The sequence below is a fragment of the Vibrio anguillarum genome, assembly GCF_003390515.1.
Taxonomy (GTDB): Bacteria; Pseudomonadota; Gammaproteobacteria; order Enterobacterales; family Vibrionaceae; genus Vibrio; species Vibrio anguillarum.
On sequence record NZ_CP031479.1, the window covers coordinates 1,508,325 to 1,623,667 of the forward strand.

A 115,343-nucleotide genomic window follows, 5' to 3' on the forward strand; every position below is an offset into this window, starting at 1 on the left:
GAAGCAGCAGCACAAGCATCACAACTTTCTGAGCTTTCGCATCAGTTAGAAAATGAAATTCGTCGCTTTAAGCTGTAAGTTCTAAGCGTAAAAGCCGAGATGTGATTAAAAAAGAGGAACCTAACATGGGTTCCTCTTTTTTTGCTCGTGTCGATCACGGTACTAAACCTTGAAAGAATCCCTTTAAAGGATAATCAAAAAGTTATAGCCACAACGTTCGGACACTTTGCTGCCGATCAAAATGATGAGCGATTTGTGCTTGGAATAATTCCGCGGTGGCAATGGCATCAACTAAAGCGTGGTGTGGAGTGTACGCTGGTAGCCCATAACGCGCTCGCGCTTGCCCTAAACGCACTGATTGTGGTTTTTGCCCTTTTAACTGGTTCCATAAACCTCCATGCAACCGTTGTTGAATTTCCGTTTCCAATTGCAAAGTATCGATCACAGGGAACTCAATGCCTTCACCCAATCGCACTTTTAATGCTTGATTGAGAAAGCTACGTTCAATATGACGGTAATGAACCACAACAATTTTTCCAGATAAGGCCTTCAGTATCGACTCCTGCACTTCTGCCAAATCTGGCGCATCTAAAATATCGTTGTGTGTGATGCCATGGATAACCACCGAATCCTCTTTTAACGCTTGGCGTGGCCGAACTATCCAATGTTTAGAGCGGTTGAGATAGATACGGTTTAAGGTAAAAGGCACCAAGCCAATGGTGATAATGTCATCATGCTGCGCACTTAAACCCGTTGTTTCCAAATCTAAAGCGACAAACTCTATTTCATCGATTGGCGTGCTACCCTTAGCAATCGGCCTTGAATAAAAATCTTTGAGTAACGGATGGTTAACCAACGACTGCTTATTGGCATATTTTGCTACCCAATCGATGCTCGGTTTTTGAAACCATTGTTTAATCATCACTCTCACTTAAAGTTATTGCTGGCTTGATAACGGAATTTCAAGAAATTTTGCGCATTGCTTAGGATTTGAAACGCATCTTTTAAGTTGCGTCTTTCAAAATCGGATAGGTTTTCTGGCTCGATATTGTTATCTGGCTCTATTTCTTGTTCAACGTCAGCCGCTTGGTGGCGAATGCGTACCATAGCGATAAACTCCATTGCATCACGCAGATCTTGCGCCCGTCCTTTGGGTAGAATTCCGGCTTCAATGATGTCATCTAAACGTTCAAACGAGTTGGTAGAGCGTGAACCGACAGCCAATGCATGCACACGGATTAAATCCGCTAACGGTGCAGTGCCGCGACGTTTTAAATTGATGGTGTTATTGTGTCGTCCATCTTTTTCCATCACAAAGTCTTTGAAAAACCCCAATGGTGGCGTGCGGTTCAGTGCATTTCGTGCAAGGCATGCAAGAAACCGATTATTTTTGCGTGCTCGCCGTACAATAAACCCATTCAGTTGTTCTGCCCATTTGGTCCTGCCACACACTCCGTATAAGTCAAAAAAGATGGATGCATTCAATAGCGCCTTAGGGTTAGGGTTATCTATCCAATCGGCAAAGCAGGCTTCCCATTCTTTACGAGTCATACGCCACATCGGGTTGCTGGCCATAATGTCCCCCGTACAGTAGCTGTAACCGCATTGATCTAAGCTGTCGCAGACAAATTTGGCGAACGCTTCGAAATAAGCACCATGCTGTGTTTCTTCATAGCTATCGTCCAAAATTAAAGCGTTATCTTGGTCCGTGACAATTAACTGTTCATCACGGCCCATAGAACCCAAGGCTAAAAAGCAGTATGGAATAGGCGGCGAGCCTAGTAATTCTTCGGCAAGTTCAATGATTCTTTGTTTAAAGCTACGGCCAATCACTGACATCGCCGTGCCGATCATATGTGAGTTTGCATCTTCATTGACTAAACGAACAAAACTGTCTTTGACTTGGTGCGACAGTGTGGCTAACTCTTCAACGCTTTGTTGCTGGAAGATGCGACTGACGAGCAGCAATGAGTTTTGTGATTCGTAGCGAACAATGTCGGTTGCTTCAATGATACCGATCGGCTTTTTTTCTTTGAGTATAGGAAGATGATGAACATTGTACCGAAGCATTTTCAGCATGGCCTCATAGACATAAGCATTATGATCTAATGAGATAACCTCCGTTGTCATCACTTCCGTGACGAGGTGATTAGGATCGATGCCAACGGCTAATACACGCGTGCAGAGATCTCGGTCAGTCAGGATGCCGATTACCGGGCTGTTATCGTCGTCACTCTCTTGCAAAATATCAGGGTCAATCACCAGCAGTGAAGAGATACTCTCTTCCGCCATCTTGATCGCCGCATGTTGAATGGTTTCTGTTTTGTAAACGAAAGGGGCTTCTCGGCTGAGTAAGGTTCGCACTTTCGAGGTGGTGAGATCATTCTGCTCTGTTTTATTCAGCACGGCTTGGCGAAGGCGCGCGTTATCTTGCACTTCAACGAAATCAGCAAAGGAATCATAGTTGTCATATAAATCCTGAAACCTTGCCTCTGGAATACAATAAACCAGCGTATCTTCAATCGCTGTGACCGGAAAACGAACACGGTTATTCGTCAATAGCCCCATTTGACCAAATAAACCGCCTTCGGTTAGGCGGTTGTATAATTCGCCTTTGCGACGGTACACCTCGACGACGCCGCTGCGGATCAAATACAAGTCCTGGATATGATCACCAAAATGAATGATGGGTGTACCTTGTCGAAAATAGGAGATTTCTACGCTCTGCGTCACTTCGATCAGTGTTTTTTCAGGTAGTTCATTGAACGGTGGATACTGAGCAAGGAAGTTCTTGATTTCAATTAATTCTGCTTCCATGGAGGCTTCCTTGTGTTTCGGAGTTCATATTGTGGGATTCTGACGTCGTGAGCCAGCTAAACGATGTAACTTGTCAAAGGGATCCGGTTAGATCGGTGGCATTGGACATAGGATTCAGAGAGTTATAGTACATGAAAAGAACGTGCTTTGCAGGCAAGAGGGGAAAGTGTACGCGCTTCGATGTGAATCAAGTGCCATTTCAGTGAATTGAAGATAAAAAAATAGCCGACAAGTGGCGGCTATTGTTGTCTATTTCTTATCATTATCGATTATAGAACCGCTGCAATACCTCTGCACAGTGGGCCCATATTCGATTTCGTCATGCCTGCCACACTGATACGGCCGGAACCGACGATGTAAATTGCCAATTCATCTTTCAGACGAGCAACTTGTTCCTTGTTCAAACCAGAAAAAGAGAACATGCCATTTTGACGTTCAATAAAGCTAAAATCAGCCTTCACACCTTCGGCTTTTAGGGTGGTAACAAACAGCTCACGCATCTCTTGAATACGTTCACGCATTTCCGTCACTTCGTTTTCCCATTCTGCGCGCAGTTCGGCGTTGTTGAGGATATAAGTAACGACCGCAGCACCGTGCGCTGGTGGGTTTGAATAAATAGAACGAATGATCGCTTTGATTTGTGAGAAGGCTGTTTCAGCGACATCTGTTGAGCCAGCAACGATAGTAAACGCACCCACGCGCTCATTGTACAAACCGAAGTTTTTAGAGAATGAGCTTGCCACTAAGATCTCTTTATTGTATTTCGCAAAAGTACGTAGGCCTTGTGCGTCTTCTTCAACACCTTTCGCAAAACCTTGATAAGCAAAGTCAAACAGAGGAAGAAGCCCTTTATCAGCGACTAATTTTGCTAACGTTTCCCACTCTTTATCGGTTGGATCAATGCCAGTTGGGTTGTGGCAGCACCCGTGTAGAAGAACAATATCACCCGCTTGAGCTTGCTCAAGATCGGTAAGCATCGCTGCGAAATCTTTATCTTTCGTTTCGGCATTGTAGTACGAATACTGCGTGGTTTCTAAACCAGCCGCATTAAAAACACCGTGATGGTTTGCCCATGTTGGGTTGCTGATCCACACTTTCACGTCGCCGATTTGACGCTTAATAAATTCACCAGCTACACGCAGTGCACCAGTACCACCCGGCGCTTGCGCCGTTTTTGCGAGCTTTTGCGTCACAATCTCAGATTCATCGCCAAACAGGAGTTTTTGTACCGCGAGCCCATATTCAGCAGTACCTTCAATGGTGAGATAAGATTTGGTCTTTTCAGACTCAAGCAACGCCGCTTCCGCTTTCTTTACTGTCGCAAGAACAGGTGTTTCACCTGCTTCATTTTTGTAGATACCAACACCGAGGTTAATTTTTTCAGTGCGAGGATCTTTTTTAAACTCTTCGGTTAAACCAAGAATAGGGTCAGCCGGAGCTGCGACAACTTTTTCAAACATAATCATCATCCATGTAAAGTGTTAGAAGGGATTTTAGAAACATAAAATTAAGGTATTTATACCTTTATGAAATATCCGTTACAACACACAAAACAGAAAAACTGAAAATAATTTGTGTTGGCTAAGAATCATGAACAAAAAGGCGATTTTTTTAAAAAAACTCTATCATCCACCGTTTTCAGGCGGGGAGATTAAATAGGTTTTACTTTGAGAAGTAGTCAGCTCAACGGCAAAATTCATCATCAAATACGATATTTTGCCATTGAGCGGAGGAGTTACTGTAATAAGAGATTAATGTTTATCCTGATGGCGAGCGGCAATGGCGACAAATTGTTGTTCAACACTCAAAAAAGCCTCTACGACTTGTGGGTCAAAATGTGTCGCTTCGCCCTGTAGAATGATGGTTTTTGCTTCATCATGAGAAAACGCGGGTTTGTAAACACGCTTTGAGATGAGCGCATCATATACATCAGCCAGTGCCATTAAACGGCCTGAGAGTGGAATCTCTTCCCCTTTGAGTTGTTTTGGATAGCCCGAGCCATCCCATTTTTCATGGTGAGTGAGGGCGATTTCTTTCGCGATTGCTAAAAAGGAACTTGTGCCAAGGTGCTGCTCGGCAATCGACAGCGCTTGTGCGCCGATCTCAGGGTGCCCCTTCATAATAATGAACTCATCATCGGTGAGCTTGCCGGGTTTCAGTAGGACGGCATCAGGGATACCGACTTTGCCAACGTCGTGTAATGGGGCTGATTTGTAGAGTAAATCAATATAAGTGGGCGTTAATAAAGGCTGATATTTCGGTTTTTGGCTTAGATATTGCGCGAGTACTTTGACATATTCTTGAGTACGTAAAATATGAGCGCCAGTTTCATTATCGCGAGATTCAGCTAAAGCGGCTAGGCTGACGATGGCGACATCACGCGTGGTTTTTACTTCATCCTGTGAGTTTTGTAGGCTATCCAACATTTGATTGGTCAACCAAGCCACAGAGCCTAACTCGTTATTTTCAAAAATCGGTAAGCGTTGTGCTATATCACCTTGAGTCACTCGGCATAGCGAATGCTCTTGAGCGTGCAATATTTGCTTCATCAGCTTTCCCCACTGCCAGAGGATAGCGATTACATAACCGCCCAAAACCAAAGAAACATAAATAAACTCTTTAATAATACTTATCTTGCCATGTCCATTGATTAAACTGGCAGGGTTATGTTCAAGCCAAAAAAGATCTTTCACCGCGACCATGGTGAGTGTGGCTGTCAGAGTGATGATCATCAGCATCATTAACCCGATCATCTGCTTAACAATCGAATGCCTTTCACCTTGGAGTTGTTGACGATTCAATTGTACTGCGTGCTGGCGATATTGAGCTCGTTTAGCGATGAGTTGTAATAAGCTTCCGGTAAAGAAACCAAACAGTGTTAAACCAAATAGAATTTTTACATTGCTATCGATAGTGAATTGATAGTGCTGATTGTAATAAAGAGCGAGTGGAATACTGACAAGAAAAAACAAAACACTATCGAGCTTCGCATACTGTTCTGTTTTTGCCCACTGGTGGTGAATAAAGAGATATCGACGCATTACCCATGCACAAAATACACTAATCGTCACATGGGCTGTGATTTCTAATGCGCTTAAACTGGACAACATCGGACAGATTCGTCCGCCATAGGTGGCAAATAGCAGCGCAGCTAAGAGGTAGAGCAGTGCGGTGAGTTGGCTGTTGTTTCGCTTGGTATTATTCATGAATTTGATTTCATTACAGTATGTGATGCTTAAGTTTAGGTGATTAAATTTGTTCGATGTTGTGTTTTCGTGATTAACCGATGTGCGGAGGATCAGAAAAGCGATGGATTCTAGTGATGTATTTCTAGGAAAGATAGCTAAATTAAATGAAGCCCATGTGATCCGATCAGTGCGTCATGTTATGAGAACAGAGGAGAGGGCCCAATGACGTTACTGAGCCGAACTTAACGAAAGTCAATCGTTACTCTGACTGATAAGAGTGGACTGTTTAAAATTACCTAACACAACAAAAGTAAAATTACATCTACCGACTACATTGCAGATTCCTCCAAGCTTTCCTATCTTTAGTTATGAGCTCCAGGCGTTGCATAACAACTTCTTACATAACGTCATAGCTTTCGTCAGTGTTTTATGGCTAAAGGATAATAAATCATGCTCCTCATTAGGCTGGTACGTGTTTACGTGCCCTTAGTGCTATTGTCGATAGTTGCTCTTATGCCACAGCCAACACATTTTGGTGTTTGGGCTCTATTATTTGTTACTTTTGCTAGTGTTAGCTATGCAATTTGGAATTACGAATCCTTCATTTCCCAAGTCAAAGCTCAAAAAAAGACGATTGAACACCTTTCTCAAACACAAGAGATCCAACTGGATGGATATCATTCTTTAGAGCCTCTCTTTGCTCAATCTCTGCCAGTGTGGTCTCGTCATATTGATTTAGCTAATGTGCAACTTACCGATTCTGTTACTCAACTGAGCCAGCAATTTGGTGATCTTGTCACGCAGCTTTCACAAGCACTCTCCTTCTCGCAAGGTTCAACCTTAAAAGATGAGCGTAATTTAATGAGCGAAATTGAGCGTTGTCGAGCCATGCTTTCTAAAGCGGTTGATGAGCTTAGAGAAAGCCAAAAGACAAGAGAGCATATGCTTGATGAAATGCGCAGCCTTGATCAATACACAGTCGATTTAAAAAAAATGGCAACCGATGTGGTGGGCATTGCTGAAAAAACCAACTTATTAGCACTTAATGCTGCCATTGAGTCAGCCAGAGCAGGAGAGGCAGGTCGAGGTTTTGCAGTGGTGGCCGATGAAGTGCGTAACCTTTCACAGCGTTCAAGGGAGATCGCTAGCAGCATGACGGAGAAAGTGAACGTTGTCAGTGATGCGATTAATACTACATTTAAGACGGCTGAAATGGCTATTGCGGCTGAGAGTGAACAAATGGAACAAACCGAGCAGCGTATCGATTATGTCATTAACCACTTCCAAGATATGGCACAAACCTTACAGCAACAGTCTGAGCGGTTAAAAGAAGATGCATTTTCGGTGAAGGAAACAATCAGTAGTGTGATTGTGAAATTGCAATTTCAAGACCGAGTAAGCCAAATATTAGAGCAAATCAGCACCAATCTCAAAGAACTCAGTGACTCATTAGAGCTGCTCAAACAAGACAGCAATCATGCGATCGCAGGCGAATTATCCCCGCAAAAATGGCTGGAAAAAATGACCAAGAACTACACCATGATAGAACAACATGAAAGCCACAAAGGCAAGGTTACTGAGGTGAAAAGCAAGGTGACTAGCACGGACATTACTTTCTTTTGAGAACCGTAAATGAATAAATGAGGAACTCTGTGATGAACAAAACGGTACTTGTTGTAGATGATTCGGCTTCAATTCGGCAGGTTGTGAGTATGACCTTAAAAGGAGCAGGCTATCAGACGATCGAAGCTCATGATGGTAAAGATGCATTATCCAAATTGGCCGGGAATCGTGTTCATTTGGTCATCAGCGACGTAAATATGCCGAATATGGATGGCATTACCTTACTTAAAGAGCTGAAGCAAAGGCCAGACACAAAATTTACGCCGGTGATTATGCTCACAACTGAATCTGAGGCATCGAAGAAAGAACAGGGTCGTGCTGCGGGTGCGAAAGCTTGGGTTGTAAAACCGTTTGCACCTGAACAGATGCTTGCCGCCGTAGCAAAACTGATCCAAGCCTAAGGGGGGATTATGCTGACTCCACACCAAACCGATGAGAAATTAATGTTAAAACTTGACGGTGAACTGACGATTTATGAGGCTCGAAATTTGTTTGAGCAGCTGACCCCTTTTGTGTCTCATAGCGAGAAGATCGCCATTGAACTTTCCCAAGTCACTGCTCTGGACAGCAGTTGCGTACAAGTATTGATGGCATTTAAAAAAGCAAGAATAGAACAGGGATGTGAACTGATTCATCACAGTGAAGTTGTGGTGGATGTGCTGGGTAAACTGGGGCTAGTGGGATGGTTTCATGACCCTATCGTTCTTTCGAGTTCACAATAAGACAAAGTGACAAGCTACTGACGAAGCCCCAGGGAGATACTATGGACGAAATGATGGCTGCGGCGCTCCAAACTTATTTTAATGAGAGTAGGGAGTTGCTTGAAGGGATGGAATCTGACCTTCTTGAACTGGATAGCGGGAATCTTGATGGCTTAAATGAGCGATTAAACGCAATTTTCCGAGCAGCGCATACTGTAAAAGGCTCAGCAGGGATATTTAACTTAAATGAGATCGTTCGTTTTACTCATAAAGTAGAAAGCTTGCTTGATTTATTGCGCTCAGAACAACTTAAGTTGCATGAAAAGCATATTTCCTTGTTGCTTGAGTGCCGCGATCACATGGTGAGCTTGATTGATGATGCTCAAACGGGGCAAGAGTCATCAGAAGATGACGTTACCGGACAGCGCTTAGGGGCCCGATTGTCTGAGTTTTTAGGTCAATCTGAACCAGAAAGTCATTCACCAACCACGGAATCTGAACCTGATCACACCGCACTCGATAATTTCTGCTGGCATATCTCTTTAACTTTCCCGCTTCATGCATTCCAAGATGGTATGGATCCGCTCTCTTTTCTTTCTTATTTAACTACGCTGGGAGAGGTTATTTATATCGAGGCTGTCGACCGAAAATTACCTGATTGGCACAACTTTGATCCGGAATGTTGTTATTTGGGTTTTGAACTGCGTTTCTATTCGCCGGCATCTAAACAACAAATCGAAGACGTGTTTGAATTCATTCGTGAAGAAGGTGACGTTCGCATCTTTCCACCCAGTGCCAAAGTGGGTGACTTCATTGATCACATTCAATCAATGCCCGATGAAAATTATAGAATTGGCGAAATATTAGTTCGTTGTGGCGCGCTCACTGAGACTGAATTGAAGCGTGCATTGCAGCAACAAAGTGAGCGGCGAGAAGCGAGTTCGGACGCGATACCCATAGGCGAAATTATCACTCAGGCTGATGCTCAATTAGCACCCGTACTCAATGCGGCGGTCGATAAACAAAGTAAAGCCCGAGAGGCGCTAACCAAAGAGCAAAAAAGCTTGCGAGTGGATGCTGAAAAGTTAGATACCTTAATTAATTTAGTCGGGGAATTGGTCACCGCAGGTGCCGGCAGTGCATTACAGGCGGAGCTAATTGGCGAAAATGTAATGATTGAATCTGTTGCACGGCTCAATGGCCTTCTCGAAGAAGTCAGAGACGCGGCACTACAGCTTAGAATGGTGGCTATCGGTGCGACATTTGCCCGTTTTCAACGCGTTGTTCGTGATATGGCGAAGGAGCTAAACAAAAGTATCCATCTTACGATTACCGGTGCGGATACCGAATTAGATAAATCAGTGATTGAAAAAATTGGCGATCCTTTAATGCATTTAGTGCGCAATGCGATTGACCACGGCATTGAAACAGAGGAAGAGCGTGTCGCAAATGGTAAACCTTCTCACGGCACCATCACGCTCAATGCTTACCATGACTCAGGCAATATAGTGATCGATGTGAGCGATGACGGAAAAGGGCTCAACAGCGAAAAATTGCGCGCAAAAGCGATTGAAAAAGGGCTACTTGATGAAAACCAACTCGTGAGCGATGACGAGATTTTTCAGCTCATTTTTGAGCCCGGCTTTTCAACGGCCCAGCAGGTTTCCAATATTTCAGGACGCGGTGTCGGTATGGACGTAGTGAAGCGAAATATTACTGATTTGCGAGGTCGAGTAGAGATTCACAGCCTACTTAATCGAGGAACAACTATCCGCATTGTATTGCCGCTCACACTCGCGATCATTGATGGTTTCCTAATTGAAGTGAGTAGCGAAACCTTCGTTGTGCCATTGGATGCCGTTCAAGAATGCGTCGAACTTGATGACCAGTGGCTCAAAGATGGCCAAGGCAAACCTTATATTAATCTCAGGGGACAAGTGCTGCCTTTAATTGATTTAAGAGTGCAATTTAACCTCACTGCGCGTCGCTCAAAACGCCAAAATGTGGTGGTGGTCAGTAGTGCGGGGCAAAGTGCTGGTTTGATCGTGGATAATTTGTTGGGGGAATTACAAACCGTAATTAAGCCACTTGGGCCGATTTTTTCACGGGTTAAAGGAATCAGCGGTTCGACTATTTTGGGCAGCGGGGATATTGCTCTTATCTTAGATATCGCCAGTTTATCGCAACATATTATGAAGGAAGAGTCGAAGCATCGCTTATTGGCAATGCACTAACTTGGCTCAATTACATCGTCAGAAAGGAATAGGCTATGTTTAAAAATATTTCAGTTAAATTCAAACTAAGTATGCTAGTTGGCATCTTAAGTTTGTTACTCATTGTGGTCGGATCACTCGGGCTTTATGGCATGCAAAGAACACTGCATGGGCTAGAAACGGTCTACTATGACCGAACCGTACCAGCACTGTCTATCGGTGACATTAAATCTCGTCTTCTGAGCAATCGTATAGCGCTGGCTTTCTCACAACTGTACCCAGAAGCGGATATTATTCGTGCTCAGATTGAGACGGTTGAGAACCACCTCAAAGTGATTGATGACAAATGGGGCAAATACAAGTTAACTAAATTAACCAAGGAGGAGGCTGAATTAGCAACACAATTTGAAGAACAAAATAAAGTCTTTGTTGAGCAAGCTCTACAGCCCACCATTGATGCTTTGCGACGTTTAGACATTGATGAAGCGACTCGCCTTGCGGTTGATAAAGTACGCCCACTCTATGCACCCGTTGAAAAAACAGTAAATGCATTAATTCAGCTGCAATCTAATGAAGCGCAGAATGTTTATAACCATGAGGTTGAGCTTTATGACAACCTACAAATGATAGCTATTGGATCAATTATATTGGGGCTACTGTTTGGTATTGGATTTGCGGTTACCTTGATCCGCGGGATCTGTAATCCTTTAGAGCAAGCAGTGTCGCTGGCTAACCGACTCGCTGTGGGTGATTTAACAGGTAAAATTGAAGCGACGTCAGGCGATGAATTGGGTCGCTTGCTTGAAGCCATGCAAAAAATGGTGGCCAAGTTGTCAGACATCGTAGGTGAAGTGAATAGCTCAAGTAATGCATTGGCTTCGGCATCCGAAGAAGTTTCAGCTACCGCTCAGAACTTAAGTCAAGGTGCGAGCGAACAAGCGGCCAGTGTTGAACAGACTACCTCGTCGGTAGAGCAGATGTCAGCCTCAATCGCGCAAAACACTGAAAATGCGAAAGTGACCGATAGCATGGCAGGCAAAGCGGCTAAAGAAGCGAAAGAAGGTGGAGAAGCGGTAGCTAAAACTGTGTTAGCGATGAAATCGATAGCTGAGAAAATTGGTATTATTGATGATATCGCTTATCAAACTAACTTACTTGCGCTCAACGCCGCAATCGAAGCTGCTAGAGCTGGCGAGCATGGTAAAGGTTTTGCAGTGGTGGCTGCCGAAGTCCGAAAATTGGCAGAGCGCAGTCAGGTTGCTTCTCAAGAAATTGGTGAGGTTGCTAAAAATAGCGTTGGTTTAGCGGAACAAGCCGGAAAACTGCTGGATGAAATGGTGCCTTCTATTCAAAGAACATCCGATTTAGTACAAGAGATCAACGCAGCTTCAATGGAACAAGCAACCGGAGCAACACAAATTAACCAAGCGATGGAACAGCTCAACAGTATTACGCAACAAAGTGCTTCCGCATCAGAAGAGCTTGCGTCGACCTCTGAAGAGATGAGCAGCCAAGCACAGCAGCTCCAGCAACTAATGACCTTCTTCAAAACAGAAAATAATCGCCGTGAAGCAGCAAATAAATCTTCAGTTCACCACGAGCAGCAACGTCCTAAACAGAAAAAGGATGTTGAGTTTGTCTCTATGGACGATGAACCTGAGTATGTGCGCTTTTAGTGGCTGGAGGTGAATGTGGCTAATCTTATCCCGGTTGAGGCTAACTCGATGATATTGGCTAAGTCCAATACAGAATTAGCACAAGATCAACAGTACTTAACATTTCAGCTCAATGGTGAAATGTACGCCTTTGCGATTTTGCATGTTAAGGAAATATTAGAGTATGGCAAAGTAACTCAGGTGCCAATGATGCCTGACTACATTCAAGGCATTATTAACTTGCGTGGTGAAGTGGTACCTGTCGTCAACCTAGCTCGGCGTTTTTATCTTAAACCGCAAGAAGTGAATAAAAAGACTTGTGTTGTCATTATCGAAGTGACGAATGAAGAACAGCGTCAAGACCTAGGTGTTATGGTTGACAGTGTTTCTGAAGTCATTGAAATATCAAGTAAGTTTATGAGGCCTGCCCCTAATTTTGGTACCAAGATCCGGACCGAATTTATTTGTGGTATGGCTCAATTCGATGAAGAGTTTGTCATTATTTTAGCGGAGGATAAAGTCCTATCTGTTGAAGAGTTGGCCATGATGGAACAGGTCAAAGAGCAGAATGAACTTGCAAGTTAAGCACAAATCTCAGCAACTTGGGAATTCAGCCATGGAGCAAATGTCCATCATCAGTGATGCAGACTTTGAGTTGTATCGTGGCTGGATATATCAATCTGCAGGTATCGCACTAACACCCAGTAAGAAAGCGTTGGTGGTTGGGCGTTTAAGCGGGCGCTTAAGAGAGCTCGGTATAAGTTCATATCGGGAGTATTTTGAGTATTTGACGAAATTTAGCGATCAGCAAGTACGCAAACTTGAACAGCAACGAGCCATCAATTTGCTGACCACCAATGAAACGTACTTTTTCAGAGAAGAGGCCCATTTTGCTTATATCCAGCACCATCTCTTCACTGTATGGGGTAAAAAACAGATCCGTTGCTGGAGCGCAGCAAGCTCGACAGGTGAAGAGGCTTATTCTCTGGCAATGTTATTAGACAGCCGTTACCAAGGAGAATGGCAAATAGTTGGTACCGATATCAATAGTCAAGTGTTGCAAATTGCATCACAAGGTATTTATCCGATGCTACGCCATGAACATATACCGAAAGCCTATCTCAAAACGTATTGCCGAAAAGGCATCGATACCAAGCATGACACATTGAAAATCGTTAATTCATTAAGGAAAAAAGTAAAATTCGGATTAGCGAACTTACAAAATCAGTTGGATGAACTTGGTCACTTTGATCTTATTTTTTTACGTAATGTTATGATTTATTTTGATCAAAATACCAAACAAAGAGTCATCAGTAACGTTACGAACCGATTAAAAAGTGGCGGTATTTTATTAATAGGCCACTCTGAAACATTAAACGGACTCAACTGCGATGACTTGCAATTACTGCAGCCGTCTATCTATCAAAAACGAGGGATTTGTGATTAATGGCGAACGAATTTTTACCTAAAACAGAGGCTCTGAACTTGATGCCTGGCGAGATATTCTTTGGTCATCACAGAGGTTGGATTCATACGCTGCTGGGTTCGTGCGTTGCCATTACGTTATGGCATCCAAAAACGCAGTTAGTGGGTATGTGCCATTATCTGTTGAGCCAGCGATCCGCCCTAGGTGAAGAGGCCAAACAACCTGAAGGCTATTATGCTAGCGATGTTGTGGCGTACTTTTCCCTTCAGTGTCGACGACATCAAATCAATCCTAAGGAATGTGTTGTTAAAGTATTTGGAGGTAGCACTATGTTTGCAGGTCACTACAGCAAAGTCGCTTCGATAAATGTTGCACAACAAAATGTGCGACTGGGTATGCAGTTACTGAAAGAGCACGGTTTTCAAGTAAGCCGCAATGATGTGGGTGGAAAGCGTTATCGTAAAGTATTTTTTGATGTCCAAAATGGTGATGTTTGGGTTCAATATGGGCGATCTTCTGCAAGAGAGGTAGCTTATTAATCAGCCATTGAGTGTCGACTTATAGAGGCATTACATGAAAAAAATAAAAGTATTAATCGTGGATGACTCCGCGGTTGTTCGGCAAGTGATAAGCGCTTTGTTGAGTAATGAACCTGATATTGAAGTGCTTACTCCTGCTTCTGATCCCATATTCGCTCAAAAAAAAATGGCTGTTCAATGGCCAGATGTGATTATCTTAGATGTAGAAATGCCTCGTATGGATGGAATTACGTTTCTCAAGCAACTGATGGCGGAGCATCCGACGCCTGTCATCATTTGTTCTACACTGACGGAACGTGGTGCGGAAGTGACTATGCAAGCATTGCAAGCGGGTGCGTTGACGATTATCACTAAACCCAAAGCAGGGTTGAAAGATTTTCTACAAGAAAGTCGGCAGGAAATGTTAAGTGCGGTGCGCGCCGCCGCACAAGCAAAGCTAGAAAATATTGTTAAACCCAAACCTCATGTACTCAAGAAAGTACAGCAAACAATGCCGAATCCGAATCACTCGACATTAACATTGAAGACCACACAAAAAGTGGTCGTGATCGGCACATCTACAGGTGGGACACAAGCTTTAGAAGCGATCTTAACAGCATTGCCAGCAGTCTCTCCTGGGATTGTTATCGTGCAACATATGCCCGAAAAATTTACCGCGATGTTTGCTGACCGGCTCAATGGGCTTTGTCAAATAGAGGTCAGGGAAGCAAAGAATGGCGACCGAGTTCTTCCGGGGTTGGCATTGATCGCTCCGGGTGGCCGTCACATGCAACTGAATCGAAGTGGTGCACATTATCAAGTCGAAATCAAAGATGGCCCCGCAGTTAACAGGCATAAACCATCAGTCGATGTACTTTTTCGCTCAGCGGCAAAGCATGTAGGCCCTAACGCTGTCGGTTTTATTTTGACGGGAATGGGCGATGATGGCGCACGAGGTTTGCATGAGTTGAAAGAGAGCGGTGCCTATACAGTTGCACAAGATGAAGCAAGCTGTATCGTTTTTGGTATGCCCAAAGAGGCAATCGAACGTGGTGGTGCTTGTTCGGTGCTACCACTCAATCAAATAGCGCAGGAAATATTGCAACGAGCTTCATCGAGGCACTTATAGATCAGATCTTCATTTATTTTTAGTTGAAACCGACTTGTTGAGACGCTCCCAACAAGTCGTAGTAGTTACTTTTTTAAGCCAATTTGAGATTCGATGGCTTCGGTTTCTATTTCAGGGTGTTCGGCGAGCTTTTCTGAAGCCCATTGATTGATATGCTTCAAAATAGCCGACACGGCATGTTTTTTTGTTGCTTGCTCATTTTCTGCCACATCTAACGCTTGTTTAGGCTTTAAGCCAGTAGCATCTTCTGCGATATGAAGCCAATCAGGATGCCAGTAGTAAGGTTGACCAGAAGGGGTCATCCAGCCATGAACACCGTTTGTTTCACCATTGTACTGCAAATTATCTACATCATTTTTTTTCATATAAGTTCTCGTCATGGATCGATCTGAATACGTGGTTAATGTAACTCGGTTGCATAGCACAATAGAGTGAACATGATCATGTAATTGAACTAAATGTAACAAAGGAAGATGAAATTGAGGTGATTTTGATCTCATGTTTATTTGAAATTCACTCTATTGTTATTGAGAGTGAACACTGATTGTTGGGGAAATAAAAAAACCACCGAGTTTAACGTCGGTGGTTTTTACAAAAATCGTGTTTGATTTTTAGAAGTTTGCAGAGCGTGGTGTACGTGGGAAAGGAATCACATCACGCACGTTGCCCATACCGGTCACATAGGACACTAAGCGCTCAAAGCCAAGGCCGAAACCCGCGTGCGGTACAGTACCGTAACGACGTAAGTCGCGATACCAACTCATGTGTTCAGGATCTATGCCCATTTCAATCATACGCGCATCAAGAACATCTAAACGTTCTTCACGTTGAGAGCCACCGATGATTTCACCAATACCTGGGGCAAGAACATCCATTGCAGCGACAGTTTTACCATCGTCGTTTAGACGCATATAAAATGCTTTAATGTCTTTAGGGTAGTTCTTGACGATCACAGGCGCTTTGAAGTGCTCTTCAGCAAGGAAGCGTTCGTGTTCAGAAGAAAGATCAATGCCCCATTCAACATCAAATTCAAACTTACGGCCTGAATCGATTAGGATCTTCACAGCATCTGTATAGTCTACTTGCGCAAAATCTGAATTAACGAACTGCTCAAGACGAGTAATTGCCTCTTTGTCGATACGCGAAGCAAAAAACTCAAGGTCATCACGACGTTCTTCAAGAACGGCTTTGAAGACATACTTCAGCATATCTTCAGCCAGTTTCGCGACATCGTTTAGATCAGCAAACGCGACTTCTGGCTCTACCATCCAAAATTCTGCAAGGTGGCGGCTCGTGTTTGAATTTTCAGCACGGAACGTTGGGCCAAAAGTGTACACTTTGCTTAATGCACAAGCATACGCTTCGGCATTTAACTGTCCTGAAACTGTAAGAAATGTCTCTTTGCCGAAGAAGTCTTCGTTGAAATCGACATTGCCTTGCTCAGTACGAGGAAGGTTAGCGAAATCCAGCGTTGAAACACGGAACATCTCACCCGCACCTTCTGCATCAGAAGCGGTAATCAGCGGCGCTGACATCCAGAAATAACCTTGCTCGTGGTAAAAGCGGTGGATGGCTTGAGAAAGGGAGTTGCGTACACGAGCCACTGCGCCAATCACGTTGGTACGTGGGCGAAGATGCGCCACTTCACGAAGATATTCAATTGAATGGCGAGTTTTTGCCATTGGGTAGGTTTCAGCATCTTCAACCCAGCCAACAACCTTCACCTCAGTTGCTGCAAGTTCAAATGCTTGACCAGAAGCAGGGGACTCAACAATCTTACCTGTTACTTCGACAGAGCAGCCAGTAGTGAGCTTTAGCACTTCGTCATTGTAATTATTCAGATTATTAGGGACCACGGCCTGAATCGGGTCGAAACAAGAGCCGTCATAAATGGCAAGAAAAGAGATTCCAGCTTTGGAATCACGACGAGAACGAATCCAGCCTCGGACAGTCACTTCACTGTCAACGGCTAGCTTACCGCTCAATACGTCTGTTACAGGCGCGTAAGTCATGTTTGATATAGTCTCCATTGAGGTAAAAATTCAACCCAATGTTCAAAGGTATTCTCACTATATAAAGTGGACAAAAAACAAGCGAAACATTGGGTTGCTTATTACTTTTTAATTCAATGGCACATATTACCTGTCAATTCGTTCGCATCAACCTTTATTGTCGATTCGTGGCCGAATTCTTAGCAGAAAGCGTAAATTGATTCATCAATGTTTCTAAGCGCTGCGATAGCTGTTTTAAATTGACGCTGATTTCTCGGGTTTGCGTTGCCGATTGAGACGTATCATCAGCATGTCGAGTAATGACTTCGATCTTCCCTTGAATTTCTTGGCTGACTTGTGTGGTCGTTCGTGTTTGATCTTGAATATTGTTTGCATGATCAAGCACCTGCTGCATCTCTTGTACTGCATTACTCATTGCGGAAGATAAAACTTCGACTTCATTTGAACGTTGATGCGCATGTGAGCAGACCAAATCAACTGAGGTGAGCGATGTTTCACTGTCACGTTGGAATTGAGCGATGATTTTCTCAATGTTTCCAGTCGCTTCTGCCGTTCGTGAGGCGAGTTTTCGCACTTCATCGGCCACGACCGCAAAGCCTCTTCCTTGTTCACCCGCTCGTGCTGCTTCAATCGCCGCGTTTAAAGCCAGCAAATTAGTTTGTTCGGCGATACTTTTAATCGTTTCAAGAATGGAGGAAACCAGCCCTGTCTGATTATTAAGTTCAGAAATTTTATCTTTCACGGACTCGATATCGCTCACTAAACCTTTGATATCAGAGCTAGCTGTATGTGCTTGCTGTGCACTTTGTTGAGCGACGTTAGCGGTATGTTTGATAAGCTTTGATGCATCAACGGTAGCTTGATTAACCGTCTGTTGTTGAGATTGCATCTCTTCAATATTTAGCTGGACGTCAGAGGTTTCACGCTGCTGATTTTTTGCCGCTTGGTTAGTTGTTTGTGCTACGTCGGTTAGCTGGTTTGCTGAATCGGCAAGCGAATGAGAGGTTTCTTGCACTTTTGCCAAACTGTCCGAAACCGTGTCCATTAAAGAGTTGATGGAGATCGCGAGTTGTCCGAGTTCATCTTTTTTGGTGCTGATAAGTCGTTTTGATAAATCTTTGCTCTTACTGATTTCACACATGAATCGTGACGTATGCTGGATAGGGCGAACAATCATCTTGCGGATCAAAAAAAGCGTGATCATAAATCCGATAAAGGCAATGGAAGCCATAATAATAACGGCAATGACAGTGTGAGTACTGATCATTTGGTTTACATGGCTCAGGTTATATTCAAGACGAATAGCTCCTAAAACGGTTCCTTCTTCCGCCATATGACAAGATACGCAGTTTGTGCCTCGGTAATCTAGGCTTGATTTCATCGGTAAGGCGACGACCAATCCTTTCCCCCAGGAAGCATTGAATGGTTCAATGACGGTTTCCCCGGCCAGTGCGCGTTTATCTATCTCGTCCATTGGCTGTTGATTTTCTTTTCCAGGACCATAAAGTTTACTGACCGCTTCTGAACGTAATACTCGCACCTGTTCAATACCATCTTGCGCGAGTGCCTTTTGGCGCAAGGTCTCTTTCTGAGCCATGGTACCAGTCAACATCATCATATTGAGGCTATCAAAGTAGTTACTCGCTTTATCGTGTAACTGCTCGCTCAACACCGAATTGAGCAGGTCACGTTGTTGTATATATTGATAGCTCGTTGACACCGTTAATACAAAAGCAAAAACGGTGATGAGCGTAAGTAGCAATTTAGACGTGATTGTTGAGTTCATGATAATTTTATTATTATTGAGAGGGTGACAGTGTAAATATAGCGTTAATATGCACTAGTGCAAAAGTTGTAGTCTTTGGAGTGTGACCCTATACATACTATAGGTTTAACAAATGTGATGTGGCACGTCATGATTCCCTATTAATGCTTAAAATATCACTCAAAGGCGTGGGATTTTCCGTTGTATCACCGTGATAAATTGTACGGTTTCATCTGTCTTGCAATGTAAACAAAGCTGCCTAGAAACTTGTTTCGTGAGTCTATATTCCTTAGTATTGCCTCTCTTTTAAAAGCTTGAGAACCAAGATGAAAACAGAATTATACAAAGAGTTTATGTTTGAAGCCGCGCATCGTTTACCTCATGTACCTGCAGGGCATAAGTGCGGCCGTTTACATGGGCACTCTTTTTTAGTTCGTCTGTATGTAGAAGGTGAGGTCGATCCTCATACTGGTTGGGTGATTGATTTTTCTGAAATTAAAGCGATATTTAAACCTATTTATGATCGTTTAGATCACTATTACTTGAATGACATTGAAGGGTTAGAGAACCCAACCAGTGAAGTGCTTGCGAAATGGATTTGGCAACAATTAAAGCCAAGCTTACCACTGCTCAGCAAAGTTGAAATAAAAGAAACCTGCACGGCGGGTTGTATTTATAAAGGCTAATACCAGCAGACAATTCCCAACAACAAGCAATAAATAACAAGTAGATAGGCACTATCACCGCGCCTATCTACTTACCCAATATAAAGAGCCTAATAACCCCAAATTTGGCTTACATATTCAGGATGATCGATATAGGGATTTCGGTTACCTTGAAATTGATAAACGGCGTCATTGCGCTGGCGTTCTTTAGCACTCACAGGATCTTCTTGGTGCCAACGCTTTAGCATCGCCAGAGCCCAAGCTTCAAAAACCACCGTGCTAGTACCATCAAGTATGGCATCAGCGTTGTCAGTATTTCCTTGCCAGCTGCCGATACGGTTCTCGTAGCGGGTTGCCATGTAAAAATAGGCGCGCGCTAGATCACCTTTAAATTCATCAATAGGCTCAAATACGGTGCCATTATAACCTAGCGTATTGCTTGCACTGCCAAGTTTTGAACCATTACTTGAGGTATAAGTGATATGACCAACTTCGCCAAATGGCCAGTTACTGCGTTTTGCATTAACAAAACCATCAGTGGCAAACAAGTGGTGACCGTCGGAATTCATTGGCTCAACGCTGCCCCCAAACCAACTTTTAGGAAATGAGTGTTCCCTATTGTAACAATCGCCTTCTCGTCGATACTGACCACACTGATCGCTGACTTTAGTAAAACTAACACTGTCGTTGTTGTCAGGTTTCTCAGAATAGATATCTAACATTGAACCGTCATTCTCATAGTAGTTATCTATGTCTGCATTTTGTAATAGTGTCCAAATTGCGGAATAACCGCGGCTATTATGATTCTTTATGATGTTGTATAAGGCCGTTTTTAGTTCAAAACCTGTTTTTCCTATCGCGGCTTGATAATAGTCATGGTTAGCGGGAGGTGTTGATTCACCAAGTAATAAGCTGTTTGATTGGTTGTATTGAAATTCTCCACCAGAGGCCAGTATTTCCGAGCCTTTGGCTAAGGAATAAAGACCATTGCCAGAGCCACAGCAAATACCATCACCATAACTGTCATGGATGGTGAATTGATATTCACCATCCGATAAGCATATTTCTTGGCTATAAGATGTGGAGTCTGAGTAATTATTACCCGCATAAATAACCTGTGAGAGGCTGTTTTTTATTTCCCAACTTGTTTCAGAAGCATATTGATCGGTGGTTAAATTCAGAGTCAGGTTGTGAGCGCGACATGTCACATGGCTTGATGGTTGCTCAGCGTTACTATTTTCTGTCTGCGCACTGGTAAGGGGAGAGCAAAGCAGTGCCAGTAGGGTAAGGTATGAAATTTTCGTTGTCATAATTTTCTCATTGGATAGTTAAATCGCAACTAAGATAACCATTTGCTCAGTCAATAAATTAAACCTATATCGCATTTTAATTTGTTATGTATGTGATGTTTCATTATTTATGCAGGAGATCTCACGTTCAGAAGGCTGTGCAAAAAGGTGTTCATAAAAACCTACGCAGTCTGCATATATACAATCTCTTTTCTTACCGCGACTGACACGCTGCCGTTTAGTCAATATCTGTGCGATAAAATTGCCAAAAAAGTTGATCGCTTAATCCTCTCAATGCTCATGAACAATCGTAATCATTCTCTTTCGGTGTGCGTGTTATATTCTTAAGTATCATTGTTTTTGATTGATTTTAATAAAATTATTTATTGTTTGTATGCATTTTTGTTGCACACTTTTTCGCGTGAATTCTCACTTTCAAGACGTCAACCTCATTGGGTTGGAACCCTTATCTCGTTACGGACATAGTGATTCTATCGAAATGAAATTAGGTAACTAATAATGAATCGGTAACCCAGTTGTCTATATCCGGAATCGATTATTGCTTAACCAGCGCAGATTTCGTGGGTTGCTGCTGCTGAAATTCAGGCACGTCACTATAAACTAAAATGAGCAATCCAATGATGAATAAGAAACCATTAACGCTTCTGGTAGCAGGGCTACTGGGAAGCGCACCCGTTTGGGCGCAAAATGAGCTCACCTTGATCCAGGTCGGGGAAAAAATCGTCGAGCGGTTAGAATCGATTAAAGCGATCGCCGAACGTGGAGAAGGGGTGTTTGAACGCAACGGTGAGCGTTGGATCCACTATAAAGGCTTCGATTATCGGCTTAGTTACAAAAATGATCTGCAATTCCCCTTTATACCTTATCAAAGTGGCGATGATACGCCTTATCGCAATGTGATCGATTTTGTCGATCAGAGCTGGGAATTCATGGTGTACGACGGCGGTTTTTATCTGATGAGCCGCGAATTTGGTGTTTACGAATCGGACGAGCAGGGCTGCTTTGTCGAATACATTCCTGCGGCACACGGGTCTAAGCGCGCCGATGGTAGCTACATTTGGCAACGTGATGTCATCTATCGTACCGAAACCTCTGATTGTGGTGCGTTAGTGAAGCCAAAGATTACCTCGTTAACCGTCTCGAGCCTGTCTGATGTCGGTGTGTCATTTGACTGGCTTGGGCAAAATGAAGCCGATAAGACTCAGCTCACCTTAATCAATTTGAGTGATGCGAAGGATGTTCGCCGCTATGATTCGGTTTCTGCGGGCTTTTTTATCGGTGACCTTAAGCCTGGCACATCATATGAGATGGTGTTGAACTCGTGTAATCCAGTGGATTGTGCTGAGCCCAAGGTAGTGCGCTTTACTACTCAAGATGCTCGAGTCGGTTTTGCCGATGAAATCCCAACCCCGAACCATTTGCAAGGCAGTTTAGAGGGAGGGTTGGGCATTACTCAAACCCATACATCAGTCGCGCCGAATAGCAATGAGTTAACTGGTCAAGGTCATTTGGACGTGATCATGAACCGTGAAGCGATGCTGCTGTTTACCGCGCAACAAGGGGAAGAGATTAACCAAGTTCGCGCCGAAGTGTTCCTCGATGGCGAATTAGTTCACAGCGCATTGATGCTACCACCTAGTGCATTAGCAGCCTCGGATCAGCCGGACAATGGTCGTATGAAGGTGGTGTTCTCTCATCACGCTTGGTCACTGCCGCTGCAATGGAACTGGATGAAGCCGGAGCTCTCACTGCGCTTGACCGACAACTTAGGCCGTGAAGGTGTGCTCAGCCAAGGAGACATCCAGTTTGGTGGTGCGCCTGAGTTGGTGATTCAAAATATCGACATGGGAATGCTGACTCAACCGCGTAACCACAATACGATGATTCAAAATCTTCCAACTTTGGCCGCGGATTATTTCCAAAAAATACCCGCGTCTAAATTGGTGATGGCTGACTACACTCCTGCCTATTTTCCTGTTGTCACTATGCCAAATGGTGTGGTGTACACCGATAAGAGCGCGAGTACGGGTGGTTGGCACAGCGGCGATATGCGTGAAGCGATCGGTAAAGCGTTGGTCTCTACAGGTGTTAACAACGCCAACGTCGGCATTGTGAGTAGTGCGGGTTATTCGCAGCAGTACAATCGACGTTTTAACCACATCACTGCCCATACCAATGTGGGCATCTACACCAAAAAAGACACTGATTTGCCGCAAGTCGTCGTGCATGGCGGCAGTGGTGGCGGCGGCATCGTGACACTGGAAGCGACGACAGGTAACGAGTGGTCTCATGAGCTTGGGCATAACTATGGCTTAGGTCATTGGCCGTACATGGCCTCAATTCACGATCTGGAGTCCGGCTGGGGGTGGGATGCGTTCCACCAACGCTTTATTGGTAACTTACACTGGAAAGGCGATGTTTATACCCAACAGCAAGGTGACGATATTGTACCGCCGTTTAAAGATGCTTTCCGTTTCCTGCGTGATGCGCAAAATGGCGGTGAACAAGAGTACGTTGGCACCATCAGCCGCTTTACCTTGGAGCATCCGGTTCAGTCACGCAAAGCACAGCGTTGGATGAACAACGGTTTTAACCTTGATAGCAACAGCCCAAGCGGTTATGTGCAGTGGGATCAGAGTACCCAACGTTATAAAGCGGTAGAAACCGATACACCGAAACCGCAGCAAGTGGGCGTACCCGTAGTTACTTTATTGGGGATTTACGATCCGCAGAATGAGAACCCTAGCCAAATCTATCCTCTGATTTACTCGAATTATGGCAACGTGTTTGAGCTGCCACAGCCAGAGCAAGGGGATTATCAGTTGGAAGGTTGGCAAGCGGTGGCGAACCTGACTCAGGCACAGCTCGATAGCGATATTTGGCAAACATTACGTATAGATGGTGAGCGGCAACGTTTGTGTAAGTTTACTTTCCAAGCGACCAATGGCGATAGATCGCAGTTTGTCGGTGGGGTTGAACCCAGTACCGACCGTTGTTCTGTTGGACGTGATGTAACATGGAACATCAACGTGAACATGACCTCTGCGCAAGGCGAGTATGAACTGCTTTCCAAGTATGGTCGCGGAACGGTGACTTACACACCGACGGCCGATGTCGGTGAAGTGAGCCTATGTACACTCAATAAGTCTGGAAATGATCACGATGGAGCTGGATTTGTCGTTGGTAATCACTGTGAACAGGTTGCAGGTGTGATGCATAAAAATGGCCAAACGTGGCGCTATGCCATTCGTGGCGATGAAGTGTTGCGTCCTACTTACCAGGTTCAGGGCCAGTGTCAGTTGGATGTTGAATTTGCAGATGGGATCCGCGAACAAGTTCGATTGAGTGTCTCTCGCCACGCTGGCAATGAAAGTAACAAGTTCCACGTTAACTTATCGATGGAGAATGGAGTACCAACTCAAGTGGGTTTGCATTGTTCGGATCGAGGTGGTGAAACAGAACTGACTCGAATGACGCCAGATCAGAACCCGCCGCTGGATAAGCTGAAAGGCCCAATCATCATTGGCCAAGAGTACGGTTACAGCCAAGTGGTCGATATGACACCAACCTTCGCGCAGAATGAAACTCTGTTGAACACGGATTTTGCAACGATCGCTGAGTTTGATGCTTTTGTGGCCGAACACTATGGGCGTGGCGCTCTAAACAATGGCGTGACGAAAGCGGAGCGCCGAGCGGGGGCATTGTATGTCCACCCGAACCCAGAAACGGGCATGCGTGATTACTTTGTAATGCGTATGGTAGATGCTGGCGCATTCCCGGCCGATCAAACCAGTAATCAAGGTTGGAAATACCTAGGTTCGGCAGATCGCTATGTGAACTTTGCTTTCAACCCAATCAAGCTCAATAGAGCGGCTGGTGTGAGCATTGAAGCGCGTGTACAAAGCTACTTTGGTGTATCTCGCTTATTGACATGGGATGAGCGTACCTCAACCACTTTGGATAAGGCGCAAAATGCGGTGTTTGTTGGGCAAATCGATGGTGAAAACCATTACTTTATCCAAAAACGCCCAGGAGAGGGGGAAGCTTTCCCGGTGCTCGGAGAGTCAAACCTAGATTGGGTTTACCTTGGCAGCGACAGCACCATTCAAGCTTACCTTGCGGAATTAAATCGTGATTTAGCAAGCTTTGAACGTTCGTTACTGGAGTGGTATCAACAAGATGCGATGGGCGTGTGGGGCAGTGATGGCCAGCGTGGCCAAGTGAACGATATTTATCAATACGCTTTCCGTGGCGGCTATCATTATTACCGCTTGAAAGTGACTAAGTACGGTTATTTCCCTTACCCAACCGATCCCAATCCAACCAACAGTAGCTGGGAATATCTCGGTCAGTTTTAAGTTCCTCACGGGATCGTGAGGTAAAGTCGTAAAATGCGCCACTCGCTGTTAAGCGAGTGGCGTTAAGTTTTAATGAACGAGGTTTTTAAATAGGTAGGTGCTCGTTAGCAAACGACTTTAATCGCTAAACCACCTTGGGACGTCTCACGATATTTGGCGTTCATATCTTTACCTGTCTCAAGCATGGTTTCGATCACTTTATCAAGCGAAACACGAGGTGCCGATGAGCGGCGTAGCGCCATCCGCGTTGCGTTGATCGCTTTCACTGCAGCAATACCATTGCGCTCGATACAAGGCACTTGTACTTGTCCCGCGACAGGGTCACAGGTTAAGCCCAAGTTATGTTCCATCGCAATTTCAGCGGCCATGCAAACTTGTTCAGGGCTTCCACCCATCAGTTCTGCAAGGCCCGCGGCTGCCATCGAACAGGCAACACCTACTTCACCTTGACAACCCACTTCCGCACCAGAAATAGAAGCGTTACGTTTGTAAAGCCCACCGATAGCTCCAGAGGCGGCAAAGTAACGGATATAGTCTTTTTCAGTAACGGTCTGAATGAATTTATCGTAATAGGCTAACACTGCAGGAATAATACCGCATGCGCCATTAGTAGGTGCCGTCACCACACGCCCACCCGCGGCATTTTCTTCGTTCACTGCAAAAGCGTACATGTTTACCCAGTCAACGACCGCCATTGGATCATTAGTGGTTTTTTCTGAGGTCATTAATTGTTGACGAAGTGCTGCTGCTCGGCGTGGAACACGAAGAGGCCCTGGTAAGATACCTTCAGTATTCATACCGCGGTCCATACATTCGCGCATGGTTTTCCAAATATTGGCAAAGTAAGTACGAACTTCTTCATCAGAATGCAGTGCTTTTTCGTTAGCCATAACCAGCGTACTGATGGAAAGACCACTCTCTTTGCATTGGTTCATCATCTCGTCAGCGCTAGTGAAGACATAAGGAACTTTAATAGGGTTCTCTTTTTCTTTACCAAAGTTCTCTTCATCAACGATAAAACCACCGCCGATAGAGTAGTAGGTTTTTGAGTAAACGACCTCATCATCGATCCACGCGTGGATCTGCATGCCGTTTTCGTGCAAGGACAAATTCGTTTTGTGGAAATTCATTCCACCTTCTTTAGGAAACGATACGGTATGACAGTGCATACCAACGGGAAGACGCTCGGTTTCTTCAACGCGTGCGATAAAGCCTGGAATAGCATCGATATCAACTTTCTCAGGGGTATTACCAGCAAGACCCATGATGATAGCGATATCTGTGTGGTGACCTTTCCCTGTCAGTGATAATGAACCATAAACGTCCACGGTGATTTTAGTGATGTCGCGCAATTTTCCCATTGAACGTAAATCATCAATAAACTCTTTACCCGCTTTCATTGGTCCCACTGTGTGTGAGCTTGAAGGACCAACACCGATTTTATAGATATCAAATACACTAATCATATCGATTACCTCAAAAGTAAGCCCCCCTAGCTAAGAGGGAGGCTCATTATTATAGTTATGTTCTGTATGCAGTATTCATGACGGTTGATATAACCACCAGATTAAAGAGCGCCGTAGATTACAGAAGTAATAGCAGCAAGACCACAGATAGTTGTGAAAATCTGTACTGGTGCTGAAGTCTTGAACTTCGCCATTGCAGGGATCTTGTGCATTGCAAATACAGGCAGCAGGAACAAGATGCCAGCAATCATCGGTGCGCCCATGGTTTCAATCATGCCTAGGATGCTTGGGTTTACAATCGTTACGATCCAAGTTGTCAACACGATGAAGATCAGTGACATTTTTTCAATCTTGCTTACTGAGCTATTTGAGCGAGATTTAATCAAACCAACTAGGCCTTCATGTGCCCCTAAAAAGTGACCAAAGTAGCTAGAGGTAATCGCTGCAAAGGCAACAAGAGGACCCATGTAAGAGATGATTGGTGATTCATGGATGTTTGCTAGGTAAGAAAGCACAGAAATGTTTTGCTCTTTTGCTAACGCGAGTTGCTCTGGCGACAGAGACAGCACAACAGAGAACACGAAGAACATCACAAAACCCATCAGCATCATGGCCGAGCCACCAGTGATCATATCGGTTTTCTTAACCGCGTTGTCACCATGTTGTAGGCGTTGCTCTTTAGAGAACTGGCTAATGATTGGGCTGTGGTTGAATGAAAACACGATGATAGGAATTGCAAGCCAAACGATGGTTGGCATCGCAGACCAATCAGGTGCGACTTCAATCATAGAGGTGTTCCACTCTGGAATAAGGTAGAAAGAAAGTGCTAATAAAATGAAAACCAATGGATACACCATGGCAGACGTTGCTTTTAGCATCAGCTCTTTACCAAATACTACGCCAGCCGTCATTGCCACAATCAGCGCACCAGAAAGTAACCAACGAGGAATCGATTCCATGCCAACTTGGTTAACAAGGAAGGAATCAACGGTGTTTGTGATACCAACGCCGTAGATAAGAACGATAGGGTAGATGGCGAAAAAGTATGCGAACGTAATAAGGTTTGCGCCAGTTTTACCAAAATGCTCTTCTACTGTGTCAGTAATATCAGAATCAACATTTTTTGAAGAAAGAACAAAGCGAGCTAAGCCTTTATGTGCGAACCAAGTCATTGGCGCCGCAATTAGGGCTAACATTACTAATGGCCAAAAACCACCCGCACCAGCTTTAATTGGAAGGAAAAGTACACCGGCACCAACGGCTGTACCAAAAAGTGAAAGACACCAAGTGAAATCTTTATAAGTCCACTTGCTAGAGGATTGTACGGCAGATGCCGACGAAGTTGTTGTGTTCATATTGTATTACTCATTTTTGGGAACAGGAAATAAGTCGAGCGCATTTTGCATAATTTTCTCATTCGAAAACTAGATCTAAATCATGTAACGTTCTGGCTTATTGAATGATATGTCAAAAACCCATTTTTGATCACGAAAATGGCGTGCTACATGTGAGTAATGTTAATGATTTGGATTAGTAAAAGTTATCAATATAATGCTTCGATTAACATTTATTCATGCCAAACGTTTGCTTTTGGACGGGATAAGGAAAAATAATCATCCGTGTTATTTAAACTTATGGTTGAATAGTTTGAATATTAATGAGGTTGAATAACTTGTTTTTGCAAAACATGAATGATCTGCGCTGTCATCCCCCAAATAAAATGATGTTGATAAGGGATGGCGAAAACGCGATGTCGTTGATTTTTTACTTGAAATAATTCGCTATAGAGTTTGTTTCGATCAAACAGGTGGTGGGCGGGAACTTCAAATATTTCGTCCACTTCATTGGTATCAATAATGGCCTTGTAATTGGGGTTGATAAAAGCAAGAAAGGGCGTCACTACAAATTTACTGACGGTAACCAATTCAGGCAGTTGCCCAAAAATAGTAATGTCGTTTGCTAGAATTCCAATTTCTTCTCTTACTTCACGAAGCGCAGTGATCTGCAGCGAGCCATCGACTTCCTCATATTTCCCGCCAGGAAAACTGATTTGTCCCGGATGATGTTTAAGGTGCGCAGCTCTCTTGGTTAATACCACATTTAAACCATTCTTCCGCTCAACAAAACCAATTAACACTGAAGCCTTGCGTAAGGTTTGAGGAGCAAGGTGTGCCACACGACGGATAGATTCTTCATGATAAGGCACAGGTTGTTGCAACTGAAAGCGCTGGATAAGCCGATCTTTTGTCAAGGGGGTCGCAGTCTGTACGCTGTTTCTCTTCATTTTCGTTACCTATTCGGATTTTGCGTCTACCTCTTTTTAGCCTAGTTCAATAAACCTTGGAAAGGTTAACGAGGTTGTTCGAGCACAGGTAAAATTCGGCTCAGTTTATCCAGTGTCTCCTGATATTCAAGCTCACACTGACTATCGGCAACAATACCGCCACCAGCCCAAACGTGCAGTTGTTGCTTCTCTGCCACCAAAGTTCGGATAGTAATACTGCTGTCCATTGTCCCGTGGCGGCTAATATAGGCGATGCTGCCACAGTAAGCGCTACGGCGGTGAGGCTCTAACTCCTCAATAATTTCCATTGCACGTACTTTTGGTGCGCCAGTAATTGAGCCTCCGGGGAAGCTGGCTCTTAATAGATCGGCCGCGTAATAGGTGGAATCAAGTTCTGCGCGAATGGTACTCACAAGGTGATGCACGGCAGGAAAACTTTCAATATCGAACAGCTTAGGCACATGTACAGACCCCGGTTTTGCCACACGGCCAACATCGTTTCGTAATAGGTCAACAATCATCAAGTTTTCTGCTTGATCTTTTTCTGCGCAAGCAAGGTCTGCCGCGTTAGCGGCGTCAATGCTGGGGTTATCGCTTCTTGGTCGGGTGCCTTTTATCGGCTTAGTTTCGATGATGTTGTGTTTGACCTGCATAAAACGTTCGGGGGAGACACTCAAAATCGCTGACTTCTCTAAGCGAATAAAAGCCGAAAATGGTGCGCAATTAAACGCTTCCAGTTTTTGATAAGCTTGCCATTCACTGCCTTCATAATGCGCTTGAAAACGCTGTGCAAGGTTGATTTGATAACAATCACCACTGAGCAAATAGTGCTGGATTTGCTCAAATTTCCGTTGGTAGCTCTCTTTACTCATGTTGGATTGCCAATCAGAGCGTAATGCAAAATGGCCGTTGTTTTTGGAGTTCTGAGCGTTGAGCCATTGCCATGCTTCATCAATATGATTGCCCACCACGTAGGCGGCTTGGTGCAAATGATCAACGACCACAGCCCATTGATAGAGACCAATCGCCATATCAGGTGTGGATAGATCGTGCTCAGCGAGCGTTGGAATTCGTTCTATCTGCCGCCCTAAGTCATAGGCAAAATAACCGAGTGCACCGCCCACGAAAGGAAGGTCCATATCGCTTTGAACATCGGGCAAATACTGCTGCTGCAACTGTTTGAGCAGTTGGAATGGGTCTACCTGAGAATCATAACGAGACTGCGGTTCGCATACCGTCGTTTTACCCCCTTGTGTCACTAAGGTGACCAGTGGTTCAGCGACTAAAATATCAAAACGGCTATCGATATGCGTCTTAGAGGCGGAGCGCAACAGCATAGCCCACGGGCAGTCTTCGATTTTAGAAAACAATTGGTGAGCGAGATCGACATGGTAAGTCAGTGCGTTAACTTGGATATGATTGAATTCGTTGTTGTTCATTTGCGTAATTTGTGACAAAGAGACCGATCACTGCATGGCGTGTTGAGTAAAGCAAGAGTATCATAAAATGCAAATTAAAAGCTGCTACTTGATTGAATCACATCAATAAGTTGATTTTTTGCTGAGAAGCTTACCGCTTATTGAATGAGGAACACGCAACAGTCAAGGGAAGCATAACAATAACGAGGCACGCAATGACGGTAATTCGCAAGCAGGATGTGATCAGCAGTGTCGCTGACGCTCTTCAATATATCTCTTACTACCACCCTCTGGACTTCATTCAAGCACTAGAAAAGGCTTATCATCGAGAAGAGAGTCAAGCTGCGAAAGATGCGATCGCACAAATTCTCATCAACTCGCGCATGTCAGCAGAAGGGCATCGACCCATTTGCCAAGATACCGGCATCGTAACCTGTTTTGTTAACATTGGTATGAATGTGCAATGGGAGTCTGATCTCACGGTGCAAGAAATGATTGATGAAGGAGTTCGTCAAGCGTATACCAATCCAGATAACCCATTGCGCGCTTCTATATTAATGGATCCTGCTGGTAAGCGTATTAATACTAAAGACAATACGCCTGCTGTCGTTCATATCAATATGGTGCCAGGAAATAAAGTCGACATTCAAATCGCAGCCAAAGGCGGCGGCAGTGAGAACAAAACCAAGATGGTAATGCTCAATCCTTCCGATGACATTGCTGAATGGGTAGAAAAAACCGTACCCTTGATGGGGGCGGGTTGGTGTCCTCCGGGTATGCTCGGCATTGGTATTGGCGGCACCGCGGAAAAGGCGGCTGTGCTTGCTAAAGAATCATTGATGGAGCATATCGATATTCAAGAACTGATTGATCGTGGTCCACAAAATGCGGAAGAAGAACTGCGGTTAGATATTTTTAACCGCGTGAACCGTTTAGGCATTGGTGCGCAAGGGCTTGGTGGCTTAACCACCGTTGTGGATGTAAAAATCAAAACAGCGCCGACTCACGCCGCGTCTAAACCTGTTTGTATGATCCCTAACTGCGCGGCGACCCGCCATGTTCACTTTACGCTAGACGGCACGGGCCCTGCTGAACTTACACCACCAAAGCTAGAAGATTGGCCACAAATTGTGTGGGACGCAGGAGCAAGCGCGCGCCGCGTCAACCTTGATGCGGTTACTAAAGAAGAGGTTCAAGAGTGGAAAACCGGTGAAACACTGCTTCTTTCCGGTAAGATTTTAACGGGCCGCGATGCCGCACATAAACGACTCCAAGCAATGTTGCAAAATGGCGAAGGGCTGCCTAAAGGCGTCGATCTTAAAGGTAAATTTATCTATTACGTTGGCCCCGTTGATGCGGTGGGTGATGAAGTTGTTGGTCCAGCAGGCCCGACCACATCGACACGTATGGACAAATTTACCGACATGATGCTTGATGAAACGGGCATTATGGGGATGATAGGCAAAGCAGAGCGTGGACCTGCGACGGTGGAGTCAATCAAAAACCACAAAGCGGTCTACTTGATGGCGGTGGGTGGCGCGGCTTACTTAGTGGCGAAAGCGATTAAGAAAGCACGCGTGGTGGCATTCGAAGATTTAGGTATGGAAGCCATTTATGAATTCGAAGTTGAAGACATGCCAGTCACGGTTGCGGTGGACTCGCGTGGCGCGAATGCTCACCAAATAGGCCCAGACACATGGAAAGTGAAGATTGCCGAAGCTCAAAAGAAAGCTTAATCTGATCTCATCGCGTTCTCACGATAACTGCAGCTTAGGCTGCAGTTATCGTCTATAAATCAGTAGATAATTGAAATGCTCATTTGCAAAACTAGGAGGGTAGATGCCTCGTTTTATTAAAATATTACAAATTATTATCGCTATTGTGGTTGGGGTTTTCCTCGGCTATGACCTTATTCTACATGGCATCAGCATCTTCGATGATAAGTACGTCACAATCACCTGCGTGTTATGGGTGATGCTTGAGGCTGCATTGTTTGTGATTTATAAATTAATAGAAGATGATTGAGCCGATGTGAGCGGCTCAACACAGAACAGCGAATTTTTTGGCCAAAAAAGCCTAAGCCTCTGATTCTCGTCAGGGGCTTTTTGTTCATCTCTGATTAAGATGAATACACATAAAATAGCGTCATCAAATGAAGTGGAGTGAGTGAATGAAGCACATTCGTCGAGAAATGACTGATTTAATTAACCGTGGATTAGATTCGCACGTTCGAATTGCTGTCACGGGGTTATCGCGAGCGGGGAAAACGGCTTTTATTACCTCCTTAGTGAACCAATTACTGCACACCTCTACCCATGATAATTTACCGCTATTTTCCGCAACGCGTGACCGACGCATTGTGGGTGCAAAACGTGTCCCTCAAACTAACTTAATGGTTCCACGCTTTGCTTACGATGAAGCGATGTCACAGTTACACAGCGAACCGCCACATTGGCCTGTGCCCACTCGTGACGTCAGCGAAATTCGCCTAGCGATCAAATACAAACCTAAAAAGCGCAGTAAAAAATTATTTGGTCACACAGCCACACTTTATCTCGATATTATCGACTATCCGGGTGAATGGCTGTTGGATCTGCCTCTGCTCGAAATGACCTATGAACAGTGGTCAGAACAGCAGTTTTCAGCGCTAAGTGGACTGCGTTCCTCATTAGCCGAGCCGTGGCTTGAGGGGTTAGCTAAACTTGATGTAACGCATGATACCAATGAGCAAAAGCTTGCTTCACTGTCGATGCTGTTTACGGAGTATTTGCACGCGTGTAAAAATGCTGGTTTACATTGGGTGCAACCGGGGCGTTTTGTGTTGCCGGGAGAGCTAGAAGGTGCGCCTGTTCTGCAATTTTTCCCATGCCGTAATCCGTACGGTGAAGACAAGCCGGCTCCCAATAGTAATTACAGCATGTTAAAAGCACGCTATGAAGAATACCAAAACAAGGTTGTGAAAGCTTTTTACAAAAATTATTTTGCCACGTTTGATCGGCAGATTGTGTTAGTCGATTGCTTATCTCCACTCAATGACGGCTACGACTCCTTTTTGGATATGCGTCGTGCGCTTGAACAGATTATGCATAGCTTTCGTTATGGTCGTAATGGTTTACTCAAGCGTCTGTTTGCACCCAAGATAGACAAAGTGCTGTTTGCCGCAACCAAAGCGGATCATGTCACCCCTGAACAACACCCGCATTTGGTGTCGTTACTGCAGCAGATGGTTCATCCTGCTTGGCAAAGCGCCGCCTATGAGAATATTGAGATGAGTTGCATCAGTATGGCATCGATACAGGCCACACAAGCGGGTTTTATTGATAGCGGTGAGCGCACCATTCCAGCCTTACAAGGTGTGACGCTCAATGGCGAAACTTTGACCATTTTCCCCGGCGATGTGCCGAAAAAGTTACCTAACAAAGAGTATTGGCAGCATCAAGGGTTTGAATTCACCAGTTTTAAACCAAGAGCATTTAGCTGTGATGAACCTTGCCCTCATATCCGTTTAGATAAAGCGTTGGAATATTTAATTGGAGATAAGCTGAAATGAGTGATTTAGAAACCAAGCAAATCTTTAATCAAAAATTAGAACCACAACAGAAGAGTACGCCAGAGCTTACGGCTCAACAGCAATTTCAAAATAATGAAGCCTTCATTCCAATGCCGATCAGCAATGAAGAGAGTGCTGCGGAAAAAGAGTTGGAGCAAATCATTCGCCCACCACAAGGTCGGAAATGGCGAGCTGCGGCGTTAGTTATAAGCTTTGCAGGTTTAATCGGTTGGCAAGTTATCGATTCAGTTATCACGGCGATTCAATCAGCGGACTGGTTAGCATTAGGCTGGGCGGGATTTATTGCTGGTTTGGCATCGTTAGGCTTAAGTACCTTAATCAAAGAGCTGTGGAAGTTACGAGCACTTCGCCATCATTTTAGTATTCAAGAGCAAAGCGAACAGCTCATGCAAACCGACAGCGTTGGCCATGGGCTCGCGTTCTGCCAAGCTCTAGCTAAACAAAGTGGCATAAAAACCGAAAGCCCAGCCTATGATCGTTGGTTAAACAGCGTTAATGCTTCACACAGCGATGCTGAAATACTCGATATGTACGATGCTATGGTGGTGAGTGAACAAGATAAACAAGCAACCAAAATCGTCTCACAATATTCAACAGAAGCGGCAGCACTAGTGGCAATTAGCCCTTTAGCCATCGCAGATATGTTGTTAGTGGCATGGCGTAATTTCACTATGATTGATCAACTAGCAAAACTGTATGGAGTGCCATTGGGTTACTGGTCTCGTCTCTCTTTATTTAAGTCAGTATTGGTTAATATGGCAGCGGCAGGTGCCAGCGAACTCGCCATCGACGCCAGCATGGATCTCCTGTCTATGGATTTAGCCGGAAAAGTATCCGCGCGGGCAGGGCAAGGTTTAGGAGTGGGAATATTGACCGCTCGTCTTGGTTTGAAAGCCATGGCACTGCTCAGGCCGATGACATGGCAGCCAGACAGAAAAGTGAAATTAGGGGCGATTCGCAAACAGATCGTCGCAAGAATCGCCGCGCTTACGGTGAAATAAGCAACATTTATCAAATAATATGCCCGAATGTGAACCTCAAAACATGAGATAACTTGACGCCATACAAGGCTTGATAGAAACTACTGTCAACTTTTCCTGACACTTTTTATTAGGATTTTTAAGTGCGTCTTGAAGTCTCTTGTGAAGATAGACTCGGCCTAACCCGAGAACTGCTCGATATTCTTGCATCGAGAAACATTGATTTGCGTGGGATTGAAATCGATGTCATCGGCATTATTTACCTCAACTGCCCTGACATTGATTTTGAAACATTCAGTGAATTGATGGCTGAAATTCGCCGAATTTCTGGCGTAAAAGATGTTCGGAAAATTCAATTCATGCCCATGGAGCGGCATAACACCGAGTTAATTTCATTACTCAACAACGTGCCTGATGCGGTGCTGGCGATTGATCTGAAAGGGTTTGTTGATATGGCAAACTATTCAGCACTATCGCTGTTTAACAAAACAGAGAAAGAGGTGATAGGGCAGCCCATTTCGGCATTATTACCTTTCTTTAACCTATCACGCTGGCTTGAAGGCAACAAAGCACGACAACGTGAGGAGATCGTGCACGATGGTCTCGATTATCTGATGGAGATGATGCCTGTTTATATTACGGGTGAGTCGAAAGAATCCACCTTGGCGAGTACCATGATGATGATTCGTTCTAAAAGCCCTAGCGGCGTCGTCGATGATGCTTTGCCTTTACACAATAACCTTGGTTTTGAACATTTTGTCGGAGTGTCTAACCGCCATAAAGCGCTCATTAGCCAAGCTAAGAAGCTGTCAATGCTTGATCAACCTTTGCTTATAGAAGGCGAAACCGGAACGGGTAAAGAGATGTTGGCCAAGGCTTGTCATAATCGCTCTCACCGTGCCTCCTTTCCTTTCTTAGTTCTGAGTTGTGCTTCAATGCCGGATGATGTTGCGGAAACGGAGTTGTTTGGTCATGCGCCAGGGGCATTTAATCATCAACAAGGTCACAAGGGTATTTTTGAACAGGCGAATGGCGGTACTGTTTTTCTCGATGAAATAGGGGAGATGAGCCCTCATTTACAAATTAAACTACTGCGCTTCTTGCAAGATGGTACATTCCGCCGCGTTGGTGAGGAGCATGAAGTTCATGTTAATGTTCGTGTGATTGCCTCGACGCGTCACAAGTTGGCGGATTTAGCCGAATCAGGCGCATTTCGTGAAGATCTTTTTTATCGTCTGAATGTGTTAACTCTCCGTATTCCTACTTTGCGTGAGCGGTCTAACGACATTCAGCCATTGCTTGAACTGTTCGTGGCGAAACACATTAAGAAAATGGGTATGGCCAAACCACTACTAGCGGAAGATTTGGCGGATCAGCTCTCTCATTACCAATGGCCAGGCAACGTACGACAGTTGGACAACATGGTGCTCAGGGCGCTAACGGAGATGTCTGATAATCAGTTAACAGTGGATCTCTTCCATCTGCCACAGCTTGAAACCGTTCATACTGGCAATACCCATGTCAATCTTGATGGCTCATTAGATGACATCATGAAAGAGTATGAATCTCAAATTTTGGAACGTTTATATCAGTCTTTCCCTTCAAGCCGTAAGTTGGCCAAGCGTTTAAACGTATCACACACCTCTATCGCCAATAAGCTACGCGACTACGGAATTAGGAAAAATTGATGCAGTCATGCAGCACCTTGTCCCAAGTGTATGAAGTGGACAATGATATTTTAGTGCGAACCGCAAAACTTGAAGATGCGGAGATGATCGCCGCCTATTTTACGAGTAATCGTGAACATTTACGGCCTTGGGAACCTAAGCGAGAAGCGGCGTTTTTTGAGGCTCACGGGTGGGCGCAGCGACTGATTAAACTTGGTGAGCTGCATAAAATGCAATTAGGCTATTATTTGCTCATCATCGATATCAACAGTGGTGACATGCTTGGCACCATTTCGTTTAGTAACCTCTCGCGCTTTCCATTTTATGCTTGTAATCTCGGCTATTCGTTAGCGAAGAATGCACAAGGTAAAGGCATCATGGGCCGTGCATTAAAAATGGCGTGCCACTACATGTTTAAGGTACAAAACCTACACCGTATCATGGCTGGTTATATGCCAATCAACAAACGCAGTGAAGCGGTGTTGATGAAAATGGGCTTTCAGGCCGAAGGTCACGCTAAAAATTATTTGCTCATTGATGGCCAATGGGAAGATCACAACCTAACAGCATTGATTAATGCTGATTGGCGCCCAAGCTAATGGGTTATCGTTTTAAAAGTAAAGCGGCTATATTCACAAGTCAGCTAAAACATTAAGGAAATTCAATGTCGTATTTGCCTTTGGATCAATACCAAAGAAAATGGATTTTCACTCACCAATCAATGCCAGTTCCTGAGCAAGATCTGGTGCATATTAAACCCATGTCTCAAGCCAGAGCGGCTCAGTTTTGGCTGGAAAATATCAGTGCTCAAAGCCCAGATTCAGAGAGGTTAAGTTCTCAAGATTGGCCTCGTAAAGCAGGCAGTTGGATCAATGAAATCAGTTGGATGAAAGAATGGGAAAGTGACGATGAATCATTACCCGTTGATATTTTGGCCCATATTGATTGGCAAAATGACGTGACCGTTTATTTTTGTTATGAAAAGTACAATATTATCGAAACCCAATGGTCGGTATTTAAAAAATACTGGAAAAATTTCTTATTTTACGATGATGGGCCAATTTTATTGGGGCGTCGCCGTGCTCAAGCGTTATGGTTTGGTTCAAATGGCAAAGTCAAATTGGGTAATAGAAAGTAACGAATAAACGAATAAACGAATAAAAAGCAGCCTAGGCTGCTTTTTATTCGTTCTACAGTACTCGAAAGTTATTTAATTGATACAAACTTTATAACATCACGCTACCCATTCTTTCCTATACTGATCATAAGATATGTTCGGGAGGGCGCATGGACGATAAAATTCTCCAGTCTGTTGTTGAAATTACGGGGCAGAAAAATGCGGTGTCATTGGGTTATTGTGTCATCAGCGCTCTAGTCGAGATGTTGCCTCTGAAATCGGCCTGCTTAGAACATTATATTGGACCTCATTCCTATGTCATTGCAAAAGCTACTATCTGTAGCCGTATACCTGGAAAATTTGAAATTAACTGGGAATATGAGGGCGAGACGGTTCCAAGTTATGAACATAACCATTCTGATATCGAGCCCAAAATAGAAGATTTAGGTACAAACGGATACCATTGCATTTACCCTATTGCGATCAACGATAGTTTTTCTGCTAGGTTGTCTCTGATTCTAAAAGTTCCGCCCAAACAATATCGAATGCTCATTGAAGGCTTTGTTAAAATTTACCAAAATTACGTTTTATTATTGCATGAAAATGAGCGTGACAAACTGACAGGGTTGTTGAATCGAAGGACGTTAGAGGATAGGTTGCGCCTTAGCTTTGATGTGCTTCCTGAAACGACGACAGTAGGTTCAGTGATGCCTTGGGTTGCCATCATTGATCTCGACCATTTTAAACGGATCAATGATAATTTTGGCCATCTGATTGGCGATGAAGTTTTGCTCTTGGTGGCTCAGCAAATGCAGAATTTTTTTCTTAATCAAGAACAACTGTTTCGGTTTGGAGGAGAAGAGTTCGTCATTATTTTCCCTGCCAGTGAGTATGAGGTCGTGCTAAACAGAACCGAGAGGTTTAGACAGCACATCGAGCAGTTTCGTTTTCCTCAGGTTCAACATATCACGCTTAGCATTGGTATCTGCTCTATCTCGCCAAGAGAATATCTCTCAACGATTCTAGATAGAGCAGACAAAGCACTCTACTTCGCCAAAAACCACGGCCGCAATCAAGTACAATGTTATGAAGACTTGTTGCGTAGCGGTGTATTCATTGAAAACGAAGAGGGGGACAGTAGTGCCGAACTATTTTGAACGGTTCACCTTATTTCTTCGCCGATAGCGTGCTACCCATTGAGGCAGTGATGATCATCGTAATGGCGATCCATTGCGTTAAGCTTAATTGTTCTTGAAGAATAATTAATCCAGCTAATGCGGCGATGGCGGGCTCTAAGCTCATTAACACACTAAAGTGTTGTGTAGACAAACGCTTTAAAGCCGACATTTCTAGGCAATAAGGTACGGCGCTTGAAAGAATCGCGACAGATAACGCCATAGGCAGTATTGACCACGTAAAAATAGACGCCTCTGATAATACAACGCCGATTGGAAACGCAAACAGGGCCGCAATTGTCATCCCTATCGCAACGGTTGCGCCTCCAGAACCGACACTCCCCGCCCTTTGACCAAACCATATGTAGGCTGCCCAGCATCCGCCGGCCGCTAAAGCCAGTGCAACGCCAATCGGATCAAGTGCATCGACACCCGTTAGATCGGGCAATAAAAAAACAATGCCCAAAATAGCAAGCGCAACCCAAATCAGATCTTTTTTGCGTTTAGATGAGAGAAATGCAATGAGTAATGGCCCAGAAAACTCCAACGCAACCCCAATACCAAGAGGAATTCGTTCAATAGCAAAATAGAACATCAGTTGCATGCCACCTAGGCTTGCTCCGTAAATGATCATTGAGCGCCATTGTGAAAGAGAAAGTCGTAACTGCCATGGGCGAAAAATCATTAACAGTATTAATGCAGAGAGACCAACGCGCAGTGCAATTGTTCCACCTGGGCCAACAATAGGAAATAACTGCTTGGCTAGTGACGCGCCAGATTGAATGGTGGTCATGGCCAAGAGTAGAGTTAACACAGCCAAGAATATAGGGGATTTAATCGGTTGCATGCGCATCCATATGAAATAAAAGGAACGGGCCGATTATGCCTGAAAAATAAAGGGGTTAATAGGAACAACGAGCGGTGAATTAAAAGGGGATACCGTGAGTGCAAAACACTCACGGACCAAAAGATAAATTAAGTGGGCTTGGCTTAGTGGATGTAGAAACGAGGGTTTGCCGTTCCCCAAATCGTATACAGTTCAGGGAATATGAGCTCTGCATTTTCTTCCAGCTCACTGACAGTGATTCGGCCTTGCTTTTGCGCGCCAAACAAGGTGACTTCCTGATTAGGAAGGACGCCTTTCACATCGGTTACGTCAACCAATGTGGTGTTCATTGAGGTTACTCCAACCACCTTTGCTCGTTGACCGTTAATCAATACGTCACCGCGATTGCCCATTTTTCTTGGGTAACCATCTGAATAGCCAACAGGCAGATTTGCCAAAACACTCTCTTTGGTTACGCGGTATGTACTGTCATAGCCAACAGTGCTTCCTTTAGGAAGATGATGCAATGACGCAATACGTGTTTTGAATGAGACGATTGACGGATATTCCGGGTTAGTTGGTAAGTCGCCATATAGGACGCCGCCAGGACGTACCATATCAAGTTGTGCTTCCGGTACATTGAGAGCAGTGTAGGAGTTGGCAACATGCAAAATCAGTTCATCGCGTTTTAGGTTTGCTTGCTGAATCAACCAAGCTGAATTGGTATTAAAACTGGCCAACTTGCTGCGGATTTCGTCTGGGTTGTAATTGGGGAAATGCGTCATTATCCCAACAATTTGTATGCCACTTTGAGTAGCAATCGCAATCGATTCTTGTTTTCCTGCATCGGTTGACATATCGATACCATTGCGTCCCATACCGCCATCATTTAATGCCAAATGTACTCTTATCGTTTTACCTTTTTGCTGGCTTAGCTGAGCGAGTTGCTCAGCTTGTATTTTACTACCGATGAGCTCTTCGATATCTAACTCGACACTTTGTGCGATTTCATCAATGCTCGCAGAGCGAACACGCATCAACTGGCCTTTAAACCCGCTCTCACGTACGGCTCTAGCCTCTGCATTACTGGTAATTGCGATACAAGGGATCCCTTGCGCGAGAATAGTTGGCATTAAACCGCGAATACCGTTGCCGTAAGCATCAGCCTTCATCACGGCGCAAATTTTAGTTTGGCTGTTGATGTGGCTCTTAAACTGCTCAATATTTTGTTTGAATTGGCCAAGATCGATCTCAAGCCAAGTATTGGATTGCTGAATTTCTTGTATAGAAGGCTCACTGACGTTAAGGCTCAAAGGTGCAGAAGTCGCTGAAAAAGAGGGTAAAGCCATGGCAATTGACAGTGTAAGAAAAGAGGCTTTGAAATTCATTCTATCTCCTAGGTAAGTAAAAACAAGAAAGCCCCGTTAGGGGCTGACTCTATTTTAGTTAAGTTTGAAACGCCCCATTGCGTCTTGCAATGTGACCGATAATTGACTGAGTTCGTGGCAAGCTTGCGCCGTTTGTTCTGAACCCTGCGCGACTTCTTGTGAAGCCGTATGAATATTTTCAATGTTGCGGCTTAGTTCATCGGCAACGGAATCTTGTTCACTACAAGCACTGGCGATTTGTGTTCCCATATCCGCAATTTGAGCTACTGAGTTTTCAATTGAAACCATCAATTGCTGCGAGTGAGTTCCTTGAACGACGCAAGAGTCAATGCTGACGCGCGAACGTTCGGTTGCTTCTTTTGCTTCGCCTGCCATGGTTTGTAATTTTTCAATAATGGTTGTGATTTCGCCAGTTGAAGCTTGAGTTCTTCCCGCAAGGGTGCGCACTTCATCGGCAACAACAGCAAAGCCTCGGCCAGATTCACCAGCGCGGGCTGCTTCAATCGCAGCGTTCAGTGCCAATAGGTTTGTTTGCTCAGCGATGTTACGAATAACGTCAAGTACCACGTTAATTTGTGTGGATTGTTGTTCTAAATTTGCAACGGTTTCGCCAGCCTGACCAATAATTGTAGCCACTTGTTGAATGGAGCTCACCATCGCGGCATTGTCTGTCGCACCCTCTTTGGCTTTAGTGTTGGCACTACTTGCTTGTGATGCTGAGTCTTCCGTGTTGCGTGCTACATCGGCCACTGCGGCTTTCATTTGCGTCATCGCTGTTGCGACTTGTGTGATCTGATATTGCTGCTCTTTCATACCTTGAGCTGAGATATTGGAGATTTGACTCATCTCTTCCACAGCACTGCTTAGTTGTGTTACAGCGGAGATGATCTCTTCGATCAGTTGACGTAAATTGTTCTGCATCTTTTGTGAGGCATCGGCAAGTTCACCTAATTCGTCATTGCCAATAGCATTACGATCGATCTGTTTTGCTAAGTTACCTTCTGCAATCGCGTTTGCTTGGTCAACAACTAATCGTAAAGGTCCACAAATTATGCGAGTCAAGAAGAGGGTGATAATGACCATGACGACGATAATGGAAACATTACTGATACTTGATGAAGTGTTCAGTGTGTCAACTGCTTTAAGAATATAGCTTTTGTTGCCATCCATTGCTTTTTGCAAGATGCCAATCAGCGTTTTTATGTCGGCTTCAATATGACGAAAATTATCGAGAGATTGGTTTAGCAGTTTATGCGCACTATTTTTGTCATTGTTCGCTAAAGCCTGATTAAACTGAGTCATGATCGTTGTGTAACTATCCCAATTAGCCATCAAACTCTTGAATGTTTGCTCCTCTTCTCCTGGCCAAACACTTTTTCCATACTGTTTTAAACCTGCATCAACCTCTTGTTGTAATTGACGGCTAGTCACTAGGCGTTGTTTCACTTCGTTTATATCATCGGTGAGCAAGGAAGCAAACTGCGTACGACGCCAATAGGAGAGTTTATCTCCCATTGAATCTACGTGTTGTAGTGCAGGCAGTGTATCGTCGGCAAAATTCACCAACTGACTTTTGACTTCTTGGAGTTCGCTATATAAAAACCAAGCGAAGAGGATGTTGATTAAAGCGATGAGGCTAAATGAGCCTGCAATTTTCTGTCTGATGGATAGATTTTTTAAAAACATGAATGAGTTACCTTTGATTGTTTTTGTCAAAAGTCGCTTGAGCGAACAACATCCATTTACCGACAATGTGATCTACATCCTAATTGGTCGCGGATATTATCATGTTATCTATAAATTGACGATACCTATACTATTAAAGTAGCAGATGTTTGATTGTGCAAAGATAAAACGATTGATTAATTTTAATGATGTGAGGGTGGTTGATTATTGGTTTAACACCTAAGAGTGGTGAGAGGATTTGCAAGCGACCCCTCATTCTGAGTATTTGCCTTAGTGGTAATCGTTGTTCATTGATCTAACACCAAACTTTTTGCTGAGTAACTGTAACATAATGGCAACGTTGTTCGAGATTCAAGTACACCTCTAATTATCGTTTCTATGAGTACTCAGGAAGAGTTTATATGGTGCGTCCTTACTTAAAATTTATCATCCCTATTTTAGTTCCATTACTTATTTTATTGTTGCCTATGACCGCTTTCCCTTTTGAAGGGATGACCGTAATACAGCAGCGAGTGATTGCCATCTTTTTGCTCGCCGCTCTTTGTTGGGTATTTGAACCGATCCCAATCTATGCCACATCGGTAGTCGTGATCGTGCTAGAGCTCCTAATGGTATCGGATAAAGGTATCTGGTTTATGAGGCTTGCTGAGGGAGAAGCTCATTTTGGTGGCTTGCTAAAACATACTGATATCATGGCGACGTTTGCCAGCCCAATTATTATGTTGTTTTTGGGTGGCTTTTTCTTAGCCATGGCCGCCACTAAGTATCGCTTGGATGTCAACCTTGCACGAGTGCTGCTCAAACCATTTGGCCAGAATCCCAAGTATGTCATGTTAGGCTTGATGTTAATTACTGGCATCTTCTCGATGTTTATGTCCAATACCGCAACAACAGCGATGATGCTTTCCATCTTAACGCCAGTCATCGCAGTGTTTGGCCCAAAAGATCCAGGGCGAATTGCTTTTGCTTTGTGTATTCCGGTCGCCGCTAATATTGGCGGTATAGGTACGCCAATAGGTACTCCTCCCAATGCGATCGCATTGAAATATCTGGTCGGTGAAAATTTAATTACCTTTGGTGAATGGATGGCCTTTGGGGTGCCGTTTGTGATCATAATGATGGCACTCGCATGGGTATTGATTAGCGCCATGTTTAAAGCAGAGCAACAAAAAATTGAATTGACCATTAAAGGTAAATTTTTAAAAACACCAAAAGCCATTATTGTGTATGTCACATTTGCTCTGACCATTCTTCTTTGGTTGATGGGCTCAACCCATGGTATGAACTCTTATACTGTTGCACTGATACCCGTGGCTGTCTTTTCTCTTACTGGCATCATCAACAAAGAAGATCTAAAGAAAATTTCTTGGGATGTGCTGTGGTTAGTGTCTGGTGGTATTGCGCTAGGACTTGCATTAGACAAAACGGGGTTAGCACAACTAGTGGTGAACAGCATTCCTTTTGCGCAGTATTCACCTTACGTTGTTTTATTTGGTGCGGCATTTTTGTGTCTCATTATGGCCAATTTTATGTCACATACCGCCACCGCGAACTTATTAATGCCGATTATGGCCGCGCTTGGTGCTTCAATGACTTCGCTTACTCCACTAGGTGGAGAAATCACGTTGATTCTCGTGGTTACCTTTGCTGCATCACTTGGTATGTCATTACCTATCAGTACACCACCTAATGCGTTGGCGCATGCTACCGGGCACGTTCAAAGTAACCAAATGGCTAAAGTAGGGGTTGTCCTCGGTGTGATTGGGGTGCTGCTCAGTTTTGTTATGGTTTGGTTACTTCATGCGGTTGGTCATATCGGTTAGGTAGCATTATGTCGGATAAAAGACTTGTTGCACTCATTGATCGTTATTTTCGCCATCCTGAACGGATGGTGAAACTGCCTTCGGGAAGAATTGTCATTGAGCAAGAAGGTTATAATGATCGACTCTATTTCGTATGGTCGGGAGAATTGAGTGGCTATTACAATGAAAAAGGCGATAAACCGATAAAAGTTTTTTCAGCCGGTGCGGGTGCTTTTATTGGCGTGCACAGTTTTTTTTCTGGTGAATGGATAGCTTCTTCAACAGTGGTGGCTGAATCTACGGTAGAGCTTGCCTGGATCGACCGAACTACGGCCGTCTTAGAAGAAGATCAATATGGACCTTTAACCGCCCAGTTTACCCCCGTTATTGTGAATGAATTATCCCGCCGTCAACGACGTGCAACTCAAGAATCAGTGGCAAAAGAAAAAGCATTAGAAAGGTTATATTCGGCTGAGCAAATGACGACCTTGGGCCAGTTAGCGGCGGGCATTGCCCATGAATTGAACAATGCCATCGGGGTAGTGAGTAGCAAATCTGAGCGATTAGAAGTGCTGTTTATGGAGCTGCTCGAAGAGGTTCATCCTGAAGCGAGCCTCTTTTTCGATTTTGGCTTGATGTATGGTCAGAAAGTATCGTCAAACGAAGCTAGAAGGCGAGGTGCTCTTTTCGAAAAGCAATACGCCCTGCCTAAAAATGTGGCAAGAGATTTAGCAAAAGCGGTTCCAGAAGACTACTTATCTTCGCACTGGCTGAAAAATCCACATTTAGCTATCCGTTATTGGCAAATGGGCCGTGACTTGCATGATTTACGTTTGGCCTCTAAACATACTGTTGGCATTGTTAAATCAGTAAAACAACTGGGCCGAACTGAAATAAATCAAGATGAAGAGTTCGATATTAACGATACGATCAATCGAGCATTGGCGCTATTACAGAGTGATTTACGACGTGTCAGTGTTCGTATTAGGCCTGCTGCGTTACCCTTATTTAAAGGATCTCAGACAGAGCTGGTACAAATTTGGGTAAACATCATCAAAAATGCCTGTGATGCGATGGCTAACATAGCAGAGCCAATCATAGAGATACAAACCAAATTAAGTAAACAACGTATATTGGTAACCATTGCTAATAACGGTCCTGAAATTAACGAAGCCACTAGACGGAAAATATTCCAACCAAGCTTCACCACCAAAAAAGGAGGGTTGTCGTTTGGTTTGGGACTAGGATTATCAATAGTGAAACGCATTGTTTCTGGGTATGGTGGAAATGTCGTACTCAAAAGTGACAATGAAAGAACAATATTTAGAATTAAATTACCCACGGAGAGCGATTATGGAGAAGCTTAATATCATTTGTGTCGATGATCAAAGGGAAGTATTAAGTGCGATACTGCAAGATCTTCAACCACTCACTTCTTGGTTGAATATTGAAGATTGTGAATCGGCTTATGAAGTATTGGATCTAATGGATGAGTTTGACGAACAAGGTGAGCATATTGCGCTGCTGATGTCAGATCATGTGATGCCAGGAAAGACAGGAGTCGAATTATTAACCGAGGTCGCAGCAGATTCCAGATTTAAGAAAACAAAGAAAATTCTGTTAACAGGGCAAGCAACACACACAGATACGATCAATGCGATTAACACTGCAGGTGTAAATAGGTATTTTGAGAAACCATGGAATGCGAAAGAGCTGGTAGATTGTGTTCGCACTTTAGTGACAGAATTCATCTTTGAAGTAGGTTTAGATTATAAAGACTATCACAACGAATTAGATCAGAAAATAGTGCTAGCAAAACTGAGATAAGTGAATAATGCCCAAATAACTTTAACGGCGGCTATTAAAGTGTTTGGGTATTAATCGATGATATTAAAATGGCCAATAAGCTTGTCATCAGCATTCAATATTTGTCCTTGAGAAGATTCTTCATCATAAATAAAATTGAGATGAAGAGTGTCTAAATTGCAATTTATCTGACTTAATATATGACGTGTCAATATGTCACTATTAAGTTGATGAATAGTCGCATTCCAAGAGCAATGTTTAATATTAAAATGAATATTCATAGTGAGCGTAATTTTTGTGTTGCTTTAGATTTAGCAAACCAAAAACGCTTTCTACCAGTTGTACGAGACATAGTAGATCTCCTTTGTAAAAATGAAAATATTACATAGATAGAAATAGGATTGTCAAAACGGTTTATGCAAAAATGGCTGAATGTTCGAACGGGATAAGCAGAGGGAACGGAGCAGAAGTTTGAGCGATAACGTTGATAACTATAATTTATAATCTAGGTAAAAATAAGAGCGCTGGCGTGGTGCCAACGCTCACACATTCATGCGAAATTATTCAGCACGTACGTTAGCAGCTTGAGGACCTTTAGCACCTTGTTCTACAACAAAAGATACTTTTTGGCCTTCTGCTAAAGTTTTGAAACCTTCAGAAGCGATAGCGCGGAAGTGTACGAATACATCTGGACCGCCGTTGCTTTGAGAAATGAAACCAAAACCTTTAGTTTCGTTGAACCATTTTACAGTGCCAGTAGTAGTGTTAGACATGTTATGTCCCTTATAAAAATAAAAAATTTTAAAATACAGGTGTTGCTTTGAGACGAATTATTTAAATGAGACCATGAAACTAGAGGACACTTTGAATTGAATCTGAAAGGGAACTTTGGCTTACTTGTTACATTAATAACCCTGTTCAACAGAGCGGACACATAATCGCATGGTCCTCAATCAAAGTAAAGCATTTATTTTAAAATAATTGAGCATTAGGAATCTGAGCAGGTTATTCGTGATTTTTGTTACTTTTCAAACCATTTTTAGTAAACATTATCAGTGATAAGGCTCTGCCTATCTTTGGGGTTTTTATCTTTTATTTTTAATATCAATCGGTTGTGTTTTATGTATTTTTAATTTCTATCATCTGTGTGGCTATTTATTTTCTATTTTATCAATTTATAGGAAAGGTGACATAGGTCACGCCTGTTCCTTGTCTAAATTGACTACTGTCAAGTTGACATCCCTCTTTGGGGGTATGATTTCCTTATGGAATACGATGCGCATCACATAAATGCAACGTGTTCTGTTAAAACCACATCCGTTGAGATTTGTGAGGAATAATGAATATTAAAAAAAGAATGATAGTGGGAGTTCTTGCTATTGGGGTGCTGCTCGGTTGGTTAAGCCTTGGAGGGACTCATGTCATCTTAGAAAAAACGTCGAGTACGGAATTTTGTCTCTCTTGTCATACTATGCAAGCACCCTTTCAGGAGTATCAAGGCTCGGTACACTTCAGCAATGCCAAAGGCATCCGTGCAGAATGTGCTGATTGCCATATCCCCACTGATACTATGGATTATTTAGTCACTAAAATCAGGGCGTCCAAAGATATCTATCATGAGTTCATTACCAAGAAGATCAGCACACCTGAAAAGTATGAAGCGCATCGAGCCGAGATGGCTGAAACTGTCTGGGCGCAATTAAAAGCGAACGATTCTGCGACCTGTCGTTCATGTCACAGTGAAGATGCGATGGAGATTTACGACCAAACGGCGCAAGCACAAAAAATGCATCAGTACGGTATCGACAATAATCAAACCTGTATTGATTGCCATAAAGGTGTGGCACACATGCTTCCTGAAGTCAAAATGGACAGCCAAGCATTAGCCCATTTAGTCGAAGAGGCAAAGTTAACCCCTGTGGGCACTTCTATTGTTTATGCGATGCAATCTACGCCCATTTCTGATTTCGGAACGATCAATCCAGCGACGCCGCTGAAAGTATTGAATGAAAGCGATGGCAAGCGCACCGTTGAATTGAGTGGTTATCAGATGCAAGGTGCAGAACAAGTCTTGTATATGGGTGAAGGTAAGCGTGCTGTGATTGCTATGTTAACTGAAGCAGGGCAAAAAGCATTGAGCGTAAAAGAGTATAACGAAGATGCCTACGGAAATCAGTGGCGTCAAGTAACACTTGCCGGGGACATCGACACGCCAGTGTTGGGAAAAATGGATTCGCTTTGGGCATACGCTGAGCAATTGGACAATGTTTACTGTTCAACATGTCATGCCAAAATTCCGAGTAACCATTTTACGGTTAACGCGTGGCCTTCTGTGGCAAAAAGTATGGGGGACCGTACCTCTATTTCCGCAGAGGATCTAGAAATCCTCACGAAATATTTCCAATACAATGCGAAAGATGTTGTTGCCCAATAAAAAATGAAATAAGGATTCAGTGATGACTACTCTCACACGTCGAAGTTTTCTAAAAAGCGCTGGTGCAACTGCAGGTGCGGTCGCTATTTTTTCGGTTAAACCCATGCCAGTTCTCGCTTCCGCACCGCGAGGAGCTGGTGTACTGACTGCTGGGCGTTGGGGCGCTATGCTGGTTGAAGTTAAGGATGGGAAAATTATTTCCTCCAAGAATGCATTGCCGCAAACCGTACCCAATAGTCTACAAACCTCAGCGCCAGATCAAGTGCATACTCAAGCGCGGGTCAAATACCCGATGGTGCGTAAAGGTTTTCTAGCCAATCCCCATATGCCAGGTGGTAAACGAGGAGACGATGAGTTCGTCCGCGTTAGTTGGGAAAAAGCGCTGCAATTAATCCACCAACAGCATGCCCGTATTCGCACTGCTTATGGAGCCGAGTCAATTTTTGCGGGCTCTTACGGCTGGCGATCCAGTGGGATTTTACATAAAGCCCAAACCCTACTGCAACGCTATATGAGTATGGCGGGAGGCTATTCGGGTCATTTAGGTGATTATTCTACGGGTGCTGCGCAAGTCATCATGCCTTACGTTGTAGGCTCAATAGAAGTGTATGAACAACAAACAACTTACCCTGTTGTACTTGAAAGTAGTGATGTTGTGGTGCTTTGGGGGCTTAACCCTATTAATACACTGAAAATAGCATGGAGCAGTACCGACGGCGCGGGGCTTGAGTTTTTTAATCAACTCAAACATTCTAAAAAAACCATTATCGCTATCGATCCTATGCGTTCGGAAACCATCGAATTTTTTGGTGAAAACGCTCAGTGGATTGCACCGCATCCTGGTACTGACGTTGCGATGATGTTGGGGATCGCCCACTCATTAGTTGAAAAGGGCCAACATAACCTCGAATTTTTGAATAAATACACCGCTGGTTACGACAAGTTTGAAGCTTATCTGCTAGGTCATTCTGATGGCACGCCAAAGACAGCACAATGGGCTGAGGCAATTTGTGGCGTTCCTGCCAAACAACTAGAGCTATTGGCTGATATTTTTAGCAAAAATAGAACCATGATCATGGCTGGTTGGGGAATCCAACGTCAGCAATATGGTGAACAAAAACACTGGATGCTTGTCACTCTGGCTGCAATGCTAGGGCAGATCGGTTTACCCGGTGGTGGGTTTGGTTTTTCATATCACTATTCCAATGGCGGTAACCCAACGCGGACTGCGGGTGTTTTACCTGCTATATCAGCGGCCATTGATGGTGGTTCATCTGCGGGTAATGATTGGGCCGTTTCTGGAGCAGTAAATAGTTTTCCTGTGGCTCGTATTGTAGAAGCGTTGGAAAACCCATCCGGTCAATATCAACACAACGGGCATGAGAAAACGTTTCCTAACATCAAAATGATCTGGTGGGCGGGCGGTGCAAACTTTACTCATCATCAAGATACCAACCGTTTGATTAAAGCGTGGCAAAAGCCGGAACTCATCGTTATCTCTGAGCCTTATTGGACCGCGGCCGCAAAACACGCTGATATTGTACTGCCCATCACGACGTCATTTGAGCGTAATGATCTCACCATGACAGGGGATTATAGCAATCAACATTTAGTGCCAATGAAACAAGCAATTGAGCCTCAATTTGAAGCGCGAAATGATTTTGATGTATTTGCTGATATGGCGGAGCTGTTAAAACCGGGCGGACGTGCAGTGTATACGGAAAATAAATCCGAAATGGAATGGTTGGCTGGTTTCTATAAAGGAGCTCAAGCTATCGGTCGCCAGAATCGGATTGCAATGCCTAACTTCAGCTATTTTTGGAAACAAAATCAGCTCATTGAGATGAAATGGAACGAAGCGAACGCGAAGTTTGTGCGTTATTCCTCTTTCAGAGAGGATCCTATCCTGAACCCTCTTGGTACACCAAGTGGCAAGATTGAGATCTTCTCCAAAACCATCGAAGGCTTCAAATATAGCGATTGCCCGCCACATCCTATGTGGATGCCGCCAACGGAGTGGGTAGGGAATGCTCAAGCCGATGAACTGCAATTGATGACATCGCATGCGGCTCATCGTCTCCATAGCCAGTTAAACTACGCGGCACTACGCGAGCAATATGCGATAGCAAACCGTGAACCGATCTGGATTCATCCAGAAGATGCAAAAGTTCGAGGGATTAAAGATGGCGATCTTGTTCGTGCTTATAATCAACGTGGCCAAGTCTTAGTTGGCGCGCTGATCACGGATGGAATTAAGCAAGGTTCGGTCTGTATTCATGAAGGGGCATGGCCTGATTTTGATAAACCTCATGGTTTATGTAAAAACGGAGGATGCAACGTACTGACCGCTGACATACCTACTTCAAGGTTAGCCAATGGCTGTGCTGGTAACTCTTCAATTGTGAAAATAGAGAAATATACAGGAGAGCCACTTCCTCTAACCGCATTCACACCGCCCAAAGGCGCGTAAAAGCAAAAAGGCCACTAGATGAGAGTGGCCTTTACTTTTTAATCAGAGAGTCGTAGTCAGTGAGTAATATCAGCTCGCCGCGATTTTGTTTGTTCTACGAGGTCTATTTTGTCCAGCCGATCCGCTTCTCGTGGGTTGGTTTGCACTTGGTTTGTTGCTGTTTGAACGAGTGGAATTGGCCGCTTTCGGCTTTCTGTCATTAGTTTTGGTATTCGCGCTTATGCTGTGACCTTTTGCTACATCACCAGAGCGCTGTCCGTCATTATGTTCTGGTTTGTTCTTTTTCGGCTTTTTCGCTTTAATCGGTTGTAGCGAAGGAGATGCCGGTAATTTGTTCACTGGCGCAAAGCCTTCAACCTCAATTCGTTCTAGTAAATTTTGGGTAAGGCGCTCAATGGCAAACATGTCTTTTGCTTCATCGGCGCAGACCAAAGAGATCGCATTGCCTTCAGCGCCTGCGCGGCCTGTACGGCCAATTCGGTGAACATAATCTTCAGGGACGTTAGGCAATTCAAAGTTTACCACTTGTGGTAATTGGTCAATATCAATGCCGCGAGCGGCAATATCCGTTGCTACTAAAATGCGGATCTCACCACTTTTAAAATTGGCCAATGCCTTAGTACGTGCGCCTTGACTTTTGTTGCCATGAATAGCGGCGGCGCTGATGCCACTGCCTTCAAGTTGTGCGGTTAAGCGATTAGCGCCGTGTTTAGTTCGTGTAAATACCAACGCTTGTTGCCAATTATTTTCTTTGATTAGTTGAATCAATAGCGCTGGTTTTTTCGCTTTATCTACAGGATGCACCCACTGTTTGACGGTTTTGGCGGTACTATTGCGTGGCGTAACCGAAATCTCGACTGGGTTGTTAACTAACCCTTTCGCAAGTTGGCGAATTTCATCAGAGAAAGTGGCCGAAAAGAGTAGGTTTTGACGTTTTGCTGGCAGCAGTGCAAGGATCTTTTTAATGTCACGAATGAAGCCCATGTCTAACATGCGATCCGCTTCGTCTAAGACCAAAATTTCTAATTGGTTAAATTTAATCGCATTTTGGTTGTATAAATCCAGCAGTCGACCCGGTGTCGCGACCAAAATATCTACTCCACGACGCATTTTCATCATCTGTGGGTTAACTTTCACACCGCCGAAAATAACTTCAGAGCGTAGTGGAAGGTTTTGTCCGTAAGTTGCCACGTTGTCGGCAACTTGCGCCGCTAATTCACGTGTCGGCGTCAGAATTAATGCACGCACTTGGTTGGGGCCTACTTTTGGGCCTTTAACTAATAGATCCAAAATGGGCAGGGTAAATCCTGCTGTTTTCCCGGTACCTGTCTGGGCCGCTGCCATCACATCTTTGCCTTCAAGAACGGCTGGAATAGCTTGCGCCTGAATTGGCGATGGTGTTTCGTAACCTTGAGAAGCAACGGCTTTCAGGATGGCATGGGATAAACCCAGAGAGGCAAAACTCATTAAAATGTCTCGATATGTAAATAAGGAAGTGATCCGCATCACGTTGCGGAAAGGCGCAAGCATACAGTAGTCACAGCAAAAGTGCTACGGAATGTCTCTGTTTGCCACTTGTCAGTAACAAATAGTGCGTATTTTCTTCCGAGAACATTAGAATTATTAATTTCAATGTAACCGGTTTCCGAAACCGGTTACATTTTTGCGATAATCGTTTATGATGTCACGCAAAGTAGCAAAGCGATGATGTATTTCTATACAACGTGTCCACATGGCGTGAAATAGCATATTAGATCGACATAAGGGTACATTGAGTCAGCAAATGAAGACGAGGTAGATGACGATGGCAACGAATGGTTTTCCAAAAGATTTTTTATGGGGTGGGGCTGTAGCAGCACATCAAGTTGAAGGTGGATGGAACCAAGGTGGAAAAGGAGTCAGCATTGTCGATGTGCTCTCAAAAGGAGCGCATGAAGTACCTAGGGTGATGACCTCCGGTGTGGATGCAAATTATTTCTATCCTAATCATGAAGCCGTTGATTTTTATAGTCATTACAAAGGTGACATTGCACTTTTTGCTGAGATGGGTTTTAAATGTTTTAGAACCTCAATTGCTTGGACTCGTATTTTTCCACAAGGTGACGAAGTCTCGCCCAATGAAGCAGGGCTACAATTTTATGATGATCTTTTTGATGAATTGCTGAAATACGGCATTGAGCCAGTTATTACGCTTTCGCATTTTGAGATGCCATTCCACCTTGTACAACAATACGGGGGATGGGCAAATCGCAAGCTTGTGGATTTCTTCGTTAACTTTAGCCAAGTGGTGATGGAGCGTTATAAACAGAAAGTGAAATACTGGATTACCTTCAATGAGATCAATAACCAGCGAAATTGGGAATTCCCACTGTTTGGCTACTGTAACTCAGGGGTGATCTTCACTGAACATGACAACCCAGAGCAGGTGATGTACCAAGTTATGCATCACCAATTTATTGCCAGTGCTTTAGTGGTCGATCTTGGTCATAAGATCAACCCTCAATTTCAAATGGGTAGCATGATTCATATGATGCCGCTTTATCCCGCGTCGTGTCGTCCAGAAGATATGATCCGCTCTCAAGAAATGATGAGAGAGAAGTACTTGTTCAGCGATGTGCAAGTCCGTGGCTATTACCCAAGCTATATTTGGCGTGAATGGGAGCGAAAATCGATAACCGTTGATATGCTCGATGGCGATGAAGCTATACTGCGTAAGGGTTGTGCCGACTACCTTGCGATCAGCTATTACATGACGAATATTGTCTCTGATGATCGCAACGCTGAAGGCGAAACAACCAGTTTATTCAAACAAAGTCGCTTAAACCCTTATCTCACCGCGTCTGATTGGGGATGGCAAATTGACCCGGTAGGGCTTCGCTACGCGCTTTCTGAACTGTATGAACGCTACCAGAAACCGATTTTTATTGTCGAAAATGGTTTTGGGGCGATCGATGAAGTCGATGAGCAAGGCCAAGTGCAAGACGATTATCGGATTGAGTATTTACAAGCACATATACGAGAAGTGAAGAAGGCCATTGCTATAGACGGCGTTGATGTCATGGGCTATACCCCTTGGGGCTGCATCGATTGTGTGTCGTTCACCACTGGTGAATATAAAAAACGTTACGGTTTCATTTATGTAGACAAACACGATGATGGTTCTGGTTCAATGGCTCGCAGTAAAAAGAAAAGCTTTTACTGGTATCAGTCCGTGATCAAAACCAATGGCGAACAATTATAAACGTAGAATAACAATAATAATTGTTGATTGAGAGCGTTCATCCAGCTTAGGAAATTAGGTAAACTCCCTCGGCTTCCAAGAGTCGGGGGTTTTTATTAGGAGTCACCATGGCGACAATCAATGACGTTTGTAAAGCTGCGGGCGTGTCTAAAGCCACCGTATCGCGCGTACTCAATCAAACTGGCCAAGTAAAAGCAAGTACGCGAGAAGCCGTTTTACAAGCCATGTCCACCTTGGGTTATCAACCTAATGTGTTGGCGCAAGCATTAGCCACAAACAGTGCAAATGCGATTGGGCTGATACTTCCTCAGTTTCAAGGGAGTTATTTTGGCAGCTTATTGCATCAAGCAGCACAAGGTGCCGAGCAAGCACGTAAGACCTTACTTGTCATGGACAGTCACGATAATGCGACAGGCGAATTAGCAGCAGTGCGCTCATTGCTCACTCAGCGTTGTGACGCCATCATGCTTTACAGCCGCCATTTGTCAAATCATGAGCTGGCATCATTGCAATCTGATGTTTCAGTGCCACTGATTGTACTCAATCGAACCTTGGAAGAGGTCGGTTTGCATAGTTTTGGTTTTGAGCAGCATCAAGCCGCTTCTTTAGCGATTAATCACTTGCTTGAACTTGGCCATCGCCGCATTGCTTGCATCACTAGCCCTTTGGACAGTGATACAGGACAACAGCGATTTGCTGCTTACCAGTCAGGCTTGCAGCAGACTGGTATTAAGCTCAATCACACGCTCGTTGTTGAAGGTGATAATTCTATGCTGGCGGGTTATGTCGCGGTTCAACGGTTATTAGAACAACAGAGTGAGTTCAGCGCTATTTTTGCCTGTAACGATGATATGGCACTAGGAGCAATGCGCGCACTTTACGAACATGCCATTTTGGTACCTAATCAGGTCTCTGTGATGGGGATTGATGATGAGCCTGCGGCTGCGTATTCGGTGCCCAATCTCTCAACAATATCGCTTCCCATTGAGCAACTGACGAAGGACGCAGTAGCCTTAGCCCTACAATTGGCTGAAGGGAAGGGCTCGGATGATGCCAAGATACATCGCTATCTAGGTAAGCTAGTGCTTCGAGAATCAACGTGCGCACCTTAAGAGGCCTCGCAGATTAATGACTCATTGAAATAATGAGCATTTATTTTAATTAACTGTATAAATCCACAGTTAATCGCTTGACATTATGTCACTCTTTACTAAGCTGTATGTATGCACAGTGAAGTTGGAGGTGAAATATGTTGTGGGAAACGCTAGAACGAGTTAACCGCCTTCGCCAAGAAGCGTTAGCCAACCCAGACTTTGTCCAATCCGCGCAAGACCATGAAGAGACATTGAAGCAGGTCGAGCAATACTTTGAACCAACGAAACGACGCAAGGCAGCAAAACGTGCAAAAACCCTTGCAGATATTTATCAACAGACTGAATTTGGTGAAAATCCATCTGGTGTTCAACATTAGTCAGTGTTTGACATGAGCCAATGTTGAACATGCATTAGCAAAAATGGTTTAGCTTGCAAAGAGCTGCTTGATGCGCAGCTCTTTTTCGTTTCCTTCTTTAAGGCTGAGCGTTTGTCTTTATTCGGCTCAGTTCATTCAGCCAGTTGATAAATAGTACAGTTTAAGTCGGATTTATCGTCTGATCTAAAGGAGATTGTCCGCATTTGGTTGGGGAGCAAAAAGAAGCTGGAGTCAGAAAATTGTAGTACGTTGTCATGTTCTAGGTGAACGTAAAGTGCAGGTCGGTCAGTGGTCAAACAGAGACTGCCCGCACGATATTCACACAATATGCGGGCCGATTTTAAGGGCAAGCGTTTGGGTACATCCGGCAGCCAAAAATTATCCCGCTGGCCATCCGTACTGACAAAGTAGATCGCTCCTTTTTCTGGTGTGAAATCCTTTATTGTGTGTTGCCACACGATTTGGTTACTCTCTTGGGGCAGTCGTTCATTGATTGACCAATGCTTTCGCAATTCTCCTTCCCATCCAAACCAATATATGTCACCCACAAGGTATTGCTCACCGGGCGCATCATTAATGGCTCTCAGTGATAGGTGTTTCTCATCTTCAGAAAAACAGGCCAAAAGCGGGTTATAAAAACGTTTGGCGTGATAATGTAATTGCTTCCAGCGTCCAGAATACTCAATGCTTGACCAAGACGCGACGGGCCAGTTGTCATTGAGTTGCCAATATAATATGCCACGGCAAATCGGTGAGGTTGCCCGCCACGCTTCGACAGCCGTTTTAATCGCCATGGCTTGCTGAACTTGGCTCAAATAAAGCATCTGCTGGAAGCCATTCGGGAAACGGAAATAGCGAGTAAACATTTCGGTGATGATGCTATTACCACGAGCATTCTTTTGGTGATGTTCAAAATGAGGCGCACTGATATTCCAGTCGCTTTCTGGGATAATCTGCTTCACTTCACTAAATGAAGGCCAAGACTGATAACCGAATTCTGAACAAAATCGTGGGGATATTGAATGGTAAGCGTCAAAAGATTTACCTGAATGCCACACATCCCAAAAATGCATGTCACCTTTATTATCATCATGCCAAGCGTCACCAAAATCTAATTCACCATTGCAAGGTGAGCTTGCCCAAAAACGGCGACTTGGATCTTGTTCATTGACGAGGATTTCTAAAAAACGATTGAGTCGGTCGTAATTGACTAGGTATTTTTCACGGTTTTCTCGAGATTCTGGATACCAAGTTAATGAACCAATCACCTCATTATCACCACACCAAATGGCAACACAAGCATGGTGCTTCAAACGTTGTATTTGTTGTGTGACTTCTTGCTTTACCTCTTCTAAGAAACTCGGTGTTGAAGGGTATTGTGCGCAGGAAAACATCAGATCTTGCCAGACTAATAATCCGAGTTGGTCGCAAAGTTGATAGAAATGATCGTGTTCATAATCACCTCCTCCCCACACACGAATCATATTCATGTGAGCTTCTTGTGCGGCTCGTAACAGCTGTTGATAACGGGAAAAATTGACTTTGCTTGGCATGGCATCCATTGGTATCCAATTCGCGCCCTTCACTGATATCGAGACCTCATTCACGATAAAGGTCATTTCACTGCCGATGGAATCTTGCTCAGTGCGCAACGTGAGACGTCTTAAGCCAACTTGGCGGTTGATCTGCTGCTGTGCCATGGCAATAGACAGTGTGTATAAATAAGGGTCACCGTAACCGTTTGGCCACCAGAGATGCGGATGGTGAACATCAATATCCACAATGCTTTGGTTGCAAAATGCCTCACTATCGATCGTAATAGTTTGATCGCCAAAAGTAAGTGTGATGGGTGTGGAGAGCGATTCGCTATGCCGTATTCTCACGTGCAGCGTAACGTGTGTTAAAGCATGCCAAACTTGTTCAATATCCACACCCAGCAGTGAATATTCTTGTACCGTTTTTAATTGCATTGGTGCAAAAATACCACAAACAGCAAGGCATATACCCCAATCCCAACCACTGTGGCATTGAGGTTTTCGCACTGTGTTCATGTGAGGAAGTTGATTATTCCCTTGCGCCCACGGAATGGGAAAGGGCAGCTCATCGGCTCTTTGCTTGGCTACCGAAGCGGCAGGTTCAAATCGCCATTCAAAATGATTTACACCAATTTGCAGATAAGGGCGAATATTAACGGTATAGGTTTGAAAAGCATTATGGCACTGTAAAACCTTCTGTCCGTTGATCCATAGATCAGCAAACGTATCGACCTTATTCAGCTCCAGTAAGTGGTTTGGGCACTGAAGATCTGCCGCATTTAAAGTGATCGCTTTTGTTAATACCCAATGACATAAACCAGCCCACTGAACCTGAGACTCATTGGATGCATAATAGGGATGAGGGATCAAACCCGCTTGCAGTAATGCATGATACTGGTCGCCGGGCAGTGTCATCGCGATTTGGATATCGGGATACTCGGGTGAGCTCAATCGCCATTCACCGTTTAAATCAAACATAAATCCACCTCAAAAATACGATTTACAAGGGCTAAATGAGCTGATTTAACCATGCACTATGAAATAAAAATGTGCATGGGTGGCAGGCTCAAAAGTTGTGCGAAGTTTTTAGATTAAGTTGCGAAGCAGTCAATAATTATGATTTTCTTGACTTTAATTTGACGTCACTAAGCTTGACGAGCGGCTTGTTTTAACTTGTTTTGTCTTGGCACATCTTGAAACAATTTGTGGTGAAAGTGTCCGCTTGTGGCGGTTTATATAAAGAATCATTTTGGAAATGGTGCTGAAAGGTGTATAAATGCCGCATTCAAACAGAGAGAGAAAATATGATGAAAATCGACAAGCTAGAAAATAAAAACCGCCGTATCCGTAAGAAACTGTTTTTAGGTGAATTTGCGATCCTCGGTTTTGAAGTTAGCTGTACAACGTCTATCAAAGACTTTGAACAATACGATCTCTTCGTTGATGAGTTTATTGATTACGTTGATAGCATCGGCCTTTGTTTCGGTGGTGGTGGATTAGAGATCTTTGACGGCTTTGTATGCGCAGCCGATCGCTACCGTTCAGCAACAGAAGAAGATAAAGCGTTGGTTGTAAAATGGTTAGAAAATCGTGCTGAAGTGAGCAAAGTTGTTGCTGGTGAATTAGTGGATGCCAATTACGCTTAATTGCTCTTCTATTCTACGTTATTCAGCCAGTGCTTTTCATTTGCGATGTCTGACAAAAAAGCCGGAGTGAAACCACTCTGGCTTTTTTATTACGCTAAATTTTATTACGTTAAAAATCAGCATGTTTAACAAAGTAAGGATTGTTGAATTTATTGGCGTGACCAACAATCGAAACCACTAAACGGTTCCATAGCGCTTTATCAAAAGGTTCTTTAGGAATGGCAGGATAAAGTGTTTCGACCTCTTCTCTGGCAAAGGCCATAAACTCTTTCTTTTTCCTCTTGTTATACTCTTGGGCGACATTATTGTAGTTGCGGATCCACTCTTTCTTAAAGCGAAGCAAGGCGGGCTTGGCTTTTTCTAAAGGTAGTCGAGAGAGATAAACGCGCTTATACGAGATTTTGCGATCAATCATCGTTCGCATACTGGTTTGAATGTAGGTACCGTGCTGCGTAATGGAAATATCGCTCTCATCAAACAGATTCACACACCAGCCCTTAGGCCAAAAGTCAGCCTGTTTATACTGATTATTTCTAGCGGTTAATACTTGATGAAGCACTAAATCAGAAGTGCCTTTAAAGGTTTGCTGCCATGTGGCTATGCGAATTTGCAATGAACCAGGCAAGCGATAGACATTGGTAAACTTATCTTCGTTCATGACTTCTACAGTAATTGGTTGAATAAAATACAATTTTTGAATGCCATTTGAGTGCAGGGAATGCACCTCAAAGACGAAAGCCAAACGACGTGTCGATTATTTTATGACACATAAAATTATGTGCAGAGTACTCAGCTAATGATTTCAATTATAAGTATAAAAAGTGAGCGAGGTGGATTTTACAAGGTTTGCATTAAAATGCGAGCTTAAGTTGGCGTTAAATCTAATAATAAACAGCGATTACTTGTCTTATCTTGCAAAATTTGACTTTCTAGGTAGAGATAACTCGTTGTATTGCCTAGTCTAGTTAATAGAACTTCACAACTCGAGACCAATCATGGAGATCAAGTACCAGCAGTGGCAGCATAAGCTATACATGAAAGTGCTCAAATTGGCCGCAGCGATTCTGCCCATCTCCAAGCCAACCTTGTTTATTGGTAAAGAATCGTTCAAGCAACTCTGTTATTCGGTTTCTTTGATGGGTATTGAACGCGTGCTTGTCGTAACAGACCAAGGCATTGAAAAGCTTGGTTATGTAAAAAAACTAACCTTTGAGTTTGAGCGCGTTGGTGTCAGTTGTGTGGTGTTTAACCATGTATTGCCTGATCCTACTTATGATCAAGTTGAAGCCGGCCTCCATCAGTACCGATTGGAGAAGTGCCAAGGCGTTGTCGCTATTGGTGGCGGCTCTTCAATCGATTGTGCAAAAGTGATCGCCGCTTGTGCTACTAACCGCAAGTCGATCAAACGTTTAGTGGGGTTGTTAAAAGTATGGAAAACACCTGCGCCGCTGTTTGTGATCCCAACCACGGCAGGAACGGGCTCTGAAGTGACCGTCATTGCGGTGGTTTCTGACCCTCAAACTCAGCAAAAAACACCGATTACTGACCCGAAACTTGTGCCACTTATTGCAGCGTTAGATCCGATGCTGATGATGGCCTTGCCTACTCATATTACTGCGCAAACGGGGTTGGATGCACTCACGCATGCAGTGGAAGCCTTTATATCACGTAATGCCACGCCAGAGACTGATCGCTATGCCATCGCTGCGGTTAAACTGATCCACGATAACTTGGAAAAAGCGGCGTTCTTTGGCCAAAATTTGACGGCGAGACAAAACATGGCTCTGGCCTCTTATTACGCTGGACTTGCTTTTACCAAAGCCAGTTTAGGGTATACACATGCCATCGCCCATGCGGTTGGGGCGAAATACCATTTCCCGCATGGCTTAGCGAATGCGGTTGTGTTGCCACATGTATTGGAATACTCCAAAGAGGCGGCGAAAGATAAGCTGGCTAAATTGGCCGACGTACTCAAAATAACCGATCCACATTTGACCGATTCAATGAAAGCGGACGCCTTCATTGGGTATGTAAAAGAGCTCAATCACACACTGCATATCCCTAAACAGTTACAGGGGGTCATGCCAGAGCATATTCCAGAATTGGCCAAACAAGCTTTTCGTGAAGCGTTTTGGAATTATCCTGCGCCAAAATACATGCAGCAAACGGATTGCGAAGCGATTTTTAGGAAATTGTAATCTACATTCAGCGTTATCTTTGACCGCTCTCGTCATCATAGCAACGAGAGTGGTCAAATGAGGTCGATTCATTTTTTAAGCAGTATCAACCCACTTGGCAGAGTATCACCGAAGACACGTTTGGATTCTGTGTCAGACAGGTCATGCACTTCATTAACCAAAGTAAACCAAGTTTCTGGAACTTTACTCTGCTTTAACTTGGCTAAAACGAGCTGACGAACATCATCGCTAATATCAAAAAGACGATCTCCTGTCTTGCGACACATCATTACCGCGGCAAAGGCAATCATCGGTTCTTTGTGCCAGTTTTGATCAAGCAACTTCGGTAACCATTGTTCCACTTGCGCTCTTGGGATCACTGAATGTTGACTACCATACAGTAGCGTCCGAGAGGCTAACCGCCCAACGGCCCACCAGTGTGCTTGTTCACATTGAGTTTGATTAATGGCTTTATTCAAAAACCACGTGGCAAGTAATACTTTATCTTCCACTTCTAGATGTTCCAGCGAAGCGGCAAGCCGCACCATTGCTTCGTACCCTTTGTCGTGTGCTTCTTGAGCTGATTTTGGATTTTTGATTGCGCTCGGGTGAAGATATTTAGCGATATCCGCTAGAATCGTTTCTTGTTGCTCCTGCCTCAGTCCGCCAGCAACACGCCGCCAAAATACCCACCAATCGCTCCAACCTTGATGATTTTGGAATTGAATACCTTGTTGATACAGATTCCACATCTGTTCCATACGCCAAGGATCGGTTGGGTCGCCAAATCCTGGTCGAAGGGCAAATCCAGCCAGACGCAACCAGTTTTTCTCGTGTTGCTCTGAGCGACGTCGACGTTTACGGCCTTGAGAAAATGCATCAAAGAGCGGTCTTAGCGTGGTGAAATCCCATTCATCACGTGGCCCTAAAAGCTTATCTAAATCTTTGCCAAGCGTTTTTATGGCTTGGTTATCAGAGGCTTTTTTATTGCCACTATAAAGGTGTGTGATGAGCGAAATCGCCTCTGACAAGCGAGGATGACGTTGGATTTCACTGTCTGACTCACTGTGCTTGCGAACTTCAAACTCAAGTTGCCATCGGTTTTTTTCGTCCTCAACACTGACACATTCAATCTTGAGCGTGCCGACTTCCGTTAATTGACAAGCCAGTTGAACTTCCACTCGTTGCTTTTGGTTAGCATGCAGTAGAGCATCATCATTTCCTTTTAACGCTGTTATATAGGGAGGCAATGGCGTAAAAAGTTCATGTTCAACGGTCGATAACAGCCCATTTTGAACGCGGCGATCAGCAAACATATCGTGGGTTGAGGTCAGGATGTTGAAGCGTACGGGTTCACCTAACGTCAGTGAAAATCGACGGCTGGTTAAGCGTATCTCTTGTCCTTCTTCGGTGCCTTTAGCCAAGACACACAGAGCATGTCCCGCACTGTTTTTTTCAGGCAGGTGTAAAAAATAAGAGCGTGCCGATCCACCGCCGATTTTAAGCTGTGCACCTTGGCGAGCTTTACCATACGCGACAGCACCGAGTGCGACTGCCCAATCAGGGTGAGGATTATCAAGCAGGGTGATCGGCGAACCTCGCCAATCGGTCAATAATTGAGTGATGCGCTTTGTGATAAGCTCACTATTAAATACGCCGCCATTGAGCAGCAACCCAACGGGAATGGCCGTTGCGTTTGACTCTTGCTTGAGCGCAAGGCGAGAAACGGCTTGGTGTTCAGCTAAAAATTCAGCAATGTGTTTACTCACGGCAGGGTCTGCTGCGTAGGGCAAACCGAATTCCACCACAGCACTGCGGCGTTTAGTTGGACGTTCTTGTACCGAGCAAAGTGGGAAAAAGCCTTCCAGTGCAATGTCATGCACCTCTTGTTTCGTCAGGGAAATGCTTTTTGCTGCGCCTAATAGCTTTGAACCACTGCCAAGGAGCGTAATTTTTAGCTGCTCTGGGGCTTGGTTTGATAAGAGCTGCTCTTTGACTTGGCGAGTTTGCTGAATTAGTTTGCTCAAACTGGCGGCGGTTAATTTTTTCGAACCGTCAAAGCGTTGCTCAGCTAGATGAGCTAATGCTAAATCAAGGTTGTCACCTCCGAGCATTAAGTGCTCGCCCACGCCAATTCGGTCAAGAGAAAGTTGGTTGTCTGCGCTGTGTTTCGCTTCAATTAAACTGAGGTCTGTCGTACCACCGCCCACATCACAAACCAAGATCAAAGGGAGTGATTGCAGTTGCTGTGAGGCACAATGGCGGTGACGTGCGTACCAGTCATAGCAAACGGCTTGTGGCTCTTCAAGTAGTACAATTGAGCTTAAGCCAGCCAGCGTTGCAGCTTCGATGGTGAGCTTACGAGCCGCTTCATCAAATGATGCCGGTACGGTGATAATGACATTTTGATCTTCAAGTCGATGACTTGGATGACGGTAGTTCCATGCTTGCCGGATGTGATTGAGATAACTGGCGCTGGCAATGACAGGGGAAACTTTCGCCACATCGTGAGCGCCTGCCCACGGTAAGATGGCTTGCTTGCGATCAACCCCTTGGTGGGAGAGCCAACTTTTCGCGCTGGATACTTGTCGCCCTTCTACTTTTGCACCTAAATCTCTTGCCCATTGGCCAATAATTACCTCTTTGCTATCGCCCATAACCGGTTCAATTTGCCAAGGGAGCGATAGGGCATCAGGTGCGATCTGCCCGTCGGCTGGGTGATAACGAAATGACGGAAGGAGTAGTTTTCGAACCACTTCACCGGGGCCAATCAATTGGTCGACCTCAAAAAGATGCACGGGTGAGTCTTCTAACGATTCGGTGATTTCACAAAATGCCACCACAGTGTTGGTGGTGCCTAAATCGATACCGACGAGAAAGCGAGGAGAAGACATGGAGGCTCCTGAATTTCAAAAACGGCATCCGAAGATGCCGTGTGGGGATTATTGAGTGACTTGAGGATCTTCACGCACATCGAACTCAACGTGCCATGTTTGGCCGTTGTCTGTCGCAATGGCTTCTAAGTGAAGTGTCCCGAGCTCTGTGATCGTTGAGGCTAAGTGAACCGGAACGACTTCGCCTTGTCGACGTCCTTCAGAAACAGGCAAGGTGACGTGGATCTCGGGCAGCTCTACAAGTTCTTCTGGAGCCCAATAATCTAAGTGCATGCCAGCTTCGTCATCGCGGCGTATTGTTGAACCAAAGAATTGAAAATGTACAGGCTCACCAATGACCAATCCAAACTCTTGGCTTGGTACGCGGACACTGCTTCCTTCTTCCATGCCAAATGGAGCGACGCACAAGGCTTCCATCGGCGGTGTGATCCCCGGAATGGCAGGCATAGCACTTTCAATACCGACGTAATAACTCGAGGCAATACCACCGCGAATACGCACACCTTGTCCACGACGAACTGCGCCGTAATACGCTGCGCCACATGCGACGGCTAAATCAAGGTCTAAGCCTGTTAAGCGCTTCATCTGTGGTGCTCCCACAGTGCTCAACCAAGCATTAATAGTGCTGAGAAGACGGTTTGCTAATAAATCGGATTTTAACACGCCACCGTTTAGTAAGATGGCGGTCGGTTTGATAAAATCCATTTCCGGAGCTTCGCCCATACCGGGCATGCCAGCAAATGGGTTATCATTCAGAGCGGATTTTTCTAGAGCGGATATGTCGCCACCCATTGCATGGGCTTGTTTTGCCAAGAACGCGGCGATATGGCGGGTAATTCCAGCGTCTTGAGCGTAGGGAAGGCCCATTTGCGTTAATGCGCCACGTGCTTTTTGTACGGGATGATCAGTGATATTCACTTGTGGGAAAAAACCATCGACCAAGGTTTGTTGCACTTCTTGTTGAGTTAATTCGGTTTTAAGCGTTGTACCGAGCAGTTTTGAACCGCGACTTGGTACCACAATCGGTACGGAATGTAGGGCACTATCATTAAGAAGCGCCTCTTTTGCATCTCGGCAAGCGTGCGTCATCGCTTGTACTTGCCAAGGGGCTAATTCTTTACCTTCTTGCACCAATTTCATTTTTAAACGGTAAGCAAGGGCAAGGTCCATGTTGTCGCCGCCGAGCAAAATGTGCTCACCAACCGCAATCCGATTGAGCGTTAAGTTACCAGCGTCTTCAGTCACTTCCACTAAGGATAAATCAGTGGTTCCCCCACCAATATCAACCACGAGAACAATGTCACCCACCTTGACTTCATCGCGCCACGCATCGTGGCTATTATCTATCCAACTGTATAAAGCCGCTTGTGGCTCTTCAAGCAGCGTTAATTGCTCAAAACCAACGTTGCGTGCTGCTTCAGCGGTTAAATCTCGGGCGGCTGGATCAAATGAAGCGGGTACTGTTAACGTGACATCTTGTGTAGCTAAGGGGAAGTCAGGGTGAGCGTGATCCCAAGCGCTTTTTAAATGCTCTAGATAGCACTCAGTGGCTTTTAATGGCGAGATCTTTTCCACTTCATCGCTGCTACCCACGGGTAAAAATGCATCACGTCGATTGACGCCACCATGACATAGCCATGATTTGGCACTGGCGACTAAACGAATCGGTGTCTTACTGCCAAGGTTGCGCGCAATGGCTCCGACTAAGGCTTTTGGCTCGGCCGACCAAGGCAAAACGCGTGCGGCAGGGCTCATCTCATGTTCATGAGGCTGGTATAAAAACGAGCCTAATTGATGACGGCTTTCAACCGTACCGGGCGCGGTAAGTTGAGGGATGCTCATTACTGAAACGCGAGCGTTTTCATCCTGTGTATCAACATAAGAGAGCACGCAATGTGTTGTGCCTAAGTCAATACCAATACTAAATTTTGGCGCTGTCTGTTCCATTACAATTCAACCTCGGCAGGGGCGATGATTGAAGCATCATACTGTTCAGCCAATTTAGGCAAAGTGATAGCTGTTGCTTTCCAGCCTTTATGGACTAAGGTGCCATTAAAGGGGGCTGAACCCGTCACATTACCCGTTAAGCGAACTTCTTGCGGGTTGAAACCAGCTTCAATGGTAATTCGGCTCTCTTCATCTTCGCCGCGAATGGGCGTGAGCTGAATGTAATCTTGTAGAACTTTTTTGCCACCTGCGTGGATCACGCGCGCCGCGGCTCCGACTTCTTCATCCGAAAAGGCGGTGACATCTTCATTTAAGAAGTCAATCAGACGAGCTTCTTGCTGCATTAACGATAAAAGTTGTAGGGCGGAATCGGTTGGCGCTGTCGCTAATTTAGATTCGACTTCAACTACGCGCTCAACCACTTTTTCTACTTCTACGATTTTTTCGACTTCAACAATCGTTTCAACCGGCTTTTCGACTTCGACAATTTTCTCGACAGGTTTTTCAACAACTTTCTCAACGACTTTTGATTTGCGTGATACCACAATGAGAAGTAGCAAAAGGCTTGATGCACTGAGCCCAGCATGCAGCATGTCAAAGGTGGTAGGGATCATATTTAAATCGAAGTTCATCACAATTCTCTTTACACAATGAAGTAGGCATGGGAATTCTCGTGAGCCTACGGTGAATAGACTTAAAAATAGGGGCGCAGCTTACCATATTCAAGGCGAATACAGGATAGAAAGTCCGCATCATCACGTTTAAGCTAAAGTGATTGCTTGCGTTTTGAGCAGTATCAATCATTAATTCTCTATTCTGGTTCAACTTTAAGATTAATTGGTTAATAAATTGGTGACTGGCTATTGATTTACCTACTTTTATAAGAGTAATTTGAGTCCTGAGTCCTGAGTCCTGAGTCCTGAGTCCTGAGTCCTGAGTCCTGAGCCATGGAGAGGCTGTTATGTTAGAGAGCGACAAAAAGGTGATCTACCCTTTATGTATTTCAATTATTACCTTAATGATGACAGCGTCAGTCATCTCATTACTCTACATTAATCAAAAGAATCATATTGTCATGTTGTTTGATAGCCACGCCGAGCATCAAGCAAGCATATTAGACACGTTGGTTGCAAATGATGTCAGTTTTATTGGTTCGGCTGCCAATTTTTTGCATGCTACCGAGGGGGGGAGTGTGCAAGGATTTGACGTTTTTGCCCATGGGGTTATGTCAACATCCTACAGCCTTATCGGTTTGCAATGGTTAGCGAAAGTAACAAAAGATGATGCTGACGAATTTGTAACATTAATGAGGGATCGTTTGCCTCAATTTGAGTTATTTACAGTACCTAAAGCGGCTCAAAAGGTGATTGGATTTTCTGAAGAGAATGAACAACCCGTTTATGTTCTGAGTGATATTTATCCTCAAACCAAAAGTAACCTTGAATTGCTCGGCTTCTATTCGCTACGCCCTCGCTTTCAAAGAATTGCTGCACATATTGAGAGTACGGGGCTACCTGCTATATCCGATAAGGTCCGCCTATTGCAAGATGGCATAGAAGCACACCACAAAAAGGATGGATTATTGGTATATCATCCCGTTTTTAACTACAACAAACAGGAAATGATTGGTGTGGTAGTGGGTGTTATTCGACTCTCTACTTATTTTGATGGATTGGTGAGCCGCACGGCATCCGATCATCGATTGTATATGAAAGTAACCGATCTCGGATTTGATGCCGAAGATGATCCGATTCTATTCCAAAGCCCAGATTGGGATTCAATCAAAGGCATAGAAATAGAGAAACGCTTATCTCTGCCTAACCGTGATTGGAAAATTGATTTTAAGTTCTCAGAACCAATAGCGAGCAACATACAGTGGATTTTAGTAGCGCTCAGCGTCGGTGGTTTAATTATTTCGATCTTGTTAGGTTATGTTGTCTATTTGTTGATGAGAGAAAAACTTCATCTTAGCGAGATGCTAGAAGAACGTACTGAAGAACTGCGCTTTTTAGCGGACCACGATAGTTTGACTGGGTTGTATAACCGACGTGCATTCGGACGTTTACTGCAAGAGAACGTCTTACAGAAAAAAGCTTTTTCGTTGGTAATGTTTGATGTCGATGATTTTAAACTGATTAATGACAACCATAGCCACATTGCAGGCGATGAGATGCTAATACATATCGCAACGGTTATTTCACGTCATATGGGAAATAATGATGTTTTAGCTCGGTTAGGTGGGGACGAATTTTGCATTATTTGTGAATTGTCAGAACTTCAACCTTTGCAGTGTTATCTAGAAACGTTACGAGCGGCTGTTGAATCAACCGGATATGAGTTCATGGATGAGGTGCTGTATTGCACGCTCAGTATTGGGGCGGCGATCAATCATACTTATGATCAAGAGTCTTTATTACATTTGGCAGACAGTAAGTTATACGAAAGTAAAGAAAATGGTCGCAACCGAGTTTCAATCGCCCAATAACTGTCCGAACGAAAGGGCGAGAGTCGAGTTTTTGAGAGGAGTCGAGTAAGATAACGTTCTTTGACTACTTATATTTAAAGGATACGCCTGAACAATGAACTATAACCGAGTTGTCTGCTTCGATTTAGAAATGTGCTGCTGGAATGAAAATGGGGTTGGGACAACGGGTGAAATCATTGAAGTGGGTTTAGCTGAAATTGATGTGCAATTGGGCACGATTGTGAAGCGCGCTCAATATTATGTCAGGCCAGAGCAAGACGAAATTTCGCTGTTTTGTAGTGAGTTAACCGGGATAACTCCGCGTAAAATTGAAAAACAGGGGCGACCACTCGCAGGTGTCATTCAATCAATGGTTAAGAACTTTGGCGGCCCAAACAAGATTTATGTTTCGTGGGGGCGTGATGACCAAATTTTAGCTAAAGAGTGTGAGCAGAAGGGGATCGTTATGCCTTTTAGCGAGTTCATCAACCTAGCAACGCTCTACCGTATTCAGCAGAGAATGAAAGAAAAACGTATTGGTCACCGCGCCGCACAAGAAGCGCAAGGTATTGAGTGGGAAGGGCGACAGCACTCCGCTTATGTGGATGCCTACAACCTTGCGAAATTGGCGTTAACGATGTTGTAATCCGCTCTATTTTTGAGCGGAAAGTTTAGCGCGGATAAATTCACTGTGGTCGACATACAATAATTCTGCCGCTTTGCGGATCACCGCCTCTTCGAGTGGGTCTATCTCACCGTCCGCGTGCGCCACTTGCCACATCGCCTTGATAAGTTCATATCGCGTATCTTGCGAGAGCTCGCGTAATTGTGAAGTGAAATCATACAATGAAGCTGACTGTTTGACGCTTTGTTCTGCCCGAATGAGCAGTTCCGTGGTTTCTGTATCATCTAACGCTAATAGTCGTTTAACTAATTGAAACTTAGCGTCATTTTCTCGTGTGTCAATTTGATGATCGGCTCCTGCCACTTCTCTGAGCAAACAAGCAATCGCTAGGTTGGGGTTAGTGTTGGAACGCTGGCCTAAATCTTCTCCGTCCAAGAGTTGCTTGAATAGCGATGTAATGGCATTAAACATAAAAAAACCTACTGAAAATTTCGAATCATTATTGTTTAAATAGTGGCGTATTGAGCAAAACACAAGTCAGAATAAAGTGAGATTCTAAATATCAAGGGATTCATCTTCATCGTTCTCGTGATAAAAATCATTCGGATCTTGAGGAACGCTAGGGTCTTCTAGTATTTCAATGACTTCTGAACTTGAGTATTCATGCCCCATCAGGAAAAGCGCTAACATGGCATCGGCTTTGGATTTATTGTCCGCTTTTTCTCGCAAAATTTCTTCAAAGCGTCGCCGTATCATGGCAATCTCATGTTCAACAAAACCGCGACCTTCTTCCTCTCCTTCACCTTCCTCGGGCGCATTATCAAACTCTAGAAACAGAAAATGGCCGTCCAATTGTGTGTCAATAAGACGTTCAGGCAACCAAGCCTCACCCATCACCAATTCTGGATCGGTGTTATCGGGTAGTGAATCGAGTATGTGTTTCAGTTCAGATGCTTTCACAGTTTTATCGTTTCAGTAATCATGTCGCTATTGTAGCGGCGATTTTCTTATAAACATAAGAAATCCTGATCCGATTGCCCAATTTTAAATCGCTTAATCATACGAACGATGGCAAAACATACCGGAATCGAGGAGGAAGCGAATAAATGCTCGCCGTTTGTGAAAGGATAACTGATTGCAGGCGCGTTGATTATGCTACAATCCGCTCAGTTTTATGTAATGAAATGAATAGGAAATGCTTTGACCTCGTCACAGCCCAATCAACACAAGTCAATGAACGCTAGCAGCAACAGTGCGGCATCTCTGCGCAATGCATTGAAAGAATGCATGATGCGTGATCGTTTTCGTCTGAGTAAACGCATCTCTGGTGCGAGCAAAATAAAAAATGAGCAAGCCAAACATGCCGTTTTTGATCAAATTGCGCTCGATATTGCTCAGTCAATGATGGTGGCGCAGCAGCGTCTCAACAGCCGCGTTACCATCGACTACCCTGATTTATTGCCCGTAAGCCAAAAACGCGATGATATCGCCAAAGCGATTGCTGAAAACCAAGTGGTAATTGTGGCGGGTGAAACAGGGTCAGGCAAAACGACTCAGTTACCCAAAATTTGCGCAGAACTTGGGCGTGGTAAATATGGCCTGATTGGCCATACGCAACCCCGTCGCCTTGCTGCGCGTTCGGTCGCGAGCCGAATAGCGCAAGAGATGGAAACGGAACTGGGTGGCTTTGTTGGCTATAAAGTTCGTTTTAACGATCAAATTTCCGAGCAGACTCAGATCAAATTGATGACTGACGGGATATTGTTGGCCGAAATACAGCATGATCGTTTTCTCAATCAGTACGACACCATCATTATCGATGAAGCGCATGAGCGCAGCTTAAATATCGATTTTATCTTAGGTTATTTGAAAGAACTGCTGCCGCGTCGTCCGGATCTCAAAGTCATCATTACTTCGGCCACCATCGATCCTGAACGCTTCTCTAACCATTTTAGTGGCGCGCCTATCATTGAAGTGTCGGGTCGTACTTATCCGGTCGATACGCGTTATCGACCACTGCTTGGTGAAGAGGACGCAGACCGCGATCAACTTGAAGGTATTTTTGAAGCCGTCGATGAACTCTGTGCTGAAGGGCTTGGCGATATTCTGATCTTCATGAATGGTGAACGAGAAATTCGTGATACGGCCGATGCGCTCAGTAAACGTAACTTACGTGATACTGAAATTGTGCCGCTTTATGCACGATTATCCGCCGGTGAGCAGAATAAAATCTTTCAGCCCCATATAGGGCGGCGCATTGTTTTAGCCACCAACGTGGCAGAAACATCCCTTACCGTTCCGGGGATCAAATATGTCATTGACCCAGGTACGGCGCGTATCAGCCGTTATAGCTACCGCACCAAAGTCCAACGTTTGCCGATTGAACCAATTTCTCAAGCGAGTGCAAATCAGCGTAAAGGACGTTGTGGCCGTGTTGAAGAAGGGATCTGCATACGCCTCTATTCCGAAGAGGATTTTCTTTCACGCCCAGAATTTACCGATCCGGAAATACTGCGTACCAACTTAGCCTCGGTTATTTTACAAATGACCGCACTTGGGCTGGGTGATATTGAAGCATTCCCGTTTGTGGAAGCGCCGGATAAACGCAACATTCAAGATGGTGTGCGTTTGCTTGAAGAGCTTGGTGCGATTGTTCCTGATACCAATAAACATAGTAACGACAGCAAAAAGCAGTTGACGGATATGGGGCGCAAATTAGCACGCTTGCCGATTGATCCCCGTTTGGCGCGTATGGTGCTCGAAGCGCCAAAGCTTGGCTGCGTAAAAGAGCTGATGGTGATTGCCGCTGCACTTTCGATTCAAGACCCACGCGAACGCCCATCAGATAAACAACAAGCCTCAGATGAGAAACATCGCCGATTTTTTGATGAAGAGTCCGATTTCCTGAGCCTAGTGAATTTGTGGAACCACATTCAAACTGAGCAAAAAGCGTTAAGCAGCAGCCAATTTCGTAAGCAGTGTAAACAAGATTACCTCAATTATTTGCGGGTACGCGAATGGCAGGATGTCTACTTCCAAATTCACCAATCGATGCGTGAAATGGATTACAAATTGAACGACGAACCGGGCAATTACCAAAGTATCCACAGTGCAATTTTGGTTGGTTTACTGTCGCACATCGGTATCAAAGACCAAGAGAAAAATGAATACCAAGGGGCTCGTAACGCCCGCTTTAATATCTTTCCCGCTTCTGGTCTGTTTAAAAAGCAGCCCAAGTGGGTGATGGTCGCCGAATTGGTGGAAACCTCTAAACTGTGGGGGCGTATTGCAGCTAAAATCCAGCCTGAATGGGTGGAACCGCTGGCACAGCATTTGATCAAGCGTAGCTACAGCGAACCGCATTGGTCAAAAAAACAAGCCGCCGTCATGGCCTATGAAAAAGTGATGTTATATGGCATTCCTATTGTGCCTAAACGTTTGATTAACTACAGCACCATTGACGAGCCACTATGTCGTGAGATTTTCATTCGCAGCGCATTAGTTGAAGGTGATTGGGAAACCAAACATGCGTTTTTCAAGCAAAACCGTCGCTTATTACTTGAAGTCGAGGAGCTTGAGCATAAATCTCGCCGCCGCGATATTTTGATTGATGATGAACAGCTTTTCGAGTTCTACGATCAGCGAGTCGCAACGGATGTGGTCTCTGGGCGTCATTTTGATGCGTGGTGGCGAAAAGTCAGCAAAGCCACCCCAGATCTACTCAACTTTGAAAAAGAGATGCTATTTAAAGGTGATGCTAGCCACATCACTGATTTAGATTATCCCAACTTTTGGCATCAAAACGGTATTAAGCTGAAGCTCAGCTATCAATTTGAACCTGGCGTGGATAGTGACGGTGTCACGGTGCATTTACCATTGCCGATCCTAAATCAAATTGAGCCGACAGGGTTTGATTGGCAGATCCCCGGGTTACGTCATGAATTGGTTGTCAGCCTGATCAAGTCTTTGCCTAAAACACTGCGCAAAAACTTTGTACCGGCACCTAACTATGCGGATGCGTTTTTAGCTCGTGTCACACCGATGGAATTGCCTTTATTGGATGCGATGGAAAAAGAGTTAAGACGCATGACGGGCGTCGAGGTGAAGCGTGAAGATTGGAAGTTAGAGCAAGTTCCGGATCATTTAAAAATCACTTTTCGCGCGGTGGATCATAAAAATCGCAAACTCAACGAGCATAAAGATTTATATCAGCTGAAAGAGAGTTTGAAAGAGAAAGTACAAGAAACACTCTCTCAAGTGGCAGACGATGATATTGAACAGCAAGGTCTGCATACGTGGAGCTTTGGTGAATTACCGAAAGTGTACCAACAGAAGCGCGGCGGTTTCGAGGTTAAAGCCTATCCAGCGTTAGTGGATAGTAAAGAGAGTGTTGAAATTAAGCTTTTTGAGACCGAGCAAGAACAACTCAATGCAATGAAAGCAGGGCAACGGCGTCTGATTTTGCTGAACGTTCCTTCACCGATTAAATATCTGCACACCAATTTACCGAACAAGTCAAAATTGGGGCTCTACTTTAACCCGTATGGCAAAGTTCTGGACCTAATTGATGACTGTATTGCTTGCGGGATTGATAAGTTAATTGAACAGCAAGGCGGTTTAGTGTGGGAGCCGGAGGAGTTTGAGGCACTGAAAGAGTTTGTGCGCGCTGAATTGGGCGATACTGTGGTCGATATCGCTCAACAAGTGGAGACGATTCTTACCACGGCATTCAACATTAATAAAAAGCTGAAAGGGAAAATCGATTTTACGATGGCCTTTGCCTTATCGGATATCAAAGCGCAGATCGAAGGTTTGATCTTTAAAGGCTTTGCCACCGAATGCGGCTGGAAGCGTTTGCCGGATATTCTGCGTTACATGCGCGCGATTGAACGTCGGATGGAGAAGTTACCCATTGATCCAAATAAGGATCGTTTGCACATGTTGAAAATTGAAGCGGTAACCAATGATTACAAAGCGCTACTAAACAAGATACCTCGCGGTGCAGAAGTACCTGAAAATGTTAAAGAGATCCGTTGGATGATTGAAGAGCTTCGCGTGAGTTTATTTGCTCAGCAACTTGGCACTCCTTATCCAGTTTCAGATAAACGTATAAAAAATGCGATTGATGCTTGTTAGGTATAAGATTTGCATCTAACCAACAGTTCACTATAATTTGACGCTATGTGGCAATCGGTCGCCGTTTTGAGGCCACTGCCAAATTAAATAAAGAAGGTTCATCATGAAAAAGACTTTAATCGCACTGGCGCTGATCAGTACATCTTCAATGGCGTTTGCTGACTCTTGGATTTATGGCGGCGCATCGGTAGGCCAATCGGATTTGAATGGTAAAAGCGGTACTTCGTACAACATTCATGCCGGCACTGGTATTCTTCCTCTGATTGGCCTCGAAGCGGGTTACACCGACCATGGCAAATTTGAAGTCACTGCCACGAATGAAATCGCGGCCTCCTCTGTTTATTTTGCGGTAAAGCCAAGCATTGATTTTGGCCCTCTGCATGTGTATGCCAAGGGTGGTTTGCATTCTTGGGATAAAAAATTAAACAGCAATAAAATAGATGATGGTTTTGACATCATGTACGGTGTAGGTGCTGAATACTTCCTGATGGGGCCCATTTCAGTTGGTGCAAGTTACATGAATTACACTTTGGGCGATGACGATATTGGTACGGTTTCATTCAACGCGACCTTCCACTTTCTTTAATCTAGTCACTCAATCGCTTTCAACCACTTCTTGCTCGTTAGTAGCAAGAAGTGGTTTTTTATTTGAGCAGTATGGTGTGGTGTACATTCTCAAGTACGCCAGTAACTGAAAGCAAAGCGCGACCAGTGATTGATGATGTAGTCAATAAATGCCTGAGTTCGCTCAGGAAGAAAACGTCTCTGAGGGTGCAGCAAATAAACATCCGCTCCTTCAATCTGCCAGTTAGGCAATAATGGCACTAATCGTTTCTCCTCTAACTCCTTATCAATTAATCCTTTAGGTAACCTTGCAATACCCATATTCATGAATGTGGCTTGCAAAATCGTATCAATTTCCTCAGAGCTAATACGTGCCTGAGGGATAAATTGAAAACGTTCTTTGCTTTGCTGATGTTCAAATATCCACGCTTGTTTGGTATTTAAAGTGAGTAGTGGCAGAGAAAGTAATTGCTCTGGATGTTTTAGCAGCAAAGAGGCCGAGTAGTCAGGACTTGTGCACAACACGGAAGGGTTATTAGCTAGTTTGCGCGCAACCCAATCGGATTGCGGTTGTGGACCAAAACGTAGCGCTATATCAAGGTCGTGCTGGGTATGATAATCCAGCCCTGCACCGACTTGAATACGAATGTTGACTTTAGGATGTTGCTGACAAAATTCCAGTGCTAATGGACTTAGCTGATGCCGAATGGGTAGGATTGGCGCGTTAATGACGATCTCGCCTCTAAACTCTTGTTTGGCTTTTAAAGCTTGTGCTTGTTTATCTTCTATTTGGCTAAATAGGTTGGCATAGGTTTCAAACAAATGCTCGCCTTCTTTCGTTAGTACCACTTCTTTACTGTTTCTGATCAGTAGAATGCTGCCAATATCTTGCTCCAACTGCTGAATTCTGCGGCTCAACGTGCTGGTGGACAAGGCTTTTTGTTTTGCTGCCAGCGTAAAATTGCCACATTTCACTACCGTTAAAAAGAGTGATAAATCATCAAGTTTCATCATTAATCCCATTTATGCAATAAGCCATCCCATTCTATCCTATTTTAGGATGTGCACTATTACGTTATCGTGTCGGTCGCGCATTCTAATCAAGTTCATATGAGGGGCACATGCCTACCGATTCAACTTATTCGGCTAATCCGAAAATTATTTTTGCCAGCGTTGCTTTAGTCATCGCTTTAGGCTCGCTTGAAAAAAGCATCGTTACCACTCCATTGGCTCTTATTGGGCAAGATCTCTCGGCAGGACAAGCATTAACATGGGTGATTACTGCTTATCTATTAGCATCGACCGCTGTATTGCCCGTCTACGGTAAACTGAGCGACTTGTTCGGACGAGTTCGGATGCTAAATGTCAGTATCGTGATCTTTATGTTGGGTTCCGCGCTGTGTACCTTTGCTTTTGATCTACCCAGTTTAATTGGTGCTCGTGTGATTCAAGGGATTGGCGGTGGAGGCTTAATAGCTCTGGCATTTACCGTTATCGCCGATTCAATTCCTGCGCGCGAAGTGGGCAAGTACCAAGGTTATATTTCAGCGGTTTATGCGGTGTCCAGTATTGCAGGGCCACTGCTTGGCGGCTATTTTGCTGACTACCTCAGTTGGCGGTGGGTATTCGGTATTAATTTACCGTTAGGGTTGGTGGCACTTTACATGGTTAACCGCTATTTGAAGCATCTCAATAAACGCAGAGATAGTCGCTTTGATTGGGTGGGAGCAGCGTTACTCATGAGTGCGACGACTTTGCTGCTGTTATTACTTTCTTCACATTCATTTATCCCTACTGGCTGGGGTGCGTTTGCATTACTGGCGTGTTTAGTTGCTTTGGTGGTTGTTGAACGCAGAGTGAGTGATCCTATTTTACCTGCGCGTTTAGCACGTCTTCCGAATTATCTGACCGCGATTGTTCTTATTATGGGATCGCAAATGCTGATGTTTGCGCTTTTGGTTTATTTGCCGCTGCAGTTTCAGTGGCAAAAAGGACTCACTCCGTCAGAAAGTGGTGCGATTATGGTGATCTTCATGGTCTGTATTACCTCTGGCGCTTATGTGGGTGGGAAGCTCATCGCGAAGTTTGGCCGTTATAAGATGTTAGTGATCGTCGGTTTTGCTTTGGCTATGGCTGCATTGTGGCAAGTTCATTACGATATGTGGGTGAAATTTGCATTGGGTTTTGCGGGTATAGGTATTGGTTTAACCTTACCGGCCTTAGGCGTTGTTGTACAAAGTGTCTTACCCGCACGTGATCGCGGCATTGGCATGTCACTGTTTAATTTTGGACGAGAACTCGGCGGTGCACTCGGTGTTGCGTTCTGTTCCGCGCTCTTTTATCTGAGAGTGCCAAGCGAAGTCATGGTTGCTGAACACAGTGCCGAGCAGGCCGGCGTTTCCACTCAGGTATTATCACAAGGTTTTAGCTTGGTTTATATTGGCATGAGCGTGCTAGCGTTACTGGCGATGTTACTGACAGTATGGCGCTTGCGTAAAGATGCATTGATGAAAAGTTCATCATGAATTCCTGCGTGTTATTGAGCGTTAACTAAGTGTAAAAAAAGCAGCGATTTAAGCTGCTTTTTAAGTTTGGCGCTAAAGGTATCTATGCTTTAGGTGGTCTTGGAAATATTGAGCGTTAAGCACATCCCCAGTCGCTTGTTTCACCAATTCATCGGTTGTTAATAAGCTACCTTTTCGCCAAATATTATCGGCAAGCCAAGTAAATATTGGTGATAAATCACCACTGCGAATGGCGGCATCAACATCCACCGTTTTCTTCATTGCTGCCATAAACTGGGCCGCATACATAGCACCCAGCGTGTAACTAGGGAAGTAGCCAAAGCTTCCATCTGGTCAGTGAACACTGATATCTATTTTTTAGTTAAAAATCGAGGTTGAAATTGGTCGGATATAAGAAAACCGTTACATAATCCTTTGAAATGTTTGTGTTATCCTATAGTTAAATTTTGCTTGATAGTGTATTTAGGCAAATAAGTTGAGGCAGAAATGCATGGATGAACTCAGAGCTATAGATAACAAAATCGCAGCGCTTAAAGCAGAGTTAGCACAACTTGAGGCTAAGCGGTTGAATTTAATTGTTTCAGAAGATTCTGTGTCTACCGCATTTAGCAATACAATGTCTCCAGAACAAAAAGTCGAGCTATTTCGACGTTACTTCCGAGGGAACACTAGCTGTTATGCAGTGCGCTGGCAAAACAAGCAAGGGCGTTCAGGATACTCGATAGCATGTAACAATGAATGGCAACAGTGGCTATGCAATAAACCGAAAGTCAAATGTTTGGAATGCCTCAACCAATCGTTCAAACCACTGGATGAAAAAGCTCTGTATGATCACTTGTCGGGGAAATCTATTGTTGGCATCTACCCAATGGACAGTGATAGTAACTGCTGGTTTCTTGCTATTGATTTCGATAAAAAGGACTGGAAGGATGCCTCTCTGGCTTACGCAGAAGCATGTAGACGTAATGGAATAGATTTTTTGCTTGAACGTTCTCGTTCAGGGAATGGTGCGCATGTATGGATTTTCTTTGAAGCTAAAGTTGATGCAGCTAGTGCGCGAAAACTAGGATTTATGCTGCTTGATCAGGCTATGCAAATCCACGGAGCGCTGTCCTTTGAATCATATGACCGATTGTTTCCTAATCAGGATTTTTTACCTGTAGCAGGAATAGGTAACTTGATTGCTTTACCATTACAAAAAGGTTCAAGAGCGGAGGGAAACTCTGAATTTGTTGATGGGAATTTTTTGTCTTATCAGGATCAATGGCAGATTCTAGCCTCAACAAAAAAATTGACAGTTGATGCTTTGGCTAAGTTGGTACTGTCTCATGAGTCTATTGATCATGATAAGACAGGGTTCACGTTGCTACCTTGGGAGCGAAACTTACCTGCTACTTCTTCTACAAATCTAGGATGCCCAGACAGTATTGAAATCACTCTAGCGAATAGAATTTATCTTCCCATAGAAACATTACCAAATGCTTTGCTTGCCAGATTAAAAAGGTTGGCATCATTTTCAAATCCTAAATTTTTCAAGGCTCAGGGATTGCGGCTATCAACGAATGGAATATCTAGATACATATCACTGGCAGAAATCGATAGTGGATATCTTGTACTACCGCGAGGCTGTATTGATGATGCTTGTGAGTTATTGGAACAGTCGAATATCAAATTTTTCTTTAACGACAAAAGAAGATCTGGAGGTCGACTCAAAAGTATCCAGTTCAATGGCATATTAAGGAAAGAACAAAAGGTAGCGGTGGATGCCGTTTCTAAATTTGATATCGGTGTTTTACACGCGCCGACAGCGTTTGGGAAGACTGTAACGGCAATAGGACTGCTATGCAAAAGAAAGGTCAACACATTAATTCTCGTTCACAATAAACAACTTGTGGAGCAATGGCAGGAACGACTAAAAACGTTCACTACAGGTGTAGATATTGGTGTACTGACAGGCTTAAAGAAAAAGCCAACGAAGGCAGTTGATGTCGCAACGTATCAAAGTTTACTGAACCGTAGCGATAATACCGTTAACCCTGTTGTGCATGAATACGGACTGGTCATCATAGATGAGTGTCATCATTTGTCAGCACCGCAGTATGAAAAATTATTGGGAGAGATTCACGCAAAATACATACTCGGCATTAGTGCTACTTTGGAACGTAGAGATGGTCACCAACCAATCATTTTCATGCAGGCGGGTAGGATAAGACATACCATTACTCCGAACAGTTCTGTGAAATTTGTCCAATCCCTTCAAAAGAAGGAGGTTCTCTTTGAACCTCCACTTCAATTGGTAACTCAAGAACCTCGACCACATATCGCTGATGTCTATCGATGGCTGATTGAGAACGAAATGAGAAACCAGTTAATCATCAATGATATCGAAGACGAAGTGAAGCAAGAACGTGTTCCTATTGTTCTGACAGAGCGTAGAGAGCATGCAAAAATTCTTAGTGACATGTTGACTCTAAGAGCAATTCAAAATGAGGTGCTCATTGGCGCAATGAAAAAGAAAGATAGAGAAGAGGTCAATGAAAAGCTGGCGACCACACAGGTGTTGGTAGCGACTGGACGGTTTATTGGTGAAGGATTTGACCTACCTCGACTCGATACCTTGGTTCTCGCATTACCGGTATCTTGGAAAGGAGCACTTGTTCAGTATGTCGGAAGGATACAGCGAGAGTATGACGGTAAGACGGAAACTCGTGTTATTGATTATGTAGATATGAAAATTCCAATGCTGGCAAGAATGTATTCCAAGCGGAGTCGAGGATACAAAGCGTTGGGTTTTTCTGAATCTGTGGCATATAAGCAGGAGAACCTCGCTTTATGAATAGATATGTTCTTGATTCATCGGAAACACGGTTTGAGGTCGGATCACAGGGTAAGGTACTGGCAAATAAGCTTGGTATAACAATTTCTGATGAAATGGATGATGTTGAAGCAATTTTGTTAACCAAGTTATATGAAAAAATTTTCGAGGAAGGAAATACAGAGTTTCAGCCAACTTTTTCTGACATCATCGGCTGGCACAGGCAGTGGCTTGGTAATATCTATGAATGGGCTGGGAGGATCAGAAATGTGGATATGGGCAAAGGAGGTTTCCAGTTTGCTTCACCACTTCAGATCGGAAGATGTATTGAACTGTTTGAACAGAATTATTTGTCAAAATTCGAAAGTATTCCAGAAATGGGTAAGGAAGAGTTTGTGTCGTACTTGGCTAGGAGCCACATTGAATTTATCTTGATCCATCCATTTCGGGAAGGGAATGGCAGAATAAGTCGACTACTTATGGACGTGATGTGCAACAAGGCAGGGTTAGGGCTATTAGATTACAGTTTGTGGGACAAACACAAAGACTTCTATATCGCTTCTATTCAAGCTGGTGTGGCGCATGAATTTCAGCACATGGAAAGACTGGTTAGAGACACCATTAGCTAGCTAATGATAAGGAACTATACTTTCGCTTGTTTGCTTTTAGACGCTGTTCAATATTTTGAACAGGAGATCCTGTCTCAATTGCAGTCGAGCTTGCCACCGCACGATAGATCATCTTTTGAGTGATTTTCTTTTTTTCTGTCTTCATATTTTTCTGCTACAAGCAATTCCATTTAGTATTGATACTACATTACGTACTGCTATTTTTCAATCGACAACATCTTGAAACGGCAACGTATTTCTCATCTAAAAGGCCGTGAATAGAAAGATACGAGCTACTTCAGAGTAGCCCGTATATAAATAACCGAACTAGAGGTAACGATTTTTTAAGTGGGTCTGAAAATGTACCGGATTCAGTGTTTCCCCAGTGGCCGCCTTAACCAGTTCATCGGTAGTGAATAGACTCGCCTTATTCCAGACATTGTCAGATAACCAATTGAAAATAGGAGTTAAATTGCCTGATTTGATGACACTGTCAACATCCACCGTTTTCTTCATTGCTGCCATAACCTGGGCCGCATACATAGCACCCAGCGTGTAACTAGGGAAGTAGCCAAAGCTTCCATCTGTCCAGTGGATGTCTTGCATACAGCCGTTTTGGTCATTTCCTTGGGTAGAAAGGCCGAGGTAAGCCTGCATTTTGTGATCCCATAGCTCAGGCACATCGGTATGTTTGATATGACCATTGATCAAATCACGTTCAATTTCATAACGTAAAATGACGTGCGCTGGATAAGTCAACTCGTCGGCATCGACACGAATAAAGCCTTTTTCAGCGCGAGTGTAGATCTTCTGGAAATTCGCTTGTGCAAATACTTTATCTTCACTACCTGAAAAATAGCGGGCGGCTAGGGTGGCTAAGTGCTCAATAAAGGGTTCACTGCGCCCCATCTGCATTTCAAAGAAGAGCGATTGAGATTCATGAATACCCATCGAACGCGCTTCTCCTGCTGGTGTACCTGCAAGATGTTTAGGCAAGCCTTGCTCATAACGTGCGTGGCCCGTTTCATGGACAATGCCCATTAGAGACTGAATAAACTCCGACTCATTATAACGAGTGGTGATCCGAACATCGGTTGGAACACCGCCGCAAAAAGGGTGAACGCTTTCATCAAGGCGACCGTGTTCAAAATCAAACTGAAGCAGTTTCATGACTTCTAAGCCTAGCGCCTTTTGCTTTTCAGCAGGGTAATGGCCAGTCGGTATGATTATCTCTTCGGCGCGTTGCTTCTCTATGACTTGATCGATTAATGTTGGCAGCCAAGTTTTAACATCGCTGAAAACAGCGTCCAATGATTGAGTTGTTGTACCCGGTTCGTAAAGATCGAGCATCGCATCATAAGGCGTTAAACCTGTAGCATCAGCGCGGATCTGCGCTTCTTGCTGTGAGAGTGTGACCACCTCAGCCCAGTTTTTCTCAAAACCGACCCAATCATTGTTTTTGCGTTGGGTACGCCAAGCATGTTCACACTTTGAACCAGCAAGAGATTTCGCTTGCACCAAAGCTTCAGGTAGTACGTTTGCCTGCTGCCAGTGGCGTTTGAGTTCACGCAGAGTTGCTTTTTGCTCATCGTCCAATGGCTCATTCTGTGCTTTATCAAACCATTCAGCCAATTGAGGTTGAGTATGTAAACTATGAATATGAACGGACAAGTGCGCCATCGCTTCCGAGCGAGCTTGAGCGCCGCCAGCAGGCATTACTGCGGCTTGATCCCAGCCACAAATAGCCGCTAAATGATTGAAATGTGAAATTTTCTTAGAATGTTGAACTAATTGATTGAATGCATCCATGGAATTAGCCTTCCGTGACGTAAAAGAGAAGTAAGTGTAGCAACCATTAAGTGTCTAACCAAGGCTATCCAAGTCAATCAAGGTGAAAGAGCGTGACCCAAACCGACAAGGCTGTGAGTATTTCATTATTTTCTTATCCAGTGAAAACTGTTAAAGACTTTATAAAAGAGCTCAGGTATAAAAAGGCAAACGATGACATTTCTTTTATACAAGGACGGGTATGTATATCCAAAACGTTGAAGCCTTTCTGATCGCAATTACTATATTAACGCTAACTCCAGGGCTAGATACGGCACTGGTGATTCGTAACACATCACGAGCTGGGTTCACTGACGGCAGCATAACAAGTTTGGGTATTTGCATGGGGTTATTTGTGCATGCGACCTTTTCCGCCGTCGGTATTTCGGCGATTTTGGCACAATCGGCCGAGCTGTTTCATGTGGTTAAAATGATTGGTGCGGCGTATTTAATTTGGCTGGGACTATCTAGCTTAAAAGCGTTGCTGAAAAATAGCCAAGGTATGCAGGTTACGGCCATTTCACACAGTGAATTTACGCTGAAGCGGTCATTGCGTGAAGGCTTTCTTTCCAATGTGTTGAACCCTAAAACGGCAGTATTTTATCTCGCATTTTTGCCGCAATTTATTAACCCAGAATATTCTCCGTTGTTGCAATCGCTTTTGATGGCTGCTATTCATTTTGTTATCGCTATGTGTTGGCAGTGCGGTTTAGCGGGCGCATTGAGCTTTGCAAAAAACTTACTCAAAAATGCGTCATTTATGAAATGGATGGAAGGGACAACAGGCGTGGTTCTAGTTGCTCTGGGTCTAAAATTAATGCTTGAGAAAAGATAATTTAATCAATTAGTTGTAGGAGTTTTCTGAACAAAGCTAGAATGACATTTTTTTGAAGTTACTGCTTTAAATTTACGATATAAAACCTTGCATGGATTACGAGACATCACGTGTTGAGGGTAATTTGAATATATTGGTTATTTGTGCAGTTATCTTAGTGTGTTTTTTGTTGTTTCTGGAAGGATTAGCCTTGGGATACGGTGTTCCTACCTCGATAATCATTTTAGCTGTTTTAAACTTATCGTATTCTTGTTTGGATAAACAGATTAAAAAGCGGAAAAGACAGGCTTCAAACCGCAGGTAGGCGATTTAATGCCTACCTGCGATGTGGTTACTCAGTATTGAGTTTGAGGATTACGCGCCAAAGGCGCTGACTGTTTTTCAAAAAATAGCTTGGTCTCTTCAAGCACAATATGACGTAATGCGATTAATCCGATCAGATTAGGGATAGCCATTAAACCGTTAACGATATCAGCAATAATCCAAATCATATCAAGGTGCAAGAACGCACCTGATGCCACCAAACCGATAAAAATCAGCTTATAAGGCATTACTGCTTTGGTACCAAACAAAAATACCACGCAGCGCTCACCGTAATAGTTCCAGCCTAAAATCGTCGTAAAAGCAAAAAACATCAAACCAATGGAGACCATCATCGGGCCCAAGGTTTGCGCATTTAAGCCCACGGCAAATGCATAGGTTGTCATAGCGGCACCAGAAAAATCACTTTGCCATGCGCCAGTTAAGATCAGCGCAAGCCCGGTCATGGTGCAAATAATGATGGTATCAAAGAAAGTACCAGTCATTGAAATCAACCCTTGTTTTACGCAAGAGTCAGTTTTCGCTGCCGCCGCGGCCATTGGCGCGCTGCCAAGACCAGATTCATTAGAAAATACACCGCGCGCAATCCCTGATTGAATCGCCAGCATGATGCTCGCTCCTAAGAAACCACCTGTAGCGGCTGTGGAAGTGAAGGCAGAAGTGATAACTAAACTGATGGCCGTGAGTAATTGATCGCTGTTGCTGATGATCACACTCAAACACGCAAGGATGTAAAAAAGGGCCATGGCAGGTACCACTTTCCCAGCCACTTTAGCAATTGATTGAATACCACCGACCGTGACAAATGCGACTAACAGCGTTAGAACCACTGCTGATATTTCGCGTGACACACCAAAAGAGATTTCAGTAGCATCTAAAATCGCGTTGACTTGTGGGAATGTACCAATGCCGAAACAAGCGACGCCGATGGCAAATAGGGCGAATAAAACCGCCAAAGTTCGCGAGCCCACGCCATATTGCAGGTAATACATCGGGCCACCAACCATTTGGCCTTTGTCATCCACTTGACGATACTTTACTGCCAGTAAACATTCAGCGTATTTGGTCGCCATACCAAACAGCGCGGCTAACCACATCCAAAATAGCGCGCCCGGCCCACCGAGCTTAATCGCTGTCGCTACGCCAACGATATTACCGGTTCCAATCGTCGCGGAAAGTGCGGTACATAAGGCGGCAAAGCTTGATACATCGCCTTGTTTACCGGCGTCTTTGTCTTTACTAAACACCATCTTAAGTGCGGTAGGTAAATGTCGAAATTGGATAAGACCGAGACGAAACGTAAAATAGATGCCTGTACCGACCAATAAAATTAAAAGTGGTGGTCCCCAGACAAAATTGTCTATAGATTCAAGAATAGATTGCAGGTTGTTCATTAGTTCCCCTTAATAAAACGACAGTTAAGGAGAAGAGGGAAAGGGCAGTAATCTGAAAAGATCCCACAAAAAGATCACAGCAGGCCAGTGGTGAAGAAACCACACCTATTTATGATTGTAACTTTCCACTCCTCTGTCCTTTTGCCTGAGAGTTTCACCCCAAATAGGGTTTGCTCCTTCGGCGACCGATTAAACGGTTCTCTCCAGAGGTTCCTCCAACTACAGTCCTCGCCAGCTCTCATAAGAGAGAGCATTAGCACCTGAAAGATTTACTTCTTCGGCGAGCCTGTTTACTCATACTTTGAATAAACTAAGGCTACTCTCCTGCAGTCTTCATCGGAACTGATGATAAGTGCGCTTACCATCAAGGCGAGATATGTTACATAAAGCGTTTTTCAAGACAAGAAAAATTGTGCTTTTGATCTCAATTTGCTGCCGTTTGGTGGTTTGTTAACCATTTATAGACGTAAACGTAGGATGAGGGGTGAAAACTTTACGCTTGTTGTCGATTGTTCTACTTTTTTCTGACTTATCGCGTGTTATAAATGATATACACTACGTGAGAGGATAGGCTAATGACACGACTCATCACCATTATTTTATTGATCGCCATTGCTTTTATTTTTATTCGTTATCGTACCAACGAAAAGTTGCAAAAAGGTGTGGTGGTTTCTTTACTCACTGCTTTTGTCATTTATGCTGCCTCAATTGTGATTACTGAATTAACTCGCTGAGATAGATAGGAGCGAAAGAGTGAACAAACAGACGGACATTGATGCACAAGACGATGTCGTAGTGATTGAAGAACGAGACAAACGCACCTACGTCTACATCGCGTTAGCAGGGGTGTTGGGGTTAGCATTCGGTGGCTTAATCGGTTCAAGTATCACCACGAATAACTGGCAAAAAACATACCATCAGCTAGAAGAAAAATATGAACAGCTCACCCAAGATAAAAGCCAATTAGCTGAAAAAGTGCAATTAAAAGTCGCCAGTGTCGACGCTGAAGTAGCAAATAAACTTCAACAAGCATTAGAAGAGCAACAAAAGCAGTATCAGCAAGAGCTGGATCAAGCGCAAAGCCAATACCAAGCGTTAATGGCAGAAAATAAAGCGCTGCAAGCGAAACTCAATACACAGGAAAATGCACTAGCGCAAGTTGAGAACAAAAATTCTAAATTAAATCGGCAAGCCGATATGCAGGCAACGATTTTTGAACGTTCACGCGAACTGTTCCAACGTGAATTGAAAATTAAGCAAGAGTTAGAAGCGCTGCAAAAAGAGAAAGAAACTTTAGTACCGAAGCTCAAAACGCTCAAAACCGATTGTGATGTCTACCTAGAAGGTAAGTCGTGGGATGCAAAATCAGACGCATGTGATAAGCAAGATGAAGCGAATTCAAGAATTAGCCAAATCGATCAGATGATCCAAGTTCACCGCATGGATTTAGAACAAATCAAAGCGTTAACGGAAAATATAGGCTTATAATTTATACCAATCCCACCAATGTTTCTTTAGCAGGCCTCGCGAAAATGAGGCCTGTTTTATCGTAAGGCTTATTCGGTCAAATACGTTGTTAGGAATTCTGCAATCTTCACCATATCACTGATCGCAATATACTCTTCGGTGGTGTGAACTTTCGCCATGCCCGTTGACAAATTGACGGTCACTAATCCTTTTTCGTTAAAGTTGTTTGCATCACTGCCTCCACCAGTACGTTTGGTTTTTGGTGCAATTCCAACCGATTCAAAGCTCTTTTTGATCGCAACGATATGCGGATGCTCTTCATCCAATACAAAGGCGTTGTAAGCACGAGTAGATTCAATCTTAACCTGCGCGCCATGCTTGTGCGCCGCGGCCTGAAATGTTGACACCATATGTTCAACTTGTAGGCTCAACTTATCATCATTCAATGAACGGGCTTCAGCGACAATTCTAAGATCAGGCATGACGATATTCGTTGCGCCACCGCCATGAACAAGGCCGATATTCGCCGTGGTTTCCTCATCAATACGCAGCAATTTCATTTGGGTAATCGCATCGGCCGCGACGGCGATAGCGCTAATACCTTCTTCAGGGGCAAGGCCTGCGTGTGCGGGTTTGCCTTTGATATTAACGATGATTTTTTGCTGCCCTGGGGCTGCTTTAACGATGGTTCCTATTGGACCACCAGTGTCGAGCACAATCGCCTTAGCCGATTGAATATGAGACATATCAAAGTGTTTGGAGCCTTGTAGCCCGCCTTCTTCATGGACGGTGAATGCAATTTCAATGGTTTTATGAGGTTGTTTTTGCGCTTTAATCGTTCGAATCGCCTCCATAATGGCCGCAATACCCGATTTGTCATCGCCGCCTAAAATGGTTTCACCGTTAGAGCGAATGACGCCATTTTCAATGACGGGTGTGATACCAATCCCCGGTTTGACGGTATCCATGTGACAGCTCAGTACGACACTGTCATCGAGTTGTCCTGCTAGGCGAGCATAAAGGTTAAAGCCATTGGAAACATGTTCAGGTACGGGCAGTTTTTGGACTGAAAAACCAAGCTCACCCAACTGTTCAGACAGCGTTTCTGCAATCTGTTTTTCGTTACCCGATTCGCTGTCAATTTGAATTAGTTGTAGAAAGTGCTCAACCAAGCGCTGTTCATTTATCATGGTCATTTTGTTATCTCGTAGGAAACAGAAGCCATACCATATCGCGTGTGGATGACGCGATGTTCTGCGATAAATCAAAGAAGCACGACAAAATAACCGAATTTTTCGCTTATATATAGCCAATGGCTATTGTTTTTAACTTAATGATTCACCTGTGTTGGCCTAATGTTTTGTCCGTGTAGCTCGGCATATAAAAATCATGTGCGCCTAACACCTCGTCGATTGTGTGTTTTTCGCCTGAGGCAGTATCGGCTTCTGATAAATGTAGCTAAAATGTTACGCTGTGCTATTTATCTTACTGAGCAACTGGTTATAATTGACTTGTGATTAACGTGGCCAATTAAGGAAAAGTGCTTAGTATTCAGTCAAATAAAAATAAATCATCTCTGTGAAATTCGCTAATTTACTATCCTACTGCTCACTAATAGATTTGTGTAACATTTTAATTACATTGAAACTATTTGTTCTCCGCTAAACCGTTTTTCGTTATAGGGTTCATTTTTGCTGAAAATTACGCCATGTTCGCAATACTCAATACAAGCGTTAACAAAAAAGGAGCGCGAGATGACTTCAACATTTAACCCATTGGGAACAGACGGTTTTGAATTTGTGGAGTACACCGCGGCGGATCCCGCTGGAATAGCGCAGTTAAAAGAGCTGTTTACTTCTCTTGGCTTTGCTGAGATAGCCAAGCACCGCTCAAAAGAGGCGTGGTTATATCGTCAAGGGGATATTAATTTTATCGTTAACTCTCAACCCCATAGCCAAGCTGCAGCGTTTGCCAAAGTGCATGGACCTTCAGTGTGTGGGATGGCGTTTCGCGTTCATGATGCATCTGTCGCCATGCAGCATGTGCAGGCAAATGGCGGGCGAGAATACAAAACACAAATTGGCCCAATGGAACTGAGTATTCCCGCGATTTATGGAATTGGCGATAGCTTGCTCTATTTTGTCGACCGTTACGGTAGCCAGAGCATTTATGATGTGGATTTCAAGTTCTATGCCGATGCCAATCAACGAATGACTCACGCCAACGTTGGTCTGTCCGAAATTGACCACTTAACGCATAACGTCAAACAAGGCCACATGGACGTTTGGTCTGGCTTTTATGAGCGGATCGGTAACTTCCGTGAAATTCGCTATTTTGATATTGAAGGGAAGCTAACGGGACTAGTTAGCCGTGCAATGACAGCCCCTTGCGGCAAAATTCGCATCCCAATCAATGAATCGTCTGACGATAAATCACAAATAGAAGAGTTTATTCGTGAATACAATGGTGAGGGGATCCAACACATCGCTTTATCCACTGATGATATCTACCAGACGGTACGTACTCTGCGCGAGCGAGGGATGGATTTCATGCCGACACCGGATACTTACTACGAAAAAGTCAATGAGCGAGTTGAAGGGCACCAAGAGGATATTGAGCAGCTGAAAGCACTACGAGTCCTGATTGATGGCGCACCGATGAAAGATGGAATTTTGCTGCAAATATTTACTCAAACCGTCATTGGCCCAGTCTTTTTTGAGATCATTCAACGCAAAGGCAATGAAGGTTTCGGGGAAGGTAATTTCAAAGCGTTATTTGAGTCGATTGAAGAAGATCAAATTCGGCGAGGAGTACTCAGCGATGCATAAATGGATCACATTTCCTCATCGAGAAGGGGTATGTTCAAACCAAGCTCATGCCGACTTCCCGCAAGAGGCCATCTATGAAAGAGAAGCAGGACGCAGTGGCTTTTTTGGCCCTGCGGCCCATTTCCATCACCAACATGCACCGACAGGGTGGAGTGAATGGCAAGGTGAGTTAAGGCCGAGAGCCTTTAATTTTAATTTGATCGAGCAAGCCAAACAAAGTTCACCGTGGAGCGTGCCGCATCTATTGCATAATGCACAATGTAAAGTCCGAGTATGGAAGCTGGCTCAAGCGATGGATCATTTAGTGCGTAACGCCGATGGTGATGAGTTACTTTTTATTCATCAAGGAAGCGCTGATTTTTATTGCGATTACGGGCACTTGAGCGTTTCACAAGGGGATTATGTGTTGATCCCGCGCTCAACCAATTGGCGGCTTGAGCCAAGTGAGCCGATGTTCATTCTAATGATAGAGAATACGGATGCGGCGTATGCTTTGCCAGAAAAAGGGCTAGTAGGGAACCACGCCATATTCGATCCTGCGGTTTTGCAAGTCCCGTCGATTAATCCAGAGTTTAAAGCGCAGTATTCAGAAAAGACCACCCAAGTTCATTTAAAACGTCATGAGAAAATCAGCGTCATTACTTATCCATTTAACCCATTGGATGCAGTAGGTTGGCACGGTGATCTTTCTGTGGTGAAACTCAACTGGCGAGACATTCGGCCGTTGATGTCGCATCGCTATCATTTGCCGCCCTCCGCTCACACAACGTTTGTTGGCCAAGGTTTTGTGGTCTGCACCTTTGTGCCTCGGCCGATTGAGAGTGACCCCGGCGCTTTAAAGGTTCCGTTTTATCATAACAATGATGATTACGATGAAGTGCTCTTCTACCATGCGGGTGATTTCTTTAGCCGCGATAATATTGAAGCTGGCATGGTCACTTTTCATCCTGCCGGGTTTACCCATGGCCCACATCCGAAAGCGTTCCAAGCTGGGCAAGAGCATAAGAAAAAATTTACCGATGAAGTGGCAGTGATGATTGATACGCGGCATGCATTACACTTTAGTGAGGCGGCGCAGCAGGTTGAAAATCAACAGTACGTCTACAGTTGGAAGAGCGAATAAACGAATAAGAATAAGGAAGTGACATGAAGTTAGCTACGCTAAAAAACGGCACAAGAGATGGGTTATTGGTTGTGGTCAGCCATGACTTATCAAAATGCGTTGCTGTGCCTGAGATTGCCGAGCATTTACAGCAAGCCTTAGACCGTTGGCAGGAAACCGCACCGATGCTCAGCGAAATTTATACGGCGCTGAATGAAGGCGAATTGCTGCAAGAGATGCTGTTTGATCAAACCTTGTGTCATTCGCCGCTGCCTAGAGCGTATCAATGGGCCGACGGTTCTGCTTACGTCAACCATGTTGAGTTAGTACGAAAAGCACGAGGAGCGGAGATCCCTGAAAGTTTCTGGAGTGATCCGTTAATGTATCAAGGTGGTTCGGATGCTTTTCTTGGACCGCGTGATGATATTCAAATGCAAGATGAAGCATGGGGAATTGATTTTGAAGCCGAAGTGGCCGTGATCACCGATGATGTCAGAATGGGTGCAACCCTAAGTGAAGCGGCGCAAGCGATTCGATTGGTGATGTTGGTTAACGATGTGTCGCTGCGTGGTTTGATCCCTCAAGAGCTTGCTAAAGGATTTGGGTTTTTTCAATCCAAACCGTCTTCAGCATTCTCTCCTGTCGCTGTGACACCCGATGAACTAGGCTGCCATTGGGACGGCGGAAAACTCAACCTGCCATTGCTATCAACCTATAACAATAAACCATTTGGTTGCCCCAATGCTGGCGTGGACATGACGTTTGAATTCCCACAGTTAATTGCTCACGCAGCAAAAACGCGCCCATTGTGCGCGGGCACTATTATTGGCTCTGGTACAGTTTCTAATAAACAGGGAACCGATTTTGGCAGTGCGATTGCTGAAGGGGGAGTCGGCTATTCATGCATTGCAGAAGTGCGAATGATTGAAACCATTCGGGACGGTAAACCAAGCACCGAATTTATGAAATTTGGTGACAGGATAACGTTAGAAATGCGTGATGATAAAGGGAACAGCCTGTTTGGTTTAATCGATCAACGCGTGGTGAAAGGGTCATGAGTAGCCTCAAGTTATATGGGTATTGGCGCTCTTCAGCCGCTTACCGAGTACGCATCGCACTTCACCTCAAGGCGCTCGATTACCAGTCGATTGCTATCCATTTAGTTAAGGAGGGCGGAGTGCAACATTCAGCCGAGTTTAGCGCTCTCAACCCGAGTGAGTTAATTCCGGTACTAGAAGATAACGGGCATTGCATTACTCAGTCGTTAACCATCATCGAATATTTGGATGACCAGTATCCCCAAGTACGTTTGGTTCCGTTATCAGGTAAAGAGAAATATCAGGTTAAAGCACTGGCGCAAGACATTGCTATTGATATTCATCCACTGAACAATCTACGAGTTTTACAATATTTAACGCGTGAACTGGACGTAGATGAAAGTCAAAAAGGAGACTGGTATCGGCATTGGATAGCCACGGGGTTTTATGCCTTGGAAAAGAAATTGGCGACAGTATCAGGGGAGTACTGTGTTGGTGATCAACTGAGCTTAGTGGATGTTTGTTTAGTACCACAAGTGTATAACGCGGAGCGCTTTAATCTTGATATGGCGCAGTTTCCGATCATCAAACAAATCACTGCTGAGCTTCGTGCTCATCCGGCGTTTATTGCCGCTGCACCAGAAAACCAGCCCGATGCTGAGAGTTAATCGAAAAGCCAGCCTTGCGGCTGGCTTTTCTTTGCGCTGTTTATTGAGCATTCGCCACTAAACTTGCATTGCTGTAATTGTTGTATCCATGCAGCAAAATAGAATAGCGGCCCGGTTGAGCATTGGAGAACTGACACGTTTCATTATTGCCACTGCGATAAGGACGGCAGTCGTATTGCTGTAGATCGGCATCAGTTTGATACTTAACGTATAAATCGGCATCGCCGCTTCCCCCTGACAATACAATACTCAAGTTACCCGCTTCCGGCAGTTCGAATTGATACCAGGTTTTGCTATTTCTGCTAGCCGATAAACCGTTCACAGGTACGCCATTTTTCAGTTGATTATTCGGCGTAGGCGGTGTTGAGGCGTTACCCATTTCAACCACATAAGCCAATCCAAGTTTAGTAAATTTCACCGCATGAAATCCTGTTGGGTCGGAATTTTGCAGAGTGTCTTGCGGGCTATGAATATTAGGGTTGTAATCATTAAATTTGGATTCAAAAGGCATCGCAGCTGGGTAACCAACCGCATGCCAAGAGGCATGATCAGAGCAGGCATAGCCACAGGTATCAAATCCATAGGTTAATGACGGTAAATATTCATCCAATAGTTGTGTCAAATACTGGGTAAAATTACTGTCGGTGTAATCGCTCATAAACACAATATCTTCGCGTGAACCTTGGTAGTTAGTCATGTCTAACTGCATCACAGACATTACTTTTTTACCTTCGGCTTTAAAACGATTGGCTAAGTCTTGTGAACCTCTAAGGCCCACTTCTTCAGCAGCGTAAGCCATGAAAGCGATGCTGCGTTTAGGACGAAAATTTTGCTCAGACAACAAACGGATGATTTCTGTCACGCCCGCGATACCTGATGCATCGTCGTCCGCACCCGGCGCAATACTGCTTTCGTTGGTTCGAGAACCAAGTGTCGAGTCTAAATGCCCGCCAATCACCACCCATTCGTCAGGTTTTTCAGAGCCTGTAATTGTGAGCATTACCGATTTCTGGTTGTAGCCTGAATGTGTGATTTGTTCTACTTTGCTTGCGGGCAGTGACGCAGAGAGTGAACGCCAATGATCTGCAATCCAATTCGATGCTTGAGCACCAGTCGAGGTGGTATAAAAGCGATTTTTAAACTGGGTTAAGGTGGTGATGGTACTGGTGATTTGTTGCGCTGATACTGATGGCAACCAAGCGTTAACGGTGGTTTGCTGAGTTATTTCTGGTGCACTGAAAGCGTTTAGATTCAGCGGCATTGCGCTGACACTCATCGCACTTTGTGCAGAAGGGTGGACCATATAACCACCACATCGCTGATGATTTTCGTGCATTTCATGTGAAAGCGTCGCCAACTCGCTTACTGGTACTTGCCCAACCCATACTGATGTTTGATTGATAAGATTTTCAGGTAATAGGCTTTGGGCTCCAGAGCGAAGCGCCGTTTGCGTCGCGTCACCACCAATGGAAATCCACACCTTTTCTTCTGCATAAGCGGTACTGAAACAGCCTGCTAGCGCAATCGCCAATAACGTTTGTTTCTGGTTCATTCTCTCCTCCCTGGAGTATTATTATCAACATGACGTTGACCATAAACCCTAGGCCAAAAATAGGAATAATGAGAACAATTCGTTTTATACTCAGTTGTTCATAACGGTTGTCACTAAACTATCAATAAGGTATTTCATCGACTGAAAAAAAGAAAAAAGCCAGCGAAAACTTCAGCTGGCTTAAAGGTTTTAACGCTGTACCCATACTGGATAAGTGAAGAAAATAAGGTGGGAAAAATTAAAGAGAAAGTGGAAGAGTACAGCCGTCCATAAACGCCCGCTTAGATGATAGATCGCGCCGTAGCCAATACCAGCTAATGTGGCAAATAGCGCCAAAGTCACGCCGCCAGAAAAATGCGCAAGACCAAATAGGATACTAGCGAGCGCAATACCTAGCCATAGACCGAATTTTTCACTAACGGCTTTTTGTAAATAGCCCCGGAAAAATGCTTCTTCCACCACACAGGTTAAAAGCAAATTATTGAGAGCAAAGAGCCACCACCAAGTCGGTAAAGATAACTCGGGCTTAATCGCGCCAAGCGCCCATGCGACAAAAAGCAAAGCAAAAAGAGGAATCGACACTTTACCGATCGCGGCCCAACGAATGGTTTGATGGTTGCCAAGGAGTGGCGGCCAAGCGAGTAGCAAAGCAAAAAATACCATAGGTTTATCTAGGTTCAAGTAGAGACGAAAGGGGGCACTATTTGCACCAGCAAGCACATTATCCAGCACTTTAGGATTATTAAAACCTGGAATAGCATGCAGCAGCAGTGCAATTGCCCATAATAGCAACGCACCATGAGCAAACCATTTCCAGCGGCCTTTCAGTTGTGGAATGTAATAAGCACCACATAATCCAATGGCGACATACAGCAGGGCCATTAACGATAATCGGTCTGTGAACCATCCGGCCACTAACGACAGTGCTAGCAAGGTGAATGCTGGACGTAACTGCTTTTGAAAACTGAAGATAACGGCAAAAAGCAGCGGGATCCAAATCCATAACGATGAGTCAAGTATCATAGAGAGTACCTTAGGAAATCATCCATATTATTTAGTGATGACAGAGTGGAAGAGTGGCGCATTATGAAGAATCATTCTCAATAAAGAGATTCTACCAGTCAGCTAAACGTTTGCAGGCTTACAAAAAGCACTGTGGATCGTCACTAAAAATGGCGTCAACCGAGTTGAGATGTTTGAACTTTTTTGGATTATTCACCGTGTAGCACCAAATTTGGTAACCCGCTTGATGTAACTCGGCAATGTGTTTTGCACTGATCCATTGATAATTAAGGTTACAGCCAAAGGCGTCAATTTCGGCTAACACTTGCTTATCTTTACGCGTTAATCGCTCGCTCAACACCGCCAATTTATAACCCGGACAATGCTGATAAAGCTCGCGCATGATAGCGTGGCTAAAACTGGAGAGAACAATCTGTTCATTCGGTAATCCACATTGATCCAGTTGCGCTTTAAGTTGAGCAGCGACTTGAGCAACATCGTGTTTATCCACTTTGACTTCAATGTTTAAACCAAGGCTGTGCTGCTTTGCGAGTGTCAGCAACGTCTCTAATGTCATGATGGGTTCGCCTGCAAATTGAGGATCAAACCAAGCGCCAAAATCGAACTGTTGTAATTGCTCAAGCGTATAAGAATCAATGCGCCCTTTACCATTACTGCAACGATTAATGGTGTGATCGTGGCAAACAACCAATATGTGATCTTGAGTCGGTTGCACATCCACTTCAACCCACTTTAGGCCTAAATCAATAGCGGCTTGCACACTCACTTGCGTATTTTCAGGGTAATGGCCGGCCACTCCGCGGTGGCCAATAATCATAGGCTTCATAGCGTTATCTCTACACAATTAAAACCGGCTCAGCATAGCGCGCGCCTTCTATTTTGTCTTCAAATTGATGGAAATGAGAGACGACGCGCTTTGGACATCACTTTCGCTAATGCTATGCTTATCCAACATCAGGCAGGAGGTCTGATCTGTCAAGTAGGGATAACGGTGAAGCTACATACGATCAAAGGCTATATTCAGAATATGTATCTGGCTGAATATCCAGAACGATTATTACTGCTAGACGGTGCAAGTCGAGCAGACATACCTACGTTGCAGCACTTCATTGAGAATGAACTGAACCGTCCTTTTTCTCATCTTCATACCGTTGTGGTAACTCACATGCATCCAGATCACGCTGGGGCGGCTCATCAATTGCGTGCATTAACGGGTTGTAAAATTATCTCTGCCAATAAAGATCATGATTGGTATTGTGGTTTGGACGGATTTTGTATGCATTTAGCCGATCTTGCGCTTGCGCGTTGGATGGCGAATCGCCTAGGCCGCCCGCGGCAGAATTTATGGTATCCACGTGTCTTAAAGCCTGATATTAAGCTCAACGATGGCGAGACTATTCCTCATTTTAACGAATGGCAAATCTTAGAAACTCCAGGGCATACCGACCGAGATTTATCTGTCTACCATGCACAGCAAGGCATTGTGTATGTTGCCGATTTAATGGTTGAAGTGAAAAAGCAGTTGATTGCCCCTTTTCCTATTTTCCATCCCAATCAATATCGCCAGTCACTTGAACGGATCTTCAAGCTCAACCCAGAAACACTGCTTCTTGCACACGGCAAAGAGGGGCGTTTGAGCGAAAAAACCTACCAACACCTGCTAAATACCGCACCTATACGGCCCATCACACATTGGCGAGTGGTCAAAATAAAAGTCAAAAGTTTAATGAAGTCTGTTTGGCAATTTGGGGTCAGCAAAGGTAAATAAAGGGTAGGTGGCTTTAAAACTCATCAGCAAAGAGTGTTCGGTGCATACTGTGGTTGTTTGCACCGGAAAAAATCGTTAGAATGCGATCCTTGATGATAATGAGAGCTTTTATCAACAAGGTAATAACACTTCGTTGAAGGTAATGAATAACGTCTATGAATCTTTTAAAAATCAGCTTGTCCTTGGTGGCGACTACCAGTTTGTTCGCAGTAAATGCTTCTACACTCAGTGACGCGAATGCCATCCAAAATAAAACCAATTCGGCTTCAGTCGCCAGCCAACAGAACATCAATCACAGTTCTCAATCAGCGTTGCTGACGCAAGCTGACATCGATCAGTTAAAAGAAGAAGTGAAAAATCTCACTATTTATCGTAATCACTTGGCATCGCTGGTGGAAAACCAGAATCAGGAAGCGCAAAGTCTATCGTCACAAATTGATGAGATAAAACTGACTCGCCAAGGCATCGTTCCTTTGATGTATCAGATGATCGACGGGCTACGTACCCTAATCGAAAACGACAAACCATTAAAGCGCGAAACGCGTTTAGAGCGTTTAGAAAAGCTGGAATCGATGATGGTGCGATCGGATGTCAGCGATGCTGAAAAATACCGCCGTATTCTTGAAGCGTACCAAATCGAAATTGATTACGGGACTAAACTGGGTGTTTATCAAGGCGCAGTGGTGCTCAATGAAAACAAAACCATTGAAGCTGACATTTTATACGTTGGCCGTTTATCGCTGGTGGCTCGTAGCTTAAATGGCAAACAGTATTGGAGCTGGAGCCAAAACTCGCACCAATGGACCGATGTCGATAGTGGGCTATATGCCGATTTAGATACCGCTTTCAAAATGGCCAACAATTTAATTACACCAAACTTAATGACGATACCTGTTTCACTTGAGTTAGTAGAGGAGCAAAGCAAATGAAGATGGTTTTCTCTCTCTCATCACTCTGTTTAACACTATTGGCTTTCAACAGCTTTGCTTCTACGGAATTAGTCAGCAGCGCCAAAGTGGAAAACAAACAGCAGCAGCAGCACAATATCGAACGCGAAGCGGGTTTTAAACAAACCGAACAGCAGCTACGCCGCGCCAAAGCAGAGCTAGAAGCTCAGCGCCAAGATTTACAAGCGCAATCGGATAAGCTAAGCACGCAATTCAGTAATAATGAAAACCGACTAGCACGTTTAGAAGAGCAGCTTCGCTTAGAAACAGGAAGCCTTGGAGAGCTGTTTGGTGTGGTACGCCAAAATGCCAAAGCATTAAGCAGTGAATTGGAATCTTCCATCACTGCGGTTGATCGCCATCAGTATACATCGCGGGTACAAGAAATTGTCGCCGCAAAATCTTTACCCTCGATGCCGCAGCTGACGGGGTTATGGCACAGCTATGTTGAACAGATCATCGCCAGTGGTGAGCTAAGCCGCGTTCAGATCGCATTTATCAATGGTGACGGTGTCACGAAAAATGTGGCCGCTTATCGTATTGGAACCTTTGGTTTGGTGACAGAGCAAGGTTATGTCAAATGGAATGGAGATAAACAAGCCGCCACCGCTTATTTGAAACAACCGGACAATGGACAGATTTTCTCTGGCCTAAATACGGGAGAAATCGAAAGCTTAGTGGTCGATCCTTCGCGTGGCATCATGCTTGAACAGCTAGCCCTTACGCCAACGTTAGCCGAACGGCTACAAATGGGTGGTGCGGTCGGTAACATCATTTTGGTACTGCTTGGTATTGGTTTAATCATTGCTTTCTATCGCGGCTTCGCATTGGTGATGACTCACCACAAGATCAAAGCGCAGCTTAGAGATGTACAGAAAATTGGTAATAACCCATTGGGGCGTGTACTCAGCGTCTATAACAAAGAGCAAAATCGCAGCGTAGAAGCGTTGGAGCTGCGCTTGCTGGAAGCGGTGGTCGATGAACAAGCGCATTTGGAAAAAGGTTTATCGATGCTGAAGTTATTAGCCGCGATTGCACCGATGCTTGGGTTGTTAGGTACGGTGACCGGCATGATTGAAACCTTCCAAGTGATCACACAATTTGGTAATGGTGATCCGAAAGTGATGGCAGGTGGTATTTCAATGGCCTTGGTGACTACCGTGCTGGGTTTAGTCTCTGCGATTCCACTGTTACTGGCTCACAATATCTTAAGCTCTCAAGCGGAAAATATTCGCTCTATTTTAGAAAAACAGGGGATTGGCCTCGTTGCTGCGCAAGCAGAACAAGAATGCCAAGCTTCAATGAGGAATGCGGCGTAATGAACAGCGTATTGCCAAGCGCACTGCTCAGCAATGACTGGCTAACAACCTTGCAGCAGTTTATGCAGCAAGGGGGTATCGTCTTATGGTGGCTAGCTGGGGTGGTGGCGCTTTATTGGTTGTTGATCATCGAACGCGTACTGTTTGTGGTATTGAGCTTTCCTAAATATCGAAAAGGGTGGTTAGAGCAATGGCATCAACGCGCGGAACACCATTCATGGTATGCCCATGCCATTCGCGAGGGTTGGCTTGGTGAAGCACAGCAGATGCTGCGCCACAACCTTAACATGATAAAACTGCTCGTCACACTTTGCCCAATGTTAGGGCTGCTCGGCACCGTCACCGGAATGATCTCTGTGTTTGATGTGATGGCAAATCAAGGCAGTAGCGATCCTAAATTGATGGCATCTGGCATTTCATTGGCCACATTACCGACAATGGCCGGAATGGTCGCGGCCCTTGCGGGCATGTTTGTGCATGCTCGTCTTGCAAAAAAGTGTCATCTACTTGAATTAAAATTAGAAAAATCGTTAAGGAGTTTGCGATGAGATTAGGCAGACGCCAACCAAGAAATGATGAGGCGCAGATAGACTTAACATCGATGCTCGACATCGTCTTTATCATGCTGATTTTTTTCATTGTCACCAGCTCATTTGTTCGTGAATCAGGTGTTGAGGTTAACCGTCCTCAAGCTTCTCACGCGGTGAGCCAGAAAGATGCGGGTATTTTTGTCGCTATCAATGCATCCAATGATATTTACATCGACAAACGCTTGATTGATGTTGAACGTGTAGAGGCCACCCTAGAACATCTGCTACTCGAACAACCAGATGCGGCGTTAGTGATTCAAGCGGATGAACATGCTTATAACGGTACGGTTGTTAAAGTGATGGATGCGGCCAAAGGGGCCGGAGTGAAAAATATCGCATTGGCGGCGGAGAAGCGTTAATGGGACGTTTACTGCTTGCTTTGCCAATTGCAGGAGCGATTTCGCTGGCGCTGTTCAGTTTTATGGCGTGGATGGTGGATAACGGTAACCAACACGCTGTAAAACCAACTCAAGCACTGCGATTTAACATGGTGATGATGGAACAAGAACACGATTTACAGCGTCGCCAACGTAGCGTTCCGGAACCTTTAAAGTTGCCTGAGCCGCCACCGCAAGCACAAGTGACACAGTCACAAACTACTGCTACGGCCGCTACATCACTCACTAGTTTACCAGCTTTGGGTTTGGATACCGCGCTTAATGGGGTGGCGATTAGCACACCAACCTTTGGTGATTTTGGCTCAAACCAGCAAGCAATGCCGTTATATCGTGTCGAGCCTGTTTATCCAAGCCGAGCCCTAAAGCGAGGTGTAGAAGGTTTCGTTACATTAAGCTTTACCATTGATACAACAGGAAAAGCCGTCGACATCAATGTCGTCGATGCCAATCCTAAACGTATGTTTGAGCGTGAAGCGATGCAAGCGCTGAAAAAATGGAAGTATCAACCTCAGATTGTTGACGGCAAAGCCATTGAGCAGCCGGGACAAACCGTGACTGTGGAGTTTAAAATTGCCAAATGATGAAACGTATATTGATTGGCTTATCACTTGTTATCGGCTCGCTCTCTTTAAATGCGAGCGAATTAAGTGCGACAACAGTCCTGAAAGTGCAAAAAGCACAGCAATTTGCATTAGAAGAGAACCTCACTCAAGCCATTGAGGTACTGAGCAGTGTTGAAACGTCACGTCTTTATGATAAAGCATTTGTCGCCCGGATGCTTGGTGTGTTTTATTGGCAAAGTGGTCAGCCCAAAGCGGCAGTCAAACAGATCAAGTACGCTGTAGAGAGTGGAGAGCTGCAAGATGAGCAGGCATGGACCACCGAACGTATGTTGGCTGATCTGTATGTCAATGAACAACAATTTGAAAAGGCGTTACCGCACTACTACCAATTATTGAAATCCGTTCCGCCTTCACAGAAAGTAGACGATCTGTGGTTGCGTATCGCACAGACCCACTACCAAATTGCACAATGGAAAAAAGTGCTGCATGCGTTGGATAAATACCAAACCGTGACACCACTTAATACTAAAAATCCATTATCACTTAAATTAGGTGCGCAGCTTCAGCTAGAACAGTGGAATGCGGCCATTCCAACTTTAGAAAAACTGATCATGCTGGAGCCTAACCAAGCCAGTTGGTGGCGACAGTTAGTCGGTTTACATCTGCGTTTAGATCAGCGTCGTCAAGCATTAAACAGTTTAGCGTTAGCCAAATTACAAGGTGTGAAACTAACCGATAAGGATAAACACTTGCTCGCGCAGTTGTATGCGCAAAACGGCATTCCAGAACGTGCGGCGCAAGTTCTGCAAACATTATCTGATGCTGATCAAGATTTAACTTTACTGAAAGAGCAAGCCACTTACTGGCAGCAAGCCAAAGAATGGCAATCAGCGATCAGAACATGGACAAAAGCAGCTGAACAGGATGAGCAATATTATTGGCAAGTGGCGCTGCTGTACAACCAGCAAGGGCAATTTAAAGAAGCGTTACAGGCGTTGGATAAAGTCACCACGCGCGAGAAAAAAGCCGATGTCGCGTTAGCGCGAGTTCATGCGCTGTACAAACTCAATCAACTCGATAATGCTCTATACCAAGCCAAGCAAGCTGAAAACCTAAACCCATCAAGCCATGCCAAAGGATGGATCAAATTCCTTTCTCGTTTACAAAAAGTTCAGCAAGCGCAAACTGCTAATATCTGATCATAGCGCCTCATCTGCCCGATGATGAGGCGTCTGACCTTTTACGATTTTTGAATCGTCATTATCAAGACTGACATTGGTTCGGTTTTGCCTATCTTAGTGATAAAGAGAACCTATTATTGTCTTTCTGATTTTTTCCGTACCATAACGTTTAACGATGAAGTACAGAGAGAGAATCATGATGAAAGCGTTAGTGGTTGAAGGTGGTGCGATGCGCGGCATTTTTGCCAGTGGAGTCTTGGATAGTTTTTTACAACATCAGCATAACCCATTTGATTTTGTATTAGGTGTTTCAGCTGGAGCTTCAAACTTAATCGGCTACCTTGCGAAGCAACCGAGACGCAGTTATCACGTTGTAACTCAGCTTGCCACCAACCGTCTTTTTTTTAACCCAATTCGCTTTATTAAGGGGGGAAATCTCGTCGATGTGCGTTGGCTAATCGATGAGTCCAACCGACGTTATCCGATTGATGAAGACAAACTGTTTAACTCAGTCCCTTTCTTTGCCGTTGCAACCAATATCGAAACGGGTAAAGCCGATTATTATCGAGTGACTCAAGAAAACTTGAGTACGGCCATTGAAGCCACATCCGCGCTACCGATAGTTTATAAGCATACGCCTTGTTTCCATGGTGGTTGCTACACTGATGGAGGGGTTGCTGACTCGATCCCTGTTAAAGAAGCGTATCGCCGTGGAGCACGAGATATTACGGTTGTTTTATCACATCCACTTAGCTATATCATGTCGCCCCTTAAAAGTAAGTGGATGATGAAAAAACTCTTTTCACGCCATCCAAATATGGCTAAATCAATGCTATTTCGTGCGAAACATTACAACCAATCACTTGAATTTATTCGCAATCCACCTTCTGATGCCATCATTCGAGTAATCGCGCCACCTGAAGGGTTTCCCGTTAAGAGATTGACGATGAAGTTACCGTTGCTCAACATAGGCTATGACATGGGCTTAAAAGCAGGGCAAAATCATTTGGAGTGGCTTGAATACACACGTGCAGCCTAAAAACGCTTAGGTTCAAAAGGCTGATAAAACACTATCTACATGTCGTAGCTGTCTATGTAATAAGCTGTTTTTTAGAGATGATTGAGTATGAATTTCATCGCAATTTATCTTGTTTATGGTTTTCATATGAGTGGTACGTGCTAAGTATGTACCACATTTTGATTGATCGAGCCTGATGGCATGCAACTGAAACTATCGCTACTCTCCATCGCTTTATTGAACACAATTCCTGTCACTGCAACGGAAAACTCTCAGATGTTTATTCCGGTCACAGCAGCCAATAGTTACCAACATGGCATTGATGTTGCTGAGTATTGGAAAAGTGAAAAACTGGATGGAATTCGCGCCGTCTGGAATGGACAATATCTTCATACGCGTAATGGTAATAAGATCAATGCGCCTGCTTGGTTTACTGCACCATTACCTAATAAAGCATTAGAAGGAGAGCTTTGGGCTGGACGAGGTCAGTTTCATCACGTTCAACAAACGGTATTGGATACCATACCAACCGATGAAGCGTGGCAAAGCATCCGCTTTATGCTGTTTGATATGCCCGAAGCGATCGGTGACTACCAAAAGCGATACCGCAATCTTATCCACTTATCCTCACTCATGAATGCTCCGCACATTACCTATATTGAACATTCATCAATTCACTCAGAAAAAGAGCTGCTTGGGTATTTAGACAACGTAAGTGATGGGCAGGGTGAAGGGGTGATGCTGCGAAAAATTAATGCCCATTACCAAGCCGGCCGCAGTAACGATTTACTTAAGCTTAAAAAACACCAAGATGCTGAAGCTACGGTCATTGGTTATAAACTGGGTTCTGGCAAGTACCAAGGTATGATGGGATCAGTGCTAGTGCGCTTAGAAAACGGTGTTGAGTTCTATATCGGCAGCGGTTTTTCTGATGAGATCAGAAATAATCCACCAAAGATCGGATCCATTATTACTTTTCGTTTTAATGATCTCACTGCAGAAGGAAAACCAAGATTTGCACGTTTTATGAGAGAAAGGCCAGCAATATAAATAAGGCCAGACAATGTCTGACCTTATTATTTCATCGCAACGCCTTTTCGCCACGTTGAAATTCAGAGAATCAAGCTGTTATTTCGATGCAAAATCGAGTTGCACGCTATCGGCTTGTTGATGCATCCAGTGTAAGCGGATACCCAGCATTAAAGCAGCAGAGGATAAGCCAACGATAAATCCTATCCAGAACCCACTGGCACCCATAGGTTCGACAACGAAATCTGTCATTGCTAATACATAGCCGGTTGGCAAGCCAATCATCCAATAAGCGATAAAGGTACGATTAAAAATAGCCGTCATGTCTTTATAACCACGTAGCGCTCCTGCTGCAACGACTTGAATCGCATCCATACATTGATAAATAGCCGCAAAAATAAGCAACTGCATTGCCATGGCTACAACGGCTTGGTTTTCCGTATAAAGCAAAGCCACATATTCACGAAATAGAACCGTTAACGTCGCCGTGATAATTGCAGTAGATAAACCGACTAACAAGCCAACCTGTGAAGCGATGGTTGCCCCTTCAATATTTTTTTCGCCCAGCTTATGGCCAACACGGATGCTCACTGCAGCGCCGATACTCATCGGTAACATAAAAATTAATGATGAGAAATTCAAAGCGACTTGGTGAGCCGCCACCACCAATGAACCGAGTGGAGCGACCAACAATGCGACCACAGCAAATAGAGTAACTTCAAAAAATATCGCTGCCGCCACAGGAAAACCAAGCTTGAATAAGCGAATTTGCGCTTTCAATTGTGGTTTATGGAATTCACCAAAGATATTAATGTGCGCCATGCGTTTAGAAGTGACGACATAAAACAGCAGCATAAAAAACATCAACCAATAGACAATTGCCGTCGCCACACCACAACCTACACCGCCTAGCTCTGGTGCGCCAAATTTTCCGTATACGAAAATCCAGTTAAGTGGAATGTTAACTAATAAGCCCGCGAAACCAATCACCATAGCGGGTTTCGTCAGTGAGATACCATCCGTGAAACTGCGCAATGCTTGAAATAGTAAATAAGAAGGTACGGCAAACATCACGGCGTACATGTACCCGTTAGTTTTTTCAGCCATCAACGGCTCAATATCCATCCACCCCAAAATCCATTGAGTTTGAAAAAGAACACCAATAATGGGAATAGAGACAAACAACGCTAGCGCTGCACCTTGCTGTATTTCAAAAGGAATTTTCTTTTGCCGCCCTGATCCGTTGAGTTGCGCTACAACAGGAACCAACGCCATTAACAACCCAACACCAAACAGAATCGAAGGTAGCCAAATACTCGCCGCGATCGATACCGCAGCCATATCAATCGCACTCACACCACCTGCCATGACGGTATCTACAAAGCCCATTCCAGTTTGAGCAATAGAGGCAATCAACACAGGTGTTGCCAATTTGATTAAATTTGAAGCTTCTTGTTTATAACGATGCACAAATATCTCCAGAGGAAGGACAAGCAAAAATCGCGACCAATAATCAACTTATCGCGTAGGCATGGATGATAAAGAAATGTCACACTAAGCTCCATGAAAAACTGATGAAATTACCTAATGTTTATTGGGAAGGTTGCTCGTCGCGCTATATGCGGTGAAATCTATTTCAGACAAAGCTTGATTAGGCTAGATAGGGGGCTTGGCGTGTTGCACGTAACCATTAAGAAGAGCGCTTGCCAAGCGCTCACTTTTTAAAAGATTTGTTCATCATCGGCATCAACAAACAACTCTATTTTGTCTAAACGTTCATCGACCATCATATTGAGATGAATCGCATGGCAACAGGCGGGGCAATCGTCATAAAACTCTTGGCTACCATTTGATGCATCTAGGGTGATCCGAATGGAATGACCGCAGTGAGGGCAGTTGACCATTCTTTCCGTATAATTTTTCATATCTCTTTCCTTACATCCTTGGAGATACCTTAATACTAAGTCGCTAAGTTCCTTTAAGCGGCAAATTAAGTTCAAACTTTGAATTGGCCCATAAAACAACAAAAGAGCCATTTATTAAGGCTCATTTGTTGTCTATACAGCTCGGTTGTTTACACCGTTAAAAGGAGAGGATTTTCTTGATCAAACTTTCCGCTTCGACCAGATAGTGGCCACCAAATTGATTGTAGTGATTGAGGACATGATAGAGGTTATAAATATTCTTACGTTCCACATAGTCCAAACTCAAAGGTAAGATACTCTCATAGCCTTGGTAAAACTCAGGTTGAAAACCTTCAAATAACTCTGTCATTGCGATATCGCATTCACGATCACCCCAATAACAGGCGGGATCGTAGCAAATTGGACCAAATACAGAGTTTGCCACATTCCCGTGCCACAAATCTCCATGCAGCAGAGATGGGCGAGGGCTATGGTTAGCTAAGCGAGATTGGACAACATCGACCAACTCGCCGATATTGAACAACTCAATTCCTTTTTCACGCAACAATTGCAATTGCCAGCCGATACGTTGTTCCGCAAAAAAACGACCCCACTTTTTGTCCCACGGATTTGGCTGCAAAGTGGAACCAATATAATTGTCTGCATCAAACCCATACTCTTTTTGTTCTCCCCATTGATGCAGTTTGGCCAGTTGTACACCGAATTCATAGCTGTTCGTCGCGTTATCTAGGGGTTTGGTTGGTAGATAGTTTAAAACAATGAAAGCATGATTTTTACTGGTTCCAATCATCACTAGCTCGGGAACCTGTACTGTTGACGTTTCACGAAGCGAACGTAGGTTTTCACCCTCAATCTCAAACTTAGCTAAGAAGTCTCGTGTGTTTACTTTAACAAAATAGCGTTGCTCGCCATCGCTGATCATGTAGCAATCACTAATGTCACCACCGCTGACTTTTTCTTTTTCAACAGGGTTAAATTCAAACATGAGCGTATCGGATAACTGCTGAATGAGAGTTTGCCACATAACGACCTCTGCCTTGATTTACTTAATAATTCGTAGTTTAGGTCATGGTTACGAATATTTCAGAAGTGCGTGACACATAATTTAGCCACTTTCCTTTTGAGGGAGCACCAATGCTCATAAATGTGATTAAGTGCAAGAATTTGCAGATGCGAATACAGAAATAGTATTAAAAATAACGCTATATTTTCCATAAGTTGATCTTGCTTAGGTGCTAGTAACCCAATTTATAGGATGGCGTATCCTACTTTGGGGAAAATAAATGCTCGTGAAATAGATGCTTATCAAGAAATCGCGGGAAATTTGAACGTCTAAACTATCAAATCTGTGAAAATGGGCTGACATGGCTTAGTATTATTGAAGGTACAGTGATTACTAGCAATTTAGCGGTAAAGCGGAGAATTAAAGTGGTTGTAGAAACCGATGGTTATTTGGCTCTGATAGAGCATCTCTCTTTTAATATGGATGTGTTCACATCAGGCGGAGATATTGGCGCTGAAAGTGTAGAAGATGTTGTGACCGACATGGTTTCAAGCAACATCATGGCTATTTTTGAACAAAACCCTGAGCTACATTCCAGTGTTCGATTCCAGTTGCTCAAAGAAGCCGATTCTGTAGTGGAAGATCTTGGTGAAGTATTGGCGGGTGTTTGGAGTAAACCTGCGACCAATGAACAGATCCTTTTTCTTGATGAATACATCGCCTTAGTGAAGAATCTGTTCGATACTGCCGTTGCGAAGTACGACTAATTGAAGTATGACTAATCAGAGTTAGGCGGGCTTATAATCCGCCTAAATTGCCAGAATTTAGAAGCCCAATAGGGGTTATCGATTCTTGAGATCATCACACCTTTAGACGTAGAGGCGTGCATGAATTTTTTGTCTCCTAGATAGACTCCAACATGATTGCTCGTCCTTGATGTTCTAAAAAAGACCAAATCCCCGCGCTGCGCATTTTGATAATTTACCTCAAACCCCGTTTGACTCTGTGAGCGTGTGGTTCGTGGTAGAGGGATCTGCCATACATCTTTAAACGCTATTTGCACAAATGCTGAGCAGTCGACTCCGTTCAACGTTTCACCACCTAATCGGTACGGCACTCCTTGCCAGCGCTGAAAAACCGTGCCTAATCCATCGTCTTTATCTTGGACAATTGACAGAACCTCTTCTTGAGTAACATAAGTAGGGCCAGAATTGGACGAAATAGGCGATCCTACGCAACCCGTTAGCACACTAGTTATTGATAATGCGAAGAGTATTGGACTTTTAATCATTTATCATCCCAATGAAATGTAACTGAAACATTTTTGAAATATTGCATTCCTACTATGGTTGAGCCTTAACACATTCTCTAATCACTTAGTTGCATTTATCATGAATTCCTCAATAAATAATCGACATTCACTGTCGTTGATTCAAACCATCAGTGCCATTTTCATCACGATGACGTTACTGGTGGTCCTTTTATCCATCACCAGTTTAAAAAGCATCGATAAGGTAGGGCTACAGTTTTCTGGATTGTCTGAACAAACACTACCTTTGGCATTAAATAATGCAAGGTTGACGCAAAATATATTAGAACAAGTACAATCTCTCGGAGATGGCATCCGCACAACGGAATCGGCAGAATTAGAAGCGGTAAACCAGCAATTAAGCCACTTAAACCAGCAGACTGACCAACTTACTGACCAGCTTTTCTCCATCGCTACTCGTATCGGTAACGCGATTACTCAAGATCATCAAGTGTCGTTACGCAGCAAAAGTGCGGCATTTCAGCAGCTCACCTATTCTATTTTATCAACGCAGGCCTCTTTGCTTGAACAGCAGAATGCTATCGATAACGCCGCCACCGCGTTTCGTTACGGATTAAGCTCCATTGGACCGGAGATGAACCGGATCAGTTCATTTCTCGCATTAGATAACCCGGAATCGATGGATGCGGCTAACCGCTTTATTGCCAGTGCAAGTTCGATGGAAAGTACCTTCTTACTGTTAATGATGCAAAACGATCCTGAACAGGCCAAAGTGCAATTTAAAGAAATCCGTAATCGCATGGCGGGAATTGAGCTAGCCTTTGATGATTTCAAAGAGTGGCATCCTGATGTTATGGAGTTTGCAAGCCTGACGGCACCTTATGAAATGGTTAAAGCGGGTTTTGTTGAGCATGGCATTTTAGCACTGATCTTAAATAAAATTGAGCAAGCACAGCAGCAGCGACAAGAAATGGCACAAGCTGCGCAGCTAGCCAAAGACACGGTAGCACTGCTAAATACGATTTCTGCCACCGCAAGTGAGTTGATCAAACACAGTGAGAACGTGGTTCATGACGCAATGCTAATGGTTAAGCAAGTACAATATACTGGCGGCATTATTCTGGTCGCTTTGGTTTTACTAGCATGGCTAGGGTTACGCCACTGGCTAAAGCTGGGGCTGAATAACTTATTGGCCAAGCTTGCATTATTAACTCAACACGATTTTTCTCAACCCGCTCGCTTGATTGGCCCGAGTGAATTTAAAGAAGTTGCTCTACAACTAAACCAAGTTATTGAATCAACAAAATATTCAATTTCTACCGTAACGCGCAATTGTGAAATGCTCTACCAAAATGCCGAAACCAGTCACGATGCAGCCGATAAATCCAACCGCAGTTTAGCCGCACAAAATGATTCGTTGGTTAACATGGTTTCCACCGTGAGTGAGTTGGAATCGGCGATTCGGAATATCGCGCTTGTGACCAGTGAATCTTATGAAGAATCAGTGGCTGCCAGCCAGTTTTCTACGCAAGGGGTGAAAGTGGTAGAACAAAACCGTGTTCGCTTGGAATCTCTTGAAAATACACTGCATTTAAACGATGAAGCAATGCACGAGCTTGACCAGCGCGTGAAGAAAATTCGCGAGATGGTGGATATGATCAGCGGTATTGCTGACAGTACCAACTTACTGGCGTTGAACGCCGCGATTGAAGCGGCAAGAGCTGGCGAACAAGGGCGTGGTTTTGCGGTTGTAGCCGATGAAGTACGCAAATTGGCCAGCGATACATCACAGCAAACCACCAATATCCGAGACATGATGAATGAACTCACCAATGCAACGCAGCGCTCTCGTCAAGCGGTATCGGATTCGCGCCAAGAGATGAGTAATGCGCTGCAATCAAGTCAAGAAGTCAAAACAACATTTGAGCAGATAGAAAAAGCAGTGGAACAGATTCGTGCTCGAGTTGAGCAGATAAGCGTTGCAACAGAAGAACAAGAACGAGCGACGGCCGATGTAAGTCAATCTATCAGCCAAGTTTCATCGCAAGGTGAGCAAACCAAATTACAGCTTGAAGCCATGGTCGAAAGTTCAGAGCAGGTGGCTGAAGTTGCGGGTGAACAGCAGGCTATGTTGCATAAATATACGCTCAACTAGCTTATCCAGCGCGGATTTCTGTATTTTCATGACGTTGTCACTTTTTTCTAAATGGTTGGGTAAGCATTTTATCCAACCACTGCTCACGCTTCTCTCGAAAGAGTGGTAGGCCGATAATGACCTGCTTATGGCCCAATTCTGGCTGCGTACGATAAGTACGAAATAGCCGATCCCAACATGACAAGAAAAAACCAAAATTGGAGTGAGTTTCTCGCACAATGACTGAATGATGCACCCGATGCATGTCAGGTGTCACCACCAACCAACGAAGCCAACGGTCCATTTTCAACGGTAATTTTGCGTTACTGTGGTTAAACATCGCGCTCGCATTGAGCACAACCTCAAATATCAATACCGCGAATGGGCTGACACCCAAAATGATCACGCAAGTGATTTTGATCCACAAAGAGAGGATCATCTCAAGTGGGTGAAACCGCGAGCCAGTGGTCACATCAATATCTTGGTCAGCGTGGTGCATGCGATGTAAACGCCATAACCAAGGAGAGAAGTGAAAAAGCACATGCTGGGCGTAAATCACGCCATCAAGAATAATAACTGACAGCGCAATTTCAGCCACTTGTGGTAAATCCACCCAATTAAAAAGACCAATCGAGTCTTGCTGCGCCCAATAAGCCGCTTCAATGGCTAACACTGGCATCAATAGCGATAAGCACACGCTATTTAAACCAACCAAACCTAAATTATTCAGCCAGCGAGTGGCTTTACTTTGGGTGAGTGTTTTACGTGGGCAAGACCATTCCCACAGCGCACAAAGCATAAATACAGCGAAAAATACGCTCAAACGGATCAATTCAGGGTTCAGGTTCATGCTTAATGGCTCATCTTCAATGGTCTTGTGCTAGGAATCTGCTTGTACTGTAAGTACAATCGGCAGCACTTTCCAGCTTGCCGCCCTGATTTATGAGAATCCACGCATTTAACCATTTGTTCCAACATCGCTTAGCGTTATCGACCAAACCTTTTCAAGCTCGTGGTGCGAAAGTTGAACGTTGCGCCTATTGTCAGGTCGCCACGCAATACTGCTTATGCGGCCATCAACCGGATATGGATATGGATACGGATATCGCAGTATTACTGCTGGTTTCTGAAAATGAAGTATTTAAACCCAGTAATACTGGTCGACTAATTGCCGATGTGATTAAAGAAACTTACGTTTATCAGTGGAATCGCACCGAACCTCACGCGGAAATGCTAGCACTGTTGAATAATCCCGCTTATCAACCAGTCGTCATTTTTCCCGAAGTGTATGTGGATGAAAAGCCTCGAGTAATGCAAAGCCCTCCCAGCGCGCACGATAAACGCAAACCACTGTTGATATTGCTTGATGGAAGCTGGCGCGAGGCAAGACGAATGTTTCGTAAATCACCTTATTTGGATGCGCTTCCGGTGATGTCTATCGCACCTAAAAGCGTATCGCAATATATGATGCGTAAATCTGATAATGAGCAGCATTTATCAACGGCTGAAGTGGCGTCATTGGTATTGGCTGAAGTGGGTGAGCATCAAGCCTCTCTACTATTAAGCCAATGGTTTGAAGTGTTTCGGGAAAGTTACTTGCTGAGCAAAACCCGCCTAAAGCATGATTTGAGCAGGCCAGTCTTGAAACGTTTCATCGACCAGCAGCAAAGCGAGACGTGACTCTAAAGTTGATCGATTCGGTGATGAGTAATTGTTCAATCGAACCTATAGACCAGATAAATTGGTACTCGGTCACGGATTGTAGGCTGAGCTCTGTGGATAATGCCCAAAGTTTTATTTTTAGCTCATTGATGAGCAAATTTTAGGAGAGATTGCATGTACTACGGCTTTGATGTCGGTGGCACTAAAATTGAGTTTGGTGCGTTTAATGAGAAGTTAGAACGCGTAGCAACGGAGCGCGTTCCTACCCCAACAAACGACTACAATCTGCTAGTTGAAACCATTGCGCAGTTGGTGAGTAAATATGACGCGCAATTGGGTGTGGAAGGTAAAATAGGCCTTGGCCTACCAGGTATGGAAGACGCTAATGATGCTACGGTATTAACCGTCAACGTTCCTGCTGCAAAAGGCAAACCATTGCGTGCTGATTTAGAAGCAAAAATTGGCCGCAGCGTGAAGATTGAAAATGATGCAAACTGCTTTGCACTTTCTGAAGCATGGGACGATGAGCTGAAAAATGAGCCTTCGGTTATGGGCCTAATTCTCGGCACAGGTTTTGGTGGCGGCCTTATCTATGAAGGGAAAGTGTTCTCTGGCCGTAACCACGTCGCAGGGGAGTTTGGTCATATGCGTCTGCCTCTTGATGCATGGTTACATCTTGGTGATAACGCGCCGATGCTCGGCTGTGGTTGTGGCAAGAAAGGATGCTTAGACAGTTATCTCTCTGGCCGCGGTTTTGAGCTATTGTACGAGCACTATTATAGCGAGCACAAAAAAGCGATTGATATCATTCACGCCAATGAAGCAGGTGAAGCGAAAGCCGTTGAGCATGTTGAGCGCTTTATGGAACTACTTGCCATCTGTTTTGCCAACATTTTCACAGCCAATGACCCACACGTTGTTGCACTCGGTGGCGGTTTATCAAACTTTGAATTGATCTACCAAGAGATGCCTAAACGCGTACCGAAATACCTGCTTTCTGTCGCGAAATGTCCGAAGATCATCAAAGCAAAACATGGTGATTCAGGCGGCGTACGTGGTGCGGCTTTCCTTAATATCAAATCATAAAATCAAACAAAAAGGGCCTATAATCAAACGGGCCCTTTTTTATATCAGTCAAAAGTTAACTCTTTAACCTAAGTTCTGTTTATTTGGTGTTAGCACCTTTTTTACCCACACCTACGTTTTCTTTTTGTTGCAGTGTTAGCTTGCTAAAACCTAACTTTTTAAAGTGGTTATCGCGGTAATTGCGTACCGCTTTTGCGTCAGAAATCATTTCCAGCTGCTGTTCCATTTTTAAAAAATCAGTAATATCAATACCTTCTGCTTCGGCTACTGCTTCTTGAATGTTGTGATGCTTTTCGTAAGAAAAAGTCAGCGTTTTATCTTCATTTTTGTAAGTGTACAAAATGGTGCGAGCCATGATCATCTCTCTAAAATCGTCATTCCCAATTTCGGGAAAATAAACAAAGGCTGATCGCTTACTATCAACCAATTGAAAATGGGGGCGTTGGCAGCGCTGAAACATGACTAACCAACATGTAATGGGCTAGATTTTGCCTTTAAGTGGGATAATTGTCACGCTTTCACCACTGAAATAGCGCAGGATATTTCATTTACAACGCTGTACATATTCAATGACAAACGCCGCTATTGCATCGAGATCATTGATGTTCATCTGTGGTAAAGCACTTTTCACAACTTCATCCGCGGCGATAGCGATGATATTTTCATCATTTGGATATAGCCAAGGTTTACCCACTTCAGCACGGTGCAATTCAATTTTTGGAAAGGTGAGGTTTTTACACCCTTCAACTAAAATTACGTCGAGTTTATCGCAATCAAAGCGAGACAAAAGATATTCGAAATCGGGTTCGGCTTCTGGCGTCTCAGTCATCATGGCATGACGATAGCGCGATGCAACTAACATCTGGCTTGCCCCCGCTTTACGCAGCCGATGGCTATCTTTACCTGGTTTATCAATATCAAAATCGTGGTGCGCGTGCTTAAGTACGCCTAATGTTAGGCCTGCTGCTCTTAACTTGGGCAATAAGGCTTCAAGCAGGGTTGTTTTTCCTGTGCCAGAGTAGGCCGCAAAACCAAGCAAAGGGCATGAAGGCGCTTGATATTTCATGATGTCAAAGTTCCAAATTGTGCCAGATCTTGAGGCGTGTTGAGATTCAAAAAGCAGTTTGGCGAGTCGCTAAAGTCAACGTAATCTGTGTGGCATTCTTGATAAAGACGGGTGATTTTTCTCTCGCCACGTTCTAAAAATGCAGTCAGTGTTGGCAGCACACGTTGGTGAATAAGGGTGAATACGGGTTGAGCGAAGTGACCATCATGGGCGACTAAAATATCATGCGAGTCTTGAGCAGCATGGCAAAAACGCGCAACAAGATCGTCATTGATCAACGGGCAATCGCAAGGGACAAATCCGACCCAATCGGTTTGTGCATGGGTTAACCCTGCCTGAATTCCAGCGAGTGGACCGGGATAATCAGCCATGGTATCGGAAATGACAGGCGCAAACTGACGATACTGTGCATGGTTACGATTAGCGTTAATCGTCAGGTTAGTAGATTGCGGCTTAAGCTTATTCATGACATGTTGAATCAAAGGTTGGCCATTGAGTTCAATCAGCCCTTTGTCTTGTCCACCCATACGGCTGGCTTGCCCACCCGCTAAAATAACCCAACTTGTTTGTGTGGGAAGTAACATGAAATGTCTCTTAATTGTGCGATGAGAAGAGCGCCGTACAGACAAGTTAAACTCATTGATTGAGCATCACTCGCCCATTTTTAGTGGCGACAAACCAAGTTAAGGATGATAACCCAACTCATGCCTTGGTGCTAACTGGCTGATGATTATAACCAATCTCACTTGCGCGGGTGGATCTTTTTCATTGCTCTCGTTAAGTTGTTCATTGCTCTCACTAAGACACAAACGCCTCCATTAGTTTGGAGGCGTTTGGTCAAGCTAGGCAGTATTAAGCATCTTCAGGTAGTAGGAATAACCCCACGGGGTTGATCGTCAGGTAAGGGTGATCAGCGTAACTGGGGTCAAATTGTGACGAGTTGAGTTGCAGTAACAGCTCTTTGTTGTGCCATTTAACCAACACTTCATACATCGACCCCATGTAAGCAATACTGGTAATTTGACACTGTTGGCAGGCATCACCGTCCGCGCAGAGCAAAATAGCTTCTGGTCGAACACCAATTTGATAATTCCCCGCAGGCAAAGCCGTGACACTGTCATCATTAGCGGGGATCTTATAGCCATTGATGATCAAATATTCACCATCATATTGACCTTCAAAAATATTGGCTTCGCCCATAAAGTTGGCCAT

At 44.2% G+C, this 115,343-nt stretch carries 96 protein-coding genes, 3 pseudogenes and 1 riboswitch (2 of these 100 cut by a window edge); of the genes and pseudogenes, 57 read left to right on the forward strand and 42 right to left on the reverse strand.

Going from position 1 to position 115,343, the window contains the following annotated elements; translation table 11 throughout:
• Positions 1–78, forward strand: partial view of a methyl-accepting chemotaxis protein gene (locus tag DD616_RS10985; protein ID WP_208872291.1) — the end only. The gene continues 1,806 nt to the left of window position 1, outside the view; the window shows 78 of its 1,884 coding nt (coding positions 1,807–1,884); its start codon lies beyond the left edge, outside the window; it ends in the stop codon at positions 76–78.
• A gap of 124 nt (positions 79–202) precedes the next feature.
• Here DD616_RS10985 and DD616_RS10990 read toward each other — a convergent pair whose 3' ends face one another.
• The 4 genes from DD616_RS10990 to DD616_RS11005 form a co-directional block, all read right to left on the reverse strand.
• Positions 203–922 (reverse strand): 3'-5' exonuclease, encoded by a 720-nt coding sequence (locus DD616_RS10990; RefSeq protein ID WP_069571721.1) that lies wholly within the window; start codon positions 920–922, stop codon positions 203–205.
• 5 nt (positions 923–927) lie between these two features.
• Complete coding sequence (locus DD616_RS10995; RefSeq protein WP_208872292.1) at positions 928–2,817, reverse strand: putative nucleotidyltransferase substrate binding domain-containing protein; 1,890 nt, start codon at positions 2,815–2,817, stop codon at positions 928–930.
• Positions 2,818–3,086: 269 nt separating this feature from the next.
• Positions 3,087–4,277 carry an amino acid aminotransferase gene (locus DD616_RS11000; protein WP_139152123.1) on the reverse strand — a complete coding sequence of 397 codons (1,191 nt, stop codon included), beginning with the start codon at positions 4,275–4,277 and terminating at the stop codon, positions 3,087–3,089.
• A gap of 291 nt (positions 4,278–4,568) precedes the next feature.
• Complete coding sequence (locus tag DD616_RS11005; protein ID WP_208872293.1) at positions 4,569–6,023, reverse strand: HD domain-containing phosphohydrolase; 1,455 nt, start codon at positions 6,021–6,023, stop codon at positions 4,569–4,571.
• 432 nt (positions 6,024–6,455) lie between these two features.
• Here DD616_RS11005 and DD616_RS11010 point away from each other — a divergent pair, with 432 nt between their 5' ends.
• From DD616_RS11010 to DD616_RS11050, 9 genes are read left to right on the forward strand one after another with little or no spacing between them, the layout of a single operon-like run.
• Entirely contained in the window at positions 6,456–7,628 is a 1,173-nt protein-coding gene (locus DD616_RS11010; protein ID WP_013856758.1) for a methyl-accepting chemotaxis protein, read from the forward strand.
• A 17-nt stretch (positions 7,629–7,645) separates the two neighbouring features.
• Positions 7,646–8,029 carry a response regulator gene (locus DD616_RS11015; protein WP_013856759.1) on the forward strand — a complete coding sequence of 128 codons (384 nt, stop codon included), beginning with the start codon at positions 7,646–7,648 and terminating at the stop codon, positions 8,027–8,029.
• Between the two features lie 9 nt (positions 8,030–8,038).
• Entirely contained in the window at positions 8,039–8,350 is a 312-nt protein-coding gene (locus tag DD616_RS11020; protein WP_208872294.1) for an STAS domain-containing protein, read from the forward strand.
• Positions 8,351–8,391: 41 nt separating this feature from the next.
• Entirely contained in the window at positions 8,392–10,563 is a 2,172-nt protein-coding gene (locus DD616_RS11025) for a chemotaxis protein CheA (RefSeq protein WP_208872295.1), read from the forward strand.
• Positions 10,564–10,598: 35 nt separating this feature from the next.
• Positions 10,599–12,218, forward strand: a complete 1,620-nt coding sequence (locus tag DD616_RS11030) for a methyl-accepting chemotaxis protein (protein WP_013856762.1) — start codon at positions 10,599–10,601, stop codon at positions 12,216–12,218.
• A gap of 15 nt (positions 12,219–12,233) precedes the next feature.
• Positions 12,234–12,782, forward strand: coding sequence for a chemotaxis protein CheW (locus DD616_RS11035; RefSeq protein WP_228209078.1), 549 nt, complete (start codon positions 12,234–12,236; stop codon positions 12,780–12,782).
• Positions 12,766–13,644 carry a CheR family methyltransferase gene (locus DD616_RS11040; RefSeq protein WP_208872296.1) on the forward strand — a complete coding sequence of 293 codons (879 nt, stop codon included), beginning with the start codon at positions 12,766–12,768 and terminating at the stop codon, positions 13,642–13,644. Before DD616_RS11035 ends, DD616_RS11040 begins: the two co-directional genes overlap by 17 nt.
• Positions 13,644–14,162, forward strand: coding sequence for a chemotaxis protein CheD (locus DD616_RS11045; RefSeq protein ID WP_013856765.1), 519 nt, complete (start codon positions 13,644–13,646; stop codon positions 14,160–14,162). The genes DD616_RS11040 and DD616_RS11045 overlap by 1 nt, the downstream gene beginning before the upstream one ends.
• 34 nt (positions 14,163–14,196) lie before the next feature.
• Positions 14,197–15,270 carry a protein-glutamate methylesterase/protein-glutamine glutaminase gene (locus DD616_RS11050; protein WP_013856766.1) on the forward strand — a complete coding sequence of 358 codons (1,074 nt, stop codon included), beginning with the start codon at positions 14,197–14,199 and terminating at the stop codon, positions 15,268–15,270.
• A gap of 65 nt (positions 15,271–15,335) precedes the next feature.
• On the opposite strand, the gene DD616_RS11055 is transcribed toward DD616_RS11050, so the two are convergent.
• From DD616_RS11055 to DD616_RS11065, 3 genes are all read right to left on the reverse strand, one after another.
• The gene (locus DD616_RS11055; RefSeq protein ID WP_017043621.1) at positions 15,336–15,635 is read right to left on the reverse strand and encodes a hypothetical protein; all 300 of its coding nucleotides are present in this window, start codon (positions 15,633–15,635) and stop codon (positions 15,336–15,338) included.
• A gap of 246 nt (positions 15,636–15,881) precedes the next feature.
• Positions 15,882–17,282: an asparagine--tRNA ligase gene (gene asnS, locus DD616_RS11060; RefSeq protein ID WP_026028293.1), complete on the reverse strand. Its 1,401-nt coding sequence runs from the start codon at positions 17,280–17,282 to the stop codon at positions 15,882–15,884.
• A 154-nt stretch (positions 17,283–17,436) separates the two neighbouring features.
• Positions 17,437–19,068: a methyl-accepting chemotaxis protein gene (locus DD616_RS11065; protein ID WP_088728877.1), complete on the reverse strand. Its 1,632-nt coding sequence runs from the start codon at positions 19,066–19,068 to the stop codon at positions 17,437–17,439.
• A 305-nt stretch (positions 19,069–19,373) separates the two neighbouring features.
• Here DD616_RS11065 and queD point away from each other — a divergent pair, with 305 nt between their 5' ends.
• Positions 19,374–19,733 (forward strand): 6-carboxytetrahydropterin synthase QueD, encoded by a 360-nt coding sequence (gene queD / locus DD616_RS11070; RefSeq protein ID WP_010320709.1) that lies wholly within the window; start codon positions 19,374–19,376, stop codon positions 19,731–19,733.
• A gap of 89 nt (positions 19,734–19,822) precedes the next feature.
• Here queD and DD616_RS11075 read toward each other — a convergent pair.
• Positions 19,823–20,893, reverse strand: a pseudogene (locus tag DD616_RS11075) (HNH endonuclease signature motif containing protein); the annotation flags it as partial.
• Positions 20,894–21,642: 749 nt separating this feature from the next.
• Between DD616_RS11075 and DD616_RS11080 the strand changes: the two are divergent.
• Positions 21,643–25,380, forward strand: coding sequence for a M66 family metalloprotease (locus DD616_RS11080; protein ID WP_208872323.1), 3,738 nt, complete (start codon positions 21,643–21,645; stop codon positions 25,378–25,380).
• A 104-nt stretch (positions 25,381–25,484) separates the two neighbouring features.
• On the opposite strand, the gene DD616_RS11085 is transcribed toward DD616_RS11080, so the two are convergent.
• The 4 genes from DD616_RS11085 to pabB all read right to left on the reverse strand — a co-directional run bounded on the left by DD616_RS11085 (position 25,485) and on the right by pabB (position 30,587).
• Positions 25,485–26,846, reverse strand: coding sequence for an L-serine ammonia-lyase (locus DD616_RS11085; protein WP_013856773.1), 1,362 nt, complete (start codon positions 26,844–26,846; stop codon positions 25,485–25,487).
• A 101-nt stretch (positions 26,847–26,947) separates the two neighbouring features.
• Positions 26,948–28,201, reverse strand: coding sequence for an aromatic amino acid transport family protein (locus tag DD616_RS11090; protein ID WP_017047579.1), 1,254 nt, complete (start codon positions 28,199–28,201; stop codon positions 26,948–26,950).
• A gap of 299 nt (positions 28,202–28,500) precedes the next feature.
• Positions 28,501–29,130: a CoA pyrophosphatase gene (locus DD616_RS11095; protein WP_017044764.1), complete on the reverse strand. Its 630-nt coding sequence runs from the start codon at positions 29,128–29,130 to the stop codon at positions 28,501–28,503.
• Positions 29,131–29,195: 65 nt separating this feature from the next.
• On the reverse strand, positions 29,196–30,587 hold the full coding sequence (pabB, locus tag DD616_RS11100; protein WP_208872297.1) for an aminodeoxychorismate synthase component I: 1,392 nt from the start codon (positions 30,585–30,587) through the stop codon (positions 29,196–29,198).
• Between the two features lie 176 nt (positions 30,588–30,763).
• Between pabB and DD616_RS11105 the strand changes: the two genes are divergently transcribed.
• From DD616_RS11105 to DD616_RS11140, 8 genes are all read left to right on the forward strand, one after another.
• A complete protein-coding gene (locus tag DD616_RS11105; protein WP_010320695.1) occupies positions 30,764–32,284 on the forward strand; it encodes a fumarate hydratase in 1,521 nt (506 codons plus the stop codon).
• A 103-nt stretch (positions 32,285–32,387) separates the two neighbouring features.
• Entirely contained in the window at positions 32,388–32,573 is a 186-nt protein-coding gene (locus DD616_RS11110; protein WP_010320694.1) for a hypothetical protein, read from the forward strand.
• 145 nt (positions 32,574–32,718) lie between these two features.
• Positions 32,719–34,098, forward strand: a complete 1,380-nt coding sequence (locus DD616_RS11115; RefSeq protein ID WP_208872298.1) for a YcjX family GTP-binding protein — start codon at positions 32,719–32,721, stop codon at positions 34,096–34,098.
• Positions 34,095–35,120: a YcjF family protein gene (locus DD616_RS11120; protein ID WP_208872299.1), complete on the forward strand. Its 1,026-nt coding sequence runs from the start codon at positions 34,095–34,097 to the stop codon at positions 35,118–35,120. The genes DD616_RS11115 and DD616_RS11120 overlap by 4 nt, the downstream gene beginning before the upstream one ends.
• 122 nt (positions 35,121–35,242) lie before the next feature.
• Positions 35,243–36,787, forward strand: coding sequence for a transcriptional regulator TyrR (gene tyrR, locus DD616_RS11125; RefSeq protein WP_208872300.1), 1,545 nt, complete (start codon positions 35,243–35,245; stop codon positions 36,785–36,787).
• Positions 36,784–37,365, forward strand: a complete 582-nt coding sequence (gene rimJ, locus DD616_RS11130) for a ribosomal protein S5-alanine N-acetyltransferase (RefSeq protein ID WP_170907967.1) — start codon at positions 36,784–36,786, stop codon at positions 37,363–37,365. The genes tyrR and rimJ overlap by 4 nt, the downstream gene beginning before the upstream one ends.
• A 65-nt stretch (positions 37,366–37,430) precedes the next feature.
• Positions 37,431–37,904 (forward strand): DUF2947 domain-containing protein, encoded by a 474-nt coding sequence (locus tag DD616_RS11135; RefSeq protein ID WP_010320690.1) that lies wholly within the window; start codon positions 37,431–37,433, stop codon positions 37,902–37,904.
• A 149-nt stretch (positions 37,905–38,053) separates the two neighbouring features.
• A complete protein-coding gene (locus tag DD616_RS11140; RefSeq protein ID WP_094131948.1) occupies positions 38,054–39,040 on the forward strand; it encodes a GGDEF domain-containing protein in 987 nt (328 codons plus the stop codon).
• A gap of 10 nt (positions 39,041–39,050) precedes the next feature.
• Here DD616_RS11140 and DD616_RS11145 read toward each other — a convergent pair whose 3' ends face one another.
• From DD616_RS11145 to DD616_RS11155, 3 genes are all read right to left on the reverse strand, one after another.
• Positions 39,051–39,905: an EamA family transporter gene (locus DD616_RS11145; protein WP_096036417.1), complete on the reverse strand. Its 855-nt coding sequence runs from the start codon at positions 39,903–39,905 to the stop codon at positions 39,051–39,053.
• Between the two features lie 143 nt (positions 39,906–40,048).
• Entirely contained in the window at positions 40,049–41,272 is a 1,224-nt protein-coding gene (gene alr, locus DD616_RS11150; RefSeq protein WP_013856786.1) for an alanine racemase, read from the reverse strand.
• A 54-nt stretch (positions 41,273–41,326) separates the two neighbouring features.
• Positions 41,327–42,958 (reverse strand): methyl-accepting chemotaxis protein, encoded by a 1,632-nt coding sequence (locus tag DD616_RS11155; RefSeq protein ID WP_026028720.1) that lies wholly within the window; start codon positions 42,956–42,958, stop codon positions 41,327–41,329.
• 404 nt (positions 42,959–43,362) lie between these two features.
• Here DD616_RS11155 and DD616_RS11160 point away from each other — a divergent pair, with 404 nt between their 5' ends.
• Genes DD616_RS11160 through DD616_RS11170 form a run of 3 tightly spaced genes read left to right on the forward strand, consistent with a single transcriptional unit; the run spans position 43,363 to position 46,587 of the window.
• A complete protein-coding gene (locus tag DD616_RS11160; RefSeq protein ID WP_026028719.1) occupies positions 43,363–44,781 on the forward strand; it encodes an SLC13 family permease in 1,419 nt (472 codons plus the stop codon).
• Positions 44,782–44,789: 8 nt separating this feature from the next.
• The gene (locus tag DD616_RS11165) at positions 44,790–46,127 is read left to right on the forward strand and encodes an ATP-binding protein (RefSeq protein ID WP_208872301.1); all 1,338 of its coding nucleotides are present in this window, start codon (positions 44,790–44,792) and stop codon (positions 46,125–46,127) included.
• Positions 46,114–46,587 (forward strand): response regulator, encoded by a 474-nt coding sequence (locus tag DD616_RS11170; protein WP_010317964.1) that lies wholly within the window; start codon positions 46,114–46,116, stop codon positions 46,585–46,587. Before DD616_RS11165 ends, DD616_RS11170 begins: the two co-directional genes overlap by 14 nt.
• 50 nt (positions 46,588–46,637) lie before the next feature.
• Here the strand turns inward: DD616_RS11170 and DD616_RS17340 are convergent, their stop codons facing one another.
• Both DD616_RS17340 and cspE read right to left on the reverse strand, forming a co-directional pair.
• Positions 46,638–46,847: a hypothetical protein gene (locus DD616_RS17340; protein ID WP_013856790.1), complete on the reverse strand. Its 210-nt coding sequence runs from the start codon at positions 46,845–46,847 to the stop codon at positions 46,638–46,640.
• Between the two features lie 279 nt (positions 46,848–47,126).
• Positions 47,127–47,339 (reverse strand): transcription antiterminator/RNA stability regulator CspE, encoded by a 213-nt coding sequence (cspE, locus tag DD616_RS11175; RefSeq protein WP_010317961.1) that lies wholly within the window; start codon positions 47,337–47,339, stop codon positions 47,127–47,129.
• 566 nt (positions 47,340–47,905) lie between these two features.
• Between cspE and DD616_RS11180 the strand changes: the two genes are divergently transcribed.
• Both DD616_RS11180 and DD616_RS11185 read left to right on the forward strand, forming a co-directional pair.
• Positions 47,906–49,000, forward strand: coding sequence for a NapC/NirT family cytochrome c (locus DD616_RS11180; protein WP_017047590.1), 1,095 nt, complete (start codon positions 47,906–47,908; stop codon positions 48,998–49,000).
• Between the two features lie 22 nt (positions 49,001–49,022).
• Positions 49,023–51,470, forward strand: coding sequence for a molybdopterin guanine dinucleotide-containing S/N-oxide reductase (locus tag DD616_RS11185; RefSeq protein WP_208872302.1), 2,448 nt, complete (start codon positions 49,023–49,025; stop codon positions 51,468–51,470).
• A gap of 69 nt (positions 51,471–51,539) precedes the next feature.
• On the opposite strand, the gene DD616_RS11190 is transcribed toward DD616_RS11185, so the two are convergent.
• Positions 51,540–52,937: a DEAD/DEAH box helicase gene (locus DD616_RS11190; RefSeq protein ID WP_459560164.1), complete on the reverse strand. Its 1,398-nt coding sequence runs from the start codon at positions 52,935–52,937 to the stop codon at positions 51,540–51,542.
• A 337-nt stretch (positions 52,938–53,274) separates the two neighbouring features.
• Here DD616_RS11190 and DD616_RS11195 point away from each other — a divergent pair, with 337 nt between their 5' ends.
• The 3 genes from DD616_RS11195 to DD616_RS11205 all read left to right on the forward strand — a co-directional run bounded on the left by DD616_RS11195 (position 53,275) and on the right by DD616_RS11205 (position 56,182).
• Positions 53,275–54,711, forward strand: a complete 1,437-nt coding sequence (locus tag DD616_RS11195; protein ID WP_026028850.1) for a 6-phospho-beta-glucosidase — start codon at positions 53,275–53,277, stop codon at positions 54,709–54,711.
• A 107-nt stretch (positions 54,712–54,818) separates the two neighbouring features.
• Entirely contained in the window at positions 54,819–55,823 is a 1,005-nt protein-coding gene (locus tag DD616_RS11200; protein ID WP_013856795.1) for a LacI family DNA-binding transcriptional regulator, read from the forward strand.
• A 137-nt stretch (positions 55,824–55,960) separates the two neighbouring features.
• Positions 55,961–56,182 carry a hypothetical protein gene (locus DD616_RS11205; RefSeq protein WP_010319365.1) on the forward strand — a complete coding sequence of 74 codons (222 nt, stop codon included), beginning with the start codon at positions 55,961–55,963 and terminating at the stop codon, positions 56,180–56,182.
• A 131-nt stretch (positions 56,183–56,313) separates the two neighbouring features.
• Here DD616_RS11205 and DD616_RS11210 read toward each other — a convergent pair whose 3' ends face one another.
• On the reverse strand, positions 56,314–58,695 hold the full coding sequence (locus DD616_RS11210; RefSeq protein ID WP_208872303.1) for a glycoside hydrolase family 2 protein: 2,382 nt from the start codon (positions 58,693–58,695) through the stop codon (positions 56,314–56,316).
• A gap of 329 nt (positions 58,696–59,024) precedes the next feature.
• Between DD616_RS11210 and DD616_RS11215 the strand changes: the two genes are divergently transcribed.
• Positions 59,025–59,363 carry a YggL 50S ribosome-binding family protein gene (locus DD616_RS11215; RefSeq protein WP_010319363.1) on the forward strand — a complete coding sequence of 113 codons (339 nt, stop codon included), beginning with the start codon at positions 59,025–59,027 and terminating at the stop codon, positions 59,361–59,363.
• Positions 59,364–59,472: 109 nt separating this feature from the next.
• Here DD616_RS11215 and DD616_RS11220 read toward each other — a convergent pair whose 3' ends face one another.
• Entirely contained in the window at positions 59,473–60,105 is a 633-nt protein-coding gene (locus DD616_RS11220) for an MSHA operon transcriptional regulator (RefSeq protein WP_208872304.1), read from the reverse strand.
• Positions 60,106–60,358: 253 nt separating this feature from the next.
• Here DD616_RS11220 and DD616_RS11225 point away from each other — a divergent pair, with 253 nt between their 5' ends.
• Entirely contained in the window at positions 60,359–61,561 is a 1,203-nt protein-coding gene (locus DD616_RS11225; RefSeq protein ID WP_094126933.1) for an iron-containing alcohol dehydrogenase, read from the forward strand.
• Between the two features lie 68 nt (positions 61,562–61,629).
• Here DD616_RS11225 and DD616_RS11230 read toward each other — a convergent pair whose 3' ends face one another.
• From DD616_RS11230 to DD616_RS11240, 3 genes are read right to left on the reverse strand one after another with little or no spacing between them, the layout of a single operon-like run.
• Positions 61,630–64,434: an Hsp70 family protein gene (locus tag DD616_RS11230; RefSeq protein ID WP_208872305.1), complete on the reverse strand. Its 2,805-nt coding sequence runs from the start codon at positions 64,432–64,434 to the stop codon at positions 61,630–61,632.
• A 48-nt stretch (positions 64,435–64,482) separates the two neighbouring features.
• Complete coding sequence (locus DD616_RS11235) at positions 64,483–66,381, reverse strand: Hsp70 family protein (RefSeq protein ID WP_208872306.1); 1,899 nt, start codon at positions 66,379–66,381, stop codon at positions 64,483–64,485.
• Complete coding sequence (locus tag DD616_RS11240) at positions 66,381–67,013, reverse strand: DUF2760 domain-containing protein (RefSeq protein WP_029189818.1); 633 nt, start codon at positions 67,011–67,013, stop codon at positions 66,381–66,383. Before DD616_RS11240 ends, DD616_RS11235 begins: the two co-directional genes overlap by 1 nt.
• 329 nt (positions 67,014–67,342) lie before the next feature.
• On the opposite strand from DD616_RS11240, the gene DD616_RS11245 reads away from it, so the two are divergent.
• Both DD616_RS11245 and DD616_RS11250 read left to right on the forward strand, forming a co-directional pair.
• Positions 67,343–68,866, forward strand: a complete 1,524-nt coding sequence (locus DD616_RS11245; protein WP_208871682.1) for a sensor domain-containing diguanylate cyclase — start codon at positions 67,343–67,345, stop codon at positions 68,864–68,866.
• Positions 68,867–68,960: 94 nt separating this feature from the next.
• Entirely contained in the window at positions 68,961–69,491 is a 531-nt protein-coding gene (locus DD616_RS11250; protein WP_013856806.1) for a 3'-5' exonuclease, read from the forward strand.
• A gap of 6 nt (positions 69,492–69,497) precedes the next feature.
• Here the strand turns inward: DD616_RS11250 and DD616_RS11255 are convergent, their stop codons facing one another.
• Together DD616_RS11255 and DD616_RS11260 are read right to left on the reverse strand one after the other, a co-directional pair.
• Positions 69,498–69,941, reverse strand: a complete 444-nt coding sequence (locus DD616_RS11255; protein ID WP_026027231.1) for a tellurite resistance TerB family protein — start codon at positions 69,939–69,941, stop codon at positions 69,498–69,500.
• An 84-nt stretch (positions 69,942–70,025) separates the two neighbouring features.
• Positions 70,026–70,430, reverse strand: coding sequence for a VC1380 family protein (locus DD616_RS11260; protein ID WP_208871683.1), 405 nt, complete (start codon positions 70,428–70,430; stop codon positions 70,026–70,028).
• A 240-nt stretch (positions 70,431–70,670) separates the two neighbouring features.
• Here DD616_RS11260 and hrpA point away from each other — a divergent pair, with 240 nt between their 5' ends.
• Positions 70,671–74,606, forward strand: coding sequence for an ATP-dependent RNA helicase HrpA (hrpA, locus tag DD616_RS11265; protein WP_208871684.1), 3,936 nt, complete (start codon positions 70,671–70,673; stop codon positions 74,604–74,606).
• A 103-nt stretch (positions 74,607–74,709) separates the two neighbouring features.
• Complete coding sequence (locus DD616_RS11270) at positions 74,710–75,192, forward strand: outer membrane beta-barrel protein (protein ID WP_017044743.1); 483 nt, start codon at positions 74,710–74,712, stop codon at positions 75,190–75,192.
• A gap of 89 nt (positions 75,193–75,281) precedes the next feature.
• Here DD616_RS11270 and DD616_RS11275 read toward each other — a convergent pair whose 3' ends face one another.
• Positions 75,282–76,193, reverse strand: a complete 912-nt coding sequence (locus DD616_RS11275) for a LysR family transcriptional regulator (RefSeq protein ID WP_013856811.1) — start codon at positions 76,191–76,193, stop codon at positions 75,282–75,284.
• A 98-nt stretch (positions 76,194–76,291) separates the two neighbouring features.
• On the opposite strand from DD616_RS11275, the gene DD616_RS11280 reads away from it, so the two are divergent.
• On the forward strand, positions 76,292–77,695 hold the full coding sequence (locus DD616_RS11280) for an MDR family MFS transporter (protein ID WP_088732468.1): 1,404 nt from the start codon (positions 76,292–76,294) through the stop codon (positions 77,693–77,695).
• 72 nt (positions 77,696–77,767) lie between these two features.
• Here the strand turns inward: DD616_RS11280 and DD616_RS11285 are convergent.
• Positions 77,768–78,025 (reverse strand): annotated as a pseudogene (locus tag DD616_RS11285) (carboxypeptidase M32); the annotation flags it as partial.
• Positions 78,026–78,185: 160 nt separating this feature from the next.
• On the opposite strand from DD616_RS11285, the gene DD616_RS11290 reads away from it, so the two are divergent.
• Positions 78,186–80,531 (forward strand): TOTE conflict system archaeo-eukaryotic primase domain-containing protein, encoded by a 2,346-nt coding sequence (locus DD616_RS11290; protein WP_208871685.1) that lies wholly within the window; start codon positions 78,186–78,188, stop codon positions 80,529–80,531.
• Entirely contained in the window at positions 80,528–81,139 is a 612-nt protein-coding gene (locus tag DD616_RS11295; RefSeq protein WP_208871686.1) for a Fic/DOC family protein, read from the forward strand. The genes DD616_RS11290 and DD616_RS11295 overlap by 4 nt, the downstream gene beginning before the upstream one ends.
• 306 nt (positions 81,140–81,445) lie before the next feature.
• On the opposite strand, the gene DD616_RS11300 is transcribed toward DD616_RS11295, so the two are convergent.
• On the reverse strand, positions 81,446–82,927 hold the full coding sequence (locus DD616_RS11300; RefSeq protein ID WP_208871687.1) for a carboxypeptidase M32: 1,482 nt from the start codon (positions 82,925–82,927) through the stop codon (positions 81,446–81,448).
• A 220-nt stretch (positions 82,928–83,147) separates the two neighbouring features.
• Between DD616_RS11300 and DD616_RS11305 the strand changes: the two genes are divergently transcribed.
• Positions 83,148–83,780 (forward strand): LysE family translocator, encoded by a 633-nt coding sequence (locus DD616_RS11305; protein ID WP_013856840.1) that lies wholly within the window; start codon positions 83,148–83,150, stop codon positions 83,778–83,780.
• Positions 83,781–84,115: 335 nt separating this feature from the next.
• Here the strand turns inward: DD616_RS11305 and DD616_RS11310 are convergent, their stop codons facing one another.
• The gene (locus DD616_RS11310; RefSeq protein WP_017050528.1) at positions 84,116–85,495 is read right to left on the reverse strand and encodes an alanine/glycine:cation symporter family protein; all 1,380 of its coding nucleotides are present in this window, start codon (positions 85,493–85,495) and stop codon (positions 84,116–84,118) included.
• 123 nt (positions 85,496–85,618) lie between these two features.
• Positions 85,619–85,712, reverse strand: a riboswitch (glycine riboswitch).
• A 358-nt stretch (positions 85,713–86,070) separates the two neighbouring features.
• On the opposite strand from DD616_RS11310, the gene DD616_RS11315 reads away from it, so the two are divergent.
• Together DD616_RS11315 and DD616_RS11320 are read left to right on the forward strand one after the other, a co-directional pair.
• Positions 86,071–86,229: a hypothetical protein gene (locus tag DD616_RS11315; protein ID WP_010319274.1), complete on the forward strand. Its 159-nt coding sequence runs from the start codon at positions 86,071–86,073 to the stop codon at positions 86,227–86,229.
• A gap of 19 nt (positions 86,230–86,248) precedes the next feature.
• A complete protein-coding gene (locus DD616_RS11320) occupies positions 86,249–86,983 on the forward strand; it encodes a chromosome partitioning protein ParA (protein WP_208871688.1) in 735 nt (244 codons plus the stop codon).
• Positions 86,984–87,051: 68 nt separating this feature from the next.
• On the opposite strand, the gene DD616_RS11325 is transcribed toward DD616_RS11320, so the two are convergent.
• The gene (locus tag DD616_RS11325; RefSeq protein WP_026027995.1) at positions 87,052–88,158 is read right to left on the reverse strand and encodes a M20/M25/M40 family metallo-hydrolase; all 1,107 of its coding nucleotides are present in this window, start codon (positions 88,156–88,158) and stop codon (positions 87,052–87,054) included.
• A 558-nt stretch (positions 88,159–88,716) separates the two neighbouring features.
• Here DD616_RS11325 and hppD point away from each other — a divergent pair.
• From hppD to maiA, 4 genes are read left to right on the forward strand one after another with little or no spacing between them, the layout of a single operon-like run.
• Positions 88,717–89,790 (forward strand): 4-hydroxyphenylpyruvate dioxygenase, encoded by a 1,074-nt coding sequence (gene hppD / locus DD616_RS11330; protein ID WP_208871689.1) that lies wholly within the window; start codon positions 88,717–88,719, stop codon positions 89,788–89,790.
• Entirely contained in the window at positions 89,783–90,913 is a 1,131-nt protein-coding gene (locus DD616_RS11335; RefSeq protein WP_017042493.1) for a homogentisate 1,2-dioxygenase, read from the forward strand. Before hppD ends, DD616_RS11335 begins: the two co-directional genes overlap by 8 nt.
• A 23-nt stretch (positions 90,914–90,936) precedes the next feature.
• Positions 90,937–91,950: a fumarylacetoacetate hydrolase family protein gene (locus tag DD616_RS11340; protein ID WP_094148043.1), complete on the forward strand. Its 1,014-nt coding sequence runs from the start codon at positions 90,937–90,939 to the stop codon at positions 91,948–91,950.
• On the forward strand, positions 91,947–92,597 hold the full coding sequence (gene maiA / locus DD616_RS11345) for a maleylacetoacetate isomerase (RefSeq protein ID WP_208871690.1): 651 nt from the start codon (positions 91,947–91,949) through the stop codon (positions 92,595–92,597). The genes DD616_RS11340 and maiA overlap by 4 nt, the downstream gene beginning before the upstream one ends.
• Before the next feature lie 40 nt (positions 92,598–92,637).
• On the opposite strand, the gene DD616_RS11350 is transcribed toward maiA, so the two are convergent.
• The 3 genes from DD616_RS11350 to DD616_RS11360 all read right to left on the reverse strand — a co-directional run bounded on the left by DD616_RS11350 (position 92,638) and on the right by DD616_RS11360 (position 95,998).
• Complete coding sequence (locus tag DD616_RS11350) at positions 92,638–94,149, reverse strand: M28 family metallopeptidase (protein WP_208871691.1); 1,512 nt, start codon at positions 94,147–94,149, stop codon at positions 92,638–92,640.
• Between the two features lie 189 nt (positions 94,150–94,338).
• Positions 94,339–95,172 carry a CPBP family intramembrane glutamic endopeptidase gene (locus tag DD616_RS11355; protein WP_208871692.1) on the reverse strand — a complete coding sequence of 278 codons (834 nt, stop codon included), beginning with the start codon at positions 95,170–95,172 and terminating at the stop codon, positions 94,339–94,341.
• Between the two features lie 118 nt (positions 95,173–95,290).
• The gene (locus tag DD616_RS11360; RefSeq protein WP_129532496.1) at positions 95,291–95,998 is read right to left on the reverse strand and encodes a glycerophosphoryl diester phosphodiesterase; all 708 of its coding nucleotides are present in this window, start codon (positions 95,996–95,998) and stop codon (positions 95,291–95,293) included.
• A 165-nt stretch (positions 95,999–96,163) separates the two neighbouring features.
• On the opposite strand from DD616_RS11360, the gene DD616_RS11365 reads away from it, so the two are divergent.
• From DD616_RS11365 to DD616_RS11405, 9 genes are all read left to right on the forward strand, one after another.
• Positions 96,164–96,940 carry an MBL fold metallo-hydrolase gene (locus DD616_RS11365; protein ID WP_017047620.1) on the forward strand — a complete coding sequence of 259 codons (777 nt, stop codon included), beginning with the start codon at positions 96,164–96,166 and terminating at the stop codon, positions 96,938–96,940.
• Between the two features lie 155 nt (positions 96,941–97,095).
• Positions 97,096–97,869: a DUF3450 domain-containing protein gene (locus tag DD616_RS11370; RefSeq protein WP_208871693.1), complete on the forward strand. Its 774-nt coding sequence runs from the start codon at positions 97,096–97,098 to the stop codon at positions 97,867–97,869.
• Positions 97,866–99,206: a MotA/TolQ/ExbB proton channel family protein gene (locus tag DD616_RS11375; RefSeq protein ID WP_208871694.1), complete on the forward strand. Its 1,341-nt coding sequence runs from the start codon at positions 97,866–97,868 to the stop codon at positions 99,204–99,206. Before DD616_RS11370 ends, DD616_RS11375 begins: the two co-directional genes overlap by 4 nt.
• The gene (locus DD616_RS11380; RefSeq protein WP_013856854.1) at positions 99,206–99,754 is read left to right on the forward strand and encodes a MotA/TolQ/ExbB proton channel family protein; all 549 of its coding nucleotides are present in this window, start codon (positions 99,206–99,208) and stop codon (positions 99,752–99,754) included. Before DD616_RS11375 ends, DD616_RS11380 begins: the two co-directional genes overlap by 1 nt.
• Positions 99,751–100,155: an ExbD/TolR family protein gene (locus tag DD616_RS11385; protein ID WP_013856855.1), complete on the forward strand. Its 405-nt coding sequence runs from the start codon at positions 99,751–99,753 to the stop codon at positions 100,153–100,155. The genes DD616_RS11380 and DD616_RS11385 overlap by 4 nt, the downstream gene beginning before the upstream one ends.
• Positions 100,155–100,775 carry an energy transducer TonB gene (locus DD616_RS11390; RefSeq protein WP_208871695.1) on the forward strand — a complete coding sequence of 207 codons (621 nt, stop codon included), beginning with the start codon at positions 100,155–100,157 and terminating at the stop codon, positions 100,773–100,775. Before DD616_RS11385 ends, DD616_RS11390 begins: the two co-directional genes overlap by 1 nt.
• Positions 100,772–101,956: a tetratricopeptide repeat protein gene (locus DD616_RS11395; protein ID WP_208871696.1), complete on the forward strand. Its 1,185-nt coding sequence runs from the start codon at positions 100,772–100,774 to the stop codon at positions 101,954–101,956. Before DD616_RS11390 ends, DD616_RS11395 begins: the two co-directional genes overlap by 4 nt.
• A gap of 157 nt (positions 101,957–102,113) precedes the next feature.
• The gene (locus tag DD616_RS11400) at positions 102,114–102,977 is read left to right on the forward strand and encodes a patatin-like phospholipase family protein (RefSeq protein WP_237292970.1); all 864 of its coding nucleotides are present in this window, start codon (positions 102,114–102,116) and stop codon (positions 102,975–102,977) included.
• Positions 102,978–103,163: 186 nt separating this feature from the next.
• Entirely contained in the window at positions 103,164–104,006 is an 843-nt protein-coding gene (locus DD616_RS11405; protein ID WP_439144736.1) for a DNA ligase, read from the forward strand.
• 78 nt (positions 104,007–104,084) lie between these two features.
• On the opposite strand, the gene DD616_RS11410 is transcribed toward DD616_RS11405, so the two are convergent.
• From DD616_RS11410 to DD616_RS11420, 3 genes are all read right to left on the reverse strand, one after another.
• The gene (locus tag DD616_RS11410) at positions 104,085–105,455 is read right to left on the reverse strand and encodes an MATE family efflux transporter (RefSeq protein WP_208871697.1); all 1,371 of its coding nucleotides are present in this window, start codon (positions 105,453–105,455) and stop codon (positions 104,085–104,087) included.
• A 251-nt stretch (positions 105,456–105,706) separates the two neighbouring features.
• Positions 105,707–105,910 (reverse strand): CPXCG motif-containing cysteine-rich protein, encoded by a 204-nt coding sequence (locus DD616_RS11415; RefSeq protein ID WP_010320526.1) that lies wholly within the window; start codon positions 105,908–105,910, stop codon positions 105,707–105,709.
• Between the two features lie 157 nt (positions 105,911–106,067).
• A complete protein-coding gene (locus DD616_RS11420) occupies positions 106,068–106,934 on the reverse strand; it encodes a fructosamine kinase family protein (protein ID WP_013856861.1) in 867 nt (288 codons plus the stop codon).
• A 404-nt stretch (positions 106,935–107,338) separates the two neighbouring features.
• Between DD616_RS11420 and DD616_RS11425 the strand changes: the two genes are divergently transcribed.
• Positions 107,339–107,680 (forward strand): DUF3802 family protein, encoded by a 342-nt coding sequence (locus DD616_RS11425; RefSeq protein ID WP_026027237.1) that lies wholly within the window; start codon positions 107,339–107,341, stop codon positions 107,678–107,680.
• A gap of 11 nt (positions 107,681–107,691) precedes the next feature.
• On the opposite strand, the gene DD616_RS11430 is transcribed toward DD616_RS11425, so the two are convergent.
• A complete protein-coding gene (locus DD616_RS11430; RefSeq protein ID WP_194661834.1) occupies positions 107,692–108,204 on the reverse strand; it encodes a C40 family peptidase in 513 nt (170 codons plus the stop codon).
• Between the two features lie 58 nt (positions 108,205–108,262).
• On the opposite strand from DD616_RS11430, the gene DD616_RS11435 reads away from it, so the two are divergent.
• A complete protein-coding gene (locus DD616_RS11435) occupies positions 108,263–110,338 on the forward strand; it encodes a methyl-accepting chemotaxis protein (protein WP_017050513.1) in 2,076 nt (691 codons plus the stop codon).
• Positions 110,339–110,375: 37 nt separating this feature from the next.
• Here DD616_RS11435 and DD616_RS11440 read toward each other — a convergent pair whose 3' ends face one another.
• A complete protein-coding gene (locus tag DD616_RS11440; RefSeq protein WP_208871698.1) occupies positions 110,376–111,167 on the reverse strand; it encodes a sterol desaturase family protein in 792 nt (263 codons plus the stop codon).
• A gap of 92 nt (positions 111,168–111,259) precedes the next feature.
• On the opposite strand from DD616_RS11440, the gene DD616_RS11445 reads away from it, so the two are divergent.
• Together DD616_RS11445 and nagK are read left to right on the forward strand one after the other, a co-directional pair.
• Positions 111,260–111,997, forward strand: a complete 738-nt coding sequence (locus DD616_RS11445; protein ID WP_208871699.1) for a tRNA-uridine aminocarboxypropyltransferase — start codon at positions 111,260–111,262, stop codon at positions 111,995–111,997.
• Positions 111,998–112,153: 156 nt separating this feature from the next.
• Positions 112,154–113,065, forward strand: a complete 912-nt coding sequence (nagK, locus tag DD616_RS11450) for an N-acetylglucosamine kinase (protein ID WP_170900404.1) — start codon at positions 112,154–112,156, stop codon at positions 113,063–113,065.
• 79 nt (positions 113,066–113,144) lie between these two features.
• On the opposite strand, the gene DD616_RS11455 is transcribed toward nagK, so the two are convergent.
• From DD616_RS11455 to fbpC, 4 genes and pseudogenes are all read right to left on the reverse strand, one after another.
• Positions 113,145–113,420 (reverse strand): DUF2960 domain-containing protein, encoded by a 276-nt coding sequence (locus DD616_RS11455; protein WP_026027239.1) that lies wholly within the window; start codon positions 113,418–113,420, stop codon positions 113,145–113,147.
• A gap of 198 nt (positions 113,421–113,618) precedes the next feature.
• Positions 113,619–114,131 (reverse strand): annotated as a pseudogene (gene mobB / locus DD616_RS11460) (molybdopterin-guanine dinucleotide biosynthesis protein B); the annotation flags it as partial.
• On the reverse strand, positions 114,128–114,715 hold the full coding sequence (gene mobA, locus DD616_RS11465; RefSeq protein ID WP_026027998.1) for a molybdenum cofactor guanylyltransferase MobA: 588 nt from the start codon (positions 114,713–114,715) through the stop codon (positions 114,128–114,130). The pseudogene mobB and the gene mobA, both read right to left, overlap by 4 nt.
• Positions 114,716–114,983: 268 nt before the next feature.
• Positions 114,984–115,343: the end of a ferric ABC transporter ATP-binding protein gene (gene fbpC, locus DD616_RS11470; RefSeq protein WP_017044718.1), read on the reverse strand. 696 nt of this gene lie beyond the right edge of the window; only the last 360 of its 1,056 coding nucleotides appear in the window; the start codon falls outside the window, past its right edge; its stop codon occupies positions 114,984–114,986.

Bases quoted from the DNA above. Each gene is read 5' to 3' on its own strand.
- DD616_RS11340 (WP_094148043.1), top strand. From the start codon at position 90,937: ATGAAGTTAGCTACGCTAAAAAACGGCACAAGAGATGGGTTATTGGTT.
- DD616_RS11030 (WP_013856762.1), top strand. From the start codon at position 10,599: ATGTTTAAAAATATTTCAGTTAAATTCAAACTAAGTATGCTAGTTGGC.
- DD616_RS11300 (WP_208871687.1), bottom strand. From the start codon at position 82,927: ATGGATGCATTCAATCAATTAGTTCAACATTCTAAGAAAATTTCACAT.
- DD616_RS11205 (WP_010319365.1), top strand. From the start codon at position 55,961: ATGTTGTGGGAAACGCTAGAACGAGTTAACCGCCTTCGCCAAGAAGCG.
- DD616_RS11230 (WP_208872305.1), bottom strand. From the start codon at position 64,434: ATGTCTTCTCCTCGCTTTCTCGTCGGTATCGATTTAGGCACCACCAAC.
- DD616_RS11295 (WP_208871686.1), top strand. From the start codon at position 80,528: ATGAATAGATATGTTCTTGATTCATCGGAAACACGGTTTGAGGTCGGA.
- DD616_RS11280 (WP_088732468.1), top strand. From the start codon at position 76,292: ATGCCTACCGATTCAACTTATTCGGCTAATCCGAAAATTATTTTTGCC.
- DD616_RS11135 (WP_010320690.1), top strand. From the start codon at position 37,431: ATGTCGTATTTGCCTTTGGATCAATACCAAAGAAAATGGATTTTCACT.
- DD616_RS11290 (WP_208871685.1), top strand. From the start codon at position 78,186: ATGGATGAACTCAGAGCTATAGATAACAAAATCGCAGCGCTTAAAGCA.
- DD616_RS11355 (WP_208871692.1), bottom strand. From the start codon at position 95,172: ATGATACTTGACTCATCGTTATGGATTTGGATCCCGCTGCTTTTTGCC.
- DD616_RS11095 (WP_017044764.1), bottom strand. From the start codon at position 29,130: ATGAAGAGAAACAGCGTACAGACTGCGACCCCCTTGACAAAAGATCGG.
- DD616_RS11025 (WP_208872295.1), top strand. From the start codon at position 8,392: ATGGACGAAATGATGGCTGCGGCGCTCCAAACTTATTTTAATGAGAGT.
- DD616_RS11140 (WP_094131948.1), top strand. From the start codon at position 38,054: ATGGACGATAAAATTCTCCAGTCTGTTGTTGAAATTACGGGGCAGAAA.
- DD616_RS11240 (WP_029189818.1), bottom strand. From the start codon at position 67,013: ATGAACTTCGATTTAAATATGATCCCTACCACCTTTGACATGCTGCAT.
- DD616_RS11000 (WP_139152123.1), bottom strand. From the start codon at position 4,277: ATGTTTGAAAAAGTTGTCGCAGCTCCGGCTGACCCTATTCTTGGTTTA.
- DD616_RS11225 (WP_094126933.1), top strand. From the start codon at position 60,359: ATGGAGATCAAGTACCAGCAGTGGCAGCATAAGCTATACATGAAAGTG.
- DD616_RS11155 (WP_026028720.1), bottom strand. From the start codon at position 42,958: ATGTTTTTAAAAAATCTATCCATCAGACAGAAAATTGCAGGCTCATTT.
- DD616_RS11415 (WP_010320526.1), bottom strand. From the start codon at position 105,910: ATGAAAAATTATACGGAAAGAATGGTCAACTGCCCTCACTGCGGTCAT.
- DD616_RS11210 (WP_208872303.1), bottom strand. From the start codon at position 58,695: ATGTTTGATTTAAACGGTGAATGGCGATTGAGCTCACCCGAGTATCCC.
- cspE (WP_010317961.1), bottom strand. From the start codon at position 47,339: ATGTCTAACACTACTACTGGCACTGTAAAATGGTTCAACGAAACTAAA.
- DD616_RS11335 (WP_017042493.1), top strand. From the start codon at position 89,783: ATGCATAAATGGATCACATTTCCTCATCGAGAAGGGGTATGTTCAAAC.
- DD616_RS11055 (WP_017043621.1), bottom strand. From the start codon at position 15,635: ATGAAAAAAAATGATGTAGATAATTTGCAGTACAATGGTGAAACAAAC.
- DD616_RS11370 (WP_208871693.1), top strand. From the start codon at position 97,096: ATGAATCTTTTAAAAATCAGCTTGTCCTTGGTGGCGACTACCAGTTTG.
- DD616_RS11420 (WP_013856861.1), bottom strand. From the start codon at position 106,934: ATGTGGCAAACTCTCATTCAGCAGTTATCCGATACGCTCATGTTTGAA.
- DD616_RS11245 (WP_208871682.1), top strand. From the start codon at position 67,343: ATGTTAGAGAGCGACAAAAAGGTGATCTACCCTTTATGTATTTCAATT.
- maiA (WP_208871690.1), top strand. From the start codon at position 91,947: ATGAGTAGCCTCAAGTTATATGGGTATTGGCGCTCTTCAGCCGCTTAC.
- DD616_RS11185 (WP_208872302.1), top strand. From the start codon at position 49,023: ATGACTACTCTCACACGTCGAAGTTTTCTAAAAAGCGCTGGTGCAACT.
- DD616_RS11455 (WP_026027239.1), bottom strand. From the start codon at position 113,420: ATGGCTCGCACCATTTTGTACACTTACAAAAATGAAGATAAAACGCTG.
- DD616_RS11050 (WP_013856766.1), top strand. From the start codon at position 14,197: ATGAAAAAAATAAAAGTATTAATCGTGGATGACTCCGCGGTTGTTCGG.
- DD616_RS11020 (WP_208872294.1), top strand. From the start codon at position 8,039: ATGCTGACTCCACACCAAACCGATGAGAAATTAATGTTAAAACTTGAC.
- DD616_RS11005 (WP_208872293.1), bottom strand. From the start codon at position 6,023: ATGAATAATACCAAGCGAAACAACAGCCAACTCACCGCACTGCTCTAC.
- DD616_RS10995 (WP_208872292.1), bottom strand. From the start codon at position 2,817: ATGGAAGCAGAATTAATTGAAATCAAGAACTTCCTTGCTCAGTATCCA.
- DD616_RS11380 (WP_013856854.1), top strand. From the start codon at position 99,206: ATGAACAGCGTATTGCCAAGCGCACTGCTCAGCAATGACTGGCTAACA.
- DD616_RS17340 (WP_013856790.1), bottom strand. From the start codon at position 46,847: ATGAATATTCATTTTAATATTAAACATTGCTCTTGGAATGCGACTATT.
- asnS (WP_026028293.1), bottom strand. From the start codon at position 17,282: ATGACTTACGCGCCTGTAACAGACGTATTGAGCGGTAAGCTAGCCGTT.
- mobA (WP_026027998.1), bottom strand. From the start codon at position 114,715: ATGTTACTTCCCACACAAACAAGTTGGGTTATTTTAGCGGGTGGGCAA.
- DD616_RS11180 (WP_017047590.1), top strand. From the start codon at position 47,906: ATGAATATTAAAAAAAGAATGATAGTGGGAGTTCTTGCTATTGGGGTG.
- DD616_RS11305 (WP_013856840.1), top strand. From the start codon at position 83,148: ATGTATATCCAAAACGTTGAAGCCTTTCTGATCGCAATTACTATATTA.
- DD616_RS11385 (WP_013856855.1), top strand. From the start codon at position 99,751: ATGAGATTAGGCAGACGCCAACCAAGAAATGATGAGGCGCAGATAGAC.
- DD616_RS11165 (WP_208872301.1), top strand. From the start codon at position 44,790: ATGTCGGATAAAAGACTTGTTGCACTCATTGATCGTTATTTTCGCCAT.
- DD616_RS11085 (WP_013856773.1), bottom strand. From the start codon at position 26,846: ATGATTAGTGTATTTGATATCTATAAAATCGGTGTTGGTCCTTCAAGC.
- queD (WP_010320709.1), top strand. From the start codon at position 19,374: ATGAAAACAGAATTATACAAAGAGTTTATGTTTGAAGCCGCGCATCGT.
- DD616_RS11015 (WP_013856759.1), top strand. From the start codon at position 7,646: ATGAGGAACTCTGTGATGAACAAAACGGTACTTGTTGTAGATGATTCG.
- hppD (WP_208871689.1), top strand. From the start codon at position 88,717: ATGACTTCAACATTTAACCCATTGGGAACAGACGGTTTTGAATTTGTG.
- DD616_RS11395 (WP_208871696.1), top strand. From the start codon at position 100,772: ATGATGAAACGTATATTGATTGGCTTATCACTTGTTATCGGCTCGCTC.
- DD616_RS11080 (WP_208872323.1), top strand. From the start codon at position 21,643: ATGAATAAGAAACCATTAACGCTTCTGGTAGCAGGGCTACTGGGAAGC.
- DD616_RS11390 (WP_208871695.1), top strand. From the start codon at position 100,155: ATGGGACGTTTACTGCTTGCTTTGCCAATTGCAGGAGCGATTTCGCTG.
- DD616_RS11010 (WP_013856758.1), top strand. From the start codon at position 6,456: ATGCTCCTCATTAGGCTGGTACGTGTTTACGTGCCCTTAGTGCTATTG.
- DD616_RS11040 (WP_208872296.1), top strand. From the start codon at position 12,766: ATGAACTTGCAAGTTAAGCACAAATCTCAGCAACTTGGGAATTCAGCC.
- DD616_RS11200 (WP_013856795.1), top strand. From the start codon at position 54,819: ATGGCGACAATCAATGACGTTTGTAAAGCTGCGGGCGTGTCTAAAGCC.
- DD616_RS11115 (WP_208872298.1), top strand. From the start codon at position 32,719: ATGAAGCACATTCGTCGAGAAATGACTGATTTAATTAACCGTGGATTA.
- DD616_RS11065 (WP_088728877.1), bottom strand. From the start codon at position 19,068: ATGAACTCAACAATCACGTCTAAATTGCTACTTACGCTCATCACCGTT.
- DD616_RS11430 (WP_194661834.1), bottom strand. From the start codon at position 108,204: ATGATTAAAAGTCCAATACTCTTCGCATTATCAATAACTAGTGTGCTA.
- DD616_RS10990 (WP_069571721.1), bottom strand. From the start codon at position 922: ATGATTAAACAATGGTTTCAAAAACCGAGCATCGATTGGGTAGCAAAA.
- DD616_RS11445 (WP_208871699.1), top strand. From the start codon at position 111,260: ATGAGAATCCACGCATTTAACCATTTGTTCCAACATCGCTTAGCGTTA.
- nagK (WP_170900404.1), top strand. From the start codon at position 112,154: ATGTACTACGGCTTTGATGTCGGTGGCACTAAAATTGAGTTTGGTGCG.
- DD616_RS11090 (WP_017047579.1), bottom strand. From the start codon at position 28,201: ATGAACACAACAACTTCGTCGGCATCTGCCGTACAATCCTCTAGCAAG.
- DD616_RS11360 (WP_129532496.1), bottom strand. From the start codon at position 95,998: ATGAAGCCTATGATTATTGGCCACCGCGGAGTGGCCGGCCATTACCCT.
- DD616_RS11215 (WP_010319363.1), top strand. From the start codon at position 59,025: ATGAAAATCGACAAGCTAGAAAATAAAAACCGCCGTATCCGTAAGAAA.
- DD616_RS11105 (WP_010320695.1), top strand. From the start codon at position 30,764: ATGACGGTAATTCGCAAGCAGGATGTGATCAGCAGTGTCGCTGACGCT.
- DD616_RS11310 (WP_017050528.1), bottom strand. From the start codon at position 85,495: ATGAACAACCTGCAATCTATTCTTGAATCTATAGACAATTTTGTCTGG.
- DD616_RS11440 (WP_208871698.1), bottom strand. From the start codon at position 111,167: ATGAACCTGAACCCTGAATTGATCCGTTTGAGCGTATTTTTCGCTGTA.
- DD616_RS11190 (WP_459560164.1), bottom strand. From the start codon at position 52,937: ATGAGTTTTGCCTCTCTGGGTTTATCCCATGCCATCCTGAAAGCCGTT.
- DD616_RS11170 (WP_010317964.1), top strand. From the start codon at position 46,114: ATGGAGAAGCTTAATATCATTTGTGTCGATGATCAAAGGGAAGTATTA.
- alr (WP_013856786.1), bottom strand. From the start codon at position 41,272: ATGAATTTCAAAGCCTCTTTTCTTACACTGTCAATTGCCATGGCTTTA.
- DD616_RS11250 (WP_013856806.1), top strand. From the start codon at position 68,961: ATGAACTATAACCGAGTTGTCTGCTTCGATTTAGAAATGTGCTGCTGG.
- DD616_RS11045 (WP_013856765.1), top strand. From the start codon at position 13,644: ATGGCGAACGAATTTTTACCTAAAACAGAGGCTCTGAACTTGATGCCT.
- DD616_RS11350 (WP_208871691.1), bottom strand. From the start codon at position 94,149: ATGAACCAGAAACAAACGTTATTGGCGATTGCGCTAGCAGGCTGTTTC.
- DD616_RS11235 (WP_208872306.1), bottom strand. From the start codon at position 66,381: ATGGAACAGACAGCGCCAAAATTTAGTATTGGTATTGACTTAGGCACA.
- DD616_RS11275 (WP_013856811.1), bottom strand. From the start codon at position 76,193: ATGGGATTAATGATGAAACTTGATGATTTATCACTCTTTTTAACGGTA.
- DD616_RS11145 (WP_096036417.1), bottom strand. From the start codon at position 39,905: ATGCAACCGATTAAATCCCCTATATTCTTGGCTGTGTTAACTCTACTC.
- DD616_RS11375 (WP_208871694.1), top strand. From the start codon at position 97,866: ATGAAGATGGTTTTCTCTCTCTCATCACTCTGTTTAACACTATTGGCT.
- DD616_RS11195 (WP_026028850.1), top strand. From the start codon at position 53,275: ATGGCAACGAATGGTTTTCCAAAAGATTTTTTATGGGGTGGGGCTGTA.
- DD616_RS11110 (WP_010320694.1), top strand. From the start codon at position 32,388: ATGCCTCGTTTTATTAAAATATTACAAATTATTATCGCTATTGTGGTT.
- DD616_RS11325 (WP_026027995.1), bottom strand. From the start codon at position 88,158: ATGACCATGATAAATGAACAGCGCTTGGTTGAGCACTTTCTACAACTA.
- DD616_RS11400 (WP_237292970.1), top strand. From the start codon at position 102,114: ATGAAGTACAGAGAGAGAATCATGATGAAAGCGTTAGTGGTTGAAGGT.
- DD616_RS11315 (WP_010319274.1), top strand. From the start codon at position 86,071: ATGACACGACTCATCACCATTATTTTATTGATCGCCATTGCTTTTATT.
- DD616_RS11270 (WP_017044743.1), top strand. From the start codon at position 74,710: ATGAAAAAGACTTTAATCGCACTGGCGCTGATCAGTACATCTTCAATG.
- DD616_RS11120 (WP_208872299.1), top strand. From the start codon at position 34,095: ATGAGTGATTTAGAAACCAAGCAAATCTTTAATCAAAAATTAGAACCA.
- DD616_RS11255 (WP_026027231.1), bottom strand. From the start codon at position 69,941: ATGTTTAATGCCATTACATCGCTATTCAAGCAACTCTTGGACGGAGAA.